This window comes from Labrys sp. HAY1-8F, assembly GCF_056754975.1.
Genome location: NZ_JBPGWZ010000002.1, coordinates 844,471 through 955,839, shown reverse-complemented (window position 1 = coordinate 955,839; position 111,369 = coordinate 844,471). Strand labels below are relative to the sequence as shown.

General features: G+C 62.7%; 104 protein-coding genes, 1 tRNA gene and 4 riboswitches (1 of these 109 only partly in view). Of the genes, 42 read left to right on the top strand and 63 right to left on the bottom strand.

Annotation, left to right across the window (positions count from 1 at the left end):
* Nucleotides 1-175, top strand: partial view of a hypothetical protein gene (locus ACR9ZN_RS13435; RefSeq protein ID WP_481272435.1) — the 3' portion only. 584 nt of this gene lie to the left of the window's left edge; 175 of the gene's 759 nt are visible here — the last part of the coding sequence; the start codon falls outside the window, past its left edge; the stop codon is at nucleotides 173-175.
* A gap of 338 nt (nucleotides 176-513) precedes the next feature.
* Here the strand turns inward: ACR9ZN_RS13435 and ACR9ZN_RS13430 are convergent, their stop codons facing one another.
* A complete protein-coding gene (locus tag ACR9ZN_RS13430) occupies nucleotides 514-2,400 on the bottom strand; it encodes a caspase family protein (protein ID WP_481272434.1) in 1,887 nt (628 codons plus the stop codon).
* 221 nt (nucleotides 2,401-2,621) lie between these two features.
* On the opposite strand from ACR9ZN_RS13430, the gene ACR9ZN_RS13425 reads away from it, so the two are divergent.
* The 3 genes from ACR9ZN_RS13425 (at nucleotide 2,622) to ACR9ZN_RS13415 (ending at nucleotide 6,005) form a co-directional block, all read left to right on the top strand.
* Complete coding sequence (locus tag ACR9ZN_RS13425; protein ID WP_481272433.1) at nucleotides 2,622-4,637, top strand: acetyl-CoA carboxylase biotin carboxylase subunit; 2,016 nt, start codon at nucleotides 2,622-2,624, stop codon at nucleotides 4,635-4,637.
* Between the two features lie 159 nt (nucleotides 4,638-4,796).
* Nucleotides 4,797-5,471 carry a Crp/Fnr family transcriptional regulator gene (locus ACR9ZN_RS13420; RefSeq protein ID WP_454814346.1) on the top strand — a complete coding sequence of 225 codons (675 nt, stop codon included), beginning with the start codon at nucleotides 4,797-4,799 and terminating at the stop codon, nucleotides 5,469-5,471.
* 102 nt (nucleotides 5,472-5,573) lie between these two features.
* A complete protein-coding gene (locus ACR9ZN_RS13415) occupies nucleotides 5,574-6,005 on the top strand; it encodes a hypothetical protein (RefSeq protein WP_068292206.1) in 432 nt (143 codons plus the stop codon).
* Between the two features lie 13 nt (nucleotides 6,006-6,018).
* Here the strand turns inward: ACR9ZN_RS13415 and lipB are convergent, their stop codons facing one another.
* On the bottom strand, nucleotides 6,019-6,798 hold the full coding sequence (gene lipB, locus ACR9ZN_RS13410) for a lipoyl(octanoyl) transferase LipB (RefSeq protein ID WP_481272432.1): 780 nt from the start codon (nucleotides 6,796-6,798) through the stop codon (nucleotides 6,019-6,021).
* Between the two features lie 147 nt (nucleotides 6,799-6,945).
* Here lipB and ACR9ZN_RS13405 point away from each other — a divergent pair.
* Nucleotides 6,946-7,030, top strand: a tRNA-Leu gene (locus ACR9ZN_RS13405).
* A 62-nt stretch (nucleotides 7,031-7,092) separates the two neighbouring features.
* On the opposite strand, the gene ACR9ZN_RS13400 is transcribed toward ACR9ZN_RS13405, so the two are convergent.
* A complete protein-coding gene (locus tag ACR9ZN_RS13400; protein WP_481272431.1) occupies nucleotides 7,093-7,863 on the bottom strand; it encodes a polysaccharide deacetylase family protein in 771 nt (256 codons plus the stop codon).
* A gap of 501 nt (nucleotides 7,864-8,364) precedes the next feature.
* On the opposite strand from ACR9ZN_RS13400, the gene ACR9ZN_RS13395 reads away from it, so the two are divergent.
* A complete protein-coding gene (locus ACR9ZN_RS13395) occupies nucleotides 8,365-9,111 on the top strand; it encodes a glycoside hydrolase family 25 protein (protein ID WP_434959654.1) in 747 nt (248 codons plus the stop codon).
* A 47-nt stretch (nucleotides 9,112-9,158) separates the two neighbouring features.
* Here the strand turns inward: ACR9ZN_RS13395 and ACR9ZN_RS13390 are convergent, their stop codons facing one another.
* Entirely contained in the window at nucleotides 9,159-9,422 is a 264-nt protein-coding gene (locus ACR9ZN_RS13390; protein ID WP_434956937.1) for a DUF3253 domain-containing protein, read from the bottom strand.
* Between the two features lie 844 nt (nucleotides 9,423-10,266).
* Between ACR9ZN_RS13390 and ACR9ZN_RS13385 the strand changes: the two genes are divergently transcribed.
* The 3 genes from ACR9ZN_RS13385 to ACR9ZN_RS13375 all read left to right on the top strand — a co-directional run bounded on the left by ACR9ZN_RS13385 (nucleotide 10,267) and on the right by ACR9ZN_RS13375 (nucleotide 11,904).
* Complete coding sequence (locus tag ACR9ZN_RS13385; protein WP_434956936.1) at nucleotides 10,267-10,911, top strand: glutathione S-transferase; 645 nt, start codon at nucleotides 10,267-10,269, stop codon at nucleotides 10,909-10,911.
* Nucleotides 10,911-11,330 (top strand): DUF1489 family protein, encoded by a 420-nt coding sequence (locus ACR9ZN_RS13380; RefSeq protein WP_481272430.1) that lies wholly within the window; start codon nucleotides 10,911-10,913, stop codon nucleotides 11,328-11,330. The genes ACR9ZN_RS13385 and ACR9ZN_RS13380 overlap by 1 nt, the downstream gene beginning before the upstream one ends.
* 205 nt (nucleotides 11,331-11,535) lie before the next feature.
* Complete coding sequence (locus tag ACR9ZN_RS13375; protein ID WP_434956934.1) at nucleotides 11,536-11,904, top strand: hypothetical protein; 369 nt, start codon at nucleotides 11,536-11,538, stop codon at nucleotides 11,902-11,904.
* A gap of 70 nt (nucleotides 11,905-11,974) precedes the next feature.
* Here the strand turns inward: ACR9ZN_RS13375 and ACR9ZN_RS13370 are convergent, their stop codons facing one another.
* Nucleotides 11,975-12,550, bottom strand: coding sequence for a PAS domain-containing protein (locus tag ACR9ZN_RS13370; RefSeq protein ID WP_454814337.1), 576 nt, complete (start codon nucleotides 12,548-12,550; stop codon nucleotides 11,975-11,977).
* Between the two features lie 593 nt (nucleotides 12,551-13,143).
* Between ACR9ZN_RS13370 and ACR9ZN_RS13365 the strand changes: the two genes are divergently transcribed.
* The gene (locus ACR9ZN_RS13365; RefSeq protein ID WP_454814335.1) at nucleotides 13,144-13,893 is read left to right on the top strand and encodes a rhomboid family intramembrane serine protease; all 750 of its coding nucleotides are present in this window, start codon (nucleotides 13,144-13,146) and stop codon (nucleotides 13,891-13,893) included.
* An 8-nt stretch (nucleotides 13,894-13,901) separates the two neighbouring features.
* On the opposite strand, the gene folP is transcribed toward ACR9ZN_RS13365, so the two are convergent.
* The 5 genes from folP to ACR9ZN_RS13340 all read right to left on the bottom strand — a co-directional run bounded on the left by folP (nucleotide 13,902) and on the right by ACR9ZN_RS13340 (nucleotide 21,130).
* Nucleotides 13,902-16,118, bottom strand: a complete 2,217-nt coding sequence (gene folP, locus ACR9ZN_RS13360) for a dihydropteroate synthase (protein WP_481272429.1) — start codon at nucleotides 16,116-16,118, stop codon at nucleotides 13,902-13,904.
* Nucleotides 16,115-16,681, bottom strand: coding sequence for an anthranilate synthase component II (locus ACR9ZN_RS13355; protein ID WP_481272428.1), 567 nt, complete (start codon nucleotides 16,679-16,681; stop codon nucleotides 16,115-16,117). Before ACR9ZN_RS13355 ends, folP begins: the two co-directional genes overlap by 4 nt.
* On the bottom strand, nucleotides 16,678-18,048 hold the full coding sequence (gene pabB / locus ACR9ZN_RS13350; RefSeq protein ID WP_454814331.1) for an aminodeoxychorismate synthase component I: 1,371 nt from the start codon (nucleotides 18,046-18,048) through the stop codon (nucleotides 16,678-16,680). The genes ACR9ZN_RS13355 and pabB overlap by 4 nt, the downstream gene beginning before the upstream one ends.
* A gap of 206 nt (nucleotides 18,049-18,254) precedes the next feature.
* Complete coding sequence (locus ACR9ZN_RS13345; protein WP_481272427.1) at nucleotides 18,255-19,454, bottom strand: benzoate/H(+) symporter BenE family transporter; 1,200 nt, start codon at nucleotides 19,452-19,454, stop codon at nucleotides 18,255-18,257.
* 296 nt (nucleotides 19,455-19,750) lie between these two features.
* Nucleotides 19,751-21,130, bottom strand: coding sequence for a hypothetical protein (locus ACR9ZN_RS13340; RefSeq protein WP_481272426.1), 1,380 nt, complete (start codon nucleotides 21,128-21,130; stop codon nucleotides 19,751-19,753).
* 387 nt (nucleotides 21,131-21,517) lie between these two features.
* Between ACR9ZN_RS13340 and cckA the strand changes: the two genes are divergently transcribed.
* The 4 genes from cckA (at nucleotide 21,518) to ACR9ZN_RS13320 (ending at nucleotide 28,178) form a co-directional block, all read left to right on the top strand.
* Nucleotides 21,518-24,076 carry a cell cycle histidine kinase CckA gene (gene cckA / locus ACR9ZN_RS13335; RefSeq protein ID WP_481272425.1) on the top strand — a complete coding sequence of 853 codons (2,559 nt, stop codon included), beginning with the start codon at nucleotides 21,518-21,520 and terminating at the stop codon, nucleotides 24,074-24,076.
* Nucleotides 24,077-24,205: 129 nt separating this feature from the next.
* Nucleotides 24,206-25,090: an alpha/beta hydrolase gene (locus tag ACR9ZN_RS13330; RefSeq protein WP_481272424.1), complete on the top strand. Its 885-nt coding sequence runs from the start codon at nucleotides 24,206-24,208 to the stop codon at nucleotides 25,088-25,090.
* Between the two features lie 85 nt (nucleotides 25,091-25,175).
* Complete coding sequence (locus ACR9ZN_RS13325; RefSeq protein WP_481272423.1) at nucleotides 25,176-26,069, top strand: alpha/beta hydrolase; 894 nt, start codon at nucleotides 25,176-25,178, stop codon at nucleotides 26,067-26,069.
* Nucleotides 26,070-26,279: 210 nt separating this feature from the next.
* Nucleotides 26,280-28,178 (top strand): hypothetical protein, encoded by a 1,899-nt coding sequence (locus ACR9ZN_RS13320; protein WP_481272422.1) that lies wholly within the window; start codon nucleotides 26,280-26,282, stop codon nucleotides 28,176-28,178.
* Nucleotides 28,179-28,199: 21 nt separating this feature from the next.
* Here the strand turns inward: ACR9ZN_RS13320 and ACR9ZN_RS13315 are convergent, their stop codons facing one another.
* The 10 genes from ACR9ZN_RS13315 to metE all read right to left on the bottom strand — a co-directional run bounded on the left by ACR9ZN_RS13315 (nucleotide 28,200) and on the right by metE (nucleotide 44,826).
* Entirely contained in the window at nucleotides 28,200-28,649 is a 450-nt protein-coding gene (locus ACR9ZN_RS13315; protein ID WP_481272421.1) for a TetR-like C-terminal domain-containing protein, read from the bottom strand.
* Nucleotides 28,646-28,879, bottom strand: a complete 234-nt coding sequence (locus ACR9ZN_RS13310) for a hypothetical protein (protein WP_454814319.1) — start codon at nucleotides 28,877-28,879, stop codon at nucleotides 28,646-28,648. The genes ACR9ZN_RS13315 and ACR9ZN_RS13310 overlap by 4 nt, the downstream gene beginning before the upstream one ends.
* 38 nt (nucleotides 28,880-28,917) lie before the next feature.
* Entirely contained in the window at nucleotides 28,918-29,841 is a 924-nt protein-coding gene (metA, locus tag ACR9ZN_RS13305; protein WP_434956920.1) for a homoserine O-acetyltransferase MetA, read from the bottom strand.
* 55 nt (nucleotides 29,842-29,896) lie between these two features.
* Nucleotides 29,897-29,974, bottom strand: a riboswitch (SAM riboswitch).
* A 212-nt stretch (nucleotides 29,975-30,186) separates the two neighbouring features.
* Entirely contained in the window at nucleotides 30,187-33,972 is a 3,786-nt protein-coding gene (metH, locus tag ACR9ZN_RS13300; RefSeq protein WP_481272420.1) for a methionine synthase, read from the bottom strand.
* A gap of 420 nt (nucleotides 33,973-34,392) precedes the next feature.
* A complete protein-coding gene (locus ACR9ZN_RS13295; protein WP_454814315.1) occupies nucleotides 34,393-34,698 on the bottom strand; it encodes a hypothetical protein in 306 nt (101 codons plus the stop codon).
* A 1-nt stretch (nucleotide 34,699) separates the two neighbouring features.
* Nucleotides 34,700-35,779 (bottom strand): FAD-binding oxidoreductase, encoded by a 1,080-nt coding sequence (locus ACR9ZN_RS13290; protein WP_481272419.1) that lies wholly within the window; start codon nucleotides 35,777-35,779, stop codon nucleotides 34,700-34,702.
* Between the two features lie 161 nt (nucleotides 35,780-35,940).
* Nucleotides 35,941-37,185 (bottom strand): aromatic ring-hydroxylating oxygenase subunit alpha, encoded by a 1,245-nt coding sequence (locus ACR9ZN_RS13285; RefSeq protein ID WP_454814311.1) that lies wholly within the window; start codon nucleotides 37,183-37,185, stop codon nucleotides 35,941-35,943.
* Between the two features lie 117 nt (nucleotides 37,186-37,302).
* A riboswitch (cobalamin riboswitch) is annotated at nucleotides 37,303-37,508 on the bottom strand.
* A gap of 252 nt (nucleotides 37,509-37,760) precedes the next feature.
* Nucleotides 37,761-38,876 carry a ribonucleotide-diphosphate reductase subunit beta gene (locus ACR9ZN_RS13280; protein WP_481274355.1) on the bottom strand — a complete coding sequence of 372 codons (1,116 nt, stop codon included), beginning with the start codon at nucleotides 38,874-38,876 and terminating at the stop codon, nucleotides 37,761-37,763.
* A gap of 128 nt (nucleotides 38,877-39,004) precedes the next feature.
* Complete coding sequence (locus ACR9ZN_RS13275) at nucleotides 39,005-41,917, bottom strand: ribonucleoside-diphosphate reductase subunit alpha (RefSeq protein ID WP_481272418.1); 2,913 nt, start codon at nucleotides 41,915-41,917, stop codon at nucleotides 39,005-39,007.
* 109 nt (nucleotides 41,918-42,026) lie between these two features.
* Nucleotides 42,027-42,346, bottom strand: a riboswitch (cobalamin riboswitch).
* 101 nt (nucleotides 42,347-42,447) lie between these two features.
* Nucleotides 42,448-44,826, bottom strand: a complete 2,379-nt coding sequence (metE, locus tag ACR9ZN_RS13270; protein ID WP_481272417.1) for a 5-methyltetrahydropteroyltriglutamate--homocysteine S-methyltransferase — start codon at nucleotides 44,824-44,826, stop codon at nucleotides 42,448-42,450.
* A 263-nt stretch (nucleotides 44,827-45,089) separates the two neighbouring features.
* Nucleotides 45,090-45,287: riboswitch (cobalamin riboswitch) on the bottom strand.
* A gap of 410 nt (nucleotides 45,288-45,697) precedes the next feature.
* Between metE and ACR9ZN_RS13265 the strand changes: the two genes are divergently transcribed.
* Together ACR9ZN_RS13265 and ACR9ZN_RS13260 are read left to right on the top strand one after the other, a co-directional pair.
* The gene (locus tag ACR9ZN_RS13265; RefSeq protein WP_481272416.1) at nucleotides 45,698-47,338 is read left to right on the top strand and encodes a fumarate hydratase; all 1,641 of its coding nucleotides are present in this window, start codon (nucleotides 45,698-45,700) and stop codon (nucleotides 47,336-47,338) included.
* Nucleotides 47,339-47,700: 362 nt separating this feature from the next.
* A complete protein-coding gene (locus ACR9ZN_RS13260; RefSeq protein ID WP_441773442.1) occupies nucleotides 47,701-48,867 on the top strand; it encodes a porin in 1,167 nt (388 codons plus the stop codon).
* A 70-nt stretch (nucleotides 48,868-48,937) separates the two neighbouring features.
* Here ACR9ZN_RS13260 and ACR9ZN_RS13255 read toward each other — a convergent pair whose 3' ends face one another.
* Nucleotides 48,938-49,855, bottom strand: coding sequence for an NAD(P)-dependent oxidoreductase (locus ACR9ZN_RS13255; protein ID WP_481272415.1), 918 nt, complete (start codon nucleotides 49,853-49,855; stop codon nucleotides 48,938-48,940).
* A gap of 309 nt (nucleotides 49,856-50,164) precedes the next feature.
* On the opposite strand from ACR9ZN_RS13255, the gene recA reads away from it, so the two are divergent.
* From recA to ACR9ZN_RS13235, 4 genes are all read left to right on the top strand, one after another.
* Complete coding sequence (recA, locus tag ACR9ZN_RS13250) at nucleotides 50,165-51,238, top strand: recombinase RecA (protein WP_434956910.1); 1,074 nt, start codon at nucleotides 50,165-50,167, stop codon at nucleotides 51,236-51,238.
* Nucleotides 51,239-51,452: 214 nt separating this feature from the next.
* A complete protein-coding gene (alaS, locus tag ACR9ZN_RS13245; protein WP_481272414.1) occupies nucleotides 51,453-54,104 on the top strand; it encodes an alanine--tRNA ligase in 2,652 nt (883 codons plus the stop codon).
* A 4-nt stretch (nucleotides 54,105-54,108) separates the two neighbouring features.
* Nucleotides 54,109-54,297 carry a hypothetical protein gene (locus ACR9ZN_RS13240; RefSeq protein ID WP_149254775.1) on the top strand — a complete coding sequence of 63 codons (189 nt, stop codon included), beginning with the start codon at nucleotides 54,109-54,111 and terminating at the stop codon, nucleotides 54,295-54,297.
* A gap of 37 nt (nucleotides 54,298-54,334) precedes the next feature.
* On the top strand, nucleotides 54,335-55,126 hold the full coding sequence (locus ACR9ZN_RS13235) for an arginine deiminase family protein (RefSeq protein ID WP_481272413.1): 792 nt from the start codon (nucleotides 54,335-54,337) through the stop codon (nucleotides 55,124-55,126).
* A 109-nt stretch (nucleotides 55,127-55,235) separates the two neighbouring features.
* On the opposite strand, the gene ACR9ZN_RS13230 is transcribed toward ACR9ZN_RS13235, so the two are convergent.
* The 4 genes from ACR9ZN_RS13230 to ACR9ZN_RS13215 all read right to left on the bottom strand — a co-directional run bounded on the left by ACR9ZN_RS13230 (nucleotide 55,236) and on the right by ACR9ZN_RS13215 (nucleotide 58,475).
* Complete coding sequence (locus tag ACR9ZN_RS13230) at nucleotides 55,236-55,964, bottom strand: ABC transporter permease subunit (RefSeq protein WP_434956906.1); 729 nt, start codon at nucleotides 55,962-55,964, stop codon at nucleotides 55,236-55,238.
* 2 nt (nucleotides 55,965-55,966) lie between these two features.
* The gene (locus tag ACR9ZN_RS13225; protein WP_454816786.1) at nucleotides 55,967-56,647 is read right to left on the bottom strand and encodes an ABC transporter permease; all 681 of its coding nucleotides are present in this window, start codon (nucleotides 56,645-56,647) and stop codon (nucleotides 55,967-55,969) included.
* A gap of 121 nt (nucleotides 56,648-56,768) precedes the next feature.
* Nucleotides 56,769-57,545: a transporter substrate-binding domain-containing protein gene (locus ACR9ZN_RS13220; RefSeq protein WP_441773446.1), complete on the bottom strand. Its 777-nt coding sequence runs from the start codon at nucleotides 57,543-57,545 to the stop codon at nucleotides 56,769-56,771.
* Nucleotides 57,546-57,674: 129 nt separating this feature from the next.
* Nucleotides 57,675-58,475, bottom strand: coding sequence for an ABC transporter ATP-binding protein (locus tag ACR9ZN_RS13215; RefSeq protein WP_434956904.1), 801 nt, complete (start codon nucleotides 58,473-58,475; stop codon nucleotides 57,675-57,677).
* A gap of 151 nt (nucleotides 58,476-58,626) precedes the next feature.
* On the opposite strand from ACR9ZN_RS13215, the gene ACR9ZN_RS13210 reads away from it, so the two are divergent.
* Both ACR9ZN_RS13210 and pssA read left to right on the top strand, forming a co-directional pair.
* Entirely contained in the window at nucleotides 58,627-59,325 is a 699-nt protein-coding gene (locus ACR9ZN_RS13210; RefSeq protein ID WP_434956903.1) for a phosphatidylserine decarboxylase, read from the top strand.
* A 2-nt stretch (nucleotides 59,326-59,327) separates the two neighbouring features.
* Entirely contained in the window at nucleotides 59,328-60,152 is an 825-nt protein-coding gene (pssA, locus tag ACR9ZN_RS13205) for a CDP-diacylglycerol--serine O-phosphatidyltransferase (protein ID WP_434956902.1), read from the top strand.
* A 106-nt stretch (nucleotides 60,153-60,258) separates the two neighbouring features.
* Here pssA and tyrS read toward each other — a convergent pair whose 3' ends face one another.
* Nucleotides 60,259-61,500: a tyrosine--tRNA ligase gene (gene tyrS / locus ACR9ZN_RS13200; RefSeq protein WP_454814295.1), complete on the bottom strand. Its 1,242-nt coding sequence runs from the start codon at nucleotides 61,498-61,500 to the stop codon at nucleotides 60,259-60,261.
* 99 nt (nucleotides 61,501-61,599) lie between these two features.
* On the opposite strand from tyrS, the gene ACR9ZN_RS13195 reads away from it, so the two are divergent.
* Nucleotides 61,600-62,727, top strand: coding sequence for an anhydro-N-acetylmuramic acid kinase (locus tag ACR9ZN_RS13195; protein ID WP_454814293.1), 1,128 nt, complete (start codon nucleotides 61,600-61,602; stop codon nucleotides 62,725-62,727).
* Complete coding sequence (gene mce / locus ACR9ZN_RS13190; RefSeq protein ID WP_441773449.1) at nucleotides 62,724-63,128, top strand: methylmalonyl-CoA epimerase; 405 nt, start codon at nucleotides 62,724-62,726, stop codon at nucleotides 63,126-63,128. Before ACR9ZN_RS13195 ends, mce begins: the two co-directional genes overlap by 4 nt.
* Before the next feature lie 71 nt (nucleotides 63,129-63,199).
* On the opposite strand, the gene ACR9ZN_RS13185 is transcribed toward mce, so the two are convergent.
* From ACR9ZN_RS13185 to ACR9ZN_RS13145, 9 genes are all read right to left on the bottom strand, one after another.
* Nucleotides 63,200-64,666 (bottom strand): DEAD/DEAH box helicase, encoded by a 1,467-nt coding sequence (locus ACR9ZN_RS13185; protein WP_454814291.1) that lies wholly within the window; start codon nucleotides 64,664-64,666, stop codon nucleotides 63,200-63,202.
* 364 nt (nucleotides 64,667-65,030) lie between these two features.
* A complete protein-coding gene (locus tag ACR9ZN_RS13180; protein ID WP_481272412.1) occupies nucleotides 65,031-65,594 on the bottom strand; it encodes a hypothetical protein in 564 nt (187 codons plus the stop codon).
* Nucleotides 65,595-65,836: 242 nt separating this feature from the next.
* The gene (locus ACR9ZN_RS13175) at nucleotides 65,837-66,250 is read right to left on the bottom strand and encodes an HIT family protein (RefSeq protein ID WP_481272411.1); all 414 of its coding nucleotides are present in this window, start codon (nucleotides 66,248-66,250) and stop codon (nucleotides 65,837-65,839) included.
* A gap of 4 nt (nucleotides 66,251-66,254) precedes the next feature.
* Nucleotides 66,255-67,493 carry a GNAT family N-acetyltransferase gene (locus tag ACR9ZN_RS13170; protein ID WP_454814286.1) on the bottom strand — a complete coding sequence of 413 codons (1,239 nt, stop codon included), beginning with the start codon at nucleotides 67,491-67,493 and terminating at the stop codon, nucleotides 66,255-66,257.
* A 200-nt stretch (nucleotides 67,494-67,693) separates the two neighbouring features.
* Nucleotides 67,694-68,161 (bottom strand): RidA family protein, encoded by a 468-nt coding sequence (locus tag ACR9ZN_RS13165; protein ID WP_434956894.1) that lies wholly within the window; start codon nucleotides 68,159-68,161, stop codon nucleotides 67,694-67,696.
* A 96-nt stretch (nucleotides 68,162-68,257) separates the two neighbouring features.
* The gene (locus ACR9ZN_RS13160) at nucleotides 68,258-69,469 is read right to left on the bottom strand and encodes an NADP-dependent isocitrate dehydrogenase (protein ID WP_434956893.1); all 1,212 of its coding nucleotides are present in this window, start codon (nucleotides 69,467-69,469) and stop codon (nucleotides 68,258-68,260) included.
* A 210-nt stretch (nucleotides 69,470-69,679) separates the two neighbouring features.
* Nucleotides 69,680-70,324, bottom strand: a complete 645-nt coding sequence (locus ACR9ZN_RS13155) for a glutathione S-transferase family protein (RefSeq protein ID WP_434956892.1) — start codon at nucleotides 70,322-70,324, stop codon at nucleotides 69,680-69,682.
* A 150-nt stretch (nucleotides 70,325-70,474) separates the two neighbouring features.
* Nucleotides 70,475-72,715: an NADP-dependent isocitrate dehydrogenase gene (locus tag ACR9ZN_RS13150; RefSeq protein ID WP_481272410.1), complete on the bottom strand. Its 2,241-nt coding sequence runs from the start codon at nucleotides 72,713-72,715 to the stop codon at nucleotides 70,475-70,477.
* A gap of 440 nt (nucleotides 72,716-73,155) precedes the next feature.
* Entirely contained in the window at nucleotides 73,156-73,404 is a 249-nt protein-coding gene (locus ACR9ZN_RS13145) for a hypothetical protein (protein WP_434956890.1), read from the bottom strand.
* 226 nt (nucleotides 73,405-73,630) lie between these two features.
* Here ACR9ZN_RS13145 and ACR9ZN_RS13140 point away from each other — a divergent pair, with 226 nt between their 5' ends.
* From ACR9ZN_RS13140 to ACR9ZN_RS13105, 8 genes are all read left to right on the top strand, one after another.
* Nucleotides 73,631-74,404, top strand: coding sequence for an RNA methyltransferase (locus ACR9ZN_RS13140; RefSeq protein ID WP_454814280.1), 774 nt, complete (start codon nucleotides 73,631-73,633; stop codon nucleotides 74,402-74,404).
* Nucleotides 74,405-74,477: 73 nt separating this feature from the next.
* A complete protein-coding gene (locus ACR9ZN_RS13135) occupies nucleotides 74,478-74,975 on the top strand; it encodes a CYTH domain-containing protein (RefSeq protein ID WP_434956888.1) in 498 nt (165 codons plus the stop codon).
* Between the two features lie 231 nt (nucleotides 74,976-75,206).
* The gene (gene murI, locus ACR9ZN_RS13130) at nucleotides 75,207-76,028 is read left to right on the top strand and encodes a glutamate racemase (RefSeq protein ID WP_441773457.1); all 822 of its coding nucleotides are present in this window, start codon (nucleotides 75,207-75,209) and stop codon (nucleotides 76,026-76,028) included.
* A gap of 184 nt (nucleotides 76,029-76,212) precedes the next feature.
* The gene (locus ACR9ZN_RS13125; protein ID WP_434956886.1) at nucleotides 76,213-76,467 is read left to right on the top strand and encodes a PsiF family protein; all 255 of its coding nucleotides are present in this window, start codon (nucleotides 76,213-76,215) and stop codon (nucleotides 76,465-76,467) included.
* Between the two features lie 28 nt (nucleotides 76,468-76,495).
* Complete coding sequence (locus tag ACR9ZN_RS13120) at nucleotides 76,496-76,741, top strand: GlsB/YeaQ/YmgE family stress response membrane protein (protein ID WP_434956885.1); 246 nt, start codon at nucleotides 76,496-76,498, stop codon at nucleotides 76,739-76,741.
* A gap of 293 nt (nucleotides 76,742-77,034) precedes the next feature.
* Complete coding sequence (locus tag ACR9ZN_RS13115) at nucleotides 77,035-77,598, top strand: DUF4337 family protein (protein WP_441773458.1); 564 nt, start codon at nucleotides 77,035-77,037, stop codon at nucleotides 77,596-77,598.
* Between the two features lie 43 nt (nucleotides 77,599-77,641).
* Nucleotides 77,642-78,346 (top strand): hypothetical protein, encoded by a 705-nt coding sequence (locus ACR9ZN_RS13110; protein WP_434956883.1) that lies wholly within the window; start codon nucleotides 77,642-77,644, stop codon nucleotides 78,344-78,346.
* A gap of 66 nt (nucleotides 78,347-78,412) precedes the next feature.
* The gene (locus tag ACR9ZN_RS13105) at nucleotides 78,413-78,733 is read left to right on the top strand and encodes a hypothetical protein (protein WP_481272409.1); all 321 of its coding nucleotides are present in this window, start codon (nucleotides 78,413-78,415) and stop codon (nucleotides 78,731-78,733) included.
* Nucleotides 78,734-78,761: 28 nt separating this feature from the next.
* Here the strand turns inward: ACR9ZN_RS13105 and ACR9ZN_RS13100 are convergent, their stop codons facing one another.
* The 3 genes from ACR9ZN_RS13100 to ACR9ZN_RS13090 are packed head-to-tail and all read right to left on the bottom strand — an operon-like array spanning nucleotide 78,762 to nucleotide 80,858.
* Nucleotides 78,762-79,427, bottom strand: a complete 666-nt coding sequence (locus tag ACR9ZN_RS13100) for a DUF930 domain-containing protein (protein ID WP_454814273.1) — start codon at nucleotides 79,425-79,427, stop codon at nucleotides 78,762-78,764.
* 36 nt (nucleotides 79,428-79,463) lie between these two features.
* Nucleotides 79,464-80,480: a serine hydrolase domain-containing protein gene (locus tag ACR9ZN_RS13095; RefSeq protein WP_454814271.1), complete on the bottom strand. Its 1,017-nt coding sequence runs from the start codon at nucleotides 80,478-80,480 to the stop codon at nucleotides 79,464-79,466.
* A gap of 15 nt (nucleotides 80,481-80,495) precedes the next feature.
* Nucleotides 80,496-80,858 carry a hypothetical protein gene (locus tag ACR9ZN_RS13090; protein ID WP_434956879.1) on the bottom strand — a complete coding sequence of 121 codons (363 nt, stop codon included), beginning with the start codon at nucleotides 80,856-80,858 and terminating at the stop codon, nucleotides 80,496-80,498.
* 264 nt (nucleotides 80,859-81,122) lie between these two features.
* On the opposite strand from ACR9ZN_RS13090, the gene rpsD reads away from it, so the two are divergent.
* Both rpsD and ACR9ZN_RS13080 read left to right on the top strand, forming a co-directional pair.
* On the top strand, nucleotides 81,123-81,740 hold the full coding sequence (gene rpsD / locus ACR9ZN_RS13085) for a 30S ribosomal protein S4 (RefSeq protein ID WP_149254801.1): 618 nt from the start codon (nucleotides 81,123-81,125) through the stop codon (nucleotides 81,738-81,740).
* 296 nt (nucleotides 81,741-82,036) lie between these two features.
* Nucleotides 82,037-82,675: a glutathione S-transferase family protein gene (locus tag ACR9ZN_RS13080; protein WP_454814269.1), complete on the top strand. Its 639-nt coding sequence runs from the start codon at nucleotides 82,037-82,039 to the stop codon at nucleotides 82,673-82,675.
* Between the two features lie 14 nt (nucleotides 82,676-82,689).
* Here the strand turns inward: ACR9ZN_RS13080 and ACR9ZN_RS13075 are convergent, their stop codons facing one another.
* Entirely contained in the window at nucleotides 82,690-83,616 is a 927-nt protein-coding gene (locus tag ACR9ZN_RS13075; protein WP_454814267.1) for a LysR family transcriptional regulator, read from the bottom strand.
* Nucleotides 83,617-83,703: 87 nt separating this feature from the next.
* On the opposite strand from ACR9ZN_RS13075, the gene ACR9ZN_RS13070 reads away from it, so the two are divergent.
* Nucleotides 83,704-84,612, top strand: a complete 909-nt coding sequence (locus ACR9ZN_RS13070; protein ID WP_454814265.1) for a DMT family transporter — start codon at nucleotides 83,704-83,706, stop codon at nucleotides 84,610-84,612.
* A 312-nt stretch (nucleotides 84,613-84,924) separates the two neighbouring features.
* Here ACR9ZN_RS13070 and ACR9ZN_RS13065 read toward each other — a convergent pair whose 3' ends face one another.
* From ACR9ZN_RS13065 to purL, 4 genes are all read right to left on the bottom strand, one after another.
* Complete coding sequence (locus tag ACR9ZN_RS13065; RefSeq protein ID WP_434956875.1) at nucleotides 84,925-85,230, bottom strand: putative quinol monooxygenase; 306 nt, start codon at nucleotides 85,228-85,230, stop codon at nucleotides 84,925-84,927.
* A 113-nt stretch (nucleotides 85,231-85,343) separates the two neighbouring features.
* A complete protein-coding gene (gene grxD, locus ACR9ZN_RS13060) occupies nucleotides 85,344-85,685 on the bottom strand; it encodes a Grx4 family monothiol glutaredoxin (protein ID WP_434956874.1) in 342 nt (113 codons plus the stop codon).
* A 104-nt stretch (nucleotides 85,686-85,789) separates the two neighbouring features.
* Nucleotides 85,790-86,020, bottom strand: coding sequence for a BolA/IbaG family iron-sulfur metabolism protein (locus tag ACR9ZN_RS13055; protein WP_105862715.1), 231 nt, complete (start codon nucleotides 86,018-86,020; stop codon nucleotides 85,790-85,792).
* Nucleotides 86,021-86,048: 28 nt separating this feature from the next.
* Nucleotides 86,049-88,271 (bottom strand): phosphoribosylformylglycinamidine synthase subunit PurL, encoded by a 2,223-nt coding sequence (gene purL, locus ACR9ZN_RS13050; protein WP_481272408.1) that lies wholly within the window; start codon nucleotides 88,269-88,271, stop codon nucleotides 86,049-86,051.
* Nucleotides 88,272-88,508: 237 nt separating this feature from the next.
* Here purL and ACR9ZN_RS13045 point away from each other — a divergent pair, with 237 nt between their 5' ends.
* Nucleotides 88,509-88,745 carry an Lrp/AsnC ligand binding domain-containing protein gene (locus ACR9ZN_RS13045; RefSeq protein ID WP_068294951.1) on the top strand — a complete coding sequence of 79 codons (237 nt, stop codon included), beginning with the start codon at nucleotides 88,509-88,511 and terminating at the stop codon, nucleotides 88,743-88,745.
* A 106-nt stretch (nucleotides 88,746-88,851) separates the two neighbouring features.
* Here the strand turns inward: ACR9ZN_RS13045 and ACR9ZN_RS13040 are convergent, their stop codons facing one another.
* Complete coding sequence (locus tag ACR9ZN_RS13040) at nucleotides 88,852-89,316, bottom strand: hypothetical protein (RefSeq protein ID WP_434956872.1); 465 nt, start codon at nucleotides 89,314-89,316, stop codon at nucleotides 88,852-88,854.
* A 470-nt stretch (nucleotides 89,317-89,786) separates the two neighbouring features.
* Between ACR9ZN_RS13040 and ACR9ZN_RS13035 the strand changes: the two genes are divergently transcribed.
* Nucleotides 89,787-90,029 carry a hypothetical protein gene (locus ACR9ZN_RS13035; protein WP_434956871.1) on the top strand — a complete coding sequence of 81 codons (243 nt, stop codon included), beginning with the start codon at nucleotides 89,787-89,789 and terminating at the stop codon, nucleotides 90,027-90,029.
* Nucleotides 90,030-90,273: 244 nt separating this feature from the next.
* Nucleotides 90,274-90,564 (top strand): hypothetical protein, encoded by a 291-nt coding sequence (locus ACR9ZN_RS13030; protein ID WP_441773466.1) that lies wholly within the window; start codon nucleotides 90,274-90,276, stop codon nucleotides 90,562-90,564.
* A 168-nt stretch (nucleotides 90,565-90,732) separates the two neighbouring features.
* Here the strand turns inward: ACR9ZN_RS13030 and ACR9ZN_RS13025 are convergent, their stop codons facing one another.
* The 3 genes from ACR9ZN_RS13025 to gcvA all read right to left on the bottom strand — a co-directional run bounded on the left by ACR9ZN_RS13025 (nucleotide 90,733) and on the right by gcvA (nucleotide 93,529).
* Nucleotides 90,733-91,716, bottom strand: a complete 984-nt coding sequence (locus tag ACR9ZN_RS13025; RefSeq protein ID WP_441773467.1) for an asparaginase — start codon at nucleotides 91,714-91,716, stop codon at nucleotides 90,733-90,735.
* Nucleotides 91,717-91,746: 30 nt separating this feature from the next.
* Nucleotides 91,747-92,442 (bottom strand): phosphoribosylformylglycinamidine synthase subunit PurQ, encoded by a 696-nt coding sequence (gene purQ, locus ACR9ZN_RS13020; protein ID WP_434956868.1) that lies wholly within the window; start codon nucleotides 92,440-92,442, stop codon nucleotides 91,747-91,749.
* A 136-nt stretch (nucleotides 92,443-92,578) separates the two neighbouring features.
* On the bottom strand, nucleotides 92,579-93,529 hold the full coding sequence (gene gcvA, locus ACR9ZN_RS13015) for a transcriptional regulator GcvA (RefSeq protein WP_481272407.1): 951 nt from the start codon (nucleotides 93,527-93,529) through the stop codon (nucleotides 92,579-92,581).
* Between the two features lie 197 nt (nucleotides 93,530-93,726).
* On the opposite strand from gcvA, the gene ACR9ZN_RS13010 reads away from it, so the two are divergent.
* Nucleotides 93,727-94,074 carry a DMT family transporter gene (locus ACR9ZN_RS13010; protein ID WP_454814256.1) on the top strand — a complete coding sequence of 116 codons (348 nt, stop codon included), beginning with the start codon at nucleotides 93,727-93,729 and terminating at the stop codon, nucleotides 94,072-94,074.
* 34 nt (nucleotides 94,075-94,108) lie between these two features.
* Here the strand turns inward: ACR9ZN_RS13010 and ACR9ZN_RS13005 are convergent, their stop codons facing one another.
* From ACR9ZN_RS13005 to purC, 5 genes are all read right to left on the bottom strand, one after another.
* On the bottom strand, nucleotides 94,109-94,666 hold the full coding sequence (locus tag ACR9ZN_RS13005; RefSeq protein ID WP_454814254.1) for a hypothetical protein: 558 nt from the start codon (nucleotides 94,664-94,666) through the stop codon (nucleotides 94,109-94,111).
* On the bottom strand, nucleotides 94,666-94,905 hold the full coding sequence (purS, locus tag ACR9ZN_RS13000; protein ID WP_149254815.1) for a phosphoribosylformylglycinamidine synthase subunit PurS: 240 nt from the start codon (nucleotides 94,903-94,905) through the stop codon (nucleotides 94,666-94,668). The genes ACR9ZN_RS13005 and purS overlap by 1 nt, the downstream gene beginning before the upstream one ends.
* A 64-nt stretch (nucleotides 94,906-94,969) precedes the next feature.
* A complete protein-coding gene (locus ACR9ZN_RS12995; protein ID WP_454814253.1) occupies nucleotides 94,970-95,536 on the bottom strand; it encodes an RNA 2'-phosphotransferase in 567 nt (188 codons plus the stop codon).
* Between the two features lie 85 nt (nucleotides 95,537-95,621).
* Nucleotides 95,622-96,164 (bottom strand): hypothetical protein, encoded by a 543-nt coding sequence (locus ACR9ZN_RS12990; protein ID WP_454814252.1) that lies wholly within the window; start codon nucleotides 96,162-96,164, stop codon nucleotides 95,622-95,624.
* A 17-nt stretch (nucleotides 96,165-96,181) separates the two neighbouring features.
* Complete coding sequence (gene purC, locus ACR9ZN_RS12985; RefSeq protein ID WP_434956862.1) at nucleotides 96,182-96,946, bottom strand: phosphoribosylaminoimidazolesuccinocarboxamide synthase; 765 nt, start codon at nucleotides 96,944-96,946, stop codon at nucleotides 96,182-96,184.
* 361 nt (nucleotides 96,947-97,307) lie between these two features.
* Here purC and ACR9ZN_RS12980 point away from each other — a divergent pair, with 361 nt between their 5' ends.
* Both ACR9ZN_RS12980 and ACR9ZN_RS12975 read left to right on the top strand, forming a co-directional pair.
* Nucleotides 97,308-97,631, top strand: coding sequence for a DUF1476 domain-containing protein (locus tag ACR9ZN_RS12980; protein WP_311938783.1), 324 nt, complete (start codon nucleotides 97,308-97,310; stop codon nucleotides 97,629-97,631).
* A gap of 89 nt (nucleotides 97,632-97,720) precedes the next feature.
* Entirely contained in the window at nucleotides 97,721-98,515 is a 795-nt protein-coding gene (locus ACR9ZN_RS12975; RefSeq protein WP_481272406.1) for an HpcH/HpaI aldolase family protein, read from the top strand.
* Between the two features lie 16 nt (nucleotides 98,516-98,531).
* Here the strand turns inward: ACR9ZN_RS12975 and ACR9ZN_RS12970 are convergent, their stop codons facing one another.
* The 4 genes from ACR9ZN_RS12970 to ACR9ZN_RS12955 form a co-directional block, all read right to left on the bottom strand.
* Nucleotides 98,532-99,095: an RBBP9/YdeN family alpha/beta hydrolase gene (locus ACR9ZN_RS12970; protein ID WP_434956860.1), complete on the bottom strand. Its 564-nt coding sequence runs from the start codon at nucleotides 99,093-99,095 to the stop codon at nucleotides 98,532-98,534.
* A 294-nt stretch (nucleotides 99,096-99,389) separates the two neighbouring features.
* Nucleotides 99,390-100,700 carry an adenylosuccinate lyase gene (gene purB, locus ACR9ZN_RS12965; protein ID WP_434956859.1) on the bottom strand — a complete coding sequence of 437 codons (1,311 nt, stop codon included), beginning with the start codon at nucleotides 100,698-100,700 and terminating at the stop codon, nucleotides 99,390-99,392.
* 79 nt (nucleotides 100,701-100,779) lie between these two features.
* A complete protein-coding gene (gene rpe, locus ACR9ZN_RS12960) occupies nucleotides 100,780-101,451 on the bottom strand; it encodes a ribulose-phosphate 3-epimerase (protein WP_434956858.1) in 672 nt (223 codons plus the stop codon).
* A 197-nt stretch (nucleotides 101,452-101,648) separates the two neighbouring features.
* Nucleotides 101,649-102,659, bottom strand: coding sequence for a P1 family peptidase (locus tag ACR9ZN_RS12955; protein ID WP_481272405.1), 1,011 nt, complete (start codon nucleotides 102,657-102,659; stop codon nucleotides 101,649-101,651).
* A gap of 334 nt (nucleotides 102,660-102,993) precedes the next feature.
* Here ACR9ZN_RS12955 and ACR9ZN_RS12950 point away from each other — a divergent pair, with 334 nt between their 5' ends.
* On the top strand, nucleotides 102,994-103,785 hold the full coding sequence (locus ACR9ZN_RS12950) for a cytochrome c biogenesis CcdA family protein (RefSeq protein ID WP_434956856.1): 792 nt from the start codon (nucleotides 102,994-102,996) through the stop codon (nucleotides 103,783-103,785).
* A 154-nt stretch (nucleotides 103,786-103,939) separates the two neighbouring features.
* Here ACR9ZN_RS12950 and ACR9ZN_RS12945 read toward each other — a convergent pair whose 3' ends face one another.
* From ACR9ZN_RS12945 to ACR9ZN_RS12915, 7 genes are all read right to left on the bottom strand, one after another.
* Nucleotides 103,940-105,061 (bottom strand): branched-chain amino acid ABC transporter substrate-binding protein, encoded by a 1,122-nt coding sequence (locus tag ACR9ZN_RS12945; RefSeq protein ID WP_454814247.1) that lies wholly within the window; start codon nucleotides 105,059-105,061, stop codon nucleotides 103,940-103,942.
* Nucleotides 105,062-105,319: 258 nt separating this feature from the next.
* The gene (locus tag ACR9ZN_RS12940; RefSeq protein WP_441773476.1) at nucleotides 105,320-106,438 is read right to left on the bottom strand and encodes a branched-chain amino acid ABC transporter substrate-binding protein; all 1,119 of its coding nucleotides are present in this window, start codon (nucleotides 106,436-106,438) and stop codon (nucleotides 105,320-105,322) included.
* Nucleotides 106,439-106,561: 123 nt separating this feature from the next.
* Nucleotides 106,562-106,915 carry a DUF6867 family protein gene (locus ACR9ZN_RS12935; RefSeq protein ID WP_481272404.1) on the bottom strand — a complete coding sequence of 118 codons (354 nt, stop codon included), beginning with the start codon at nucleotides 106,913-106,915 and terminating at the stop codon, nucleotides 106,562-106,564.
* Between the two features lies 1 nt (nucleotide 106,916).
* Complete coding sequence (locus ACR9ZN_RS12930) at nucleotides 106,917-107,639, bottom strand: ABC transporter ATP-binding protein (RefSeq protein ID WP_434956852.1); 723 nt, start codon at nucleotides 107,637-107,639, stop codon at nucleotides 106,917-106,919.
* 2 nt (nucleotides 107,640-107,641) lie between these two features.
* A complete protein-coding gene (locus ACR9ZN_RS12925; RefSeq protein ID WP_481274354.1) occupies nucleotides 107,642-108,565 on the bottom strand; it encodes an ABC transporter ATP-binding protein in 924 nt (307 codons plus the stop codon).
* Between the two features lie 20 nt (nucleotides 108,566-108,585).
* Nucleotides 108,586-109,983 carry a high-affinity branched-chain amino acid ABC transporter permease LivM gene (livM, locus tag ACR9ZN_RS12920; RefSeq protein WP_481272403.1) on the bottom strand — a complete coding sequence of 466 codons (1,398 nt, stop codon included), beginning with the start codon at nucleotides 109,981-109,983 and terminating at the stop codon, nucleotides 108,586-108,588.
* A gap of 2 nt (nucleotides 109,984-109,985) precedes the next feature.
* A complete protein-coding gene (locus tag ACR9ZN_RS12915; protein ID WP_434956850.1) occupies nucleotides 109,986-110,939 on the bottom strand; it encodes a branched-chain amino acid ABC transporter permease in 954 nt (317 codons plus the stop codon).
* Nucleotides 110,940-111,369: the final 430 nt, after the last annotated feature.

The following is a 111,369-nucleotide window of genomic DNA, read 5'->3' as shown; positions in this document are numbered from 1 at the left end:
CCGCTCGCTGACCACGCCAGTGGTCCTGGCCGATCGCGACAGCGCCTGGCTGAACCGGCGCATCCAGCACGATGGCCGGGTAAGCCGCGCGGAGCGGGCTCTGCTGGCCCTGGTCGATCCGCGCCAGATGGCGGCGACCAACAGCTGGGACAAGCCGATCAGCCAGATGATCTGACCGGCTCGAGCCCATTGACCGATGTCATCGAATGCCGGCCCCGGGGCCGGCATTCTGCTTTTCCAGCAAGGTGTTGGTTGCCAAGCAGATTCTTCCTGATCGGGCCATGGGCACGATCAGGAAGAATCTGCAGGATTTCAGACATTTGCAGAGTTTCCTGACGAGCCCCATCCGTGGACCTCGTCAGGAAACTCTGCTTAGGGATGACTCTCGATATGAGGCTGTTCATCCTTAGAGCAAAGCGCATTCATGACGGAACGCTCGTTTGCTTTAACGCTTCGTTTCGACGCGTCTTTGCGATTCTGGGCGATTCCACCAAATCGCAAAACGCTCCAGCTTCACCGGCCCGCCAGCTTGCGCAGGGCGGAGCGGGCCTGTTCGTTGAAGCTGGCGGTGATCGGGCCGTTGTAATAGCCCCGGGCCTTGAGCTTGAGCAGCATCTCGGAGTGGAAGCGCGGAGACCACGCCTTGGCGTTGGTCAAGAGCTCATTGAGCTCGAACTCGGAACCGCGCTCCAGGGCCTTGAAGGCGTAGTTGGCGGCTTCCACCGGATTCTTCGCGGTACCACGGCCGTTGTTGTAATAGGAGGCGAGGCTGGCCAAGCTGTTGGTGTCGCCGAGATCGGCAGCCTTCCGGTACCAGCGCAAGGCCTCGGCATAATCGCGCTTCGTGCCTTTGCCGCCCTCATAGAGCAAGGCGATGTTGGCGTGGCTTTCCACATCGCCACGGTCGGCGCCCTGGCGATACCAGCGCATAGCTTCGGCATAGTCCCGCGGCACGCCGAGCCCGAGCTCGTAGAGATAGCCGATACTGACATAGGAATTGGCATAGCCGCCATCGGCCGCCTTGCGGAACCAGCGCATGGCTTCGGCATAATCGCGCGGCACACCGGTGCCCTCGCGATAGAGGAAGGCCAGATTGTGAGCCGCGGCGAGGCTGCCGGCCTCAAAGGCCTGCTGGTAGGTGGCGAAGGCTTCGGCGTGGCGCTTGGCGGCATCGAGGGCGCGCCCATATTGAAAGAGCAGCCGCTTGGTCCCGGGATATTGCTGCAGGCCGCCGTTGCAGGCCGCGACGGCCCGGGCGGCATCGATCTGCCCGAACAGCACGCCGGCGCCGACCCGGTCCGGATCCAGGGGGCTGGCGGCCAGCCTGTCGCATTCGGTTTCAGGCGGTGGAACTGCCGGTCTCACCGGGGTGACGGCCGCCGCCTGCTTCTGCGGGGGGCCGGGATCGGGCGCTGTCTGTGGGATGACGGACGGTATGGTCTTGGTGGTCGCCAGCGCCGAGAGTTCCTTAATGCGCTTGTCGGCCAACTCGCCGAAGAAGGTGTTGGCATAGCGCTTGCGGAAGGTTTCGAGCTCGCCAATATCCGTGCTGCCCCGCAGCGTCGGCCAGATCTGCGAAGCCTCGCCGAAAAGCGCGTCCGTGGCGGGAGGGGCGCCGGCTTGGGCCGGTGCTGCCATCAGGGACAGGACGCCGCCGCCGAGCGATCCGTTGACGAAGGGCTGTTGCTGGTTCCCGGTATCGGCCATGACGTCGTCGCGCACATTGCCGAGCATGATGCGGACATCGATGCCGGGCTCGATGATGCGCTTGATCAGCGAGGCGGTGAAAGGGCTGTTCAGGCCATTGCCGTCGGCGGCCACGGTGCCGGCTGCTGCCGAATAGGCAATCAGCGTGTTGGTGCTGGCCGGCTCGGCACGAGCCAGGCCGCGCGAGACCGCCCGATTGCTGTTGCTGCGGCCCATGCGCGGCAGGAAGGGATTGTTGCGACAGGCATCCAGGATCACCAGCTTGAGGCGGGAGGCTCCTTCGAGCGAGCGCAGCACCCTGTCGAGGGTCACCGCCTCATCCTCGACGTCCCGGTCCGTAGCAAGGCGTGCATCCACCGGCAGCAGATAATTGATGCCGTTGAGTTCCATGCCATGGCCCGAGTAATAGATCACGGCCACGTCCGCCGTTGCAGCTTGCGTTTCGAACGCTCGCAGCGCCTGCACCATGCCCTGACGGGTGAGGTCGTTTTCGGGCTGGATCACGGTGAAGCCGGCCTGGTTCAACGCCGCCTTCATGCCACTGACGTCATTGGGCGGATTGATCAGTGCCGTGGCGTTCTGATAGCGGGCATTGCCGATCAGCAGGGCAACGCGCTTGTCGGCGTGGGCCGCGCCGGCGGCGCACCACGTGCCCACGAATATCGCGAGCGCCAGGACGATCCTCATATGCATGCGGTCCCCACCACCCTTGAAGCCAGGCTGGATCTTAGCAAAGGGGCGGGGAGCGTAAAGCGTGGAGGGAACAGGGATATGGCCGGAAGCACCCCGATGCCGCGATCAGCGGTGTACGTCGCCTGAATCTCCAAGCCGACTTATTGCGTACGGCCGAAATCTATGAGACGCCCTAGTCAAGGGCAGCGAGCCCATTCGAGCCATCCTGGGTGATTGCGGGCATGTTTTCCAAAGTTCTGATTGCCAATCGCGGAGAAATTGCCTGCCGCATCATCAAGACGGCACGCCGGATGGGCATCGCCACGGTCGCCGTCTATTCCGATGCCGATCGCGATGCCCTGCACGTCGAGATGGCGGACGAGGCCGTCCATATCGGCCCGCCGGCCGCGGCTCAATCCTATCTACAGATCGAGAAGATCATCGAGGCCTGCCGCCAGACCGGCGCCGATGCGGTGCATCCTGGTTACGGCTTCCTGTCGGAGCGGGAGGCCTTTGCCACGGCGCTCAAGGAGGCCGGCATCATTTTCGTCGGTCCCAATCCGCATGCCATCGCGGCGATGGGCGACAAGATCGAATCCAAGAAGGCCGCGGCGGCGGCGGGCGTTTCCACCGTACCCGGCCATCTCGGCATCATCGAGGATAGCGCGGCGGCCATCCGCATCGCTACGGAGATCGGCTACCCCGTGATGATCAAGGCCTCCGCCGGCGGCGGCGGCAAGGGCATGCGCATCGCCCATTCGGCCGCGGAGGTGGAGGAGGGCTTCCGCCTGGCGCGTTCCGAGGCGAAAGCGAGCTTCGGCGACGACCGCGTCTTCATCGAGAAGTTCATCGTCGAGCCCCGCCACATCGAAATCCAGGTCCTCGGCGACAAGCATGGCAACGTCATCCATCTGGGGGAGCGTGAATGCTCGATCCAGCGCCGCAACCAGAAAGTGATCGAAGAAGCGCCGTCGCCTCTGCTGGATGCGGAGACGCGGGCCCTGATGGGGGCCCAGGCCGTCGCGCTCGCCAAGGCGGTCAATTATGATTCCGCCGGCACCGTCGAGTTCGTGGCCGGGCAGGACAAGAGCTTCTACTTCCTGGAGATGAACACCCGCCTGCAGGTTGAGCATCCCGTGACCGAACTGGTGACGGGCATCGATCTGGTCGAGCAGATGTTCCTCGTCGCTGCCGGCGAAAAGCTCGCGCTGAAGCAGTCCGACATCAAGCTCTCCGGGTGGGCCGTGGAATCACGCGTCTACGCCGAGGACCCGCTGCGCAATTTCCTGCCCTCGATCGGCCGCCTGACCCAGTATCGCCCACCGGCCGAACGGCGCGAGAAGGGCGTGACGGTTCGCAACGACACCGGCGTGTTCGAGGGAGGCGAGATCTCGCTCCACTACGACCCGATGATCGCCAAGCTCTGCACGCATGCCCCGACGCGTGCCGGCGCGATCGCCGCCATGTCGGATGCGCTCGACGGCTTTGCCATCGAAGGCATTCGCCACAATATTCCCTTCCTCTCGGCGCTCATGCAGCATGAACGCTGGAAGGAAGGACGGCTGTCGACCGCTTTCATCGCCGAAGAGTTCCCCGGCGGATTTTCGGTCAGCCCGCCCAAGGGGGCGGTTGCTGACAGGCTGGCGGCGGTTGCGACGGCAATCGACCATATCCAGAACCAACGCAAGCGCAGCATCAGTGGGCAGATGGTCGGCAAGCCCGTGGTGTTCGAGCGCCGCCGCATGGCGGTTCTCGGCGACACCGCCTTTACCGTCGAGGTGGACGAGGCGCGCGGGGAGATGCAGGTGACCTTCCTCACGCCGGAAGGGGCGCCGGAGCGCCTGGTGACACTCACCTCGGACTGGAAGCCCGGCCAGCCAGTATGGTCGGGCCGCATCCACGGCGAGCTGGTGTCCATGCTGGTACGGGCGATTCCCAACGGTGTGGTGCTGGCCCATCGCGGCACCGCCGCCGATATCCGCATCTACACCCGGCGCGAAGCAGAGCTAGCCCGCCTGATGCCGGTCAAGAACAGCACCGCGCTTACGACGGCCTTGCTGTGTCCGATGCCCGGACTGGTCCGGGCCATCGAGGTCGTCGAGGGGCAGGAGGTCAAGGCCGGGGAGGCGCTCTGCGTCGTCGAGGCCATGAAGATGGAGAACGTTCTGCGTGCCGAGCGCGACGCCACCGTCAAGAAGATCCGCGTCAAGCCGGGCGATACGCTGGCGGTCGATGCGGTGATCATGGATTTTGCCTGATACCGAGAGGCATTTTCAATGCGTCTTGGTTCTATCTGATGATTTTCGCCAAATCTTTGATTTGGTGTCGAAAACCGTCAGGCGTTTGCATCTCGGATGCGTCAGCATTTTCGAGACTTGGTATGTCAGTCCGGCATTTGCGGTCGAGGGAGAGTGGGTTTGAGCGTCTGGGACCAGTTCTTCAGCTGGGGCGCGCTCCCTGGCCACATCGCCTATGCCATCATCGCCATCTCCTATCTCCTGACCAACATCTTCTGGCTGCGGCTGGCGGCGGTGGTCGGCATTGCCCTGGAGGTTGTCTATTTCCTGTTCAGCGGCTCGGCTGTCTGGCCGTCGATCGCCTGGGACAGCGCCTTCATCCTGATCAATCTGGTGCAGCTCGGCATTCTCCTGCGCGACCGTCTCAGTCTCAAGCTCTCCGCCGACGAACAGGCTTTCATCAAGCCGATCGTCGGCGATCTCGACAAGGCGCAGATTGCCCAGCTTCTGCGGACGGCCGAATGGCGCACTTTGGAACCGGGCTCGGTGGTGACCACCGAGGCCGATCCGGTGCATGAGCTCACTTTCATCTGTGAAGGCCAGACCGAGGTGCGCGTGCGCGACCAACTCGTTGCCCATGTCGGTGCCGGGGCTTTCGTCGGGGACGTGTCCTTTGCCACCGGCGTACCGGCGACCGCAACGGTGATCACGGAAAATGCCGTACGCGTGCTGGCCTTCGACCAGGACAAGCTCAAGGCGCTGTGCAAGCGAGACGAGCAGATTGCCCACGCCCTCTATCGGCGAATCGGCGGCGGGCTGGCCGACAAGATGCGGGTGGCAACGGGGCGGCTGTAGCAAGGCAAGATGCCGGCAAGTCGACTCAAAACTTCGAAACGCGACGTTAACCCCCGGATGTTACAGACATATCCAGCTTGGGTTCAGTACGTTGTCAGGACAATGCTGTCAGTCGTCATCTTGCGTTTGCTGCTATCGCCTTCCGGGGCGATCGATCGCGTTGCCTTCACCGCCGGTGTCGTGCTGCTGGCGGCGCTTACGGTCGGCGGTCACCATGCCCTGCAAGGCTGGAGCGGCCCCTATGGCTTGGGCTCCTTCGCCTTTGTTGCGGCCATTGCCTGGTCCGCCATCTGCCTTTCACGCAAGCGCCTGCATGATTTCGGTTGGTCCGGCCTGGTGATCCCGGCCTTTCTGAGCCTCTATCTGCTGGCCGTCGCGATCGCGATCTTCTTTCTCGACCGGGGTGCCCTGGCGTCCTGGCAACAGGCTCTGGCGACATTCGGCCTGTTCAGCGGCCCGATGGTCGGCTGGCTGATCGCACTGGCCATCATACCGGGCAACGGACTCGCCTCCAGTGCGAGAACGAGCTGGTAGGCGCAAAGTCCGCTCAAACCAATGCCTTGGCGGCATTTCCCGATTCGATATCTGCCCTCGACAGGCGCGTCTCTCCAAAGATCGGTTCGAAGGTCTGGCGCAAGGCAAGGTCGACATCCTCCAGCGTCACCGGCAGCCCGAGATCGACCAGACTGGTCACGCCGTGGTCGCGGACGCCACAGGGTACAATGCCGGAGAAATGCTCGAGATCGGGTTCCACATTGATAGCGATGCCGTGGAAGGAGACCCAGCGCTTGAGGCGGATGCCGATGGCGGCGATCTTGTCCTCGGCACCTTCGCCGCGCTGGGGGCGCCGAACCCAGACGCCGACCCGGTCCTCGCGGCGTTCGCCGCGCACGTGAAAGGCCCAAAGCGTTTCGATCAGCCAGGCTTCCAGCGCCGTCACCAGCCGCCGCACGTCCTGTCGGCGGCGCTTGAGATCGAGCATGACATAAGCCACGCGTTGGCCGGGGCCGTGATAGGTGTATTGCCCGCCGCGCCCGGTCTGGTGCACCGGGAACCGGTCGGGAGCGACCAGATCCTCGTGCCTGGCCGAGGTGCCGGCGGTATAGAGTGGCGGATGTTCGAGCAGCCAGACGCATTCGCCGGCCACCCCGTCCGCAATTGCACCTGCTCTGGCCTCCATCGCAGCGACGGTTTCCTCATAGGGACTGAGGCCCGCGATCACCTGCCACTCCACTGGCGGAGAATCGCTGCCGGGCAGGAGACGATGGTCGAGGGCATTGCGGCTGGTCACTGGATCGGTTCCAATCGGGGTGGACAGGCTCTTCATATCGGCGGATTTTGGGGCTTCGACAAGGGCTTGCATGCGAAGTGCAGGAAAAGCGTGAATTGCCCTTGCTGCCCTGTGATCGATCTGTTAGACGATGCGCCGCTTCACATGGCGACACGGTCTTCGGATCGGCCCTGTGCAGCAACCGCGGTCATGGCGGAATTGGTAGACGCGCTACCTTGAGGTGGTAGTTGGGAGACCAGTGGAGGTTCGAGTCCTCTTGACCGCACCAAATTAGAGCAAGGCTCCGGAAAGGCGATCCAGCGATGGATCGCCTTTTTGTTTGGCTGGAGTCTATTGCGGCGCGGCGCGGCGGGCCTTGCCAACAGGCTTGCCCTGGTTGGCGAGGATGCGCTCGGTCTGGGAGAACCAGCCGGCGGGAGCAGGTTTGGTTTCGAGTTCACCGGGGCCGGGCACGATATGCACGATTCGAAAGCCGCGCCTTTTGAGTTCCTGGAGAAACTGAGGCAGCATCGCCACGGTGCGCGGCTGGATGTCGTGCAGGAGCACGATGCCGCCTTTGTTCTTCTCGAGTCGCCCGAGCACCAGCTTGAGTTCCTCCTGTGGCGTTTCGGGCTCCCAATCGCTTGCCCACAGATCGGCGCCGAACGCCACGATGTCGAGCGAGGCCAGCCATTGGTTGAGGGCTGGGGAGTCGGCAAAGCCGGGAAAGCGGAAGAAGGGCTGGTGTGGACGCTCTCCCGCCGCACCCCAGACGGCCCTGTCGACGGCACGGTAGCCGTTCTCGATATCGGCTCGAGCTCGTTCGAAGGACAGGCGGCGCAGGATGGGATGGGTCATCGAATGATAGCCAACGGTATGTCCTTCCCTCGCGACCCGGGCGGCGAGGGCGGGTGCGGCAGCGGCGTTGCGGCCGATCATGAAGAAGGTAGCTTTCACGCATTGGCCCGAAAGCGTGTCCAGGATCTTTTCCGTGCGTCCGGGCATGGGACCGTCGTCGAATGTCAGAACCACCTCTCCCGGCGCCAGCAGCAAGGTCTGGGGATAGGTCTTGAGCCCGACCGCGCCGCCGCCCACGGTGCCGACAGGCAGCGTACGCGACACGCCCAGCGCCTCCGGCGGGCAACCCGCGAGGCTGGATGCAGGCAGGGCGCAGGCGAGCGCAGCAGCCAGGCAGAGTATCCCGGCGAGGCTCGTCCGCGGGTCTCGCCAGGATACTCTGCAAATGCTTGATATCTTGCAGATGTCTCCTGATCGCGCCACGAGCACGATCAGGAGACATCTGCTTAGGGCCAAGACTTTCATGACGGGTACGACCGAAAATGGGGGAATGATTCGCCTGATAAGCACTTTGCGAGGCGAGTCTTCAAAGATTTTTGTCGACAGTGAGATGCGGTTAAGCTTCTCTCTCTATCCTGTGTTTCCAGTCGTTGAAGTGCCGAAGCGTTTTGCGATTCGACGGACTCACCTTGAATCGCAAAGACGCTCTAGCCAATCCGTTGGATTGGCTTGGAAACGATGAGTTGGAGCAAACAAGCGTTCAGTCATGGACGCGCTTTGCGCCAGACGGAATGGCCGTTCATAATGGGTTTCACAATGCGATCGCTGTCGCGCTTCATCCAGCACGGGTTTCTTGCAGCGGGTGTGCTGGTGCTCAGTGCCTGCTCGACCGTTCAGCAGGCCTACCCCGAGGCGAACAAGTTTCCGGTGCATGGCATCGACGTCTCGAAATATCAGGGCATTATCGATTGGAATGCCGCTGCCCGGGGCGGCGTGCGCTTCGCCTATCTGAAGGCGACGGAAGGTGGCGACCGCGTCGACGACAAGTTCAGGGCGAATTGGGAGGGAGCCCGCGCTGCGGGCATACCGACAGGCGCCTATCATTTCTATTATTTCTGCCGGCCGGTGGAGGATCAGGTCGCCTGGTTCAAGACCCATGTACCACCGGCAAGCGACGCCTTGCCGCCGGTTCTGGACATGGAGTGGAATCACCTTTCGCCGACCTGCAAGCTGCGTCCGCCCGCCCCGAAGATCCATGCCGACATGGCGGTGTTCCTACGCGAGATGGAGCGCTTCTACGGCAAGAAGCCGATCATCTACACCACGGTGGATTTCCATCGCGAAATCCTGACCGGTGAACTGGAGGCCTATCCCTTCTGGGTGCGCTCGGTGAAGGGCCATCCTTCCGAGCGCTATGGCAAGCGTTCCTGGGCCTTCTGGCAATATACCGCCACCGGTTCAGTGCCGGGAGTCCAAGGGCAGGTGGACCGTAACGCCTTCGCAGGGTCCGAGCAGCAATGGCAGGACTTCCTGGCTCAGAACGTCGCCACAGGCAGCATCGCCGCCAATTGAGGCTGCGTATGTCGACAGAGGGAGCTTCCAGGCGCCCTCTGCAATGTCTAATCGATCCGTACCGGCCCCAGTCGATAAACGCCCTTGAAGTCGTCAGGGTCGGCTGGAGCGCCCTTGCGATAGATCATCAGCCGGCCCTCCTTGGCCAGACGCACGACGATGCGACGAAGCGGCTGCATCAGCGGCCCCCATTGATCGGCAGCCTTGCCTCCAACCTCCTGAGCAATGTCAGAGGGGGCGAGGGTCTTGCCTACCGGCAAAGTTGCGATCAGGCGCAGCGCCGTCTGTTCGAGAGCGTCCTTGTCTACCATTGAACTCACGATCTGGATACGGAAGCGGCGCTTCCCTACTAAAGTTTTGCTGAGCGGCTTCCGTCGCCATGAAACGGAATCCGCTCTATGAGCCTGAAATTCCAAGCCTAAGCTGAACAAAGCGGCCGTTGGTTTGGGATTACCCGGGAAGGCTTGCCCTGCCGGGGTCGGTGTTTGTTCAACAGCCGGCTGTACCGGGGGGGCAATTGCGGATTGGACCAGCACCGGCTGGCACACTGGGAGTTGGTGAAGGGCTGTCGACCCGCGGCGCGCTAGGAGCCGCTGATGGGCTCTCGACCCGAGGGGCGGGTGCAGACCAGCCAGGGCGTGACAAGCCGGGAGAACCGCCAACATTCGAGGTGATCGGAGGTCGTCCGCCGGAGGGGGCGTTCCGCCAGCTGAAATCACCGCCTGGAGTCGGTCCCGGACCCGTGCCGGGGCCTGTACTGGGACCTGGTTCCCCAGGAATCGGCCGACCGGGGCGTGGGCGACCTGGGTAGCGATCGCGACGGTCGCGACGATGATCGCCGTAATAGCCGCCACCGTAATAGCCAGGGTCGCTATAATAGGGGCGGTCGGCGTAACCGCCCTCTGGCGTGACGCAGCTTGCGAGGGGGAGGGTGAGCAGGCCGGCAAGCACGAGCATTTTCTTCATGGGTACGACTCTCAGACGCGTTGCAGTTCGTGGATCGAACAATGAAGGCGCTCCCGCCGGCTTGCAACCGGATGTTTGGCACCAGGGTCGTTTAACTGAGCAGTCATACGGTATGTTGACGGAGGCAAATCTCCGTTTGCGCGCCCGTGCAGGAGGCGGCATGGTGCGGCCGGTGCTGGAGTACGCCCCTTGAAACTGATCATCGGCAACAAGAATTATTCTTCCTGGTCCATGCGTCCCTGGCTTGCGGCAAAGTCGGCCGGTTTGAGCTTCGAGGAACAGATCATCTGGCTGCGTCATCCCGAAACGTCGGCGATGATCAAGGCGACCTCGGCAGCCGGCAAGGTGCCCATTCTGATCCATGGCGACATTATGGTGCACGAATCCATTGCCATCCTCGAATATCTGGCCGAGATCGCGCCGGAACTCTGGCCTGACGATCGCGAGAGCCGGGCTCACGCCCGTGCCATCAGCGCGGAGATCCATGCCGGGTTTCTGCCGCTGCGCCGCAACTGTCCGATGAATATCAAGCGCCGCCCGAGGGCGATCGCGCTCGACGACGAAACCCAGGCGAGTGTGGAAAGGGTGGTCGATCTCATCATCGATTGCCGCACACGCTTCGGTGGTGGCGGCGATTTCCTGTTCGGCGCGAAGTTCAACAATGCCGATGCCATGTGGGCACCGGTGGTGAACCGCCTGCACGCCTATGACGTCAAGGTGCCGGCCGCGGTGCGGCGCTATATGGATGCGGCGATGGCGACGCCGATGTGGCGTGAATGGGAAGCGGCCGCGCTCGAAGAAACCGAAACGATCGTCGATATTGATTCAGTGTGATGAGCCTTAATCTGATTAAGCTGTGCGTCGGCGCCGAATCGATCGCCGACCTCGAGGAGTGGATCGCCCTGCGCCTGCGCCTGGCGGGCGAGCAGATCCACACCACCCGGATGATGCCGAAGAACCGCGAGGCGATCCTCGGTGGCGGCTCGCTCTATTGGGTGATCAAGGGCATCGTCTCCTGCCGCCAGCGCATCACCGATTTGCGTGCGCGCCGTGACGAGGACGGCATCTCGCGTTGCGATATCCTGCTCGATCCGGTGGTCGTCGCGGTCGATCCCCGTCCGCGCGGTCCCTTCCAGGGCTGGCGCTATCTCAGCGCGACCGATGCACCGCAGGATCTTGCCAAGGCCGGCACGGCCGATGCCGACCTGCCCATCGAGCTCCAGCGCGAGCTGCGCACCATCGGCCTCGTGTGAGCCGAAAGGCCATCCTGGCCGGTTGCAACAAAGCTGCAAGGCGTGTTCACGCTATAGTCACACACCATGCGTCATTATGGCACGTAATCGCCGCTTACCTGTCCGTCATTCGTTATCGAGCGTTAACCATGACGTGTGCAGGATGGCACTTCGAAGTTTCACCGCTCTGGCATCATGGCCGTAAGTTGAGTGGATGGAGGACGCCATGTTGATCGCAAGTACAGAAGGGCAGGGCTGGTGCTACGAAGTCATCGCGCAGTCTGACGGCTTTCTCGTCCAGGTTCGCGATCTCGATACCGGTGAAGTTTCCCTGAACGAAACCACGTTGTTCCGCACTTCGCCTGTGGCCTTGGCTTATGCCGATATGGCAGCCGCAGCGGACCGCTTCGCTGCGTCACGGCTCGACGAGGTTGAAGAGGTCGAGGACTGGCAGGCCCTCGCCGACGATTATCATCACGAGCTGGATCGTTTTACCACCATTCGCGACCGTCTGTCCGATGATGGCGTGGGTGGTGCCTTGCTTCGCTGCAGCCGGGCAGGTTCCCTGCGCGATCAGGCCCATCGACTGCACTAAGTCATTTTTCCAGAGTAGTTGATGGACTTGTCGGTAAAAAACGCGTCGGAACCAAGAAATATTCTGCTGATCAGGCGGTAGCCTTGCCACCCTCGACCAAGGTGAGATGGCCATAGCGCCGGGCTCCGCTGGGCAAGGCTGAGCGACGCTGGATGCGGGAAGCCGCCGGGATTTCTTCCACCGCGACGATATCGAAACGCGAAATGGGATGCAGGCCGATCCAATAGGGTGTTTCGCCCGGGGTAAGGCTGCCGAGGATGCGCGAATTCGCCTTGCCGCGATGATGGAGCGGCAGAAGCAGCAATTCCAAGTCGAGACGATGGCCTTGCAGCGTGCTGCCACTCAGCGTGATCACCCGCGCCGTGAGGTCGAAGGATACCGCCGTCACCAACTCCGCCAAGGCAGCCGGATCAGCCCATCGGTCCAGCAACGAAGCGCCGCGCAACTCCTGGCCCAGCAGGGCGCACATGCGAGTTCCGGCCAGGCGGAAAGGAAAGCTGCGGCTCTTGTCGATCTCTACGATGAAGGTATCGCCGAGAACCCGGCGGATGGCGGCCGGATCGATGTCGACGCGTTCGGGGGCCGGCCGCTGACCGCGCAACTGATCCCAATAGCCATAGAGGTCGCGTGTCGCCGTATTCTTCATTGGTCAGCCGCCCCTTGAGCAAAGCGCGTTCATGGCTGAACGCTTATTTGCTCTAACTCCTTGTTTCGACGCGTCTTTGCGATTTTTTGGCGCTGCCTTCAAATCGTAAAACGCTTTGAGCAAAGCGCGTTCATGGCTGAACGCTTATTTGCTCTAACTCCTTGTTTCGACGCGTCTTTGCGATTTTTTTGGCGCTGCCTTTAAATCGTAAAACGCTTTGAGCAAAGCGCGTTCATGGCTGAACGCTTATTTGCTCTAACTCCTTGTTTCCAAGCCAATCCGACGGATTGGCTAGAGCGTCTTTGTGGTTCCTTGCGGATCACTGGACGCTATTGGCATGTTCCGATTTGGGATCGGCCCATGCCTTCGCTTCAATCATCACGAACGACCTTCGTTCGAACGTCGCTCCAGCCCGCCATAGGCGGGCTCGGAGGTGACGATAGCACCGGCGGGGGAGAGGGGGGCAGAGGGCAGGATGGTTACCGCCTGGAAACGAATTATTAATGTTAACAAAAGGTTAATGGTGCCGAATCGATGTTAAGAAAGGCGGGGCGGATGGTCATGGCTTCCTCCTTGCTTTAGGAGACACCTCTTTGTCATTGAAATCGCGCGGCAATATCGATCCGCCAGCGGCCTTTAACGTGCCGGCGGTCGTCCTGCTGCTCACCGGCCTCATCGTCGCCGTTCACATTGCACGGGCCGTGATGCCCGTCAGCTGGAGTGCCTGGCTGGTCGGCATCTTTGCCTTCACCCCCCTGCGCTACGACCCCGCGATCGGAGAGAGCATTGCCTGGCCCGGGGGGCACCTTGCCGATATTGCCGGCTTCCTGACCTGTTTCTTCCTTCAGTCCGATCCTGGCACGCTGATGATCAATGGCGCAGCCATGCTGATCCTGGGGGCAGCAGTGGCCTGGCGCTTCGGAGCCTGGCGGTTCCTGGCCTTTACAGCGCTATGTACCGTCGCAGGCTCGTTCACCTGCCTGCTGTTCTACTGGGGCAGTGCAGCAGCCATGGTTGGGGCAGGCGGTGGCTTGTCGGGCCTGTTCGCAGCCTCCATCCATTTCCTGTTCAAGGGCGGGTCGGCCATGGCGGCTTTTCGGGTCGCCGGCGGTGCGGCATTTCGCAAGCCGGCCTGGACCTTGCGGGACGCTCTGGCGGACCAGAATGTGCGCATCTGGCTCGCCGTCTTCGCCTTCATCACGGCGTGGAACGCCGTCAGCCCGCTGATTATAACCACTTCGCAGGTGATGCCCGGTTGGCCGGCCAACATAGGCGGCTTCCTGGCCGGCCTGCTTCTCTTTCGTTTCTTTGACCGCCAGCCACGGTTGCGGCGGGTCGTCTGAAACCTGGATCAGCTCATCGCCTGGCCCTCGACGGCGCTCCACACAGCCAGGGCCTGGCGCGTCTGTGCGACATCGTGGACGCGTACGGCGTCGGCGCCGCGCTGGGCGGCAGAGAGAGCGGCGGCAACCGATCCCGCTACGCGTTCCGAAGCCGGACCATGGCGATCGACGCCGCGGATGAAGATCTTGCGTGAGGCTCCGATCAGCACGGGGAAGCCGAGCGCGCGCAATTGCGGGGTGGCGTCGAGCAGGGCCAGATTGTGTTCCATTGTCTTGCCGAAGCCGATGCCCGGGTCGAGCCACAGGCGCGATGCGGCGATGCCATCCTTGATGGCGCGCTCGCATTTGAAGCTCAGTTCGGCGCACACATCCTTCACCACGTCGGCATAAACAGGGTTGACCTGCATGCTTTGCGGATCGCCCTGCATATGCATCAGCACCACGGGTGCATCATGGCCAGCCACGGCCCTGCGGCTGGCTGGATCGTCCAGGGCGGTGACGTCGTTGATCATGGTGGCGCCGGCTGCGAGCGCCCGGGCCATGATTTCGGCGTGACGGGTATCGACGGAGATCAGGCGGTAGCGTCGCCTGGCCTCCTCGGCTAGGGCTGAGATCACCGGGCCGACGCGCTGCCACTCGGTTTCGATGTCGACGGGGGCGGCGCCCGGACGGGTCGACTCACCGCCGATGTCGAGTATGTCGGCACCTTCCTCCATGAGTTGGCGGGCATGATCGATGGCCGTCTCGGCGCTGTCGTAGCGCCCGCCATCGGAGAATGAGTCCGGCGTGACGTTGACGATCCCCATCAGCAGCGGCACCGTCCTGAGGGCACGCACATGGGCGCGATCGCTGCGCGCCAGCATCAGGCTCACGGTTTCGCCATTGACGGGATGGCGCCAGCCTGGCGCGATGTCGGCGAGCGGCGCGAGCACGAAGGCGCGTTCATGCATGCGCGGGTGCGGCACGACTAGGTCTGGCGTGTCGATGACTTCGCTGCCATAGCCGATCAGATCGAGATCCAGCGTGCGTGCGGCATTACGTTCGCTGCGCTCACGCCCGAACTGCAATTCGACCTCGAGCAAGAGGGAGAGAATCTGATGGGGCGGGAGGGCGCTGTCGACGGCGATGACCTGGTTCGCATACCAGGGCTGGTCCGAGCGGGGCACGGGTTCGGTCAGGAACAGGCGTGAGCGCGCCGAAATCGTCAATCCGCGGGCGGCCAGGGCAGAGACTGCCCGGCGAAGGGTCTCACGGGGAGCTCCTTCGGAGGACGGAAGATTGGCACCGAGGGCAACGTAGATCATGGAACTTTGCTCACTGGATGGGAAGGGCAACCTCAAGGCGCATGCCGGTGTCGTATTCGATGCGGGCCAGGAGGGCGTTGAAGAGGCGATTGATGGATTCGGCGGCGCGGGGGACGGGATCAAGCTCCGATTGCCCAGCGCAATGACGGGCCGAACCAGGCGCACGGAATTGGTGAGAAACAGTGCTTCGGCCTGGTCGAGCAGGGGCGGTGTAAGACTGGTCTCGCTGATATCGAAGCCGAGGGCCTTCGCCTCTTCCAACAGCACGGCGCGCATGACGCCGTCGAGGCAGCCATCGGCGCAGGGGGGCGTGACGAACCGGCCGTCGACGATGGCAAAGAGGTTGGCGATGGTGGTTGAGACGGCATTGCCGTCGAGATTACGGATCAGGGCATCGTCGGCGCCGATCTCGGTGGCCCGGCGGGCGGCGAGGATGTTTTCGAGGTAGTTGAGGGATTTCAGGCGGGCGAGCGGCGAGAACTGGTTGCGCGGCAGCCCGGCCTCGCACAGGCATGCGGATTGGCCGACGAGGCTCGGACCCCAAGGCTGCGCCGTCACCAGGATGGTGGGTGGATTGCCCGGTGGCGGCCACAGGCCCCGGGCTGCCTGTCCTCGCGTCACCGTGGTGCGCACGATGGCATGGCGTTCGCCCAGCTCATCCATCACGCCGCCGAGCGCCTCCTGCAACCGGGCCGGATCGACATCGATGCCGATGGCGGCCGCGTGCTGGATGAGGCGGGCGCGGTGTCGTCCTTCCGCGAAGGGACGGCCCCTGAAGCAACTCATGGTGTCGAACACGCCGTCGCCGAGCTGGAAGCCACGATCGAGGGCGTTGACCCAAGGAACGTCGGGTTGACGGGCATCGATTTGGGGGGCGTCGGCCGTGCCGTCCGCCAGGAGACGATAAAGAAGGAAACTCACTGCACGCGATCCAGGAACGCGCGGATGATCTGATGTCCTTGCGGCGTCAGGATCGATTCGGGATGGAATTGCACGCCGAAAGTGGGGTGCTGGCGATGGGTGAGTGCCATGATCTCTCCCTCGTCGCTGCGGGCCGTGACCTCCAGCGGACCATCCTCGTCGATCTCGACGATCAGCGAGTGATAGCGCGCGGCCTCGAAGGGGCGCGGCAGCCCGGCGAACAGGCCGCCACCCTGATGCTCGATGCGCGAGGCGCGGCCATGCATGGGAGTGCGAGCATGGGCGGTGCGCCCGCCAAAGACCTCGCCGATGCATTGATGGCCGAGGCAGATGCCGAGAATGGGCAGTCTGCCGGAAAACAGCTTGATCAGGTCGAGCGAAGCGCCGGCATCGCGCGGTGCCTTGGGACCCGGCGAGAACACCAGCGCCTTGGCACCCAGGCTGACGACGTCATCGGCGCAGACGGCGTCGTTGCGGGAGACATGGGTCTTGGCACCGGCCTCCTCGAAATAGCGGGAGACGTTGAAGACGAAGGAATCGTAATTGTCGACGATCAGGATCATGCCGCTTCCTCCGCGCGGGAGGCATCCTCGAAGGCCGCGATGAGCCGCTCGGCCTTGGCCAGCGTCTCGTCATACTCGGCAAAGGGGTCGGAGAGCAGCGTGATGCCGCCGCCCGCCCGTACCGAGAGTTCCTTGCCGTCATAGCTGAGGGTGCGGATGGCGATGTTGAGATCGGCGGCGCCGTCGAAGCCGATCCAGCCGATGGCACCGCAATAGGCACCGCGCGGCTCGCGCTCGAGTTCGCCGATGATTTCCATGGCGCGAATCTTCGGCGCCCCTGTGATCGAGCCGCCCGGGAAGGTGGCCGCGATCAGGTCGGTGACGTCGAGCCCCGCCTTCAGGCGGCCCGTCACCGCCGAGGTCAGGTGGTGAACCGAGGCATAGGTTTCGATGCCACACAACATCGGAACCTCGACGCTGCCGGCTTCGCAGACGCGTGACAGGTCGTTGCGCAGGAGATCGACGATCATGATGTTCTCGGCCCGGTCCTTCTCGCTGCGGGCGAGCGACTGGGCGATGGCGATGTCCATGGCGGGATGGGTGCAGCGACGCTTGGTGCCCTTGATCGGCCTGGCTTCGACCAACCCCGCATCTTGGCCGGTGTTCAGACGCAAAAAGCGCTCGGGCGAGGTCGAGGCGATGAAGTTGATACCGTCCACCAGCAGGGCGGCGAATGGTGCCGGATTGGACCGCCGCAAGGCGAGATAGGTCGCCAGCGGGTCGGCGCCGTGCTGGGGCGTTGCGCTGAAGCGATGGGAGAGATTGGCCTGGAATATATCGCCGTCGCGGATATAGCCGACCACGCGGGCGACCTCGGCCTCGTACTCGCTCCGGCTGCGGCTGTCGTGCCAGGTCAGTGCGCGCGGCGCCGACGCCCGGTGAGGCTGGGCCTGGAGGCCCTCGACGAGCCGTTCGGCGCAAGCCCGGTCCGGCGCAATGGCGAAAGCGCGTTTCTCGATGGTGTCGAAGGCGAGGAGGCGATCATAGAAGGGCAAGTCGATCTGCGGGGTGCCCGGAGCGGCGGATGGAACCGATGATCCGAAGCGCTCGAACAGATGACCTGCCTCATAGGCGAAATTGCCGATGGCACCGCCTGTGAAGGGAGGCGCCCCCGGCATAGCGGGGCGGGCATGCTGCCGCAGCAGATGGCGTAAGGCCTCCATCGGCTTGCCGTCGATGGCGGCATCGTTCCAGCGCGCAACGCCGTCGACGACCTTGAACCGCCCGAAGGGGGAGGCAGCCAGATAGGACCACCGCCCGAGCGTCGCATGCGGCATGGCGCTGTCGAGCAGGGCCAGTCGCGGCTGGCTGGCCATGGCGGCCGCGGCTTCTAGGGGATCGATCCAGGGTATCTCAACAATGATCATGGCAGCTCAAGCACAATCCTGGTGCGGCATAAAAATGCCGGCCAGCTCGTGTGATGCGGACAGACCGCTTCAATGTTCGGCGATTGGAGCGTCGGGCGGCTTCCCTGTCAGCCGGCCGGAACTCATCACGCTGAGGCTTGCATACAAGATGAGCCCTAGCGTCCCGCATCTCTCAGCCCTGTGGAGACACGTGGAACATCGCATGTCTATGTAGCGCTTTTTTTTGCCTTTGTCGTGCCTCTGTTTGCGGTGGAATAGAGCATGGTCACGACAAGCCCCGCACAAAGGCCCCAGAAGGCGGCACCGATGCCGTACAGACTGAAGCCGGATGCGGTGACCAGGAAGGTCGCAAGCGCCGGCAGGCGCTGGCTTTCCTCCTGCACGGCGCCGAGCAGGGAAGCACCGAAAGCGCTCACCAGGGCCAGTCCCGCCGCCGCTTCGATCAGGATCGGCGAGGATGCCGTGACCAGGCCAGTGGCGATCGCCGACAGCAACGAGAAGATCGTCGCATAGAACAGCCCAGCTACCACCGCGGCGGTATAGCGCCGTTCGGGCTGGGTGTGGGCATCGGGACCGGCGCAGAGGGCGGCGGTGATCGCTGCGAGGTTGATGGTGGGAGCCCCCAGCAGGGAGGAGAGCGCCGATACGCCCCCGGTCGCGAGGAAGGCCGGCCTTGTCGGCGGCTGATAGCCATAGGTCGCCAGCACGGTCAGGCCCGGAATGTTCTGGGAGGCCATGGTGACGACGAAGAGCGGTAGGCCGATCGAAATCAGTGTTTGCCAATCGAAGCTTGGGGCAACGAATTCAAGCGACGGCAGAGCCAGGGGCAGCGTGCTCGCCGGGCCATCGAACGCCATGGCGCCCAAGGCGACAGCAAGGGCCGCGGGTGCAGCCCACAGACGGTAGAAGCGACCCACAGCCAGCCAGGTCAGCACCACGGGTATGGCGAATTTGGGCACCTGACCAAGGGCGGTGATCGGGGCAAGGCAGAGCTTGAACAGGATGCCGGCCAGCATCGCGCCCGCGATAGGACGGGGAATGCGCGTGATCAGCTTGCCGAGTGGCGCCCACAAGCCGGCGATTATGATCAGCACGCCGACGATCAGAAAGGCGCCCACGGCCGCGGGATAGCCCCCGGCCGGCGCCGTCAGGCTCGCCAGCAGCGCCATGCCGGGCGTCGACCACGCCGTCGAGATCGGCATGCGGGTCATGAGGCTCAAGCCGGCACCGCACAGGCCCATGGTGACGCACAAAGTGGCAAGGCCCGAGGCGATCTGGCCTGGCGATGCACCGACGGCGCTCATGCCGTTGATCACCACCGCCACCGAACTGGTATAGCCGACCACAGCGGTAAGCACGCCCATGCCGGCCGACTGGCCGTTGAGGTCTGCAAAGAAGGAACGCATGGCGAGGGGAACCAGATTTATTGAGACGGACGTAGCACGAGACCGCTTTATTCGGGCCCCGGCACGAAATGTGCAAGCCATATGTCAGACGGTGTGGGAGATCAAACCAGGCCGGTTTGAGCCGGAGGTGAGGATTTCTCTGCCCGTATTCTCCGCGGGCATGCACATCCAAATCTCGGCCTCCAGATAGGCCGCCCATTGGCGCGCGTATCGACGAGCCTCTTCGCGCGTCCGGTTCGTGTTCAGGGCAGCAAAAGAAAACGGGCGGAAGATCCGCCCGTTGCTTGCTTGTCCGTTCAGGACTTCTTGCTGTCGTCTCGGCTTCGCCCCAGGAGACTCGCCATTTCCTCCTCGAGGCTGGCGAAGGGGTCTTCGACCTCGGCTGGAGCCGGGGTAGTCGTTGGAGCCGGAGGCGGCGTTGGTGTGGGAGCCGGTGTTGGCGCCGGCGTCGGTGCCGCAGTGGCGGTCGGTGCGGCCGGGGTGCTCGAGGCGGGCGCCGGCGGTGTGGTGGCCGGGCGGGTCGGCGTCGTCAGTCTTTCGCCGACCCGGAAGGGTTCCGTACGCGTCGGCTCGGCCTGGGCGCGTGGCGCCGGCGTTCCCAGCGAGGGTTCGATACGGCCACTGGGAGCGTGCGACGGCTCGCTGGCCGGACGCGGATCGGCGGAGAAACGAGGTTCGACCCGAAGCTCCGACGCCTGGCGCGGTGCAGGCGTGGGAGCGGGTGTGGCCTCGGGGCGACGCCATTCCGGCAAGCGCAGATCCGGCAGACGGATCTCGGGCAGCGTCAGGCGTGCGGTGGTGGTCGGAGGCGGTGGCTCCTGCGTTTCGGGCGCGGGTTCGAGATCGAGCCCCTCCGCGATTTCGAAGTCAAGGTCAGCCTTGGGCTTGGGGGCTGGCGTGGTTTGTGCGGCCGATACCGTTGGCTTGGGCGCCGGCGTCGTCGTCTCGTCGGCCAGAAGCTCCTCGAAATGCGCGGTATCGATCGTGGCGCGCGGCTCTTCGGTCACCGGTGCGGCAGGTGCGGCCGGGGTCGGCGTCGTTGCAGGAGCGGCGGCCCGGCCGAAATTCGGCAAGCGCGAAGTGGCCCGCTGGAAGAAGCCGGGCTCGCGCGGGGGCACCACGCCCGAACGCGCGGCGGAAGTGGTTGCGGAAGTGGTCGAAGGCGCCGGGGTCGTGGTAGCGGCCAGGGTAGGGGGGGCAGTGGGTGTCCTGCTGGCCGCCGTGGTGGCCGGTGCCGGAGTTGGCGTATCGATCCTGGCGACAGGCGGGGGAGCGACCGAGGTCGGACGGGCGAAGTCTTCCTCGACCTGCCGCGGTGGGGCCGCGACGGCAGTCGCACGCTCCTGCACCGGCGGCGTTGCTGCACCGGGCAAAGCCGGGCGCTGAGCCTGGCCGGCCGAGCGGGCGCGCAGAATGCTGGATTCGACGACCACGTCGTTCGGGCCGCCGATCATGATCAGATGTTCGACATTGTCACGCCGAACCAGCACGAGCTGACGGGCGCCGACGCCATAGGAATCCACCACGCCGAGCCGCGACTGCCGACCGCCCTTGACGCCGCCGCCGAGCTGGGGCCGGTTGAGCGTGCGCCAGATGAACATCAGGACGACTCCCACCACCAGCAGGCCAGCCAAGGCGAACAACTGCGCGGGCAGCCAAGAGTTCAACGAATCCATCGATACATTTCCTTAGATCTGGTCCGGTGCCGATAGGGGATGGCAGCCTGATACGACCAGTACTCTTTCCGGGCTGGTTTCTTAGAAGACGGTTAACGTGCAAGAATCAACAGCAAAGTCGCAAAACTAAGGCTTGTCCCTTGGAATTGGCCAAAAATTCGGAGAAATGCCGCAAAAGGGGCGGATTTGTTTTCCCTCTCAGCCGTTTCGCTGAGGATATACCATGGTCGAGCATGCGTTTGGACGGAGCTGAAACGCTGCAAGGGACCACGATATTTTTGGTCAACGAGGTTAACACATTTTGAAATGTGAACTGCTAAGCCAAACTGACCATTATGCGGTTCGCCGGAGCGAATCGCCCTTTGACGATGCGCGGTGGGGTTGAACATGGCTGAAGGCGAGGAGGCGGCGGCACGCGGCGCCGCAGTCGATCGCAGCGAGCGGCCCAGCGGCATCTTCTGGGTGCTGGCGCTTGCCGCGGTGATCATCCTCATCGCCGTGGGGGTGTCGCTGCTGCCCTATGACTGGGGCAAGGTCGCCAGTTTCGGCATCCTGGCCGTCTTTGCCATCGTCGGCATGATTGCGATGTTCGCCTGGGCGATGGGGATCGCCCATTTCGGCCAGAGCTCGATCGCCCGCAACGACCTCACCAAGCTGATCGCCGACGATTCTCCGGAAGGCATCCTCGTCACCAACAAGGATGGCCGTATCATCTATGCCAACGAAGCGTATCTGACGCTGACCGGCGCCATGGGCGAGCAGGACATCCGCACGGTGGAGCGGGCTTTCACGGGGGACCCCGACGTTTCGGAGGCGACCTATCGCCTGGCGCAGGCTGCCCGGGCCGGGCAGCGCCTCGCCGAGGAATTTCGCATCGCCTCGGCGCCGCCTTCCGGAACGGCCTCCTGGTATCGCGTGCGCGTGCGTCCGATCGCACGCCCCTCCGGTGCAGGGGAGACGGTGTGGACCGTTGCCGACATCACGCGCGAGCGCGAGCGCCAGGAAAACGTCTTCCAGGAACTGCAGCACGCCATAGACTATCTCGACCACGCGCCGGCCGGCTTCTTCTCCGCCGATCCCTCGGGCGAGATCGTTTATCTCAACGCCACGCTCGCCGGCTGGCTCGACTATGACCTCGCCCAGTTCGGCACAGGCGGCCTGACTCTGGCCGACATCGCGCCCGGCAATGCCGGCGCTTTGGTGGTGACGCAGGCCAGCGAGCCGGGCAGCGTGCGCACCAAGATCTTCGACATCGATCTCAGGCGCCGCAACGGCACCATCATGCCCGTGCGCCTGTTCCACAAGATCGCCTTCGCCGCCGATGGCCAGCCCGGCCCCTCGCGGACCCTGGTGATCTATCGCGGGCCGGGCGGCGACGTTTCAGAAGGCTTGCGAGCGGCGGAAGTTCGTTTTGCACGCTTCTTCAACAACTCGCCTTTGGCCATTGCGACGATTGACGAAAACGCCAGGATCGTGCGTACCAACGCGGCCTTCATGCGCCTGTTCAAGGAGTCCCTCAATGGCGACGCACCGGGCCATTCCCTGCTCGAGGCCGTGGTCGAGCGCGACCGCGAGGGCCTGAGCAAACTGACCCGTCTCGCCATGGCCGGCCGCGGCGACATCGAACCGGCCGAGGCTTCCCTGGCCGGACAGGGCAGCCGCTCCGCCCGCTTCTGGTTCGCGCCCGTGGATCGCGGCGAGAACGAGAAGGAAGCAGCGATCGTCTATATGATCGACACCACCGAGCAGCGCACGCTGCAGGAGCAGTTCACCCAGAGCCAGAAGATGAATGCGGTCGGCCAGCTTGCCGGCGGCGTAGCGCACGATTTCAACAATGTGCTCGGGGTGATCATGCTGGCGGCCGATTCCCTGCTCGGCAGCCACAAGCCCGGCGATCCCGCTTTCCAGGACATCATGGCGATCAAGAGCAACGCCAACCGCGCCGCCAATCTGGTGCGCCAGTTGCTTGCGTTCTCGCGCCGGCAGACCCTGCGCCCGCAGGTGCTGAACCTCAATGACGCGATGTCGGACCTGTCGATGCTGCTGCGGCGCCTGCTCGGCGAAAAAGTCGCGCTGGAGGTCGTGCATGGCCGCGATCTCTGGCCGGTGAAAGTGGACGTCAACCAGTTCGAACAGGTGGTGATGAACCTCACCGTCAATGCGCGCGATGCCATGGCCGATGGCGGCAAGGTGATCATCCGTACGCGCAATGTGCCGATCTCGGAGGCGAGCGCCCTCGATCGCAGCGAATTGCCGCCGGCCGACTATGTCACCGTCGAGGTCGAGGACAATGGCAGCGGCATTCCGCCGGCCGTCCTGGACAAGATCTTCGAGCCCTTTTTCACCACCAAGGATGTCGGCAAGGGCACCGGCCTCGGGCTTTCAACCGTCTACGGCATCGTCAAGCAGACCGGCGGCTCCATCCTCGTGCACTCGGTGGAGGGCAAGGGTACGATCTTCCAGATCTTCCTGCCGCGTATGATCGAGTTGGCGAAGGCAGCCAGCGTCGAGGCCGACACCCCGCCGGGCCAGGCTGGGTCGACACCGGCCAAGACCAAGGACATGCCCGATCTCACCGGGCGCGGCCGCATCCTGCTGGTCGAGGACGAGGAGGCCCTGCGGGCGCTCTCTGCCCGCACCCTGACGGCCCGTGGCTTCGAGGTCATCGAAGCCGGTTCGGGCATCGAGGCCCTGCAGATCATCGACGAAGGCGAGAACGAGATCGATCTCGTCGTATCCGACGTGGTGATGCCCGAAATGGATGGGCCGACCCTGCTCAAGGAAATGCGCAAGCGCAATTCGACGACGCGGATCATCTTCGTCTCCGGCTATGCCGAAGAGGCGTTCGCCAAGAACATGCCTGAGGGCGAGGAATTCGCCTTCCTGCCTAAGCCCTTCTCGATGAAGCAGTTGGTCGAGGCCGTGAAGTCCAATATGAAGCCGTAGATTGGCGGCTGGAACGGTTTTCGGGCGATGCGCGGCGTTCGAGCTGGCCAGCTCCTTATGACGACTTAAGCAATTGCTTGAACTGTAATTTTGGATACTGCGTCATTGTTTTTTCACGCAAGAATTTGGATGGCCGCCGGCCTGGTGGTGCTCGGCGCGATGTCAGCCGAGGCCAGGGACGGCACCCCGACGGGCTGCGATCTAGGCGGCACCCAGATCCGTTCCATCGCCGATCCCGTCTCGGGCCGATCCTATGATGTCGAGGTCACGTTGCCGTCGGATTACCAGGCCAATCCCGCCAAGCGCTATCCGGTGCTGTATTATGCCGATGGCGGCCACCTTGCCGCGTCCGCAACCTGCCTGTCGAAGGAACCGCGGCGCCAGGAGGCGCTCCGGCTGGTCAGAAAGCTCCATCGCGACGGCAAGCTGGCGGAAGAACCTATCCTCGTCGGCCTGTCCTATGCCAAGGGCGAGGGCTTTGCGGTAAGCCGGGCTCGCGACTACACGCCGGTTGCCGACAAGCCTGGTTATGGCGGAGCCGGGGCCTTTCAGGCCTATCTCGGCAAGACCGTCATGCCCGTGATCGAGGGCCTTTATCGGATCGACCCCAGAAGACGCCTGTTCTGGGGCCATTCCTATGGCGGGCTTCTCGGAGCCCGGATCCTGCTGACCGAACCCGGCCTCTTCCGTTCCTATATTCTCGGCAGCCCGTCCTTGTGGTTCGCCGATCACGCCATCCTGACGATGGAGGCCGACTACGCCAGGGCGAACCGCGACCTGAAGGCCCATGTCCTGATCTATGTCGGCGGCGACGAGATCAGCCGCTACGATCCAGGCCGGCGCGGCGATACCCAGGATATGGTCGGCGATGTCAGGACGTTCGAGAAGCTCTTGAAATCTCGCGGTTTTCGAAGCCTGACGATCCACTCTCTCGTGGTGCCGGGCAAGAACCACCGCACCACCATTCCCCCGGGCTTTGCCTGGGCCATCACCTCCGCACTCGCTGGCGGGTGAGCGGAGGGGCGACTTGGCTGAGAAACGACGTCAAAACAAAGGGTTGAAGAGAAAATGTGATTCAGGAAGATCACGTTTTCCTCTCGTGCTCGCTTTGGCCGCCCTCATCGCCGCCTGCCTGAGCGCTCCCATCGAAGCCGCCGAAGGCAAGGCCGGAAAATGGCGCTCATGCGATCCCGGCGGCATCCTCACCCAATCCGTGCCCGATCCCGTCTCGGGCCGATCCTATGACATCGAGGTCAGCCTGCCCTCCGGCTATGACGCGGCCGCGGCCAAGCTCTATCCCGTTCTCTATCTGGCCGATGGCGGCCGTGCTGTCAGGCCGCTGGCCTGTGAGGTGAGGGCACTCTACGGTGAAGGGAGCCTGCGGGAAGATCCCATCATCGTCGGTCTTTCCTATGCGAAGGGCGAAAATCTGGAGGCGAGCCGTAAGCGCGACTACACGCCGGTTGCCCTCAAGCCCGGAGACACCGCCTATGGCGGGGCGAGCGCCTATCAGCTCTATCTGCGCCAGACCGTGATCCCCTATGTCGAGCGGCAGTATCGGGCCGATCCCGGCCGGCGCCTTTACTGGGGCCATTCCTATGGCGGCCTGCTCGGTATGCGCATCCTGCTGACGGAGCCCGACCTGTTCGCGACCTATATGCTCGGCAGCCCTTCTTTCTGGTTCGGCGATCAGGCCATCCTGGCGATCGAAGCCGATTATGCCAAGGCCAACAGCGACTTGAAGGCCGAGGTCCTGATGTATGTCGGAGGCGACGAAGTCTCCCGCTACGATGCGGGACGGCGCGGCTATACCAAGGATATGGTCGGCGGCATGAAGGCGTTCGAGGCGCGCCTGCGAGAACGCGGCTTTCCGGGCCTGAGCATCCGCTCGCTGGTGGTGCCGGGCAAGAACCATCGCAATAGCATTCCGGCGGGTTTCGGCTGGGCCATTATCTCGGCGTTGGGATCGGGCAGGCTGGCTCTGCCACAATAAGTCGAAGGATAGGCCGGATCGAGGAACTGGCGCTAATCGTCGTTCGAGTATCGGCTTGCGTCAGCCGGGCTGTCGTCGATATCCCCGCATCAGCCGGCCTAGCCATCCGGATGTCGCGATCCGGGTGGTGCTTTGCAGATTGTTCTACTTGCGGCTGTAGAAAGCGATATTGCATGAAGGTACAATTTTCCTGTCTTCGCAGATCGCAGCATGCCTTCCGAACTCACTCTTCCCGACCTCGATCGCGACGAGCCCACGCCTGAGGCTTCTCAGTCCTTTTTCAATGCGATGCCGAGGGCAGCTTTTCCTTCGCTCGACCATCTGCGGAAGGCAATGACGCATGCCAATCCCGCCGGCGACAGGTTCCTGGATTATCTACTGGAAGGAGATTATTTCGCGGGCAAGGCCGTCTGGGTAAATCCGTCTTCTCGCGTACGCCAGGCCTATGAGGCCATGGTCGAGGCCAGTCCCTCCCTGGTTTCCGAAAGTCCCTACCAGCCTGCCTTCGCCCTTCGAGGCGTAAGGGTGAGGGGAGAAAACCAGGTTTTCATTGCACGACTGGACCAGGCTCCCGCGGAAGTGCGGCGCCTCGTAGGGGAACACCGAGCGGCGCGGGAGGCGGGGTCTTGTCGGCCGAGGGCGATTTTCGTCGGGGGCCCCGCCGCTAAGATCGGGGCTCTCCTGAGCGGCCTGGAGACAGATCAGGCCGAGGCTTCGGAGGTGATTTTCGTCCTCGATGGCGCTGAGCAATCCAATGAGAGCGGGTCGGCGAGCTACGAGCATGTCAATCACGCCAATGCGCTCAATGCCGAGCTCGACAATACGGGGCTTGGCATCCTGGCGACCGCCCTCAAGCGGACGATTTTGGGCGAGAAGGATGCATCGGTCGCCCTCGACCTCGACTACAAGAAGGTCGACCTGTGGCCTCGTGGCGTTCGGTTGCGGGACCTGCCCGTCTATCTTCACAATGAGTGGCATGGTCTGGTACAGCGCCTTCGCAAGCTTCTCGGACTGCAGACGGATCATGTGAAGAGCCGCCTGGCCAGCAAGGTCTCGACACGGATCCTGAGCGAAATCGAAAGGCGGCTGTCGATCCGACTGCGTCTCGACCAGGACGGACCCCGCGCTGTTTTCCTCTATCTCTCCCGCAAGAACCACGACGCTTCACTGGTCGATAACAGGGAGCTTGCGGAGGACGTCGGCCTTGCCGTCGAAAAGCTCGATGCCGCTGGCCTGCAGCGCTTTTATGGCCTTGGCATCCTGGAGCGCGTGGTGTCCGGCGACCTCTTCCTGGGCAATGGCTGCATTCGCCACGGCTTTGATCGCGTCTGCATGGAGGCGATGCAGCGGCACGGCATCGAATGCCGGCATCGGCAACGCCTGACTTCTGTCTATTTCGACAGGGACGAAAAAGGCATGCCACGAGCGGCTGCGATTGCGCTAGAGGATCTCCAGACAGGCGCACGCACGCATGTTGCCCTAGACCATCTATGTCTCTCCCTCGGCCCGACAGCGACCTTTCACTATGATCGGGGGGGCTCGGCACTGTCTCGCCTATCGGATCGCCTTCGGTTCGACCTGCCGGTACCCCATCAGACCATCGCGACCGGGGTTTCGTCGCAGCTCCTGTTTCGGATCACCGATCCCGATAGGGTGAGAAATCTGCCATTCACCGGCATGAAGCAGACGCATTTTGTCGAGGTCGGGCGGACGTCCAGCCATCTCGTCATGAAATTGACCTGCGGCGGGGTCATCGGCTTGCCTGTCTACAGCAGAAGCTACGCCATCAGCGCGCTGGCGAGCATACTCAGCATCCTCACGCCCGATTGCGGGCTGACATTCGAAGATGTGGTCTGCGCCTGGCCTTGCGCCCGCGGCGTCAACGGCCCCAACAACGGCCAGATCGTCCGGCTTGGCGACAATGTGGTGGTTCGCTTCGGCGAAGGGGGAACCGGCATGTCCAAGATGGGCAGCAATGCCCAGACCATGCTCGATCTTGCAGGCATGACATGGCCGATTTCACCAGAGTTTCGATTGGAGCCCTCCCTCTATCGGCACACCATCATCGACCAGCGCAGGCGTGTTGCGAGGCGATTGGGCTTGCTTTGACGCCTGCAGAGGAACAAGCCCTCAGCTGCATTCGAGGCCGCGGCCCATGGCGCTGACTACCAGGGCGACCTGTTCGCGCAGATAGGGCAGGGGCAACTGCACCAGCTTGCCCTCCAGTCCGAGCAGCACCATGCCATGGGCGGCCGAGAAGAGAGAGCGGGCGAGAAGAGATTTTTCGGAAAGAGGCAGACCCGGCTGGAGCACGGCGAGCGGGGCTTCCAGATGCTGGAAGAGCGCATCTTGCTGGCACAAATGGTCTTCCGGCAGGTCCTGGCCGTCCGGAAGGCGGAAGTCGAAGAGGGCGTGCCAGTGCCCGCCATGCTCGGCGGCGAAATCCAGATAGCCATTGGCGAGCGCGATCAAGGTGCGATTGGCGATGGTGCGCCGACTGCCACCCGCCTCGGCCTGGATCAAGGCCTGTCTGGCCATGGGCACGGTGATGCTGATCCAGACCTGCGTGACGCCGATCAAGACCTTGCACGGACCAGCAGGAGGCCGGCCGGCTGCACATCCGCATCGAAGACGCCAAGACCGAGCAGTTGCTGATGCGCATGGATCGCGCCAAGGATTGAGGGGATTCCGGGGGCGCGGGCACTTTCTTTAGCAGGATAAGCGCGGATTGGAGGGTCGATCTCCAGATCGACCTTCTTCCTCTCCTGCGCGACGGTGCTTCCAAGATGGTCGATCTGGAGATCGACCATCCAATCCGCGCCTAGACGCCCGTGCACCCGAGAGAATCTCAGCGCCCCCTGCCGACTTCGCTCAGGTCATAGGATGTCGTCTGGTAGATCTCGTTGATCCAGTTGCCGAACAGAAGATGGGCGTGGCTGCGCCAGAAATTGCGCGGCGGGAAGGATGGATCGTCATAGGGGAAGTAGTTCTTCGGCAGCTTGATCGGCACGCCCGAGTCGACGTCGCGGAAATACTCATCGGCCAGCGAGGTCGATTCATATTCGACATGGTTGAACAGATAGAGCCGGTTGCCCTTTTGCTCGTGAATGAGACACACGCCGGTTTCGTCCGAATCCATCAGGATCTCCAACTCGGCGTTCTTGCGCACATCTTCGCTGCGCACTTCCGTCCAACGCGAGACGGGGATGTGGAAGTCGTCTGAAAAGCCGTTGAGATAGATCGAGGAAGGCTTGCGGTTGTGGTGCTGGTAAACACCAAAGGCCTTCTCGGTCAGGTCATATTTGGGAATGCGGTGAAAATGCCAGATGGCCGCCATCGCGCCCCAGCACACGTTCAGCGTGGAATGCACGTTGGTCGTGGTCCAGTCGAGGATCTGCTCGAGTTCCTTCCAATAGGTCACGTCCTCGAAGGGCAGGGTCTCCACCGGCGCGCCGGTGATGATGAAGCCGTCGAATTTGCGCTCGCGCACCTCTTCCCAGGTTTCGTAGAAGGCAAGCAGGTGGTCCTCGGAGGTATTCTTGGCACGGTGGCCGCCGACACGCACCAGCGAGAGTTCGACCTGCAGCGGCGTGGCGCCGACCAGGCGCGCCATCTGCAACTCGGTGCGGATCTTGTTGGGCATCAGATTGAGCAGGCCTATCTGCAGCGGACGGATATCCTGCCGGATGGCGGCAGTTTCCGTCATCACCCGCACTCCTTCGCTGACCAGGGTGGAGAAGGCGGGCAGGGTATCCGGAATCTTGATAGGCATGTTGCACTCGATCGACGTTGGGCCAGCCGGAAAGCAATGCGACAGGTCCACGGATGGAATGCATCCAGCGGCCCTTTAGCGAGTTGTTTAACGTGGCTGCAAGCCGGCCGGCCAAATCACCACGGAAGAAGAGGTAATCCTGTGGTGAATGGAAATCAATGGCAATCCTGGGAGCGTGAGCGGTGGGCAGATGGGCTCTCACCTTGCGGGATTGGAGGGTCGATCTCCAGATCGACCATCTTGGAAGCGTCGCACGTGAGGAAGAGGGAAGATGGTCGATCTGGAGATCGACCCTCCATGTTCCCCGTGCATATCCGTGGACCGGAAGCCGGCGATCCCGGGAATCTACTCCGCCGCCTCCGCCGTTCGTGGCACATAGTTCAGCACTGGCGAAAGCCAGCGTTCGACTTCGTTCACCGTCATGCCCTTGCGGGTGGCGTAATCCTCGACCTGGTCCTGCTCGATCTTCGACACCCCGAAGTAATAGGCATCGGGATGGGCGAAATAGAGCCCGGACACCGAGGCGCCCGGCCACATCGCATAGCTCTCGGTCAGGCGTACGCCGATGCGTTCTTCGGCGTCGAGCAGGTGGAACAGTGTGCCCTTCTCGGTATGGTCGGGCTGGGCGGGATAGCCCGGGGCAGGGCGGATACCGCGATAGGGTTCGCCGATGAGCTGGTCGGGGGCCAGGTTCTCGTCGATCGCATAGCCCCAGAACTCCTTGCGGACGCGCTCATGCATGCGTTCGGCGAAAGCCTCGGCGAAACGGTCGGCCAGGGCCTTAACCATGATCGAGCCATAGTCGTCATTGGCGCGTTCGAAGCGCTTGGCGATCTCGTCCTCTTCCATGCCGGCCGTGACCACGAAGCCGCCGAGATAGTCGCCCTGGCCACTCGTTTCAGGGGCAACGAAGTCGGAGAGGGCGACATTTGCCCGCCCGTCGCGCTTGGTGAGCTGCTGGCGCAGGGTGTGCAAGCTTGCGAGCTTCCGGCTGCGGTTCTCATCCGTATACAAATGTATATCGTCGCCGACGGCATTCGCCGGCCAGAAGCCGATTATGGCTTTTGGCTGGAACCATTTCTCCGCGATGATGCGTGCCAACATGGCCCGGGCATCGTCGAAAAGCTGGCGTGCAGCCGCTCCCTGCTTCTCGTCGGACAGGATGGCGGGATAACGCCCCTTCAGTTCCCAGGTCTGGAAGAACGGCGTCCAGTCGATGTAGCGCGAAAGCTCGGCGAGATCGTAGTTCTCGAAGACCCGTGTTCCCAGGAAGGATGGTTTCGGTGCCGTGAAGCCTGTCCAATCCACCTTGTGGGCGTTGGCCCTGGCCTTGGCGAGCGGCAGGCGCAGCTTGTCGGCCTCGCTGCGGGCATGCGCCGCCGCGACCTTGGCGTATTCGGCCTGGACGGTTTCGACATAGCCCGCCTTGTTCGCGGGGGACAGCAGGCTGGAGACGACGCCGACGGCGCGGCTCGCATCCGTCACATAGACGGCCTGGCCACGGTCATAGCGCGGATGCACCTTCACGGCGGTATGGACGCGGCTGGTAGTGGCGCCGCCGATCAGCAGGGGGATGTCGAAGCCCTCGCGTTCCATCTCGGCGGCGACATGCACCATTTCGTCGAGCGAGGGTGTGATCAGGCCCGACAGCCCGATGATGTCGACCTTCTCCTGGCGCGCCACCTCGAGGATTTTTGCCGACGGCACCATCACGCCGAGATCGATGATCTCGTAATTGTTGCAGGCGAGCACGACGCCAACGATGTTCTTGCCGATGTCGTGTACGTCGCCCTTCACGGTCGCCATCAAAATCTTGCCGGCGCTCTGGCGTTCGCCAGTGCCACCATTGGCAAGCTTCTCGGCCTCCATATAGGGCAGGAGGCTGGCGACGGCCTGCTTCATCACACGAGCCGACTTCACCACTTGCGGCAGGAACATCTTGCCTGCACCGAAGAGATCGCCAACCACGTTCATGCCGGCCATCAGTGGCCCTTCAATGACGTGCAAGGGACGTGCGGCCGCAAGACGCGCCTCCTCGGTATCGGCATCGATGAACTCGGTAATGCCATTGACGAGCGCATGGGATATGCGCTGCTCGACCGGCCACTCACGCCAGGCGAGATCCTTTTCCTTGGCTTCCTTGCCGGCGGCGCCACGGAAACGCTCGGCCAGTTCGAGCAGGCGTTCGGTCGGGTTCAGCGCCCCGCGCGAGGGCCGGTTGAGCACGACATCCTCGCAGGCTTCGCGCAAGTCCGGATCGATGGATTCATAGACGGCGAGTTGCCCGGCATTGACGATGCCCATGTCCATGCCGGCCTGGATGGCATGGTAGAGGAACACGGCGTGCATGGCCTCTCGCACCGGCTCATTGCCGCGGAACGAGAAGGAGAGATTGGATACCCCGCCCGAAATATGGGCGTGGGGCAGGGTGGTCCTGATCTGCCGCGTCGCCTCGATGAAGGCGACGCCATAGCCGTTATGTTCCTCGATGCCGGTGGCGACGGCGAAGATGTTGGGATCGAAGACGATATCCTCGGGCGGGAAGCCCGCCTGCTCCGTCAAGAGCTTATAGGCTCGGCTGCAGATGGCGACCTTGCGTTCCAGCGTATCGGCCTGTCCCTGTTCGTCGAAGGCCATCACCACCACGGCCGCGCCGTAGGCCCGCACCAGGCGGGCATGGTGAAGAAAGGCTTCCTCGCCTTCCTTCATGGAGATCGAATTGACCAGCGGTTTGCCCTGCACGCATTTCAGGCCGGCCTCGATGATTGAGAATTTCGAGGAATCGATCATAACCGGCACGCGGGCGATGTCCGGCTCGGCGGCGATCAGGTTGAGGAACTCGACCATGGCCTTTTCGGAATCGATCAGGCCCTCGTCCATGTTGATGTCGATGATCTGGGCGCCATTGGCGACCTGGTCGCGGGCGATGTCGAGTGCGGTCGCATAGTCGCCGGCGGTGATGAGCTTACGAAACTTGGCAGAGCCGGTGACGTTGGTGCGCTCGCCCACATTCACGAAGGGGATGGTCGCGTCGAGCGTGAAGGGCTCGAGCCCCGACAGCTTCATCTTGGGTTCGATCTCTGGAATCGGGCGCGGCGCGTGCCGGCCGACCGCTTCGGCGATGGCGCGGATATGCTCCGGCGTCGAGCCGCAGCAGCCGCCGACGATATTGACCAGGCCGTCGCGGGCAAAGCCCTCGATCTGCGCCGCCATCGCCTCTGGGCTCTCGTCATACTGGCCGAACTCGTTGGGCAGGCCGGCATTGGGATAGGCGCAGACGAAGGTATCCGCGACCGTGGAGATCTCGTCGAGATGCGCCCGCATCGCATTGGCGCCGAGCGCGCAGTTGAGGCCGATGGTGAAGGGTCGGGCATGCCGCACCGAATGCCAGAACGCCGTCGGTGTCTGTCCGCTGAGGGTGCGGCCGGAGAGATCGGTGATGGTACCCGAGATCATCACGGGCAGGCGCACTTCCTTTTCGCCAAACACTTCCTCGCAGGCGAAGATGGCGGCCTTGGCGTTGAGCGTGTCGAAAATGGTCTCGATCAGGATGATGTCGGCGCCGCCGTCGATGAGGCCGCGGATCTGCTCGGCATAGGCAATCCGGAGGTCATCGAAGCTGACGGCGCGATAGCCGGGATTGTTGACGTCCGGCGAGATGGAGGCGGTGCGATTGGTTGGGCCAAGCGCGCCGGCGACGAAGCGCCGGCGCCCGTCCTGCTGCTCTGCCTTGATTGCGGCTCGGCGGGCGAGGCGCGCACCATCGCGATTGAGATCGTAGACCGCCTCCTGCATGCCGTAATCGGCCTGCGCGATCGAGGTGGAGGAGAAGGTGTTCGTCTCCAATATGTCGGCGCCGGCCATGGCATAGGCGTAATGAATCGCCTCGATTGCGGCAGGCTGGGTGAGGGTGAGAAGGTCGTTGTTGCCCTTGAGATGGCAGTCGCAGCCGACGAAGCGCTCACCCCGGAAATGGTCCTCCTCGAAGCCGAGCCCCTGGATCTGCGTGCCCATCGCGCCGTCCAGGATCAGGATGCGCTCGCGCGCGGCGGCGGTAAGGGCGGCGAGGATCTCCGCGCCCCGATCGGTTGGGGCAGGCGCGGCGAACAGGGCTTCGACCGGAGCGCTCATCACAAGCTCCTATAACGGAATTACGATATCAAGATATCCTTATATGATAGCGCTGAGAAAAGAGAGGTCAAGGTGAACTATCCCGGAAGCGCCGGTTTTCTGTCTGATGATGCTGGGATGCGAGTGAGATACATGGAGGGGAAGAGGCGGACGAGACGTCCATAGGCGCTGGCTCAAGGCAGCGAGGCCTCAATTCTTTACCCTCCCCTGGAGGGGGAGGGTCGGCCTGGAAGGCCGGGGTGAGGTGATTATCCGCCCCGTTGCCGACAAAAGCGGCGGTTCTTGCGAAGAAGTTCACCCCACCCCGACACTATGGGTCGACCCTCCCCCTCGAGGGGAGGATATTATTGCGCTTTTCGCCTTGATCCCGCGCCTATGGATGTGTCGTCCGCCCTCTAGCCTCTGCTATATCTGGCTGGCTTAGGCATCTGCCCGCAAACGCCGCCGGCCTCGTCGCCGACCGACATGATCGCGCACCTCGTCGAGCAGGCTGCTCAGATGCGGCAGCAGCGGATTGTCCGGGATCGAGGCCTCGAGCAGCAGGACTTTCAGATCGACGGCTTCCCTGGCCAGGTCCGCACCGTCTTCGCGGCTGAGGATCCAGGCCAGCATCAAGGTGCGGGCTCGCTCTTCTGGCAGTGTCGGACCTTCGTCCCGAGAAGCCTCCAGGATGGAGTGCACGATGGCGGCGTCGACGTCGACGGTGTTCTGCGCGGCAATCGTCATCTCAAGCCTCGATCTCGACACGGCCGAGCGGCCGGGTGCAGCAGGCCAGCACCAGGCCGGCGGCGATTTCCTCCTCGCGGATGCCGCCCTGGTGGGTCATGGCGGTCTCCCCCGACAGACATTGTACCTTGCAGGTGCCGCACAGGCCCATTGTGCAACCGGTCGGAATGTTGAGGCCGGCGCCGCGGGCGAGCTGGAGAATGGTCTCGCGGCTGGAGGCCGGCACCTCGATGCCGGATCTGGTGAAGGCCACGCTGGCTTCGCCGGCAAGGGCTTCGTCCGCACCGATGTCCTCCATTGGAGTTTCGGCCGGCTGGAAGCTCTCTTCATGATAGCGGCGCATGTCGTAGCCATTGGCTTCGAGCATGTCCTTGACCGCTGCCATGAAAGGCGCGGGGCCGCAGCAGAACACTTCGCGCTCGCGAAAATCCGGTACGATCAAGCGCAGGGCCGGAGCGTTGAGCCGACCCTGGAAGCCGGTCCAGGCTTCATGGGCCTCGGTCTCTTCCACGATCCAGGCGAGGCGCAGGCGCTGCATGCGTCCGGCCATGCGCTCCAACTCCTTGCGGAAGATGATCTCGCCCGGCCGGCGTGCGCAGTTGACGAAAGCGATATCGGTGGCGGCGCCGTGGTCTTCGGCAAAACGGGTCATCGACATCATCGGCGTGATGCCGGATCCGGCCGAGATGAAGAGGTATTTTTCCGCCGGATGACGAGAGAAGCTGAACTGGCCGAGCGGGCCGTAGGCCTTCAACCGCGTGCCGGGTTTGAGGTTGTCCAGCATCCAGCGCGTGCCGATGCTGGAGGCCTGCGCCTTGGCGGTGACGCTGATAGAAAGCGGGCGGGAAGGGCTCGACGACAGCGTATAAGTGCGCAGCACCGGCCCGGCTTCGGCCGGGATTTCGAGCGTGATGAACTGGCCCGGTTCGTAGCGGAACCAGCCTTGTTCGGCGGCGCGGAAGGTGAAGGTCGCGACGTCGCGGCCCTCATGGATGATCGAAACGCATTCGAGCGCCTGGCTCTGATCGTTCCAGGGCGGCGTTTCGTCGATATGCCTGAATTTTTGTGTAGCGATCGGCATGATGTCTGCCCTTGTATATGTCGGTTTCGCTAACACCCTCCCCTGGAGGGGGAGGGTCGACGCGAAGAGTCGGGGTGGGGTGATTTTCACCGGCTGCTGTGTTTCTCAGCCCACCCCGTACTTCGTCCGACTCTCCCCCTCCAGGGGAGGGTGAAAAGGCGCTAGGCCACGCTGCGCAGGCGGACGCCGTCGTTACCCAGCGCCGCTTCCATGGCGTTGCGATACCACTCGACGAACTGCATAACGCCACCCTCGTGTTCGGGGGCGTAGGGTCCGGGCGTGTAGACGGGCGAAGAGACGCCGAGCTGGTTTTCCTCGACGATCTGGCGGTCCTGGTCGTTGGTCATCTGCCAGACATAGGTGAGTTCATCGAGATTATAGTCGACCCCTTCGACCGCATCCTTGTGCACCAGCCATTTGGTGGTGACCTGGGTTTCCTTCGGCCCGATGGGAAGCACGCGGAAGCTCACGGCATGGTCGCCCAACGCGTGGTTCCAGGTGGTGGGATAGTGGAAGAGCAGGAGGGCGCCGATATTGCCTTCTTCGATCGTCGGGCTGAGGGGGCGTTGCACCGCCGGCTTGCCCGACATCGTATAGCTGGCGGCATTGCGCAGCAGCGGCATGCGGGCCATGCGGAACTGGCCGTCACCGGAAATGCTGAAGGTGCTGGGCAGGCCGGCTTCCTCGCAACGCCGCCAATGCTGGCCGATGAGCGGATCCTTGTCGGCACCCTGGATACCCGTCACCGTCGGGGCTTCTGGGAAGGTACGGCAAAGCTCGGGATGATTACCCGCGCAGTGGTAGCACTCGCGGTTGTTCTCCCACACCAGCTTCCAATTGCCCTTTTCGACGATGGTGCTCTCGAAGGCCACCTTGGTGTTTTTCAGGCCATGCGGTGCCAGATAGGGCATGGCGCCGGCGCGGAAGGTCTCGAAATCGGGTGCCTCCTTGGCAAGGCAGATCCAGATATAGCCGGCCACGCTCTCGCAATGCACGGGCTTCAGCCCATATTGCGCGGCGTCGAAGCCGGGGCCCATGTCGCGGGCGAACAGCAGGCGCCCGTCGAGCTCGTAGGTCCACTGATGATAGGGGCAGACCAGCTTGGCGACGCTGCCGCGCTCGGCCGCGCAGAGCCGTGATCCCCGGTGCCGGCAGGAATTGTGAAAGGCGCGGATGGCGCCGTCACCGGAGCGCAGCACGATCACCGGATAGTCGCCGACCTGGAGAGTGAAATAGCTGCCCGGCTTGCCGAGCTCGCAATCATGGCCCGCGAACAGCCATTCACGGTACCAGATGTTCTCCATATCCAGCCGGAAGTACTCCGGGTCTGTGTAGAATTTGCCCTCGAGCGTGGTGCCCGGTTGATGGGTCCGGAGGCGGCCCAACATGTCCTGATGCGCTGTCATGTCAAAATCCCGCGTGACAACCAATGCGTTGACTTGGCAGCGGGATGGGAAAGCGGCTCGGCGATCCGCGCCGGTGAAAAGGCGCAGCCAAACCTCCTCCCGGAACGCCCACCGCGTCCGTCGGTTTCCTTCGCGGCTGGTTTCCGGGCTCAGGAGCGGCCTTCCGGCCCGATCGCGACGCCTTCCCAGGTCTTCCCGACCCAGTGGCACCTGCCGCGATCTTCTCCTCTACCGTTGCGGGGGCAGCGCCGGATTCAGACCGGCTTCCCAAATTCTCCAGTCCGCCTTGGGGGCGAACCGGCACCTCGAATGAGGATTAGAATACATCGAGTCGGCGCACCGACTAGAGGCGATGCGACGGATGATGGTGTGTTCAGGACATTGTCACCGAGAGCTTGAGGAAGGAAGGTCGGGAAGGAGACATTGAATGTCCATCATTCCCCGCATGGCGGGGGATGATGGAGCAACCTGTCCCACTCCTTTCGAGATGTTGGAATCTGAAATCTGGATGAGGGGTCATGATGCCCCATCCCAGCTTTCCTCCGATTTGTTCCGAAGACCTCGAAAGCGTGCCTTCAATCCCAGCTCAGCGCGCCACCGTTCTGATATTCGATGACACGCGTCTCGAAGAAGTTCTTCTCCTTCTTCAGGTCCATCGCCTCACTCATCCAGGGGAAGGGGTTCTCCACGTCCGGGAATACCGGCATGAGCCCGAGCTGGGCGCAGCGCCTGTTGGCGATGAAATGCATGTATTGTTCGCAGGACACCGCGTTGAGGCCGAGGAAGCCGCGCGGCATGGTGTCCCGGCCATAGGCGGCCTCCAGTTCAGCGGCTTCGCGGATCATCTGCTGGAGATCGGCTTGGAAGGTCAGCGTCCACAGATGCGGGTTCTCGATCTTGATCTGGTTGATCACGTCGATGCCGAAGTTTAGATGGATGCTCTCGTCGCGCAGGATGTACTGATACTGCTCGGCGATCCCCACCATCTTGTTGCGCCGGCCGAGCGAGAGGATCTGGGCAAAGCCGGTATAGAACCACATGCCCTCGAAGATGACGTAGAACGCGACGAGATCGCGCAGGAAGGCCTGGTCGGCGTCCGGCGTGCCGGTCTTGAAATCGGGATCGTCGAGATGCTGGGTATGCTTGAGCGCCCAGGCCGCCTTGTCGGTGATCGAGGGGATCTCGCGATACATATTGAAGAGTTCGCCCTCGTCGAGCCCGAGGCTCTCGACGATATATTGGAAGGTGTGGGTGTGCACCGCCTCCTCGAAAGCTTGGCGCAGCAAATATTGCCGGCATTCGGGGTTGGTGAGGTGGCGGTAGATCGCCAGGACGATATTGTTGGCGACCAGGCTCTCGGAGGCGGCGAAGAAGCCGAGATTGCGCTTGAGCATGCGCCGCTCGTCCTGCGTCAGGCCGTCCTTGGACTTCCACAGCGCGATGTCCGCTTGCATCGATACCTCGGTCGGCATCCAATGGTTGTTGCAGCCGGCGAGATATTTCTCCCAGGCCCATTTGTATTTGAGCGGCAGGAGCTGGTTTACGTCGGCGCGGGCATTGATCATCCGTTTCTCGTCGACCGTGACACGGCCGCCCTTGCGGTCGATCGCGCCGAGGCCGGTCGCATCCGCCGTGCTCTGTGGCAGGGGAAGCTGGGCTGCGGGCGAGGTGGGTTCGGACCAGTCGAGCATCGTCATCGTTTTCTTATCCTCAGAGCGTTTTCCAGAAAAGTTGATAGACTTTTCGCTTAAGAAAACGCGTCAAAACAAAGAGTTGGAAAGCAAGGCGCGAAAGGGAAAAATCGCACCTCGTTCTCGGCTCACTGGCACGCTTCGCAGTCGGGGTCGTGGATGGAGCAGGCCTTGCCCCACGCTTCCGACTGCAGTGTTTCCGGCTGAGTCTCGATCAGGATCGGCGCGGCCGCTTGCGGCACCGTGGCAGAGACGGCGTTGAGCTTGCCGTCGGTGCCCTTCAGCGTCGATTTCTCGACATGGGTGGCCGACTGCGAGCGCAGGTAATAGGTCGTCTTCAGGCCACGCTTCCAGGCCAGGCGGTAGAGCGTATCGAGCTTCTTGCCGGAGGGATTGGCGATATAGAGGTTGAGCGACTGGGCCTGGTCGATCCACTTCTGCCGGCGCGCCGCGGCTTCGATCAGCCAGGCGGTGTCGATCTCGAAAGCGGTGGCGTAAAGCGCTTTCAGCTCTTCGGGGATGCGATCGATCTGGCCGAGAGAGCCGTCGAAATATTTGAGATCGGAGATCATGACCTCGTCCCACAAGCCCCGTGCCTTGAGATCGTGGACCAGGGCCGAGGTCACCACTGTGAAATCGCCCGACATGTTCGATTTCACGAAGAGGTTCTGATAGGCCGGCTCGATTGACTGGGACACGCCGCAGATGTTGGAGATCGTCGCCGTCGGCGCGATCGCCATGGTGTTGGAATTGCGCATGCCGACGGTCTTCACCCGCTCGCGCAGGGCGTCCCAGGGCAGGGTCGTGCCGGTGTCGAAGGCCACGTTGTCGCGCGTCTCGGCCAGCAGGCCGACCGAGTCGATCGGCAGGACGCCCTGCGACCACAGCGAGCCATCGAAACTGGGGTAGCGACCGCGCTCGGCCGCCAGGTCTGTTGAGGCCGAGATGGCATGGAAGGACACGGCTTCCATGCTCTCGTCGGCAAAGCGCACGGCGGCTTCGGAGGCATAGGGCAGGCGCAGGGCCTGCAGGGCATCCTGGAAGCCCATGATGCCGAGACCGACGGGCCGGTGCTTGAGGTTGGAACGCCGTGCCTCGGGAATGGTGTAGAAATTGATGTCGATGACGTTGTCGAGCATGCGCATCGCCGTCGTCACCGTCGCCTTGAGCTTGTCGAACATCAGGCCGTCGGCGTCGACATGGGCAGCGAGGTTGACCGAGCCGAGATTGCACACGGCAACCTCGTCATGGGAGGTGTTCAGCGTAATTTCGGTGCACAGGTTCGAGGAATGTACCACGCCGACGTGACGCTGGGGCGAGCGGATGTTGCAGGGGTCCTTGAAGGTGATCCAGGGATGCCCGGTCTCGAACAGCATGGTCAGCATCTTGCGCCAGAGATCGATGGCCCGGATCTGCCTGAAGACGCGGAGCTCGCCGCGCGCGGCGCGTGCCTCATGCGCCTCATAGGCGACCTTGAAGGCGGGACCGTAGAGGTCGTGCAGGTCCGGCGTTTCGTCCGGTGAGAACAGGGTCCAGGGGCCATCCTGTTCCACACGTTCCATGAACAGATCCGGCACCCAGTTGGCGGTGTTCATGTCATGGGTGCGGCGGCGGTCGTCACCGGAGTTCTTGCGAAGATCGAGGAATTCCTCGATGTCGACATGCCAGGTCTCCAGATAGGCGCAGACCGCGCCCTTGCGCTTGCCGCCCTGATTGACGGCGATTGCGGTATCGTTGGCGACCTTGAGGAAGGGCACCACGCCCTGGCTTTCGCCATTGGTGCCTTTGATATGGGCGCCGAGCCCACGCACATTGCTCCAGTCATTGCCGAGGCCACCGGAATATTTGGCGAGCAGCGCATTGTCCTTCACCGCCTTGAAGATACCTTCGAGGTCGTCGGACACAGTGGTCAGGAAGCAGGAGGAGAGCTGGGCGCGCAGCGTTCCCGAATTGAACAAAGTCGGCGTCGAGGCCATGAAGTCGAAGGAGGAGAGAAGATCGTAGAACTCGATCGCCCGTGCCTCCCGGTCGATCTCGCGCAAGGCCAGGCCCATGGCCACGCGCATGAAAAAGGCCTGCGGCAGCTCAAAACGCGTGCCGCGCACATGCAGGAAATAGCGGTCATAAAGTGTCTGCAGCCCGAGATAGTCGAACTTGAGATCGCGTTCGGGCTTGAGGGCAGCGGCAAGGCGGGCGAGGTCGAAGCGGCCGAGCTCCGGGTCGAGCAGTTCGTTGGCGATGCCGACGCGGATATAGTCATGGAAATACTCGGCGTAGCGGGTCGCCATCTCGGCCTGCGTCGCCTGGTCGGGATGGCCTCCGACGAAGCTGAGCGCCTCGCGGCGCAGCTTGTCGTTGAGCAGCCGGGCGCTGACCTTGGCGTAATCAGGTTCGGTCTCGATCAGGGTGCGGGCGGCGAGGATCGGCGCGATCGCCAGTTCGTCCTGGCTGATGCCGTCATAGAGATTGCGCTGCGTCTCGTTCAGCACGGTCTCTGCATCGGTGTCGGCAAGACCTGCGCAGGCTTCGCGCACCAGGGCGGTGAGGCGCGCGTGGTCGAGCGGTAACAAGGAGCCCTCCGCCGTCTTCATCCGCAGGGCAGGGGCGATGGCGGTCCGTGCCTCTGTCTCGGTTGCTCGTTCCAGGGCGCGCTCTTGGGCGTGCTGTTCGCGATAGAGCACATAGGCACGCGCCACCTTGTGGTGTTCGCCGCGCATCAAGGCGAGTTCAACCTGGTCCTGGATGTCCTCGATATGGAAGGTTCGGCCCGCATCGGCACGGCGGGTCAGGCCGGCAACGATCTGGGCCGTGAGTTCGGCGACAATGTCATGCACCCGGCGCGAAGCAGCGGCCGAATTGCCCTCGACGGCGAGAAAGGCCTTGGTCAGGGCCACCGAAATCTTGGAGGCATCGAAAGGCGTGACGCCGCCGTTGCGGCGAATGACCTGATAGCCCGGTTCCGAGGCCGGCTTCGCCCTATCGGCGCCGGTAGCCGGAAAAGGCGTCTTTGTGGTCGTGGCAGTTTCGAGATCGAGAGACATTCGGCAAACCCCAAAATGTTGGAGGCTTGGGCCGAAGGAACGCGTTCCGCGTCGGCGCAGGCATATGCGCCACGAGCAAAGCGATCCGTCGGGGCACCCCGCCCGAGGAAACGATAACCAGCCACAGGCAGGTCTCCTGGCTCGCGGGTCGTTGCGAACTGTCTGCCTTCCCGGCGAAGGGCGGGTTGAACCCGCCTTCCGGCCAGTGGCACAGCGACAGCCCGCTCTCCGCTTACAGTTGCGGGGGCAGCCCCGGCTTTGCCCTAGAGCGTCTTGTGTTTTGAAGCGTCGCTTCAAATCGAAAAGACGCGTCGAACAAAAAGTTCGAGGAAAAAAGCGTTTTCACCAAACGCGCTTTGCTCTCGGGCTCACCGGATTCCCTCTTAGCCTCGGACAGCGAATCCGAGGACCTGTGGATACAGCATCTAGTATGTCTGGGTGCCTCTATGTCAATACATGGTGTGTGATGCCCTTTTTTTCAACGGGGACAAGGCGTGCCGGAGGACGAAATTTGTCCCCCGGCAGGTTTTTCACGCGGACGCCGCCACTCTCGCTGGAGCGGTCTCTTCACGAAGTTTGCGGGCGGCGGCAACCATGTTGACGAGGGCCGGGCGGACCTCGTCCCAGCTGCGGGTTTTCAGGCCGCAATCGGGGTTGACCCAGAGCTGATCGCCGGCGATCCGCTCGCGTGCCTTGGCAAGGAGGTCGCGCATCTCCGCCACGGTGGGGCAGCGGGGAGAGTGGATGTCATAGACGCCCGGCCCGATCTCGTTGGGGTAGCGATAGGCCCGGAACGCATCGAGAAGTTCCATTTTGGACCGGGCAGTCTCGATCGAGATCACGTCTGCATCCAGGCCTCCAACGGCATGGATGATGTCGTTGAACTCCGAGTAGCACATATGGGTGTGGATCTGCGTGGCATCGTCGACGCCTGAGGCGGCGAGGCGGAAACAGGCGACCGCCCAGGTCAGATAGGCCTCCTTTTCGGCGTGTCTGAGCGGCAGGCCCTCGCGAATGGCCGGCTCGTCGATCTGGATGATGCGGATGCCGGCCCGTTCCAGATCGCCGACCTCGTCGCGCAAGGCGAGGGCGATCTGCCGGCAGACCTGCTCGCGCTCGAGGTCGTCCCGCACGAAGGACCATTGCAGCATGGTGACCGGTCCGGTCAGCATGCCCTTGACAGGACGCTTGGTCAGGGATTGTGCGAAGCGTGCCCATTCCACCGTCATGGCCCGGGGACGCGAGACATCGCCATAGATGATCGGCGGGCGCACGCAGCGCGAGCCATAGCTCTGGACCCAGCCATGCTGGGTAAAGGCATAGCCGGCCAGTTGCTCGCCGAAATACTGCACCATGTCGTTGCGCTCGAATTCGCCATGCACGAGAACGTCGAGGCCGATCTCTTCCTGCCAAGTGATCGCCTGGGTGGTTTCCTGTCGCAGAAAACGCTGATAGTCGGCGTCGTCGATCCAGCCCTTTGCGTGGTCAGCGCGTGCTTTGCGTACGGCGCCGGTCTGGGGGAAGGAACCGATGGTCGTGGTGGGAAATTGCGGCAGGCCGAGCCATTCCTGGGCCCGGCGGCGCAGCGTGTAGGGATGCTGGCGCTCGCTCATGGCCGGCGTGAGCCCGTCCATGCGGGCGGCGACGCCGGCATCATGTATACGAGCGGATACATGGCGGGCCGCATCTGCTGCGTCCGATTGGGCGAGCTCATCAGCGACGGCCCGCCGCCCGTCGACCAGGGCTGTCGACAGGGTCTTCAGCTCTCCGATCTTCTGGACGGCGAAGGCCAGCCAACTGCGGAGTTCAGGATCGAACGCGCGCTCGGCCTCGACATCGTAGGGAACGTGGAACAGGGAACAGCTCGGAGCGAGGACGACGCGGTGGGGGCCGAGGGCTGCAACCGCCGGCTCGATCCGATCAAGAAGGGCAGTCAGGTTGCTCCGCCAGACATTGCGCCCGTCGATCACGCCCAGCGATAGCACCTTGTCGGCGCTGGCTCGTGCGACCGCCTGCCCGAGCTGGCTTGGCGCCCGCACCAGGTCGAGATGCAGGCCGGCGCTGGGCAGGTCGAGTGCCAGGTCGAGATTGTAGCCGAGGCCGCCGAAATAGGTCGCGATCATGATCTTCAGATCGGAGACCGTGCTGGAAAGGACGCCATAGGCATGGCGCAGGGCGGCCCGCGCGTTCTCGTCGAGATCGAGCACGAGACAGGGTTCGTCGAACTGCACCCAGTCCGCGCCGGCCGCGGCCAACCTGTGCAGGATCTCGGCATAGACGGGCAAGAGGCCTGGCAGCAGGGTGAGCGGATCCAGGCCCTCGTCCTTGCTCTTGCCGAGCAGCAGATAGGTCACCGGGCCGATGAGCACGGGGTGCGTGTGGAAGCCGAGCGCTACGGCCTCCCTGAATTCGTCAATGGGCTTGGCCGAAGCGAGTTCGAAGGCCTGGCCGCGGCGAAATTCGGGAACCATGTAGTGATAGTTGGTGTCGAACCATTTGGTCATCTCGAGAGCGGGGACACCGCCGCCGCCATGGCAGCAGCCCTCATGGCCACGATCGTCATGGCCACGATCGTCATGGCCACGATCGTCATGGCCCCGCCTGCCGCGCGCCATGGCGAAATAGGTCGAAAGCGGGACGGAGCCACCCTCCCAGCCATATTGAGAGGGGATGGCACCGACCACGGCGCTCATATCGAGAACCTGATCGTAGAGCGAAAAGTCATTGGACGGGATATGGGTAACGCCGAGCAGGCTCTGTCGAGCCCAGTTGCTCGCGCGCAACTGGGCTGCCGTTGCGAGCAAGGCGGTCTCGTTCTGCCTTCCGGCCCAGTGGGCTTCGAGGGCCGTCTTGAGTTCGCGACGTGGGCCGATGCGTGGCGTGCCGAGCGTCGAAATGGGAATGGACATGCGCGTCTCCGGCCGGTGACCGATAGGTCCCGGTTCGTGGTGAATGGATCGGATCGAGGAGGGAGCGGCGTACCGTCAGGGCACGCCGCAACGCATTCGTCGTCGAGCAGTCGGATCGACTGCACCTTCACGCATGATGGCAGTTTGAAGCTTGAACATCGGCAGACCCCATGAAGAACTGGGGGCAAAGGCCGTACGGGAGCGCCTGACGCGGCCAAGGACATTGACTTGGTCAAGCAACCACCGGGACACCCCGCCCGAGGACGTTTACATTCGTCGGGGCAGGTCTCCTGGCTCACGGCTCACCGAGCTTGCCTGCCTTCCCACCTGCGCAGGGCAGGCAGTGGCATGATGAGGCAAGTTCTCGCCGTCTACAGTTGCGGGGGCAGCGCCGGCATCGCACCGGCTTCCCTCTTAGCTTCCATTGCGAGAATGGAAGAACCTCGACTGGGCAAGCAAACGACAAGACGTCGTGAAAGTCAAGGTCGACATAAAGACATGTTTATATAGGCATGCCATGCGATCATAGGTTGCCCTTGGATCGCGACCTCGCGGCGGCCTTTGCTCGGCTTCAATCGCAACCACAAGCCCGGTGTCGATGGCGGCGCCTGCCTGAGTGCCTCGTCTGGCCGTGCACGAAAGGCCGAGGGGGCTTCAGCATGGAACGATTCCAATTGATCATAGGCAGCGGTGAGAAAAACGACTAAATCAGGGCCAAACCGGTGGCACCCCTGCGCCACCTCTGCCAGCCCTGGAGCAAAGCGCGTTTAGACGGAAACGCTTGTTTGCTCTAGCTCCTTGTTTTGACGCGTCTTTGCGATTCTTGCCGAAGCCGTCAAATCGCAAAACGCTCTGTTCGGAGATCCTCTCCATGCCTGCCGATTCCGCTGCCAATTCCCGCTATCCCCACGTTCCCCTGTTCCCCCTGGGAGCGGACGAGACGCCCTACCGCAAGCTGACCAGCGAGGGCGTGCGGGTCGAAAAGCTCGGAGGCAGCGAGATTCTGCAGGTGGATGGCGAGGCGTTGCGGCTTCTGGCCGAGCAGGCCTTCATGGACATCAATCATCTCTTGCGCCCCGGCCATCTCCAGCAATTGCGCAACATTCTGGAAGATCCCGAGGCGACGGACAATGACCGCTTCGTCGCCTATGACCTCCTCAAGAACGCCAACATCGCCGCCGGTGGCGTGCTGCCGATGTGCCAGGACACCGGCACGGCCATCGTGATGGCCAAGAAGGGCCGCAAAGTCTGGACGGAAGGTGAGGACGAGGGCGCCATCGCCCAGGGCATCCGCGATGCCTATGAGAAGAAGAATCTGCGCTATTCGCAGCTCGCACCGCTGTCGATGTTCGAGGAGAAGAACACCAAGACCAATCTGCCGGCCCAGATCGACATTTCCGCGGAAGGGGAGGAGGCCTACAAGTTCCTCTTCGTTGCCAAGGGCGGCGGCTCGGCCAACAAGACCTTCCTTTATCAGGCCACACCCTCCATCCTGTCCAAGGACCGCCTGATCGCTTTCCTGAAGGAGAAGATCCTCACGCTCGGTACGGCAGCCTGCCCGCCTTATCATCTGGCGGTGGTGATCGGCGGTACCTCTGCCGAAATCACGTTGAAGGCCGTGAAACTCGCTTCGGCGCGCTATCTCGACGGCCTGCCCACCGAGGGCTCCGAACTCGGCCATGCCTTCCGCGACCTCGAGCTCGAGAAAGAAGTGCACAAGCTCACCCAGTCGCTCGGGGTCGGCGCCCAGTTCGGCGGCAAGTATTTCTGCCACGACGTCCGTGTCATCCGCCTGCCGCGCCATGGCGCCAGCCTGCCGATCGGCCTTGGCGTTTCCTGCTCGGCCGATCGCCAGGCCATGGGCAAGATCACCCGCGAGGGTGTCTTCCTCGAGGAGCTCGAGCACAATCCGGCGCGCTTCCTGCCGGAGATCGATGAGAGCAAGCTTGGCGGGGCGGTGGTGAAGATCGACCTCAACCAGCCGATGTCTGACATCCTGGAAACCCTGTCGCGCCATCCGGTAAAGACGCGCGTGTCGCTGACCGGCACCATCATCGTGGCCCGCGACCTTGCCCATGCCAAGCTGCGCGAGCGCCTGGAAGCGGGTGGGGGGATGCCCGATTATCTCAAGAACCATCCTGTCTACTATGCCGGCCCGGCCAAGACACCCGCCGGCTATGCCTCGGGCTCCTTCGGCCCCACCACGGCGGGCCGGATGGACGCCTATGTCGACCAGTTCCAAGCGGCCGGCGGCTCGATGGTGATGCTGGCCAAGGGCAACCGTTCCGCCCAGGTCCGCGAGGCCTGCGCCAAGCATGGCGGCTTCTATCTCGGTTCGATCGGTGGCCCCGCCGCGCGCCTCGCCCAGGACTGCATCAAGAAGGTCGAGGTGCTCGAATATCCCGAGCTCGGCATGGAAGCGGTCTGGCGCATCGAGGTCGAGGACTTCCCGGCCTTTATCGTCATCGACGACAAGGGCAATGATTTCTTCAAGGAACTTAATCTGGGTTGAGTTCGCTCACCCTGCTTTTCGGCGAGGCCTCTTCCTGAAAAGGGAGGGGCCTTTTTCATGCACGTTCTGCGTGTTGTTGCAAAATCGCAACTGTCATGGACAAAGCCCTTTTGTGTCAGAACGATGACTCACCTTAACATTGTGTAATGTCTCGCCTGGGAGGAAAGCTTCGATATCGCGGTGCACAACGACCGCGCCTCTTCGATTGGCTGAATATTGGTTTGCCAGCTTTTCGAAGAGAGCGGCCCTGATTGAGGGCTATATTATAAGATCGGGGTATTTCCATGTCTATTCGTGCAATTTTACTCGGCGCTGGCGCTGGATTGCTCAGCATCGTCGCAGCTTCTGCTGCGGACTTGCCCATGAGCAAGGGCGAAGCCGTTGAATATGTGAAGGTCTGTACGGCGTTCGGTCCGGGCTTCTTCTACATTCCGGGCACCGATACCTGCCTCAAGATCAGTGGCCAGATCCGGGCCGACTATTGGTATGCGCAGGCGCCCAGCAATGCGACGGGCAAGCGCAACATCAGCCAGACGCAGTTTCGAACCAATGCCCGCATCCGCTTCGATGCCCGTACCCAGACCGACTGGGGCATGCTGCGCTCCTTCTTCGAACTCCAGGCTGAATCGAATGCGGGTGCGGCCACGCACGACACCTTCCAGGTGCGTCAGGCCTATCTGCAGTTTGGCGGCTTGACGGCCGGTTACGCCTGGTCGCCTTACGCCTTCTACGATCCCAATTATCAGGCCGAGTTTTTCGCCCCTTATTTCGGCGAGCAGGGCCGGCGTAACCTGATCAGCTATACGGCTCAATTCGACAAGGCCTACGCCACCCTGTCGATCGAAGATGGCCGCGATCATCGTGCCAACACCACAACCTTCGGCAATACCGGCAATGCCAACATTCGTGGCCTCGGCGGTTCGCAGGTGCCCGACATCGTCGGCGTGATCGGCTATGACGACAACAAGAACGGTTGGGGCCGCCTGCAGATCATGGGCGCTCTTCACCAGAATCGCTCCGCCGTGTCGAATTACGGTGACAAATGGGGCTACTCGATCGGCTTCGGCGGCAATGTGAACATTCCGGTTCTGGAAGGCGGCTATGTGGCCGTCGAAGCCAGTTATGCCGATGGTGCGACGCGCTATCTCGGTGTCGGCGCTGCTTCCAACCCGAATGGGTCCTCGCTTCTGGGTATCGGGGGCTGGGATGCCTATCCGACCAACGGCGCGCCATATGATCTCGACAGCGCCAAGGGCTTTGCCGTGCAGGCCGAGGCTGGCCTGAACGTTACCAAGCAACTGCAGGCCGTGCTGTTTGGTGGTTACCTGGACTTCGATGCGCCGCGCGTGGCGACCAACGTCAGCGACAATTTCAAATATTACGTCATCGGCGGCCAGGTGAACTACACTATCGTCAAGGGCTTCATTGCCGGCGCTGAAGTCTGGTACCAGAACAAGGACGCGGAGGGCGCGAACACCAAGACGGTCGACGCTGTCGGTGCAGGTGTGCGTCTGCGCCGCACCTTCTGATCCGGCCTATAGAGGAAAAAGCATGGACGCCGCGCTCTCCTGGGCGCGGCGTTCCTGTCTTCGGCGCCGGTCAGTTCTGATTGGCCGGGATGAGATCGGTGCCGTTCAGGCTGCCGATATAGTCGGTGAGCATCGGCACGTAGCGCTCCGCACCGCCGGCGGCCATCGCCACGCCGAACGAGTTCTTCACGGCATTGCCGATCGGATTGACCAATCCTGCCGCACTGGCCATCGCCTCCAGATAGCTTAGATCCTTGTAGGCGTTGGCGATGGTGAATTTGTGGGCATCCTTGTCGCCCTCCAGGACCCAGCGCGAGAAGGTCTGGTAGAAACCGCAATCCATGCGGCCGCCGCGGATGACGCTGTCGAAGCGTTTGGGTGTGATGCCGACCTTCTGCGACAAAGCGAGGGCCTCGGCATAGAGGGCGGCATAGCCCAACGACAGGAAATTGTTGAGCAGCTTCATGCGGTGACCGTCGCCCGTGCCACCGATATGCACGATGCGTCCGGCCCAGGTTGATATCACCGGCTTGAGGCGCTCGAACAGGGCGTCGCTTGCGCCGACCATGGTATCGAGCGTGCCTTCCCAGGCTTCCTTCGGCGTGCGGCCGAGCGGCGCATCGGCGTAATCGATGCCGGCTTCGGCGAGTTCGGCCGCGAGGGCGAGGGTGGAATTGGGATCGGAGGTCGAGCAGTCGACGACGACGGATCCCGGCTTCAGGCCGGCCTTCAGCCCATCGGGACCGTGTACAAGCGCTTCCACCTGTCGCGAACCGGTGACGCAGAGGAAGACGACGCTGGAAGCGGCGCCCACCTCGCGCGGGGTCTTGGCCTCCTTGGCGCCGCGGGCCACGAGATCCTCCACTGGCGCCCGGTTGCGGTGGCCCATCACCGTCAGCGCGTAGCCCTTCTCCACGATGTTCTTGGCCATGCCATGGCCCATATAGCCGACCCCGATGAAGCCGACGCTTTCCTGCGCATTCGTCATTGCAATCGTCCCGTTTCCTGTCCCGCATTTCCGACGCGGGTTGCCGGCGCATCCTGCCGACGGTGAGTGTGGACGGGGAGGGGCTTCGGGCGCAAGCCCGATGGTGCAATGGTATGATGATTTATCGAAGGTCGGCAGTCAGCTTCTGTTAAATAAGAACGATGAGAACAAAAATAGAACTTGCATGAATGAGAACAAAATGGGTACATACCGCCACGGGGCTTTGAATTGCGACAAGATGCAAGCCCAGTGTTGAAAACGATTGGTTCGGATGACGAATCCGTTCGTGCTTGATAGGGAAACGGGCATATGAGTCAGACGCAGCTGCGCTTGGTCGAAGGAAGCTCCATGGACAAGACGAAGGCGCTCGACGCCGCCCTATCACAGATCGAACGCGCTTTCGGCAAGGGCTCGATCATGCGGCTCGGCAAGGGTTCCAAGACGATGGAGGTGGAGGCGATCTCCACCGGCTCCCTTGGTCTCGATATTGCGCTCGGTGTCGGCGGCCTGCCCAAGGGGCGTGTCATCGAGATCTACGGGCCGGAATCCTCGGGCAAGACCACGCTGGCGCTGCACAGCGTCGCCGAGGCCCAGAGGAGAGGCGGCGTTTGTGCCTTCATCGACGCCGAACACGCGCTCGATCCGGTCTATGCCCGCAAGCTGGGCGTCAATCTCGACGAATTGCTGATCTCGCAGCCCGATACCGGCGAACAGGCCCTTGAAATCTGCGACACGCTGGTGCGCTCGGGGGCGATCGACGTCATCGTCATCGATTCCGTGGCGGCGCTGACGCCCAAGGCCGAAATCGAAGGCGAAATGGGCGATGTGCAGCCCGGCCTGCAGGCCCGCCTGATGAGCCAGGCGCTGCGCAAGCTGACGGCCTCGATCGGGCGTTCCAACTCGATGGTCATCTTCATCAACCAGATCCGCATGAAGATCGGCGTGATGTATGGCAGCCCGGAAACCACCACGGGCGGCAACGCCCTGAAATTCTATGCCTCGGTCCGCCTCGACATTCGCCGAATCGGCGCGATCAAGGACAGGGAAGAGGTGGTCGGCAACCAGACCCGCGTGAAGGTCGTCAAGAACAAGGTGGCGCCGCCCTTCAAGCAGATCGAATTCGACATCATGTATGGCGAAGGCATCTCGAAGGTGGGCGAATTGGTCGACCTCGGCGTCAAGGCCGGCGTGGTCGAAAAATCCGGCGCCTGGTTCAGCTATGAGAGCCAGCGCCTCGGCCAGGGCCGTGAGAACGCCAAGCAGTTCCTCAAGGACAATCCGGATGTGGCGGATAAGATCGAGGGCCAGATTCGCCAGAATGCCGGCCTGATTGCCGAGCGTATCCTCGACAATATTGACCCGTCCGAAGCCGAGGGCGAATGAGGTCGGCCTCGACCGGCTTCTCACGTCTGGCCTAAGCAGAGCCAATTCACACCGAATAACCCGCCTGTCGCTCCCGGCAGTCGGGTTTTTCATGTATGCGCGCCTCGACAGGCCGAAACAGCCCCGCTACAACGCCCCACCACCATGTTGCTGGCCATGCCGAAAGGAAGGGACCAGCCAAAACAGGCATTTAGGCCAAATAGGCAAATTGGACATGAGCGGCGTCAACGAGATCCGATCCACCTTCCTCGACTATTTCGTGCGGAACGGCCATGAAGCCGTGGCGTCTTCGCCGCTGGTGCCACGCAACGATCCGACCTTGATGTTCACCAATGCCGGCATGGTGCAGTTCAAGAACGTCTTCACCGGCATCGAGAAGCGCCCCTATTCGCGCGCCGCGACCTCGCAGAAATGCGTGCGCGCCGGCGGCAAGCACAATGATCTCGACAATGTCGGCTACACGGCGCGGCATCACACCTTCTTCGAGATGCTCGGCAACTTTTCTTTCGGCGATTATTTCAAGGATCGCGCGATCGAGCTCGCCTGGAACCTGATCACCAAGGATTTCGGCCTGCCGGCTTCCAAGCTCTTGGTGACCGTCTACTCCGAGGACGATGAGGCGCATCGGCTGTGGAAGAAGATCGCCGGCCTGTCGGACGATCGCATCATCCGCATTCCGACCTCGGACAATTTCTGGCGCATGGGCGATACCGGGCCCTGCGGCCCCTGTTCGGAGATCTTCTACGATCATGGCGAGCATATCTGGGGTGGGCCGCCCGGTTCGCCGGATGAGGATGGCGACCGCTTCATCGAGATCTGGAACCTCGTCTTCATGCAGTTCGAGGAACTGGTCGGTGGCGAGCGAGTCAACCTGCCGCGCCCCTCGATCGACACCGGCATGGGCCTCGAGCGCATCGCCACCGTGCTGCAGCACAAGCACAACAATTATGACATCGACCTCTTCCAGGCCTTGATCCGCGCGTCGGTGGAAGCAATCGGCGTGCCGGCCGAAGGGCCGGCGCTTGCCAGCCATCGCGTCATCGCCGACCATTTGCGGGCTTCCTCCTTCCTGGTCGCCGACGGCGTGCTGCCGTCGAACGAGGGCAGGGGCTATGTGTTGCGCCGCATCATGCGCCGCGCCATGCGTCACATCTCCCTGCTCGGCGCCAAGGATCCCGTCATGTGGAAGCTGGTGCCCGCGCTGGTGCGCGAGATGGGCGCCGCCTACCCCGAACTCGTGCGGGCCGAGGCCCTGATCAGCGAGACCCTGCGCCTGGAAGAAACCAGCTTCCGACGCACGCTGGAGCGCGGCCTTGCCCTGCTCGACGCCGAGACCGTGAAGCTCGGCGACGGCCAGGTCTTTTCGGGTGATGTCGCCTTCACCCTCTACGACACCTATGGCTTCCCGCTCGACCTGACACAGGATGCGCTGCGCGCGCGCAACATCTCGGTCGATCTCGAAGGCTACCAGGCTGCCATGCAGCAGCAAAAGGCCAAGGCGCGGGCCGCCTGGGCGGGATCCGGCGATGCGGCCACCGAGACAGTCTGGTTCGGCCTGCGCGAGCAGGTCGGCGCCACCGAATTCCTCGGCTACGAGACGGAGACCGCCGAAGGCGTTGCCCTGGCCCTGGTCAAGGACGGCAAGCCGGTCGATCACCTCGGCAAGGGCGAGAAGGGCTTCCTGATCCTCAACCAGACGCCGTTCTACGGCGAGTCTGGCGGCCAGCAGGGCGATGCGGGCACGGTGCAGGCCGGTGACCTGAAGGTCACCGTTACCGATACCCAGAAGAAGCTCGGCGATCTCTTCGTGCATGCCGTCACCGTCGAAGAGGGCACGCTCAAGGTGCAGGAGCCGCTCGAACTCGTGGTCGATCATGCGCGCCGCTCCGCGATCCGCGCCAATCACTCGGCCACGCATCTTCTGCATGAGGCCTTGCGCCTGACGCTGGGCGATCACGTTGCCCAGAAGGGCTCCTTGGTGGCGCCCGACCGTCTGCGTTTCGACTTCTCGCATCCCAAGCCCATTTCGGATGAGGAACTCAAGGAGATCGAGGATCTCGCCAATGCCATTGTGCTCGACAACAGCGAGGTGACCACGCATCTCATGAGCGTGGACGATGCGATCGCTTCCGGTGCGCGCGCGCTGTTCGGCGAGAAATATGGCGACGAGGTCCGGGTCGTCTCGATGGGGCAGCGCCAGCCCGGCTCGAACAAGGCCTGGTCAGTGGAATTGTGCGGCGGCACCCATGTGCGGCGTACCGGCGACATCGGCCTGATCCGGATCGTCTCCAACGGCGCGGTCGCAGCCGGCGTGCGGCGCATCGAGGCGATGACGGCGGACGGAGCCCGTAAGCATCTGGTCAATGAGAGCCGTCTGCTCCAGGGCTTGGCCGATGTGCTGCGCACGCCCGTACCCGAAGCCGGGGACCGCCTTGCCAATCTGGTTGAGGAGAACCGCAAGCTCGAACGGGAACTGACCGAGGCGCGCAAGAAGCTCGCCATGGGCGGCGGCGGGGGCGACAGCGAAATCCGCATGGTCGGCAAGACCCGGCTGCTGGCCAAGGCGGTCACCGGCATCGAGTTGAAGGATCTCAAGGCGCTGGCGGACGAAGGCAAGAAGCAGGTCGGTTCCGGTGTCGTCGCCATCGTGGCGACCTCCGAGGATGGCCGTGCCGGCCTTGTCGTCGGTGTGACGGCGGACCTCACCGGCAGCTTCAATGCCGTCGATCTCGTACGCAAGGGCTCGGAAGCTCTCGGCGGCAAGGGTGGTGGTGGACGGCCCGACATGGCCCAGGCCGGTGGCCCCGACGGTGCCAAGGCCCAGATTGCCCTCGACGCCATCGCCGCAGCGCTGGCAGAGGCCTGAGCCGATGGCCCAGCCCAACACGCCGAACTGGATGAGGCCGCTCTGGGTTCGCGTGCTGCTTTGCGTGCTGCCGGCGGTCTGGGCCGGGGTCGAACTCTACAATGGCAACCAGTTCTGGGGCCTGATGTTCGCGGCTGTCGCCGCCTATGGGCTGTGGACCCAGGTCATTCAATATCGTCCGCCGGAAGAGTGAAGCTGGCGGGCTTCAATCCCCTTCGAACGGAGCCGGTATGAGCGCCTATCCCGTCTATGCATTCGACAATGCCATCGTGCGCCTGCCGCCGGCGAGCGTGACCCAGGGCCTGCGGGCCGAGGATCGGGGTGCGCCGACCCATGAAGGGGTTTCGACCGAGCACCGCCTCTATATCGAGGCCTTGCAGGCTGCGGGGGTTGCCGTCGAGGTACTACCTGCCCTGGAGACTTTCCCGGATTCGCTGTTCGTGGAAGATCCGGCCCTGGTGTTCCCGGAAGGCGCGATCCTGCTGCGGGTCGGCGCCAAGAGCCGTTTCGGCGAGACGGCCGAGATTGCGCCCGTGCTGTGCGGCCGCTTCGACAAGGTCCTGGCGTTGCAGGGGCCGGGTTTTGTCGATGGCGGTGATGTGCTGGTGACGCCCCAGGCGGTGATGATCGGCCTCTCCGACCGCACCACGCGGGAAGGTGCGGAGGAACTGATCCGCCTGTTGGCTGAACTCGGCCGCAAGGGCGTCGTCGTCACCACGCCGCCGGGTGTGCTGCATTTCAAGTCCGATTGTTCGTTGCTCGACGATACCACCATGCTGTCGACGGACCGACTCGCCGCCTCGGGCGTGTTCGAGGGCATGCGGGTACTGCTGACGCCGGAAGGCGAGGAGGCGGGTGCCAACGCGCTGCGGGTGAACGACCGGGTTTTCATCGGCATCGACTATCCCCGCACGGGAACCTTGCTCGAAGCTGAAGGCTATAGCGTCGTCCGGCTGCCGACATCTCAAATCGCCAAGATCGATGCAGGCCTGTCCTGCATGTCGCTGCGCTGGCACGCCTGAGGCGGCGTTCCGCCGCCAATATCCGTACCGCCGCCAATATCCGTAGACTTTCATGAAGACCGAGCCCGGGGAGCCGATTCTCGACCGGCGTCTCGGGTTCGGTTGTTTCTCAGTGCGGTTTCATCGTCTTGGCGAAACCAGCCTCCAGGCGCCTGTAGACAGCTTCGATCACCAGCGTGGTGATGAGATAGCCGACCGCCACCACCAGGAGCGGGGTATAGGTGATCGCCTCGCGTGAGCGGATGATGTTGATCTGGCCCAGAAGGTCCTGGACGCTGACCAGATAGGCCAGAGCGGTCGATTTCAGGCAGAGCACCGTCTCACCGGCAAAGGTCGGCATCATCGCCTGCATGGCGCGGGGCAGCCAGATGCGGCGCACCAGCGCGAAGCCGCGAAAGCCGTAGGCGCGAGCCGCTTCCAGCTCGCCACGGGGCACCGACAGCAGGGCCCCGCGCACGACTTCGCCGACATAGGCGCCGACACTCAGCACCAGGGCGAAGATGACGTAGTAATAGCCATCCTTCAGGATCGGCCAGATGAAGGATTGCCGGATGCCGGGGATGGAAGGAAAGAGCGAGCCCAGGCCCTGGTAATAGACGAACATCTGCACCAGCAAGGGCGTGCCGCGAATGACGGACACGAAGCTGGAGGCGATGGCGTAGACCAGCTTGTTCTTGGAAACCCGGCCGAAGCCGACCAGAACGGCCAGGGGAAAACCGAAGAGCAGTGAGAAGAACAGCAGCTTCAATGTGGTGAAGAAGCCGCTGAGGATGGCCGGCCAATATTTGCCGATCCAGCCGAAATTGTCGAAAAACCAGCTTGCCAGATCCGCGGCCATGGTCACCCCAGCTTGGGAGTCCAGCGCCGGATGTGACGCTCGAACATTTTGATGAAGATGTTGGAGAATTGCGTCAGCGCGTAATAGATCGCGCCGCAGAGCAGCAGGAAGGGAAAATACATGCGCGTCGACGCCGCAGCCTGCACGGCCGTGAAGGTGAGCTCGTTATAGCCGACCACGAAAATCAGCGCCGAGTCCTTCAGCATGGTCATCCAAAGATTGGTCAGGCCGGCAAAGGCGAAGGGAATCATCAAGGGCAGGATGACGCGCCGGAACAGGCCGAAGCCATGCATGCCATAGGCGCGGGCCGCCTCGACCTGGCCTTTCGGCAAGGCGAGCACGGCACCGCGCAGAATCTCCGAGGTATAGGCACCGTTGACCACGCCGAGCACGGTGATGGCGGCGAAGAAACCGCCGATTCCCAGCGTGCCATAACCCAGCCACGCCATCAGGGCATTGAGGCCCTGCTGACCGGCATAATAGAGGATCAGGATCAGCAGCACCTCGGGCACGGCGCGGCAGATGGTGGAGTAGCCATTGGCGAGCGCGACCAGCCAGCGCGGCCCACGCAATTTGGCCCAGGCGACGAGGCCGCCGATCAACAGGCCGGTCAGATAGCCACCGACCGAGATTTCGATGGTGATGACCAGGCCCTGGAGCAGGGATACGCCCCAGCCGGTCATCAGCAGATTCCAGAAAGCTTCCACGCCCGACCCCGCAGAAAGAAGAGGAGCCGGCCTGAACTCTCAGGCCGGCTGGAGAAAGCTCGGTTCAGCTCAATAGGAGCGAACCCAGCGGCCTGCCTCATTTCGGCGGCGTACCGACGTCGTACTTGAAGTATTTCTTCTGGATCGCATCGAACTCGCCATCGGCATAGACGGCCTTAATGCCGGCATCGAGCTTTGCCTTCAGGTCGGTGTCCTCCTTGCGCAGGCCTCCGCCGACGCCGGCTTCGAACACCGGATCCTTGGGGAAAAGCTTCATCTCGCAGCATTGGCCGTCCTTGCCGGCCAGGAAGTCGTCGAGCGCGGCGGCATCGGCCATCACCAAGTCGAGACGGCCCGCCGCCAGATCGGCATTGGCCTGATCCTGGGTACCGTAGCTCTTGATGTCGGCATCGGGATAGGTCTTCTGGACATATTGGGCGTGAATGGTGCTGGTCTGCACGCCGATCGACTTGCCTTTCATGCCCTCCGGCGTGAAGTCGAACTTGTCGGCCTTGTTGCCGATGAATTCCGGCGGCGTGTTGTAATAGCGGATGGTGAAGCCGATCTGGGCCGAGCGTTCCGGTGTGATCGTCATCGAAGCCCAGATCACGTCGATCTTCTTGGCGATCAGGGCGGGGATGATGCCGTCCCAGGCGGTGGCGACAACCTCGCAGTCGAGCTTGGCGGCCTTGCAGACAGCCTTGGCCAAGTCGACTTCGAAGCCGACCCACTGGCCGGAGGCGTCCTTCGAAGCGAAGGGCGGATAGGGTTCGGCCGCGACGCTGACCTTGATGGTGTCGGCCTGGGCTGAGGCGAAGGCCACACCACAAAAGAAGGCGCTCGCCACGAGGAACTTGGCGTTGAAGTGTTTCATTTTGGTCCCCTGATGGATGTCTGTTTTTTCAACGTTTTCTTGGGTTTTCGTACTTGATGCGTGAGTTCTGGTGCCCTCCTGCCCCCCGAACTTTTTCGTCAAGCGAACCTGACTGCCATGCAGGTCGTGTTAGTGCTGGCGCGGCGTGACGAATTGACGGCAACGCTCGCTGTTGGGATTGCCGAACACCTTCCGTGGCGGGCCTTCCTCCTCGACATTGCCGTTGTAGAGATACATCACATGGTTGGCGACATCGCGGGCGAAGGCCATTTCGTGAGTCACCAGCAACATGGTGCGGCCCTCTGCGGCGAGATCGCGGATGACCTTGAGCACCTCGCCGACCAGTTCCGGATCGAGCGCCGAGGTCGGCTCGTCGAACAGCATCACCTTGGGCCGGATGGCAAGGGCGCGTGCGATCGCCGCGCGCTGCTGCTGGCCGCCGGAGAGGAAGGCGGGATAGACGTCCTTCTTGGCGTAGAGGCCGACCTTGTGCAGCAATTGCTCGGCATGGGCTGTAGCTTCGGCCTTGCTTTCGCCAAGGACATGCACCGGCGCCTCGATGACGTTTTCGAGCACGGTGCGGTGCGCCCACAGATTGAAACTCTGGAACACCATGCCCAAACGGCTGCGGATGCGCTGGAGCTGCTTGTGGTCAGCCACCGACATGGCGCCATGGCCGTCCGGCTTCAGGCGAATCTCTTCGTTCCCGATCAGGATGCGGCCGGAATTGGGAACCTCCAGCAGATTCGTGCAGCGCAGCATCGTGCTCTTGCCCGAGCCTGACGCTCCAATCAGGGCGATGACATCGCCTTCATGGGCCGTAAGGGAAACGCCTTTGAGGACTTCCAGGAGGCCGAAACTCTTGTGAATATTGTCGAGTTGAACAACGGGTGTCCGGCTCGCTCCCGCTTGTGGGGCGTCCTCTGGCATAAAGCGACCTCATCTGACGTTCGGTTGCCCAGAACTGTATCAGCCATTTCAGTTTGCACAAGGTGCGGGCAGCCACTCTTGTCGATAACGACATGCTCTGGTCTTTATCCGCTGCATGAGATAGGCAGGTCGCGAAACTGGAACCCTGCCTATGTCGCTAGCCGCCTCCATTCGCAAAGTCCTGGTGCCGATCAATCGCGAGGGCTATCCCTTCCTCGGGATCGCCGGCGTGGCCACGCTGATTGCGCTGGTATGGATCAAGGTTCTGTTCTGGCCGCTGCTGATCATCACGGCCTGGGTCGCCTATTTCTTCCGCGACCCCCAGCGGGTGACGCCGGTGCGCGAGGGCCTGGTGGTCTCGCCGGCCGATGGCGTGGTCAGCCAGATCGCCAATGTGCTGCCGCCACCGGAGCTGGGACTGGCCAACCAGTCACTGTTGCGCGTCTCGGTTTTCATGAACGTCTTCGACTGCCACGTGAATCGCAGCCCAGTGACGGGGACGATCACCAAGATCGCCTACAAGCCCGGCAAGTTCCTCAACGCCGATCTCGACAAGGCCAGCGAGGACAATGAACGCAACAGCTTCATCATCGACACTGGAACCAGCCGCTACGGTGTGGTGCAGATCGCCGGCCTGGTGGCGCGGCGCATCGTCTGCTGGACCAACGAGAACGAGCACGTCGCCGTCGGCCAGCGACTGGGCATGATCCGCTTCGGCTCGCGCGTCGACGTCTATCTGCCCGAAGGGGTGCGCCCCCTGGTCGGCATCGGCCAGAAGATGGTGGCCGGCGAGACGATCCTGGCGGATGCCAATGCCGCGATGCCGAATTTGACCCATCGCGTCGGCTGATCATGGACCCGCTCTTCCCGCCTTTTCAGCCTGGAAGTCCGGATCCCGAGGGAACGAAGCGGCGTGCCATTCCGCTGCGCGTGCTGATTCCCAACATGATCACGCTCCTCGCGCTCTGTGCGGGCATGACGGCCATTCGCCTGGCCATCGAGAACAAGCTCGACCTCGCCATCGGCTGTATCGTGGTCGCGGCGCTGCTGGACGGTATCGACGGGCGTGTGGCGCGTTATCTCAAGGGCACCTCGAAATTCGGTGCGGAACTCGATTCGCTTGCCGATTTCGTGAATTTCGGCGTGGTTCCCGGCATCGTCCTCTATTTTTGGGGATTGCACGATCTGCGATCCATTGGGTGGATCGGCTCGCTGGTTTTCGCCATCTGCATGGTGCTGCGCCTTGCCCGCTTCAACGTGACGAGCAGCGATCCCAACCGGCCGGCCTTCCAGGCGAACTTCTTCACCGGCATGCCCGCACCGGCCGGGGCCTGCACGGTGCTGCTGCCGATCTATCTGGATTTCCTCGGCCTCACGCATGAGCCGAGCCATGCCAAATATGAGCTCGCCTATGTGCTGCTCATCGCCTTCCTGATGATCTCCACCATCCCAACCTTCTCGGGCAAGAAGCTGGGCAACCGCATTCCGCGCGAATGGGTGCTGCCGATCTTCGTCGTCGCCGTGGTGGTGGTGATGCTGCTGGCGCTCTATCCGTGGGAGTCGCTGACTTCGCTCACCGTCGGCTATCTGGCGACCATTCCGTTCGGCGTCATCTATTATCGCAAGCAGGCGCAGGCCCATCAGGCCTCGCTGCAGGCGGAGCAGAAGAGCGAGTAAGCCGGTGTGCCGGTCTTCTCAGCTCCACCAAGAGATGGAGCGTGACCGGCAGCTCCTCTCCGGGAGCAAGACGTATCAATGCCGGTCTGAAGACCGGCACACCGAATTACACCGGCTTGGCCAGCACGTGCTTCTTCTTGCCCATCGACAGCTTGATCACGCCGTCGGCGGTGACGTCGGCCTTGGTCAGCATAGCCTTGGGATCGCTGACCACGACGTCGTTGACCCTGAGGCCGCCGCTGGCGACCTGGCGGCGGGCCTCGCTGGTGGACGGCACCAGGCCGGCCTGCACGAAGGCATTGAGGAGGCCGACACCCTCGCTGAGGCCCGGCAGCTCGAAGCTCGGCAGGTCGCCGGCCAGCGTGCCTTCCTCGAAGGTCTTGCGGGCGGTTTCCTCGGCAGCCTCGGCCTTGTCGCGGCCATGGACGAGCGCGGTCGCCTCGGTGGCCAGGCGCTTCTTGGCTTCGTTGATTTCCGAACCACCAAGGGCGGCGAGGCGGGCAATCTCGTCAAGCGGCAAAGTGGTGAACAGCTTGAGGAAGCGTTCGACGTCGGCGTCCTCGGTGTTGCGCCAATACTGCCAGTAGTCATAGGCCGAGAGCATGTCGTCGTTGAGCCAGACGGCGCCGGCGGCGGTCTTGCCCATCTTGGCGCCCGAAGCGGTGGTCAGCAGCGGGCAGGTAAGGGCGTAGAGCTGCGGCGTGCCCATGCGGCGGCCGAGATCGATGCCGTTGATGATATTGCCCCACTGATCCGAACCACCCATTTGCAACACGCAGTCATGGCGCCTGGAAAGTTCTACAAAATCATAGGCTTGCAGGATCATGTAATTGAACTCGATGAAGGAGAGCTCCTGCTCGCGGTCGAGCCGCAGCTTCACCGAATCGAAGGACATCATGCGGTTGACCGAGAAGTGGCGACCGATGTCGCGCAGCATCTCGATATAATTGAGCCTGGTCAGCCACTCAGCATTGTCGGCCATGATGGCCTTGTCGTTCTCGTAGCTGATGAATTTGGAGAAGACGCGCTGGATGCTGCGCTTGTTTTCCTCGATCTGTTCGAGCGGCAGGATACGGCGCGTCTCGTCACGTCCGGACGGATCGCCCACGCGCGTCGTGCCGCCGCCCATCAGGGTGATCGGGCGATGGCCGGTCCGCTGCAGCCAGTGCATCATCATGATCGGTACGAGATGGCCGATATGCAGCGAGCTTGCCGTGAGATCGACACCGACATAGGCGGTGATGCGCCCGGCGGCCGCCTTTTCGTCGAGGCCCTCGAGATCCGATACCTGGTGGATATAGCCGCGCTCGGTCAGGGTGCGCAGGAAATCGGATTTTAACGCGGTCATGGCAAACGCTCTCAAACGGCATATAACTTCTCTAGGCGCCGTCTAACAGGTTTGGCGGCGCTTTGGTACAGGGGTGCCGAGAAATCGGGTGATTTGCGCATGAAGACGATGATGACGGCACTCGGGCTGATGTCCGGGACCTCGATGGACGGTATCGACGCCGCCCTGATCGAGACCGATGGTCTTGATACGGTCGAGATGGGACCGACGGTCGAACTCGCCTATAGTGAGGAAGAGCGCACTTTACTGCGGCGGGCTCTCGCCGATGCGGTGGCGGTGAAGAGTCGTAACGAGCGCCCCGGCGCTCTGGTCGCGGCCGAGCGGCTGATCACCCGCAAACATGCCGACGTCGTTTCGGATTTCCTGAAGGCGCATGATCTCAGTCCTGACGATATCGATGTCATTGGCTTTCATGGCCAGACGGTGCTGCATCGCCCGCAGGAACGGCTGACGGTGCAACTCGGCGATGGCCAGGCGCTGGCCGACAGTCTCGGCATCCGGACCGTCTATGACATGCGGGCCGCCGATGTCGCCGAAGGGGGGCAGGGCGCCCCATTGGTGCCCGTCTATCACCAGGCGCTGGTGCAAGCCGCCAAACTGGCCGGTCCCGTCGCCGTACTCAATCTCGGCGGTGTCGGCAATGTCAGCTACGTCGCCAAGGGGCGCGATCCGATTGCCTTCGACACCGGACCCGCCAATGCGCTGATCGACGATCTGATGATGGAGCGCACCGGAGTCGCCCTGGACCAGGACGGCCGGCAGGCCCTGGCCGGCAAGGTCGACGAGAACATACTCGGCCAATTGATGGCGCATCCCTATTTCGGTGAAGCACCACCCAAATCGCTCGACCGCAACGCTTTTTCCCGCGAGGCGGTTGCGGATCTGCCCACGCCGGATGCGGTGGCGACCCTGGCCGCCTTCACCGCTCGCAGCGTGGCGGCGGCGCGGCAATGGCTGCCTGCCGAGCCGAAATTATGGATCGTCTGCGGTGGCGGTGCCCGCAATCCGGCAATTCTCAATTTCCTGCGCGCCGAGACCGGCGTGCCGGTGCGTACGGCTGACGAGTTCGGCTGGTCGGCTGCCATGATGGAAGCGCAGGCTTTTGCCTATCTGGCTGCTCGATCCCTGAAGGAGCTACCCTTGACCTTTCCATCCAGCACCGGCGTCGGCAAGGCGCTCACCGGCGGCATTCTTGCTGTGCCGGGCCAGAAGCGGGTGGGCGCATGATCGGTCGCCTCAATCACGTCGCCATAGCCGTGCGCAACCTCGATGCTGCGACATCCGTCTATCGCGATACGCTCGGTGCGCATGTTTCGCAGCCCCAGGCCCTGCCGGAGCACGGCGTCACCGTGGTCTTCATCGAATTGCCCAACACCAAGATCGAGCTCCTGGAACCACTGGGCGAGAACTCGCCGATCGCCCGTTTCCTCGACAAGAATCCCGACGGCGGTATGCACCATATCTGCTACGAGGTCGACGACATCCTGACCACCCGGGACCAGTTGAAACAGGCTGGAGCGCGTGTTCTCGGCGATGGCGAACCGAAGATCGGTGCGCACGGCAAGCCGGTCCTGTTCCTGCATCCCAAGGATTTCTCGGGAACGCTGGTGGAATTGGAACAGGTTTGAGGCGCGACAACCTTCTCCCCTCGGGGGAGAAGGTAAATGCGCTTCATTCGTCTTGAGTGAAAGCTATCGGCTCAGCCGTTGCTCTTGCGCCGGATCGGCGTGAGCAGGAAGGACGGCACGTGGTCGCCCATGCCGATCACAACCGGACCGTCGTCCTCGTCACGCCGATGGGGCCTGGAGGATTGCGGGCGGCGCTGTTCAGTCGTTGGCTGCGGCTCGTGGCGCGGCACTTTGGGCGTTTCGTCGCGTTCGCGCGCTGGTTTCGCCTCGCGTTCGCGCGGGGGCTCGGCCTCGCGGGATTTGGCCTCGCGAGACTTGCCCTGCTGCCGAGGCTCCTCGCTTTTGCCGCCGCGCTCGCGACGGCCGCGCCGCGGCTTGGCGTGGATCTCTTCCTCGTCGTCCCCCTCGATCGGAGGCGGATCGCCGGTGAAGGGAATCTTGATGCCCGTCAACGTCTCGATGGCCGCGACATGCTTGCCGTCAGCCGAGGAAACCAGCGAGAAGGCCCAGCCGGAGCGGCCCGCGCGGCCAGTGCGCCCGATGCGGTGAATGTAATCGTCGGCATGGACAGGCACGTCGAAATTGAAGACATGGCTGACTTCGGGAATATCGAGGCCGCGCGCGGCGACGTCCGAAGCCACCAGGATTGGCATCTCGCCATTGCGGAAACTTTCCAGCGCGGCCATCCGGGAGCGCTGATCCATGTCGCCATGCAGCGCGACGGCACCGAAGCCGTGGCGCACCAGCGACCGGTGCAGGATGGCGACTTCCGACTTGCGGTTGCAGAAGACGATGGCGTTCTGGAGGTTCTCCGCCGAGCGGATCAGCCGACGCAGGGTCACGCGCTTTTCGGCGGGCGTCGACTTGGTGTGCACCAGCGCCTGGGTGATCGTGGCGGCAGCGGTGGCGGGGCGGGCGACCTCTACCTGTACCGGATTGTGCAGGAACTGGTCGGTGATGCGCTTGATCTCGGCCGGCATCGTCGCGGTGAAGAACAGGGTCTGCCGGGTGAAGGGCACCAGTTTGCAGACGCGTTCGATGTCGGGGATGAAGCCCATGTCGAGCATACGGTCGGCTTCATCGATGACGAGAAGCTCCACGCCGGTGAGCAGCAGCTTGCCACGCTCGACATGATCGAGCAGGCGGCCGGGCGTGGCGATCAGCACGTCGACGCCACGGGTGATCTTGGCGTCCTGGTCACCGAAGGAAACGCCGCCGATCAAGAGGGCGACCGACAGGCCGCTCTTGTTGCCATAGCGGTCGAAATTCTCCTGGACCTGTGCCGCCAATTCGCGGGTCGGCTCCAGGATCAGCGTGCGCGGCATGCGGGCGCGGGCGCGGCCCTTCTCCAGCAGCGTCAGCATCGGCAGGGTGAAGGCCGCCGTCTTGCCGGTGCCCGTCTGGGCGATGCCGAGTACGTCGCGACGCTGCAGCACGTGCGGAATGGCCTGGGCCTGGATGGGCGTGGGGGTAGTGTATCCGGCCGCTTCCACAGCAGCGAGGACCTTTGACGAGAGACCGAGTTCAGCGAAGCTCATTGCGGAAATGTCGAACCTACAGAGGCCGCCCCGATCGGACGGCAGAGGGCGGCTCGCATCGCCGCACGGACGAACAGGGCCCTATCGGGTGGGCCCGGACGGCGCGACCATAGGGTTAGGCCAGGAAATGTCAATGGTTTTGCCAGCTAAAGCCACGATTTCCGCTTGTTTCTCAGGCCTTTTCTGCAGATTTGCAGCTTGGTCGGCGATGGCCACGATGATGACGCGGCAAGGGCTACGCCCAAACAGGCGGGATGACGATCCTTCCGTTACGTCAGTTTTGGTCGCAACGAGGCTGGTGAAGGGTACAAAAGCAAGAAGGCGGGCATTGGCCCGCCTTCTTCTGCATGGGGTTGAATGGGCCTTACTGAGCTGCGGTTTCAGGCTTCTTCTTGGCGGGTTTGACCGGGGGCTTGGCCGGCTTGGCTTCGGCGGTCTTCACCGGGCGCGGCTTGGGCTTCTTGACCACAGGCGCTTCGGTGGCGTCGCCGAAACGCTCGTTGATCTTGCGTGCGATGGGATCATCGCGTTGGGCTTCCGGATCCATCGGCAGAATCGTCTCGATCGGATCGGCTTGGTCGATCGAACCGGTCTGATCCTGAATGATCGGAAATTGCGGCGCGACGGTGGGATCGGCAGCGGCCTGCATCGAATTGGCATTGGCCGCAGGCAGAGGTGCAGCCGGCGCCGGAGCGAGGTCGGCAATGACCGGTGCCGTCACAGGGGCTGGCACAGTCACCGCCGCGGCGGCGGCTGATACGGCCGGTGTTGCGTGGATTGAGCGGGCGGCGTCGATGGCGCCGACGAAAGCCACAAAACCAGCGGCGACCAAGGCACCTTCTCGTTTCAGTTTCCAGTGATGGCGGGCCCGATAGGCAGTGTGCCAAAGCCAGCCGACAGTGATATCGACAGCACTTGCGACCAACATGACGAACTCCAACTCAACGCGACCTCAGTGAGAATCACTATTGCGCGGGATGGTGAAGAAAAACTTGCCAAGGCGAATCAAGACGCAAGAAATTTTGCCGGGGTAAGTTTTGTCAGGTGGTGTGAAGGGGTTTTCTGGGAGCGCGGACTTCTCAGCCCCGTGAATTCACGGGGCGATGTCCGCTCTTCTCCCTCTGTTGGCGCGATGTTTCCAGGAGCGGACTGGAAGTCTGCGCTCCAGACCTACAGCAAAGCGCGGATCTTCGCGGCATGCTGGGCGAGGACGGTATGATCGGCCATGGCGCGGGGACGGACGGGAACGCCCATCTTCATTGGCAAGGTGTGGAAATGGATATGCGGCACTTCCTGCCCGCCCGAGACTTCCGAATGCAGGCGCAGCGTGTGGCCGTCCGCGCCGAACGCTTTACAAGCGGCCAGGGAGACCTTCTGGGCGACCTGAACGAGATAGCCGAGTTCCTCCGGCGCTACATCGAAGATGTTGCGGGCGGGCTTCTTGGGGATCACCAGGGCGTGGCCGTCGACGATAGGCATGATGTCGAGAAAGGCGAGGGTGCGATCATCCTCGTAGAGCGTGTGGTTGGGAATTTCCCCACGCAGCAGCTTGGCGAAGATGTTGTCGGGATCATAAGCGGTCATACCGCTATCCTTTCCTGAAGGGCGTTGCCTCGTCGAGAGCTTCGTGATGGGCGGCAATCTCAGCGCGTTCATGCGCGAGATAGTCGTCGACCGCCCGACGGAAACCGGGATCGGCAATATAATGGGCGGAATAGGTTGTCACGGGCCGATAGCCACGAGCGAGCTTGTGCTCGCCCTGGGCCCCGGCTTCCACGCGCCGCAGACGGCGTTCGATGGCGAACTCGATGGCCTGATGGTAGCACACCTCGAAATGCAGGAAGGGATGGTCCTCGATACAGCCCCAATTCCGGCCGTAAAGCGTGTCGGAACCGATGAAGTTGATGGCTCCGGCGATGTAACGTCCCTCGCGCCTGGCCATCACCAGCAGGACATGCTCGGCCATGGTCTCGCCGATCAAGGCATAGAATTTGCGGTTGAGATAGGGGCGCCCCCATTTGCGGGAGCCTGTATCCATATAGAAGCCATAGAAGGCGTCCCAGGCCTCCTTCGTAATAGCCGTTCCGGTCAGCCGTTCGATGGTGATGCCGTTGGCGAGCGCATCGCGCCGCTCGCGCTTGATGGTCTTGCGCTTGCGTGAAGCAAGAGAGGTCAGAAAGGCCTCGAAATCGTCATAGCCCTCATTGAGCCAATGGAACTGCTGGTCGGTGCGCTGCAGGAACCCTTGGCCGCCAAGCCATTGCCAGTCGCCATGGCCGATGAAGGTGGCGTGGATCGAGGAGCCGCCGATGGAAGACAGGGCTGCCTTGGCGCCTCTCACCAGGGCGGATGAGACGAGCTCGGGATCCTCGTCCGGGGCGACGAGGAAGCGGCGGCCCGTGGCCGGCGTGAAGGGGATACTGACCTGGAGCTTGGGGTAATACTGTCCGCCGGCGCGCTCATAGGCATCGGCCCAGCCCCAGTCGAAGACATATTCGCCCTGGCTGTGGTTCTTGCCGTAAGCGGGCATGACGCCGGCGACGCGACCGTCTTCATGGGTGACGAAGAGATGAAGAGGCGTCCAGCCCGAGCGCCCGCCGACACAGCCGCTCGCTTCGAGCGCGTGCAGGAAATCGTAGGAAATGAAGGGATTGAAATGCTCGGCCGAGGGATCTGGAGCCGCCGCTTCGTCCTCGGCGCCCAGCCGTCGGCTCGAAGAACAAGGCTGGGGCGTTGCGGCGAGGGGATTGGCACAGCGATCCCAGGCCTGGCGTCCAATGGCTTCGATCGAGGAAGCTGCCTTGATCGTAAAGCCGTGTTCGCTCAAGCTCGCATTCCCTCTACTGACGCCTGCCAGAGGAATTTGGGCACAATCGTCCCGGATGCAAGGGGCATGGTTCAAACTCATGCCCCTGCCAAAGCTCGACCTCAGGGCGTTTTGCGATTCGGCGGAGACGCCAGGAAATGCAAGGACGCGCCGAAACAAAGAACTAAGCAAAGAAGCGTTCAGCTTGAATGCGCTCTGCTCTAGGCGACTTCGATCAGGGCTTCCACCTCGACAGTGGCGTCGAGAGGAAGCGAGGGCACGCCCACGGTGGAGCGGGCATGGCGTCCCTTGTCGCCGAACACCTCGACCATCAGGTCGGAGGCACCGTTCATCACCATCGGATGGGTGGTGAATTCCGGAGCAGCGGCGATGAAGCCACCGAGGCGGACCACGCGCACCACATTGTCGAGGGAGCCGACGGCGGCCTTGATCTGCGCCAGGATGTTGATGGCGCAGTAACGGGCCGCGACGCGGGCGTCCTCGACCGTGACCGTGCCGGTGCCGAGCTTGCCGGTCGCGGCCAGCTTACCCTCATGGTTGAAGCAGAGTTGGCCGGAGATCACGAGGTGATTGCCGGTGCGCACCGTGCCGACATAGTTGGCGACAGGAGCGGCCGGGGTGGGCAGGGTGATGCCGAGTTCGGCAAGGCGGGCGTCGATGGCGGACATGGAGGGACCTCATTGGGAAGGGCGGACATCTCGTCCGCTCTTGGACGCAGTGCGACTATGAAAGGAAGAGCGGGCTGGAAGCCCGCGCTCCAGAAATCAGGCCATGGCCTTCTTGAGGTTCTCGTCGATCTTGTCGAGGAAGCCGGTGGTCGACAGCCAACTCTGATCGGGGCCGACCAGCAGGGCCAGATCCTTGGTCATGAAGCCGGTCTCGACCGTGGAAACGCAGACCTTCTCCAGCGTGGCGGCGAATTTGGCGAGTTCGGCATTGTCGTCGAGCTTGGCGCGATGGGCAAGGCCGCGCGTCCAGGCGAAGATCGAGGCGATGGAGTTGGTCGAGGTCTCCTTGCCCTTTTGGTGCTCACGGTAATGGCGCGTCACGGTACCGTGGGCGGCTTCGGCTTCCACCGTCTTGCCGTCGGGGCTGAGCAGCACGGAGGTCATCAGGCCGAGCGAGCCGAAGCCCTGGGCCACGATGTCGGACTGCACGTCGCCATCATAGTTCTTGCAGGCCCAGACATAGCCGCCGGACCATTTCAGCGCCGAAGCGACCATGTCGTCGATCAGGCGATGCTCATAGGTGAGCTTGCGCTTGTCGAATTCGGCCTTGAATTCACTCGCGAAGACTTCGGCGAAGATGTCCTTGAAGCGCCCGTCATAGATCTTGAGGATGGTGTTCTTGGTCGACAGGTAGACCGGGAAATTGCGGGCCAGACCGTAATTGAACGAAGCGCGCGCAAACTCCCGGATGGACTCGTCGAGATTGTACATGGCCAGCGCCACGCCATCGCCCGGCGACTTGAACACTTCCTTCTCGATCACCGTGCCGTCCTCGCCGACGAACTTGATCGTCAGCGTACCCTTGCCGGGGAAGCGGAAATCGGTGGCGCGATACTGGTCGCCGAAGGCATGGCGGCCGACGACGATCGGCTGGGTCCAGCCCGGTACCAGGCGCGGTACGTTGCGACAGATGATGGGCTCGCGGAAGATCACACCGCCGAGGATGTTGCGGATGGTGCCGTTGGGCGACTTCCACATTTCCTGGAGATTGAACTCTTTCACACGGGCTTCGTCCGGCGTGATGGTGGCGCATTTCACTGCCACGCCGTGGCGCTTGGTGGCCTCGGCCGCCTCGACGGTAACCTTGTCGCGGGTCTTGTCCCGGTTCTCGATGCTGAGGTCGTAATAGTCGAGCTGGAGGTCGAGATAGGGGAAGATCAGCTTGTCCTTGATCTGCTGCCAGATGATGCGGGTCATCTCGTCGCCATCCATATCGACGACCGGATTGGCCACCTTGATCTTCGCCATCGTACAAGCCTCATTCATTGGGAAATATCGGCGGCGCTATAGCACCGCCTTTCGGCCGGGGGAAGTTCGCCGGAGCAAAGTGCGTTCGGGGGAAAACGCACTTTGGCCTAACTCCCCGGTTCAACGCGTCTTTGCGATTTGAGGTGTCTCATTCAAATCAAAAAAGCTTGAGGCAGGGACAATGGCTGTTTGCCGGGCGAAACCCGGTTTTCATGGCGAGGCCTGGGCCTGCTTGGCCTCGGCGACCAGCCTGTCGTCGATTTCGCGGGCCCGGATGGCGGCGGGACGGTTGGCGATTCGCTGCCAATAGGCGGCGAGAGCCGGGCGCGGTTCGATCGTCTTGAACATCAGGCCCCAGCCGATCTGCGAACCGAAATAGACATCCGCCGCCGAAAAGCGGTCTCCTGCGATGAACTCGTTCTGGGAGACCGCATAGTCGAGCGCATCGATCACGTCGGCATAGCAGCCATAGCCGACCATGCGCTTGCGCTCGTCGGGGATCTCGATATTGAGCGCCTTGTTGGTCACGGCGGCCTCGACCGGGCCGGCCGCGAAGAACATCCAACGATAATAAAGGCCCCGCTGCGGCGAGCCGGATGGAGGCGCCAGTTCGGCCTGCGGAAAGGCATCGGCGAGATAGGCGCAGACGGCGCCGCCCTCGGTGACGACCACGCCCCGATGCGAAATGGCCGGCACCTTGCCCATCGGGTTGAGGGCGAGATAGTCGACGGACTTCATGCTGGTGCCGAAGTCGAGGATCTCGGTGCGATAGGGCTGGCCGGTTTCCTCGAGCATCCAGCGGGCAATGCGGCCGCGCGACATTGGATTGGTGTAGAAGACGAGTTCATCGCTCATGGGATTGCCCTCCTGGAGGTGGTGGCGGGAGCATAGCCATGCGGCCGGATTTGGCCAGGGGCGCGCCTTCGCATCATTCTTGGACGATAGGGCGCGACCAGCCTTACCCCGCCTTGTGGAGAAGGCTGGTCGCGATTGATTCTGCTCTCTCTAGGCGCGTTTCACCTGCGCCAGCGCGGCGTTGAGGGTGGCACTCGGACGCATCACGGCTTCGCATTTCTGCCGGTCGGGCAGATAATAGCCACCAATATCCGCGGGCTTGCCTTGCACGGCCGCGAGTTCGGCCAGGATCTTGGTTTCGTCGCGCGCCAGCGTCTCGGCCAGCGGCTTGAACTGCGCCTGCAACGCGGGGTCGTCCGTCTGGCCGGCGAGCTCCTGCGCCCAATACAGCGCCAGATAGAATTGGCTGCCCCGGTTGTCCAACTCGCCGGTGCGAGGCGAGGGGGACTTCCTGTTGTCCAGGAGCCTGCCGGTCGCAGCGTCCAGCGTCTTGGCGAGCAGCTTGGCCTTGGCATTGCCCGTCTTGATGCCGAGATCCTCCAGCGAGACGGCCAGCGCCAGGAATTCGCCCAGCGAATCCCAACGCAGATGGTTTTCCTCCACCAATTGCTGCACATGCTTGGGAGCCGAGCCGCCGGCGCCCGTTTCATACATGCCGCCGCCGGCCATCAAGGGTACGATCGACAGCATCTTGGCCGAGGTGCCGAGCTCCATGATGGGGAACAGGTCGGTGAGGTAATCGCGCAGGATGTTGCCGGTGACCGAAATCGTGTCCAGGCCACGGATCACCCGCTCCAGCGTGTAGCGCATGGCGCGCACCTGGCTCATGATCTGGATGTCGAGACCGGTGGTGTCGTGGTCGCGCAAATAGGTCTTCACCTTGGCGATCAACTGCGCCTCGTGCGGGCGGTACGGGTCCAGCCAGAACAAAGCCGGCATGCCCGAATTGCGGGCGCGGGTGACCGCGAGCTTGACCCAGTCGCGAATGGCCATGTCCTTGACCTGGCACATGCGCCAGATGTCGCCTTGCTCGACAGTCTCGCTCAGCAGCACCTCGCCGGTCGCAAGGTCGGTGATGTTGGCCACACCGTCCTCCGGGACTTCGAAAGTCTTGTCGTGCGAGCCATATTCCTCGGCCTGCTGCGCCATCAGGCCGACATTCGGCACAGTGCCCATGGTGCGGGGATCGAAAGCGCCGTGCCATTTACAGAAGTTGATCATCTCCTGATAGATGCGGGCGAAGGTGCTTTCCGGCATCACGGCCTTGACGTCCTTCAGGCGGCCGTCCGCGCCCCACATCTTGCCGCCATTGCGGATCATGGCGGGCATGGAGGCGTCCACGATGATGTCGTTGGGCGAGTGGAAATTGGTGATGCCCCTGGCCGAGTCGACCATCGCCAGTTCGGGCCGATGCTCGTGGCAGGCATGCAGATCGCGCTTGATCTCGTCCTGCTTGCTTTGCGGCAGGGTGGCGATCTTGTTGTAAAGGTCGACCATGCCGTTGTTGACGTTGACACCGAGCTCGTCGAACAGCTTGCCATGCTTGGCGAAGGCGTCGCGGTAGAAGATCTTCACGCAGTGACCGAACACGATGGGGTGCGACACCTTCATCATGGTCGCCTTCACGTGGAGCGAGAACATCACGCCGGTCTTGTGCGCGTCCTCGATCTGTTGTTCGTAGAAATCCAGCAGCGCCTTCTTGCTCATGAACATCGAATCGATGATCTCGCCATCCTGCAGCGAGATCTTGGGCTTGAGGACGATGGTCTTGCCGCTGTTGGTGATCAGCTCCATCTTGACCTCGCGCGCCTTGTCGAGCGTCAGCGACTTCTCACCATGATAGAAGTCCCCATCATGCATGTGCGAGACATGCGTGCGTGAGGCCTGGCTCCAGTCAGCCATGCTGTGTGGGTTCTTGCGCGCATAGTTCTTCACCGCCAGCGGTGCGCGGCGATCCGAATTGCCCTCGCGCAGCACCGGGTTCACCGCGCTGCCGATACATTTGGCGTAGCGGGCGCGGATCGCCTTTTCCTCGTCCGATTTGGGGTTCTCGGGATAGTCGGGGATCTTGTAGCCCTTGGCCTGCAATTCCCGAATGGCGGCCGCCAATTGTGCCACCGAGGCGCTGATATTGGGCAGCTTGATGATGTTGGTGTCGGGCAGCAGCGTCAGCCGGCCGAGTTCCGCCAGATTGTCGGGAACACGCTGCTCGTCGGTCAGGAATTCCGGGAACTCGCCCAGGATGCGACCGGCGACCGAAATATCGCTGGTGGTGACGTCGATGCCGGCGGGCGCGGCAAAGGTGCGGACGATGGGCAGGAAAGCGGCCGTTGCCAGGGCCGGGGCTTCATCGGTCAGCGTGTAGATGATGGTGGGAGGTGTGGCGCTCATACGCTGGCTTCCTTGGCGGGTCGGAGTCAGGGCAAGAAAAAGCGCTCACGCCGACGCATGGATCGGCGCTGAGTGCTCCGTGAATTGCAGAATGGGGTGGTCAGGGGGCGTGTCTTTCCAGCAACGGGATGACCTCGATGACTTGCCGCTCGATGACCTCAGCAGCGTTTCCCGGAAAGACCCGCGGATGGATCGCACCGGCCGCAAATGTTTGAGACTTTGCAGGTTCCTTTTGATCATGCCGATGTCACGATCAAAAGGAACCTGTCGGTCGAAACTGCCACCTGCTTCGGGCTTCGGCAACTGATTTGTGCCTGCAGGCTTCCGCTATGTCATGGATGCGGGAGTACTGAGGAACCGGCACGGCAAAACACTCCCGGAGCGGGGCTCACGGGAGTGTCGGCAACATGTCTATGGCTGATGGGGCAGGCTTATCGAGGTCAGTTGCACACTTCGCGGGTGCGATAGATGTAGCTCTGCGCATAATCATCCCAGACGCGATAGCTCACCGTCCGACAGTCGTAATAGGTGGTGCGGCTATAGGTCTGCGTCACGCGGTAGGAATTGGAATAAGTGGGGTAATTGGAGGCGCTCGCATAGCCATTGTCGCAGTCATCGGCGAAGGACGCGGCGGTGGCGGCGGTGAAGGCCGTGGCGGCGAAGGCGAGGGTGAGAAAGGTCTTGCGCATAATCGTGGTCCTTTAAAGCCGGGTTCGTGCCCTTGTTGATGAAGGCATCCTAGCGACGCAGATCCGGCCCGGCGGTGCGTTCGGGCACATTGACCCGGACGCCGGCTGCCGCCCTGTATCCGTGGGAACAAGGACCGTCCTGGTTCTGACGGCGCAAAGAAGCTGTCATTATCCGCCGAATGGTCTATGCAGCCCGGACTTTTCCTGTTTCCAGGCCCCTGTCGTGATGTCCCAGTCGAATGCGAGCAATACCGTGACGCCTCCCGCCGTGATCCTGATTCGCCCCCAGCTTGCAGAGAACATCGGCATGTGTGCGCGAGCCATGATGAATTTCGGCCTTAGCGAGATGCGCCTGGTTTCCCCGCGCGACGGCTGGCCGAAAAAGGGCGCACGCCAGGCGTCATCCGGCGCTTCTGCCGTGCTGGACAACGCCAGGCTGTTCGAGACCACCGAAGAGGCGATCGCTGATCTCAATTACGTCTTCGCCACCACCGCGCGCGAGCGCGGGCAGATGAAGGACGTGTTCGCTGCCGACGAAGGGGCTACGAAGATGCAGGCCTTGGCAGGGGAGGGTGCGCGTAGTGGCATCCTGTTCGGCCCGGAGCGCATGGGGCTTTCCAACGACGACGTGGTGCTCGCCGATGCCATCATTTCCTTTCCCGTCAGTCCCGCCTTCACCTCGATCAATCTCGCCCAGGCAGTGCTGCTGGTTGGCTATGAGTGGTGGAAGCTGGTCTCTGGCGGCAAGGCGCCGATCGCGCCTAGCCGAACCTCTCCGCCGGCAACGCGCGAGCATATGCTCGCCTTCTTCGACTATCTGGAGAAGGAACTCGACGCTGTTTCCTTCTTCTATCCGCCTGAAAAGCGCGAAATCATGGTGCGCAATTTCCGCAACATCTGGCATCGGCTGGCGATGACCGAACAGGATGTCCAGACCTTGCGCGGAGCGGTCTCCTCGCTCATCGGCGGCCGGCAGGGCACGCGTATCAAGCGCGACTGAGCGAAGCCGAACGCGAAACCCCCGTCATAAGGGGGCGCTAGGCTGCGCCCATTTCCATCGGAATGGGTGTTTCATGGCTGTCGAGATCGAACGCAAATTTCTCGTCCGCAACGACGACTGGCGCCAGCAGGTTCGGGGTTCCGCCATCATCCGGCAGGGTTATTTCTGCCGCACGCCGCTACTGCGGGCGCGCATCCGCATCTATGGCGACAAGGGCTTCATCACGCTCAAGAGCGAACCGGGCACGAGGACCCGCCACGAGTTCGAGTATGAGATCCCCCAGGCCGACGCCGTCGAGATCATCAGGCGCTTCTCGATCGAGCCTCTCGTCTCCAAGACGCGTCACGATGTCCACCATGGTGGATTGGGCTGGGCCGTCGACGTGTTCACCGGAGCCAATGACGGCTTGGTGTTGGCCGAAGTGGAGCTCGAGCATGAGGATCAGCCGGTTTCATTGCCGGGCTGGGTCGGCGAGGAAGTGACGGGGGATCGGCGTTACGGCAATTCGAATCTGGCGCGTTTTCCCTTCACGAGCTGGAGTGAAGAGGCGCTGCCTGCCGATGTCTTTTGAGGAAATTCCCGGACGTGCCGCTTTGGGATCAAAAAAAGATCACGATTGAAACGCTTCATTCACTCATCTGGGTTTGAATAGGCGTGCGCCCGGTTGGGTAGTGCGTACGGGCAACACGACATGCAGCGATTGATTCCGGATGGTATCGATCATTCCGAAGAGCGTCCCAGGAAGGTTAGTCTTCTGGAGAGGGTCGACCTTCTGGCTGGCACGGTTTATGGAGCTGCGGTCATGTCTGACCGCGCTCCAACTGTCCTTGTCTTTGATTCCGGCCTCGGTGGCCTCACCGTATTTTCCGAATTGCGAGTGACGCTTTCCGGCGCGCGCTTCGTCTATGCCGCCGATGACGCCGTTTTCCCTTATGGACGCCTGGCCGAGGACGTCGTGGTCGAACGCGTCGTCGAGGTAATGGAGCGGCTGATCCCGCGTTATCAACCGTCTCTGGTCGTCATTGCCTGCAACACGATCTCGACAATCGTCCTGCCCATTCTCCGCCGGCGTTTCTCCGTGCCCTTCGTCGGCACCGTGCCCGCGATCAAGCCGGCCGCCGCGCTGACGAAGACGGGGCGGGTGGCGATTCTCGCGACGCCTGGTACCGTCAAGCGTGACTATACGCGCGAGCTGATCCGTTCCTTCGCCGCCGCCATCGAGGTGGAACTTGTCGGCGCGGTGGGGCTGGCCAGCCTGGCGGAGGCCGTATTGCGCGGCCAGCCCGTCGAGGATGCGGCGATTGCTCGTGAAATCGCCCCCTGTTTCGTCGATCGTGACGGCAAGCGCACCGATGTGGTGGTGCTGGCCTGCACGCATTATCCGCTGGTGCTGGATGCGATGAAGCGGGTCGCCCCCTGGCCGGTCACCTGGCTCGATCCCGCCCCGGCCATCGCCCGCCGCGCCGCCGATCTCGCGGGCCCAATTCCTCCGCGCACGGTGGTGGAGGACGGTCTGGCCCTGTTCACCGGTGGCGCCGGCCTGACCGATGAACTTCGGAGCGTTCTTGCGGCCCGTGGCCTTCCTGCGGTCGCGGTGGAAACCCTGCCGCCTGGTTGGCATTAGAGCATAGAGCCGAAGAGGGGACGCTGGTTTTCGGCGGAGCCGATACTGTAAGGCGTTTCCTGGACTGATGCGGTCTGCTGCCGTCATACCCTATACTTTGGGATGTACCGCAGCGTCATTGTGTTGGTGCGGGAACGGTGGCAACCTGCGGTTGGGCTGGGGGCTCAACCTGGAAACGCTCATCATGAAGATCAGCACGCTGTTGGCCTCCGTCGTCGTCGCTGGATTTGTTACGACCGGCGCTTTCGCGCAGACCGCAACACCGGCGCCTGCCACGCCGCCCGCCGCCACGACAGCTCCTGCAAAGGCGAAGACGAAGGCGCCGCAGTCGGCGGCGTCACAGGCCTGCTCCGCCCAGGCCGATGCCAAGGGACTTCACGGCAAGGATCGCAAGAAGTTCCGCCAAACATGCATCAAGAGCGGCGGCAAGGCCGGTTGAGGCTTAACCTCATCGTTGGAGGTTTGCCATGCATCTGCTCACTTTCCTGATCGTGGGTATCGTGGCCGGCTGGCTCGCCGGCCTGCTCGTCAGTGGTGGCGGCTTCGGCCTCATCGGCGATCTCATCGTCGGCGTGGTCGGCTCGTTCATCGGCGGCTTCGTGCAGCCCTACATTCCCATCCATATTGGCAGCGCGATCGTCAATGAGATCGTCTTCGCGGTCGTCGGAGCGGTCATCTTGCTTCTTGTGCTGCGCCTGCTGAAGCGGGCCTGACGCCGATCCAAGGACATCGTGCCGGGAACGGCGCCGTAGAAAGGGCATGCGATCCTCGAAGGATCGCATGCCCTTTTCCTTGCGCTGAGGGCGCTTGTCCCTGGCGATACGCCCGGCGCAGCGGAGATGCCTGCCTTACGCGTTTTGTAGTTTCCTCCACGGCGTGCAGGCCTCCTTCCCGAATTGTCTGCCCGCGGAGGCCTGAGGCCGCGGCCACCTTCGCCAATCAAGGGCATGGCACGCTCCTTGCCAGTAAATGCTCGAGCGACCGTTGAATGGCGATGGATATGCCGATGGAAGACGAAACGCAGGAACATCTCGAGCACGCCGAGCATGCTGAGCGCGCGGCCCATGACGGCAATCCCTTCCTGATCACGGTGTCGGTTACGATTGCCGTTCTCGCCGTCCTGGCGGCCACGATCGGCAGTTTCGAGTCGCTGGAGACCGCCGAAGCCATCAACGACAAGAGCGAGGCGGCCTATCTGCAGAACAAGGCGAGCGATCAATGGGCCTTCTACCAAGCCAAGAGCATCAAGAAGAATGCCTATGAAATCGCGGCCGCGGGCGGTGGGCCGACCAAGGACGACTTTCTCGCCAAGGCCAAGCACAATGACGACGATGCCAAGGCGATTCAGGCGCAGGCCGTCGAAATCGAAGGACATGTCGACGCAAGACTGCGCGACAGCGACAGGCGTGCCCATCGCCACCATATCCTGACCCTGGCGGTCACGCTGCTGCATGTCTCCATCGCGGTGGCGACCCTGTCGATCATCACCCGCGGCCGGCGCTGGCCCTGGCTCTGCTCCCTGGCCCTTGGCGCGTTGGGCATGGTGGCCACCGTGTTTGCCTATGTCTGATGTTCTTTCCCCATCCGGGCTCGTTCCCCCTTCCGAGGTTCCCATGCGTGAACGCCATATTGTCTTCCGGCATAGGGCTCTCGATTTCTGGCTGGCGCGCGGCGCCGTGCTGATCATCGTGTGCCTGCAATTGCTGGTGATCAATCAGCTTTCCTTCGGGCCTCGCTGGCTGGCCCCGACTGTCGAACTGATATTGCTGATCCCCCTGTCTATCGCGACGGCGTGGACGCAGGCCGGTATCCGCAACGCAGTGGCCGATCACCATTGGCAGGCGGTCAATCGCTTCCGCGTCATGATCCGCCGGACGGCTCTCATTTTGACGGCGGTCATCAGCATCATGAATTGCGGGGCGTTGTTCCTGCTGGTTCAAACGCTGATCGCAGGCCATGCCGGAAACGGCACGACGCTGCTGATCGATGCGCTCAACATCTGGGTCACCAACATCATCGTGTTCGCCCTGTGGTTCTGGAGCACGGATCGCGGCGGCCCGCCGACCTGCGGCCTGGTCGAGCGAGCCCGCTCCGACTTCCTGTTTCCGCAGATGACCCTGAACGATCCGCATCTGCGTGACTGGCTGCCCGGCTTCGTCGACTATCTGTTTGTGGCTTTCACCAATGCCACGGCATTTTCGCCGACGGATACGATGCCGCTGACCCCGAGGGCCAAGCTTTTGATGCTCGCCGAGGCGATGATCTCTCTTTTGACGGTTGCCCTGGTCGCCGCCCGGGCGGTCAACATACTGGCCTGAGGCCGCGCCGCTCCGGAGCCACTTCCTGTCTAATCTCCAGCTAAGACCCGTCGCGGCAGGATGCCCATGGGTGGGCTGGACGTCGATGATCTCGGAAAGAGCGCCATGCCCTTCCAGCCTCTGCCTCACGATGAACATCCGACGATCGTGGCCGCCGAATTCAAGCGCATCAGAAGTAATCTGACGGACAGTGAGGCCCTGCTTCTGGCCTGCCTCACCAATGTGCTCAATGAATTGCCCGACTGGCTCGATGGAGATTATGTCGCCGGCAGCGCGCTCGATCATGCCCATGCGGTCATCAACGCGATGCTGGATGGACCCGGACTGGCGCCGATATCGGCGCAGACCTATGAATTGGCCGATGAATTGCGGCGTGGCGAGACATAGGCTTATCGCAGGCCGTTTCGTATCGGCCTCAATCCTGTGGCTTGTCGCCCACGGGCAGGTTGAAACGGCTCCAGTCTTTCCTGGGTATGGTTGTGCCGGCCTGGAATTCGAAAGCTGAAACCCTGGTGAGGTCGGCGGTGAGGGTGCAGCGATATTTCAGGACGAACCACTGCTTTCGGCTCCGGAATGCTGCGCCGTCGGCCGTTACGCTTGAATCTGCAATCCTTGTTTCAGCCAGCCCATAGGCGATCGTGAGATCGGGCTCGAGATCGTGACTCCAGGCCCGCAACTGGGCCATGGCCTCGATGTTGCACAATTGCTCCATGCGCTCGTTGCGGCCCAGGAGAGGCAGCATCTTCCTGGCTTGCCGGCTGCGTGGATCCGCCAAAGCAAGATCGGAAAGAATTCTCCTGGCCTGGATCATCGCCGGAGGCGGCACCGGCACCTCGCTTGGCCTGGGAGCTGTCGTTCCTCCCGGCGGAGTGACATCGAGGGAGGGAGCCGGCGCCTGCGGTTTGGCTGGCAGCGGGAGGGCCGCTGGCGCCGGCGGGGCCGGTTTCGGGATTTCCTCGACGAACTCTACCTCGATGCTGTTTTCGGGGGGCGGTATCAGCGGTGTTGGGCGGGGAGCAAGGAACAGCACGGCCAAGGCAATGGCGTGCAGAAGCAGCGCCGCCGGCAGGCCGAAGGACATGTTGCGATTCTGCGGAAGGCTGATGAGGGCCATCGCTCAGGGAGCGGCCGTGGCGATCTGCTGCATCAGCGCCATGAAATCCCTCATATGGATGCCGGCCGGGTTCTGTGCCGGATCGACGGTCTGCACCATGACGAGGCGTTTTGTCGGAATATAGGCGAGGAATTGCCCGCCATAGCCTGCAGCCATGGCTGCGCCTTCACCCCAAGTCTCAGCCGGCAGAGACCACCATAGATAGCCATAGGCGCTTTTGCGTTTGGGGATGGGGGAGTAGGCGGCGGTGGACTGGCGAACCCAGGTGGCGGGGACGATCTGGCGGCCGTTCCAGCGCCCCTGATTGAGGAAGAGCAGCCCGAAGCGGGCAAGATCCCTCGCGCTCATGCGGAAGGGATAGGCCGGATGGCGCGAGAGGGGAGACAAGACGTATCGCCCGTCCCTTGCCGAGAAATCCTCCATGCCGATCGGATGGGCGATGCGCTTTTCGAAGCTTGTGAAGATGTCCTCTCCGCTCGCCTGGCGATAGATCGTGCCGAGGACGTTGAAATCCCAATTGTTGTAGAACCAGAACGTGCCGTGGGGATGGCTCCCGCGCGCCGGACGCTTGTTGCGGATATCGGCGGTTTCATAGGCGGCGGGATGATAGACGCCGGAGCGGGCCATCAAGAGGTCGCGGACATCGGCTTGCTTTTCGTCGGCGGTCAAAGCGGGCGGGATATCGTCGATGCCGAGCTTCTCCAGGCTGTCGCCGAGAGCGATCCTGTTCTCGCCGATGGCAATGCCGTAGAGCGCACTCAGCAGGCTCTTGCGGACCGAGGCAACGTTGACGCGCCGGCTGGGATCGCCGGCGCTGGCCACGATACGGTCGTCCCGGATTACGGCAAGCGCTGTCGGGCGGTAGGTGCCGGCATAGGCCGTGACGGCCTTGGCCGTGTCAGCGGTCCAGCCGCTTTCGTTGGGAACGGCCTGCCAGTGCCGGCCGGGCTCGGCCTGTACCGGGGCAGACGGACCGACGATGCAGGCGATGAGGGCCGCAAGGATGGGGAGACGCCTCATCCGCCCGCGCTCGATCTAGTCGACCGTCACGACGATGAAATCTTCGTAGATCTCGACATTGATCAGCGGTGACCCGTTCACGACTGCATCCGCCGCGGAGGCACTGATGCGGCCGCGATTGAGCATGTTCTCCAGGCGGGCGCGGTTCTCCTTGCTGGAGAAGAAACGGTCGGATTCGTCTTCCCGATCGCGATGGTAGCCCAGATAGAAGTTGGCACGATCCTGCCGGATGATCGCGGCGACGGAGGTGAGCCTTTCGCCATTCGTGTTGAAGTGATCCGCGCTGGAGAGGCGGGCGGTGTAGGTTTCAAGCGGCGCTGCACTGGCAAAGCTTACGGAGGCCGCCAGAAAGGCGACGGAGAGGGAAAGGATTTTCATCAATGAAGACTCACATGGGCCGAGCGCGCCCAACCTAGACATCCGCCATGCTACTGTCGAGTTGCCCAGGGTACAGGCTGTTGGATCCTGTCTTGGAATTGACATGCAGCAATCTTTCGACTAAGCGAACGCCACACGCGGGGCCTTTTGGTCCCGCGTGATGTTTTACGCTCCCGTGATGGCCGGTCTCCGGTTGTCTGTCGCCCGGTTTCCGGGAGAGGAGGGCGCGTTCCTCATAAACTTCGCAAACCATAGAGGACGCGAATGTCGAAGCGCCATAACGCTAAGTACAAGATCGATCGCCGCCTTGGCGAAAATATCTGGGGTCGCCCGAAGAGCCCCGTCAACCGCCGCGAATATGGTCCTGGCCAGCACGGTCAGCGCCGTAAGGGCAAGATGTCCGATTTCGGCACCCAGCTCCGCGCCAAGCAGAAGCTGAAGGGCTATTACGGCTCGATCTCGGAAAAGCAGTTCCGCAAGATCTATGAAGAAGCCCGCCGTTTGAAGGGCGACAGCTCCGCCAACCTGATCGGCCTGCTCGAGCAGCGCCTGGATGCGGTGGTGTATCGCGCCAAGTTCGTGCCGACGGTGTTCGCTTCCCGTCAGTTCGTCAGCCATGGCCACGTCAAGGTCAATGGCCGCCGCGTCAACATCCCCTCCTACAAGGTCAAGCCGGGTGATGTCGTCGAGGTCAAGGAAGCCTCCAAGCAGCTCGTGCTGGTGCTCGAGGCCGTTGCTTCCGGCGAGCGTGACGTTCCCGATTACATCGAGGCCGATCACGGCAAGCTGACCGCGAAGTATGTCCGCGTTCCCACGCTGCAGGATGTGCCCTATCCGGTCCAGATGGAACCGAATCTGGTCGTCGAATTCTATTCGCGCTAAGCGAAACGAACTGAGATCTTCTATAAGGGTCGCCATTTTGGCGGCCCTTTTTATTGGTCGATCAGGCAGTGCACTCTGGAAGGCCCGCAAATCGGGATGGCCGTATTGCAAAAAGATCATGCGACACGCCCGCTCAGTCGCTTATGGTCGGATCCGACGAGCCGGCGAAACAAGCAAGAACAGCGGCAGGGGTTTGCACAGAACCAACAAGTAAGAGATTGGGGTGGTCTTCCCCCATCGCCGTATAATGTCGGGAGGTGACCGGCTCTGCAGCCGGTCGATGCTAAGAGGTCTGTATGGGTTACACGCTTTGGGGCGAACCGGATTCCGGCTCTTTCATGGTCGAGGCCGCCTTGGCCGAGGCAGGGCAGGATGTTCACCTGATCGACATCGATCTGACCAAGGACGAGCAGCACACCGCTCAATATCTGGCGATCAATCCCTTGGGGAAGATTCCGGCGTTACGCTTCAACGATGGAACCACGATCGTGCAGTCGGCAGCCATTCTGCTGGCTTTGAGTGAAGAGCATCCCGAAGCGCGGTTGATGCCGGCGCAGGATGCCCCGGACCGGCGCCATGCCTTGCGTTGGCTGATTCATGTGGCGGCCGAGATCTATCCTCTCATCGAACTCTACGATTATCCCCTGCGTTTCGCTCCGCCCGAAACGCACGAGACCGCGATGCGTTCGCGCGTCCGCCAGCGCATTCGGGAGCGCTGGCAATTTGTGGAGCAGGCCGCCAGTGCCGAAGGCAGCTTCCTGTTGTCGGGGTTTTCGGCCATCGACCTCGCCATCGCCGCCATCAGCAATTGGGCGATCGGCAATGAATGGCGCGCCAGGGAATGCCCGAAGCTGACCCGGATCGCCGAGACCGTGGCGCAGCGGCCTGCCATTGCGCCGATCTGGCGGCGACATTTCGGCGAACAGGAAAATTGATCGGGAGGGCTTGCTCAGCCCTTCCGGCCCGGAGTGGTAAAGGCGGCGATATCGGCCTCGTCATGGCCGGCTTCACGCAAAAAGCGCCGGGCCAGTTCCGCCGCGGGGCCACGCAGCGCCTCGTCCGACCGGATGAGATGAAAGGCCACGTGGTAATCGATCGTTCGGTCTGAAACCTGCACCAGACGCCCGTCCTCCAGGGCGGCCGCGGAGAGGGGAAGCCGCGCCAGGGCGATGCCGAGCCCCTGGCAACAGGCATCGATGACCAGGTTGTAGTCTTCGAAGCGGCGATCCTGGCCGCGAGGCACATAATCCACGCCCTCGGGCGACAGCCAGCGTCGCCATCCTTCGATGTTGGAATCGTGCAGGATCGGCAGTTCGAGCAAGGCGTGCGCGTCATTGCCGTGCCGCAGGCGTTTGGCAAGATCAGGGGAGGCGATCGGAAAGGCCTTCTCCTGCCAGAGCTGCACGCCGCGCACGCCGGCCCAGGGCCCCTTGCCGCAACGAACAGCCAGATCGCTGCCTTCGCCCAGATCCGCCAGCCGGTGTTCGAGGACCAGTTCGAGGTGGATGTCGCTGCCTTCCAGGCGCGCAAGCCGGGGAAAGAGCCAGAGCGAAGCGACCGAGGGCGTCACCGACAGGCGTACAACGGCCTTGGCGCGGCGCGGCGACCAGCGCTCGCCGCTATTGCCGAGCAGGGCCAGGGCTTCTTCCGTCCGAGCAAAGAATCGCATGCCCTCCGGCGTCAGGTTGACGCCGCGGGCTTTGCGCTCGAACAGGCGTAAGCCCATCCAGCGCTCCAGGCGCGACACCTGGCGGGAGACGGCGCCATGGGTGACGCCACTCTCCTCGGCTGCAGCCGAGAAGGAGCCGAGGCGCGCTGCCCGCGCGAAGGTTTCGAGCGTGTCGAGGGGCGGAAGGTTGGGTGAGCTGTGAACCATAGGCACACAAGATCATTGATTGAGGTGCTTTTCAAGCACGTCGAAGGAGGCTAGGTCAGGAATACAATTGAGAGTTGGGAGACGAAAATGAGCAGCGTGGCCTGTGAGGCTGAGATAGCCAACAAGAAGAGCGGATTCGACGCGGTCGCCTTCGGTGCCATTCTGGTGACCATTCTCTCCTGGGCCTCGTCCTTCGCGCTGATCCGCGTCTGCCTGACGGCCTTGACGCCGATGGAACTTGCCGCAGCACGCTATGTCGCGGCCGGGGCCATCGGTCTGGCCTATCTGGTGGCTGTGCGTCCGCCCATGCCGCTGCCGCGGGATTTCCTGCGCCTCGCCATTGCGGCCGTGCTGTTCATTGCCGTCTATGCCGTGCTGCTCAACACCGGCGAGCAGACCGTGCCGGCTGGCCCGGCCAGCTTCATCATCAACACCATGCCGGTGCTTACCGCTCTGATCGCGATCTTCGCGCTCGGCGAACGCTTCGGGCGCTGGGGTTGGGTCGGCACCGCCACCTCCTTCGCCGGTGTCGCCCTGATCGCCGTAGCGACGGATACGGGCTTCAGGCTCGATCCCAATGCGCTGATGATCTTCGGCGCCGCGGTCTGCGCTGCCATTGCCAGTGTGTTGCAAAAGCCCTTGCTCGGACGGTTTCCTGCTCTGGCAATCACCGCCTGGATCCTGTTCATCGGCGCCCTGCCGTTGCTGCCGGCGGTGCCGGCCACGATCCGGGCCATGGCGGTTGCCCCGGCCGAGGTGAACTGGGCCGTCGCCTATCTCGTGATCTTTCCCACCGCGATCGGCTACGTCACCTGGGCCATTGCCCTCAAGCGCCTTTCGGCGGCGCGGGCGTCCAACTTCCTTTATGGCGTACCGCCGACGGCCACGCTGATCGGCTTCCTCTGGCTCGGCGAGGTACCCACGCCCGTCGGCATGCTGGGCGGCGCACTGGCGATCCTCGGCGTGGTGACCGTCAACGTGATGAAGGGACGGTAGTAGGGAGGGTTGGGATAGGGCAGCGCGTCAATACGCAGAATGGTGCTGCCCCCTCACCTTACCTCTCCCCGTAAGAACGGGGCGAGGGGACTTTGACGTCGAATTTCATGCAAGAAACCTTTCGTCTCGCCCAATGGCTGGGCGAGACGAAAGCTCCGAGAACCAATCGCAACGTTTGCGCCTCCTCGCCCCGTTCTTACGGGCAGAGGTAAGGTGAGGGGCGGCGTAACCTCGCCGAGACGTGCAGAAACACGACTCAACGGCGTCAAACACTTTGAAAGGGGTGGGTCTCCAGACCAGCCCCCATCGGCCTCACGTCGCGCGCGGCGCCCCGATCTCATAGCAGCGCAGATTTCGCTCGCCGATGCCGAGGCCGGGCCAACTCGCCCGCCATTCGGCGATGTGCCGTGAGGCGAAATGGCGGTCCAGGGCAGCGTGGTCGCGCCAGATCTCCTTCACATGGATGAGACCGGCATCGAAGACGTCCTCTGCGTAGGAATATTCTTCGCAGCCTTCTTCGGCGCGGCTGCTCTCCACCATGCGCTTCATGGCCGGGCGCGCTGCGGACAGATTGGCGGCCGGCAGGCGTACCGTCCCGACGATCAGCAATTTGCTCATGGGTCTCTCCGGCTTTGCTCATGGGTCTCTCCGGCTCAGGTCCTGCCAACGAAAAAGCCAGGCTGTCAGCCTGGCTTGGTTTCTGCGACAAGCTTACTGGTTTGCAGTGGCGATCAGGCCTTGGCCGGAGCCTTTACCGGGATATTCTTTTCCTGCAGGAAGGTTACCAACTCGCCAGACTGGAACATTTCGCGAGCGATGTCGCAGCCGCCCAGGAATTCGCCCTTGACGTAGATCTGCGGTACCGTCGGCCAATTCGAGAAGTCCTTGATGCCGCTGCGCAGGTCTGGATTCTGCAACACGTCATGGTCCTTGTAGTCGACCCCGAGATAATCGAGGATCTGCACGACCTGTCCGGAGAACCCGCACATCGGGAACGCCTTGTTGCCCTTCATGAAGAGCACGACGTCGTTGGACTTGATCTCGTTTTCGATGAAGGTGGCGATATCGCTCATGGCTCAATCTCGATCTTGGTAATGCTGGATCTGACGCGGATAATGCCGAGTATGTAAGCACACTCGCGCGCAATGTCAGGGCTCAACCTAACATAATTTATCGATCAGGGGGCGCTCGTGGAGAGCGCAAGCGCGTGCAGCACGCCGCCCATCTTGCCCTTGAGCGCCGCATAGACCATCTGGTGCTGCTGGACGCGGGACTTGCCCCGGAATGCTTCGGAAATCACCGTCGCGGCGTAGTGATCGCCATCCCCGGCGAGATCGCGAATTTCGATCTTCGCATCGGGGAAACTTTCCTTGATCATCGCTTCAATGTCGGCGGCCGGCATCGGCATTGGAAATAGATCCTCTTCAGGCGACTTGTCAGGCAGCTTGGCGCGTAGAGCCCATCAGCGTCGGCAGGAACGATTCGTGACGCTCGCTCAGCGCCGAAACCAGGATGGGCCGGCCTTCGGGCAGGATCAAGGCATTGCCGCCGGTTGTGCCCAGCGTGGTGACGGGCACCCCGGCATCGGCTGCCGCCTTGGCGAAGGCCTCGGCCTTTTCGCTCGCAAGCGCGACGACATAACGGGCCTGGTCTTCGCCATACCAGAAGGCATGCGGCTCGCTGCCCTGCGGGGCCTGCGACAGGTCCGCACCGATGCCACGTCCCAGCGCCATCTCGGCGACGGCGACGGCAAGGCCGCCATCCGAAATATCATGGCAGGTCTTGAGGTTGCCGGCGCGGATCTGGCCCCGGATGAAGTCACCATGACGCTTTTCGACGACAAGGTCGACCGGCGGCGGGGCGCCTTCCTCACGCTTGAGAACCTCGGCGAGCCAGATCGACTGTCCGAGCCAGGTGCCTGAAACACCGACCAGCATGACGGTCTCGCCTTCGGCCTTGAAGGCGATCGAGGCCGTCACGGCAACGTCGTCGACGAGGCCGACACCGCCGATCGTCGGGGTCGGCAGGATGCCGCGGCCGTTGGTCTCGTTGTAGAGCGAGACATTGCCGGAAACGATAGGGAAATCGAGGGCACGGCAGGCCTGTCCGATGCCGTCGAGGCAGCCGACGAACTGGCCCATGATGTCGGGGCGCTCGGGATTGCCGAAATTGAGATTGTCGGTCACGGCGAGCGGCAGGCCGCCCACGGCCGAGATGTTGCGCCAGGCTTCGGCGACGGCCTGCTTGCCGCCCTCAACCGGATCGGCTTCGCAATAGCGCGGTGTCACGTCGGAAGTCATCGCCAGTCCCTTGGGGCCGTCGAGCACGCGCACCACGGCAGCATCGCCGCCTGGCGTCTGGATCGAGTTGCCGAGGATCAGCGTGTCATATTGCTCGTAGACCCAGCGCTTGGATGCCAGTTCCGGAGAGCCGATCAGGCTGAGCAGTGCTTCGCCGATCGACAGGTTCGTCTTGAGCGATCCGGCCTCGAGTACCGGTTGCTTGGGCGAGGGGACGTGGGGGCGGTCATAGAGGGGCGCTTCGTCGCCCAGTTCCTTGATCGGCAAATCCGCCTTCAGATCGCCATTGTGGAAGATGCGAAAGCGCAGATCGTCCGTCGTCTTGCCGACCACGGCGAAATCGAGGCCCCATTTGCGGAAGATTGCCTCGGCCTGAGCTTCCTTGCCGGGCTTGAGCACCATGAGCATGCGCTCCTGGCTCTCGGACAGCATCATTTCATAGGCGGTCATGCCGGCTTCGCGCACCGGCACCTTTTCGAGGTGGAGCTCGATGCCGAGATCGCCCTTGGCGCCCATTTCCACGGCCGAGCAGGTGAGGCCGGCCGCGCCCATGTCCTGGATTGCGATGATGGCATCGGTCGCCATCAGTTCCAGGCAGGCTTCGAGCAGCAGCTTCTCGGCAAAGGGATCGCCGACCTGCACGGTGGGACGCTTTTCCTCGGATTTGTCGTCGAACTCCGCCGAGGCCATGGTGGCGCCGTGGATGCCGTCGCGGCCGGTCTTGGAGCCCAGATAGACGATCGGGTTCCCGACGCCGGTGGCCTTGGCGTAGAAGATCTTGTCCTGCTCGGCGAGGCCGAGCGCGAAGGCGTTGACCAGGATGTTGCCGTCATAGCGGGTGTGGAAGCGAACCTGGCCGCCGACCGTCGGCACGCCGAAGGAATTGCCGTAGCCGCCGACCCCCGCGACCACGCCGGAAACGAGGTGCTGGGTCTTGGGATGATCGGGCGCACCGAAGGACAGAGCGTTCATGCAGGCGATCGGGCGCGCGCCCATGGTGAAGACGTCGCGCAGGATACCGCCGACGCCCGTCGTCGCGCCCTGATAGGGCTCGATATAGGAGGGGTGGTTGTGGCTCTCCATCTTGAAGACGGCGGCGAGCCCATCGCCGATGTCGATCACGCCGGCATTTTCGCCCGGGCCCTGGATCACGCATTTGCCGGTGACGGGCAGCTTCTTGAGATGGAGGCGCGAGGACTTGTAGGAGCAGTGCTCGTTCCACATCGCCGAGAAGATGCCAAGCTCGGTGAAGGTCGGCTCGCGTCCGATCAGATCCAGGATCCGCTGATACTCATCCGGCTTCAATCCGTGCTGGGCGATGAGTTCGGTTGTGATGGCGGGTTCCGAGTGGACGGACATGCCGGATCAGTCTCCTGTCAATGCAGCGCTTCGGCAGGGATCAGGCGGACGGCCTATGGCTCCGGCCGGCAAGCCCCAGCGCAGCGCTCCAGCGCTTCTGTTCACGGCAGGCGATAGGGGTATCCGAGCCGAATGTAAACCATTGATCGCATGCAGGCGTCGCGATCCGCATTGACACCGCAAATTTGTTGGCCTTCCTGTGGGCAGATCATCGTTTCCAGTCTCGGAGTATCGGCAATGCGGACCTTTTTCGTGGAGATCAAATGCCAGCTCGGCCGCACCTATGAGGTCGCCAGCGCCTTGGCCGAAGCTGAAATCGCCTCGGAGATCTATTCGATTGCCGGCGACTTCGACGTGCTCGCCAAATTCTACGTGAATGACGATGTCGATATCGGTCATTTCGTCGGCGAGAAGGTGCAGTCCATCCCCGGCATCGCGAATACGCGCACGGTCCTGACCTATCGCGCCTTCTGAGGGACGTGGCGGCAGAGGGCAGACAAGAAGCGCAAAGCGCTACAAATGCAAATGGCGGCCACGGGCCGCCATTTTTTATCAAGTCGAATGAACGCAGGAGCTCCGATCAGCTCTGGCCCATGGCCTCCGGCAAGGTAGCCCATTGCGTGACGCGATTGCCGTCGGCGCAACGCTCGGCCGCCTTGGAGCCGGAGATGACGTCGCCGGTTCGCGCGCCATTGGTGACGATCAGGAAGACCTGCTGGCCGCTGCCGGAATCGGCGCTGACGCAGGCAGCATACTCGTCTGGATGGGCTTTCGCCGCGGCAGGCGTGCGCCAGCCGTTGGAGATGCGGGCATCCGCGATGCGGCCCGAGACGAGTTGGGTCAGCTTGTGGGCAAGGGTTGCCCGGCCGGCCTGCGGCACGGGAAACTGCTGGGTGCCGTCCGCCGTGACGACCGGCTGCTGGTTGGAAACGTCCGGCCGGCCGGCTTCGCCGGAGCGCGGACCGCAGGCGGCCAGCAGCAGCGAGAGCGCAACGGCTCCGGACAAGCCCCAAGCAAGACGCTGACGGGAAGAATGAGGGTTCATATGCCTGCTCCAGTGGACCGAAATCAGAATCGCATCACCGTGGCGGGCTGGCAACCCGCTGTGTGCCTGCGCACGACCTGATATGAATCACCGGCGCAGGATGTGCCAAATCGCACACGCGATAGCAGATTCATGCAGAACTTCTGCGACAACGTTAACAGCGCGGCCGGACCAGATGGAATTTTGCTTGCGAGCGCATCTCGCATGGCTGGACTGCGCCCGAGGCATGCAGTTGGCACGAATGGCCAAGCCGTCGACGTGGTAGCGCCGGACAATGGCCCCATTCACCATGCATAGAGGGTGCCATCCCAAGGGCGGAATCCGGCTGGTCCGGACGATGGGCCTGTTTTGGCGCCGCCAGCTCCGGTGATCACTCTGTAAAGAACGGCAGTTTGCTCCGGGCGCTTGCGGCCGGGGGCCATCTGTTACCTGCGGGTGGCCGCCCGTTTTTTGAAGATATGGAGATTTCGATGAACAAGGTCAGAATAGTGGACGGCAACGGTGTCTGGCATTTCGTCAGCAAGGGCTGCGCGCTGGATGTCGGCGTGAACCCGGGTGACGGCTACCACGTCTACCACCGCGATGATCGGCGCTGTTTGCCGGTGGCGCACAAGGTAAAGCATCTGCTGGGCAAGCAAGTGGTCGTCGCGCCGCGCACCGAGGGACAGATCAGCGAAGAGGAATTACTTGAGGCCCTGGAAGCGGCCGCCTGAGGCGGCTCTTTCACGCAATGGTCATGCTTGAGGCAGACTATGGCCAGATTTCGCGACAAGGATGGGCGTCGGCGAAGTTCCTGACGCCGGGACATGGATGCCGGGCTGACAATGAGGCAGCCGGAGTGTCTTCCATATCTCGAACCGCCTGAGGGGCGGGAGGCGATTAATGCCGATGGTGAGCAGGACAGCCGTGACGTCACTCCGTCGACAGACAAGCCACTCAACCCGAAAGGACGACGCCATGAAGCTGACATCGGTGCGAATCGAACGCGCTCTGACCCAGATGGATAGCCGGGTCATTCCCGAATCCAATCCGATCGTTCAGGAACTCATCTCAATCTTCGGGGACCACACTTTCTTCGTTTCCAATGCCGGGCTCAGTACCGTGGAGCCGGTGGAGGCTGCGGATACCGACCTCGACAAGGTCCGCATCGTAAGATTGGCGCGGTGGGCCGATGAGAGCAAAGCCAGCCTGGTGCCTCATCCCCCGATCAACACCGAAACGACGGTGACGCTCAGCGAAGCCGCTTGAGCCATCCTGGCTGTCATGGCGGCGCAATACGGGCCGCCATGACAGCTCGGGTCTGATTTCTTGCGGACTGAAAACGATTGAATAGACGCTTCGAACCGGGCCGATGGCGGGCATGGCCCTTGGTGCAGATGGCACTGGTGACGAGCGGGGTAACCCGACGCTGGGCGGTTAACCGCCCAGATACTCGATTTCCGCCCGCAGCGCTTCCATGTCGAGACCCTGGCCAAGCAGGACGGCGGCGAGAAGACGTGCCTTATGGCCGCTGAGGTCTCCGGCGAAGATGGCTCCGGCGCGCTGGAGATCGGTAGCCCCTCCATTGCCATAGACGGGCAGCACCCGACCACGCGGACAGCGCGAGCAGATGATCACCGGAACGCCACGCTTGATGACATCAGCGACGGCCTTGGTCACGGCTGGCGGAGTGTTGCCGCGTCCGAACCCTTCCAGCACGATAGCCTTGCTGCCGTGATCGGCGGCATAATTGAGATAACCGCCATCCATGCCCATGGCGAGGCGGATCAGCGTGACATTGGGCTCGATGGTGCTGGGTGCGTAGGCGCGCCGCAGGGCCGGGCGACGATGCAGGCAGATCGCACCTGCGTCGATCTCGCCGAGCTTGCCGTGTTCCCAGGACATGAAGGTGTCGGTGCGCGAGGTATGCGTCTTGCTCACGTCTCGGGCGGCGTGGAATTCCTGCTCGAAACAGATCATCGCGCCAAGCCCGCGCGCGGCGGGCGCCGCAGCGAGGCGGATGGAATCGGCAATGTTGCGCGGCCCGTCGGCATCGGGTTCATCGGCTGCGCGCTGGGCGCCGGTAAAGACCACAGGCTTGTCCGAGGCGAGCAGGAGGTCGGCGAGATAGGCGCTCTCCTCCATGGTGTCGGTGCCGTGGGTGACGACCACACCCTCACAATCTTCCAGCGCCAGAAGCTCGTTGATGCGAGTGGCCAAGGCGAAGGCCATGGGCAGGTCGATGGCGAAGCTGTTGAGGTTGCAGAACTCCTCGACCTCGATCTCGATCCCGGGCAGCGGATCATGCAGCATGGCGCGCAGCGCCTGTCCGTCGAGGCCGGCGACAACGTCGCCGGTGCTTTCGTCACGCCGGGAGGCGATCGTGCCGCCCGTGGTGATCAGGTGAACCTTGCGCGTCATTGGCCCTCAATCCTGCATCGTCGTCGACGATCAGGCCGAAGCCATGGCATTGACGACACTGGTGAACAGGCCGCGGCCATCCGTGCCGCCGGCCAGGGGATCGATCAGGTTTTCGGGATGCGGCATCATGCCGAGAACGCGCCGATTGGCCGAATAGATCCCGGCGATATTGTTGAGCGAGCCGTTGGGATTGGTGGCGGCGCTGACCTTGCCGGCGGCATCGCAATAACGGAAAGCCACCAGGCCATCGCCTTCGAGCTGCGTCAAGGTCTCGGAGCTGCAGAAGTAGTTGCCCTCGCCATGGGCGACGCAGACATCGATGGCCTGCCCCTGGCGATAGATGTTGGTATAGGCCGTATCGGTGCGCTCTACCCTGAGATGAACACGCTTGCAGATGAATTTGAGATCGGCATTGCGCATCAGCACGCCGGGCAGCAGGCCGCCATCGGTGATGATCTGGAAGCCGTTGCAGATGCCGAGCACGAGGCCGCCACGTTCGGCGTGGTGGCGGATGGCATCCATGATGGCGGCACGGGCGGCGATGGCGCCGCAACGCAGATAGTCGCCATAGGAGAAGCCGCCGGGGAGCACGACCAGATCGGTTCCTGCCGGCAGCTCGGTGTCGGCATGCCAGATCATGTCGACATGTGCGCCGGCCTGCCTGAGGGCCTTGGCGACGTCCCCTTCACGGTTGGAACCGGGAAAAATGACGACAGCTGCTTTCATCGGATCCTGCTTGTTCGTTGCGGCAATGATGCCTGGAGACTGTGGCGTCCAGCCTCTGCCATGCGTGCGCATATGGTTCCAGAGGGGCAGCGGGGTCAAGCAAAGAGTGGAAGCCGAGCCCGGAAACTGGGCGAAACTACCCTGAATGCCCCGGTGTGGCGGCAGTCTTGCCGTCTTGCTCGGGTGAGCGAGGAACACCCTCGGCAAACTCGGCCAGGACCCAGTCCTTCAGCACGGCCACCGCCGGCCGGTTCTCCGCGCCTTCCGGATAGACGAAGCTGAACTTCAGCCCCTCCATGATCGGGCCGAAGGGCTGCACCAGCACGCCTGAGGCAAGTTCGTCGGCGACCAGCGACAGGCTCAGCAGAGCAACGCCCTGGCCGGCGATGGCAGCCTGGATGGCGCTGCTTTCGTCGTTGAAGCTGATGCCGCTGTCTGGATCGAGGTGCTCGATGCCGGCGCGCCGGGCCCAACTACGCCAATTGGGAACGTCCACCGTCGAGGCGATCGGGCCCCAGTCGAAATGCAGGAGCGCTGCGCTGGGGAGATCGATCGGTTCATACACGGGCAGGCGGGGACTGCAGACCGGTGCGAATCTGTCCGTCAGCAAGGGGAGGGCGGTCATGCCGGCATAGTGGCCGAGCCCATAGCGGATGGCGGCGTCCGCATCGCCGGCGTTGAGGTCTACGGTGTCGTCGGAGGCGTGCAGGCGCAGATCCCAGCCAGGATGCAGGCTGCGCAGCGTGGCGACGCGCGGCACGAGCAGTTTTGCCGTGAAGGCGACGGTCGCCGAGAGGGTCGCAATACGCCGGCGTGGGCGTTTCCTGACGGTTTCAACAGCGTCGGCCATGGCGTCCAGGGCGGCGCGCAAAGCCGGATAGAGGCTGCGGCCTTCGACGGTCAGGCGAACCCTGCGGGTCTGCCGTTCGAACAGGGAGACGTCGAGATAGGCTTCGAGCTGGCGAATCTGATGGCTGACGGCGGTCGCGGTGACGCCGAGTTCAGCCGCTGCCTTCTTGAAGCTTTCCTGCCGTGCAGCAGCCTCGAAGGTGCGCAGGGAGGCGAGGGGCGGCAAGCGGCGCATCATCGGCTCCGAGCTGACACGACGGGCCAGGCTTCATCCCGTGGCCGCGTTATCTTTCCCACGCGCATCGACATCACGCTGTGGTCGGGCCCAGGGTTGTTATGCATGAATTGAAATCACCCATCGAGTGAGAACTTCGAATTTGTTGTTTTGAAAGTCAATCACTTAATACGGCGGGGAAGGCTCGTGTTTCACATGAGATGAATTCAGTTTTGCAAAGGATAGCCATCATGGCTTGGCTCTATCTGGCCGCAGCAGCGGTCTTCGAAGTGATTTTCGCCCTGAGCATGAAATATGCGGAGGGGTTCACCCGTCCGCTTCCGACGGCCATAACCGTCATCGCCGTGATCGGCGGGGTCGGCCTGCTGACCCTGGCGCTCAAGAGCCTGCCGGTCAGTGTCGCCTATCCGATCTGGACGGCCGTCGGTACGCTCGGAACGGTGATCTTCGGCTACATCTTCCTGCGTGAGCCGCTGACGGCCATGAAGATCGTCAGCGCCTTCGCCATCGTCGCGGGTGTCGCCGGCCTCAAGGCGTCGACCGTGTAGAGCTCGATAGGCCGGGCCGGTAACGCCGGCGCTCTCAGTCTTTGAGCTCGATTTTCTCCAAGAGGCGATCGAACAGGATCAGGTCGGCCGGCGTCAGCCGGTCGGCCTTCATTCTTATTTCCAGGGTGGTGTTATCAAGCCGCAGCAAGGCGACGGCGGCGGCAGTCTTCGCCAAAGCCCGGTCTTCGATGTCATAGAGGCCGCGATAGCCCGTCGCGCCACCTAACATGATCGGTTCGACTGGCTGGCGGGCGCGAATGCGCGAGCCGGGGGTGAGACTCTGGATCCGCAGCTCGATCATGGCCCCTGTCGCGGCTCCGGGACCGAAGGCGGCAAAGCCCGGGAGCGGCAGGGGTCGTTCGTCGGACAGGAAGGTCGCAACCGCGTGCGGGGGGCAGGCCGGGGCGGCGCAGCGCAAGGCGAGCAAGGTCGGCGGCGCGGATGTCTCCCTGACCCAGACGGTGTCATCATAGCGCAGGCTGAAGCCGCCGGTCTCGACAAGTTCTTCCGCGAGACACGCATTGTCGGCTCCGGCCAGGCACAGCGCGGCTGCAACCAACCGGGCCAGGCAAGGCCGCAGCCGGAATGACATCAGGCGATGTCGATGCTGTAATTCTCGATCACCGTGTTGGCGAGGAGCTTTTCGCATGCGGCTTTCAGCGTTTCACGCGCCGTCTCGGCATCAGCCTGGCCAAGTTCGATGTCGAACACCTTGCCCTGGCGCACACCAGCGACATCCTTGATGCCAAGCGAAGCAAGAGCGCCTTCGATCGCCTTGCCCTGGGGGTCGAGGACGCCGTTCTTGAGCGTAACGATCACACGGGCCTTCATGCAGCACCTGCCTTCCAACGAAGAGAAATCTTTGGCTTGCGCTTAAAGCAGTCCGGGCGATGGTTCAATCATTGCCTTGCCGATCGGGCCGGGAAAATGTCTCGAACACGCTGAGGAAACGGGATGGTACGGCCTCGGTCAGCCAGACACCGTTGTCGCTGTGATAGAACCGCAGCCCCTCCGCCTGCATCGCCCGGGCATCCACCTGCAGGATGATCCAGGGGCCGGCGCGCCTTATCGCGACCTTGCGGGCGGTATCGTGGTCATCGGACAGATGCACGTGCTGGCGCGAGCGTTTTTGGAGGCCGGCGGCGAAAATGCCGGCCTGGTTGGAGGCTGCGGTGCCGTGCCACAATTCGGCAGGCGGCACGGTGGCGGCAAGGCCGAGATCGATATCGACGCTGTGGCCTTGGTTGGCGCGAATGCGCGTGCCGGCGATGACGAAGCGCTGCTTGTCGCTTTCCCTGACAACCCGTTCGATGTCCTGCCGGCCGGCTCCCAACTGTTCGGCGGCGGCCTTGGTGAGATCGTCGATCTCGACCCAGCCCTGCGCGTCGAGCACCAGGCCGGCCGTCTCAGGCGCGTGGCGAAGCACGAGGCTCATGAATTTGCTGAGTTTCTTGTCGTCCATGGACGGTATCCGATTCCGTAGCAGGTCGCTGTTGTCGTATCATGCCGAAAAGCAGCATTCACATTTCGGCGTGGCGCTACGGGCGCTACTGCGTCGCCTCGTCGATGAGCTTCCTGGCGATGCGCGGTTCGCCGGCAATGACGACGATGAAGCTTGTCTCGCCTGTCTTGCGCTGCCCGACGGCATAGGCGTTGATGTGGTGGGCTTTCTTGCCGCCCGTCATCGCGAGCTGAATGCCCTTCCAATCGCCGGAGCCGAAACTGTCGACGCTCACCTTGGGGGGCGGGATCTTGGCCTTGGCGTCGGGTTTGGCAAGCAGTGCGGCAAGCCGCTGGGGCTCGGCCAGGGAACGCTCGATCGCCAGGGCATCCGGGCCGGTGACGGTAAAGCGCTCGATCGCCGCATCATAGCCACAGCGCATTTTGGTGCAGAGTTGCAGCCCGTCGACGCGGATATTCTCACGGGAGACGAAGGCCCGCATCGGAAGCACCACCCAGGAACGGGAATCCGGCAGTGACACGGCCGGGTCACCCGCCCACAGGCCGAACAGGCTACAGCCGGCAAGGGTCAGGAGACCCACGCCAGCAAAAAGAGCTCGAACGCCGTAACGCGCGAGCCCCTTACGCATTGTTGCACTCGAGGCGATCACTGAACCAGCTTGGGCCCCTTGACGACGACATTATCCATCTCGTTCATGATGCCGAGACGGCGGGCGACTTCAGTATAGGCTTCGACGAGCCCGCCCATGTCGCGGCGGAAGCGATCCTTGTCGAGCTTGTCGTTCGACTTGGTGTCCCACAGGCGGCAGGAGTCCGGCGAGATCTCGTCCGCCAGCACGATGCGCATGATGTCGTTTTCCCACAGGCGTCCGCATTCGATCTTGAAATCGACCAAGCGGATGCCGACGCCGAGGAACAGGCCGGACAGGAAGTCGTTGACGCGGATGGCCAGCGCCATGATGTCGTCGAGCTCAGGCGGGCTGGCCCAGCCGAAAGCGGTGATGTGCTCTTCCGACACCATCGGGTCGTTGAGGGCATCGTTCTTATAGTAGAATTCGACGATCGAGCGGGGAAGCTGGGTGCCTTCCTCGATGCCAAGGCGCGTGGCGATGGAACCGGCGGCGACGTTGCGGACCACGATCTCCAGAGGAATGATCTCCACCTCGCGGATCAACTGCTCGCGCATGTTGAGGCGGCGGATGAAATGGGTGGGCACACCGATATCGTTGAGGTTCTGGAACAGATATTCGGAAATGCGGTTGTTGAGCACGCCCTTGCCGTCGATGACCTCGTGCTTCTTGGCATTGAATGCGGTGGCGTCGTCTTTGAAGTGCTGGATCAGCGTGCCGGGCTCGGGACCCTCATAGAGGACCTTCGCCTTGCCTTCGTAAATGCGGCGGCGGCGGTTCATCGGGATGTACCGTGGTTTGAGAAAATCCGTCAAAGGGCCTGGGCTCCTGGAAATGCGATCCGTGGCCGGCGCAATTGGCGATTCGATTTGCGAGCGCAAACCGGAGACACGGCCAACTTACCCGATCATGCCCCCGCGCACAATCTTCGTGCAGGCAGGGCGCCCGATCAGAACCAAGCTTCACGAATCGAGCCAAAGCACATTTTCTAGTGCCCGGCGTGAGTGTAGTTTCAAGACGCCCGGCATCCCGGGAGGAGAGGGCGTTACGGCGCATTAATTTGATTTGGGGATTGCGCGCCTATATGCAACAGGCATGGCCGGTCCTTCAAGGAAAACCGGTAGCTGAACAGGATTTTAACGGATGACCACCTTCGACAAGCGGGAAGAGGCTTTCGAAAGCAAGTTCGCCCATGATGAGGATCTGCGCTTCAAGGCGACCGCTCGCCGGAACAAGCTCCTTGGCCTGTGGGCCGCCGAAAAACTCGGCCTTTCGGGTGACGAAGCCAACGCCTACGCCAAATCAGTCGTCCTGTCGGACTTCGAGGAGGCCGGCGACCACGACGTGGTGCGCAAGGTGCTCAGCGATTTCGCCGAAGCCAATCTGAGCATGAGCGAGCCGCAGGTCCGCCAGGTCATGACCGAGTTGCTCGGCCGTGCCGTGCAGGAAATCCAAAACGGCGTTTGAGCGACGGCGTTTGACCGTGTTCATTCAACCCATCTTTCACGCGATGCCCCGCCTCGGCGGGGCATCGCAGCAATGTGATCGGAAATGCGATGACTGCCCCCACGCTGCGCACGCGCCTGGCCAAAGGCGAAAAGATCTTTGCGGCCTGGATGGGGGCGGGCTATCCGCGCATGGCAGAGGCGCTCGGTCGCGCCGGGTTTGACGCCGTCATCATCGACCTGCAGCATGGCGAGGCTTCCTTCGGCGAAGCGCGTGATGCGATCAGCGCAGCACATCTGGCCAACACACCGACGGGCGTGCGGGTCGGCCTGGACGGTTTCGGCGATGCCGCGCGGCTCTATGATGTTGGCGCCGAGCTCGCCATCCTGCCGATGATCAATTCGGTGGGGGATGCCCGCCGCTTGGTCGACACCTTGAAATACCCGCCGGTTGGCGGTCGGAGCTGGGGCGGTACCCGCGCCATTTCCCTGTTCGGTGCGGAGACGGAAAGCTATCGCACCGCCGCCAACGATCAATTGATTGCGCTCGCGATGATCGAAACGCGGCAGGCGGCCGATGCGCTGGAGGAGATCCTCGACGTGCCGGGTCTCGATGGCGTCTTCGTCGGGCCAAGCGATCTGTCGATCAGCCTGAGCAAGGGCGCCAGGCTCGATCATCAACTCCCGGAATCGGTCGAAGTGATCAAACGGGTTCTCGCCGCGGCCAAAGCCCGCAACAAGCTGACGGCGATCTATTGCGGCAACGGCGAAGCGGCGGCCCGCAATGCCGAGCTTGGCTTCGACATCATGGGCATCGGTTCGGATTGGGCCTTCCTCACCGCCGGCGCCGAGGCCGCTTTGAAGGCTGCGCGCGGCCATGCGGGGCCAACTGGCCCGAATTATTGAGCCCTTTTTGGGCGCGCTATTGGCTCTCGTGCATGAGTTTTGACAGGAACGAAGCCAGGCGCAACAGGCCTTCCGGCCAGGGACCGTGGCCGGATTCCACATTGATATGGCCGGCTTCGCCCGCATCGACGAATTCGCTGTCCCAGGCCTCGGCAAAGGAACTGGCGCGGTTGATCTCGCAATAGGGATCATTCCGGCTCGCCACCAGGAGCGACGGGAAGGGCAGGGCCGTCATCGGGATCGGATTGAAATTGAGATCATAGCCCGGCAGCAGATCCGGCTTGTCCCAATCTGACGGCGCCACCAGCATCGCACCGATGACATGCCCCTTCAGACGCTCGGCCGCGAACACGGTGGTGATCACGCCGATCGAATGGGCGATGACGATGGCTGGCCGGCTCGATCCCTGCACCGCCTCCACGAGCCTGTTCACCCAGGCTTCACGCTCGGGATGGTCCCAGTCGTCCTGCTCGACGCGGCGGGCGGTCGAGAGCTTCGCCTGCCAGCGCGACTGCCAGTGACCCGGGCCGGAATTGCCGAGGCCCGGTACGATCAGGATGTCGGTATCGGAAATGCGCACGTCGATGTTTCCCCGGCTCGATTGAGTGCATCGTCAGGCGATCGAGGCCGCCGCGACTCAAGACCATGAGCCTATTCCAAGCAGAGTTTCCCGACGAGGCCGGCGAACAGGTCTCGCCGAGAAACTCTGCAAATCTTTGATATCTTGCAGATTCGTTGATCGGGCCACAGGCACGATCAACGAATCTGCATTGGAGCGAGGCGGCGAACCGGCAGCCAGGATGCTCCCGCGGCGCCGCTCGTCCACAACTATCAAGCGAACGCTCGATTTCGGCGCAGGTTCCCGCGCCTCGGCTCAGGTTTCTGAGCCGAGGACGCGATCGAAGATCGTGTCGACATGCTTGAAATGGTAGCCCTCGTCGAACATCGCTTCGAGAGCTGCATCCGAAAGCAGGGCGGAGACCTCAGGATCGGCCTTGAGGAAAGCGAGGAAATCGCCTTCGCCACGCCAGACCTTCATGGCGTTGCGCTGAACCAGGCGGTAGGAATCCTCGCGGCTGGCGCCGGCCTGGGTGAGGGCCAACAGCACGCGCTGCGAGTTGTGCAGGCCGCCGAGGCGGTCGAGATTGCGGCGCATGTTTTCCGGGTAGATCATCAGCTTGTCGATCACACCGGCAAGGCGAGCCAGGGCGAAATCCAGCGTGACTGTGGCGTCGGGACCGATCATGCGTTCGACGGAGGAGTGCGAGATGTCGCGCTCATGCCAGAGCGCCACGTTCTCCAGGGCCGGCGTCACGGCCGAGCGCACGATGCGGGCGAGGCCGGTGAGGTTTTCGGTCAGCACGGGATTGCGCTTGTGGGGCATGGCCGACGAGCCCTTCTGCCCGGCGGAGAAAAACTCCTCGGCTTCCAGCACTTCGGTACGCTGGAGATGGCGGATTTCGGTGGCGAGGCGTTCGATCGAGGAGGCGACGACACCGAGAGTCGCAAAGAACATCGCGTGGCGATCGCGGGGGATCACCTGCGTCGAGACTGGCTCGACGGCAAGGCCCATCTTCTCCGCCACATAGGCCTCCACAGCCGGATCGATATTGGCGAAGGTGCCGACGGCGCCCGATATCGCGCAGGTGGCGATTTCCTTGCGCGCAGCGACGAGACGCTCGCGGTTGCGTGCAAACTCGGCATAGGCCTGGGCGAGCTTGAGGCCGAAGGTGACCGGCTCGGCATGGATGCCATGGCTGCGGCCGATGGTGGGTGTGTATTTATGTTCCAAGGCACGCTTGCGAAGGGCCGCGAGCACCTCGTCGACATCGGCGATCAGCAGGTCGGCGGCCCGCGAAAGCTGCACGGCAAAGCAGGTGTCGAGCACGTCCGAAGAGGTCATGCCCTGATGCAGGAAGCGTGCTTCAGGGCCGACGATCTCTCCCAGATGGGTGAGGAAGGCGATGACGTCGTGCTTCACTTCCCGTTCGATCTCGTCGATGCGGGCCACGTCGAAGGTTGCGTCCCTGGCTTTCTCCCAGACCTTGGCAGCCGCTTCCCTGGGCACGACGCCGAGCTCGGCCAGCTTGTCGGTGGCGTGGGCCTCGATCTCGAACCAGATGCGGAAACGGGACTGCTCCGCCCAGATGGAGACCATTTGCGGGCGGCTATAGCGTGGGATCATGGCAGGGTCCTTTTGCGCCCTTTTAGGCGCGGCACCGGGAAAGTGAAACGCAAATCGAAAACGGGAGAGGCGCGATATCTCAGCGGGCGGCGGTCGCAGCCTCGCGAATGGCGGCGATGTTGGCGGCATAGGCGGATGGACCGCCCTTGAACACATAGGAACCGGCGACGAGCGCATTGGCGCCGGCCCGCACCACCAGCGGTGCGGTTTCTGGCGTGATGCCGCCATCGACCTCGATATCGATGTCGCGCTTGCCCACCCGGGCCCGGATGGCTGATATCTTCGACAAGGTCTCGGGAATGAAGGCCTGGCCGCCGAAGCCGGGATTGACCGTCATCACCAGGATGAGGTCAGCGAGGTCGAGCACATAGTCGACCACCTCGGGCGAGGTGCCCGGATTGATTGCCACGCCCGCGCGCTTGCCGAGCTTCCTGATATGCTGCAACGAGCGATGGAGATGCGGGCCGGCCTCGGCGTGGATGGTAATGGTGTCGCAGCCGGCCTTGGCGAAATCCTCCACATAGGGATCGGCCGGCGAGATCATCAGATGGGCATCGAGCTTGGTGCGCACATGCGGGCGCAAGGCGGCAGCGACGCCGGCGCCGATGGTGAGGTTCGGCACGAAATGCCCGTCCATCACATCGTAATGCACCCAGTCGGCGCCGGCCTCCTCGATCGCCCGGACTTCCGCGCCGAGTGCGGCGAAATCGGCCGAGAGAATGGAGGGAGCAATGATGATCGGGCGAGACATGGCATATCCTGGGCTGGAAAGGTCGCGGTGAACGGGCAGTACCTGCCAGAGCCGGCCGCCTATTGCAATCGTTGAGGCGGTGCCTGGGAGCGCGGGCGTCCTCGCCCGTTTTTGGAAATACAGCCCAGGATCTGAGCCGTAATTCCGTTGTTCGCTCGCAATGACACAGGAAAGTCACCTGCAAATCAGAATTCCGACTATACGGCGGACGAGGACCCCTGCACTCCCTCGAAGCGATCCCGCCAACTGGGGAGAGCGCTGGGGAAGGGCAGGGCGCTTGCTTCGTAGATGGCGCGGGCACAGGCCCGTGCCAGGGCATGCGCCGCCGCGGTGCCGAGGGCGATCAGATCGCCGATCGGCTCAGTGAGCGCTAGGCGCCCCGTGGCGGCGGCAAACACGGTATCGCCGTCGAGCGGGGTATGGATCGGGTGAATAGCCCGGGCGAGACCATCCTGCGCCATCACGGCGAAATGCTTGGTCTGTGCCTTGGTGAGCACGGCATCGGTCGCCACCACCGCAATCGTGGTGTTGCCGGCCTGCCTGGCCTTGTGGCGCAACGCCAGCGCATCATCAGGCCATGGAGATGGCAGGCCGAGGCCGCCGAACTCCGCCGCCTGCTCATAAGGTGCTGCCCAGAAATGGGCGCCGTCGCCGATGGTCGCGCTGCCGAGGGCATTGACGGCCACCAGCGCCCCGACGGTATGAAGCCCGCATCGTACCGAGGCCGAACCGAGCCCGCCTTTCAGACCGGCCGTGGTGGCGCCCAGCCCGGCGCCGGCCGATCCCAGCGCGAACGTATCGGCCGCTGCCCCGGCCGCGGCGAAACCGAGTTCGCGATAGGGCGGATAGCGTCCCCATCGCTTGTCTCCGCCATTGAGGAGGTCGAACAGGATGGCACCGGGAACGATCGGAACCCTGACGGCGCCGACCTGGAAGCCGCGACCGTGCTCGGCCAGCCAGGCCCCGATGCCGGCGCCGGCTTCCAGGCCGAAAGCCGAACCGCCCGACAAGGCGATCGCGTCAATGCGCTCAACCGTCCGCTCCAGGGCGAGCAGGTCGGTTTCCCGCGTGCCCGGTGCGCCGCCGCGCACGTCGACGGCGGCCACGGCCGGCTCCTCGAACACCACCGCCGTCGTGCCGGAGGCGATCCTGGCGTCTTCGGCATTGCCGACCAGCACGCCGGCGACATCGGTAATGAGATTGCGCATGAATCGTTCTCCGATCATCGGCAGCTTGGCACCGCCGGCGGAGCGAGACAATCGGCCTCATGCCGAGGCAGCCCTGCGACATCATACCAAGTCTCGAATATGCTGACGCATACGAGACTTGAACACCCTTCGATTTTCGCCACCAAATCAAAGATTTGGCGAAAATCGCGGGACAGAACCAGGAGGCATTTTCAATGCCTCCTGGTATCACTTCCGATCACGAGACAGGGAGTTCGACGAAACGGGCTTGGGCAAAAGGCGTGGGCGCGCTAGAGCAAGGGTTTCGCCGCCCAAAGGCGGTGCAGACGCGTAAATGCCTGTTCTGGATGGGTCCATGGCCGATATTACCTTGCCTGCCGTGTTCGTGGCCGGCCTGTTCTCCTTCCTCTCGCCCTGCGTGCTGCCGCTGGTGCCGCCCTATCTGACCTTCCTAGCCGGCTCCACGCTGGACGAGATGACGGGACAGACCATCGACAAGAGTATCCGCCGCCGTGCGGTGATCTCGGCCCTGTGCTTCGTGGCCGGCCTTGCCACCATCTTCATCTCTCTCGGTGCCGGCGCCTCCTATCTCCTCGTCCTGCGCAGGGCGATGGCCAATGGCCTCAGCGCCCTGGCCGAGAAGGGGATTCTCCCCGCCTCATGGGCCAACTCGATCGATCCCTTCTATCTGCTGGCAGGTATCGTCATCATCGCCATGGGCCTGCATTTTCTCGGGATCCTGCGCATTTCCCTGCTCTATCGCCAGGCGCGCCTGCAGGCCGGCACAGGCTCCGGCCCGTGGGGCGCCTTCGTGATGGGGCTGGCCTTCGCCTTTGGCTGGACGCCTTGCATCGGGCCGGTTCTGGGCACGGTGATCGCCGTGGCGGGCAAGGATGGCAGCGTCAGCCAGGGGGTGACCTTGCTCGCCATCTACACGCTCGGCCTGGGACTGCCTTTCGTGGTGGCCGCCTTTGCCATGAACCCCTTCATGCGTTTCCTGCGCTCCTTCCGGACTCATCTCGGCACGGTGGAGAAGGCGATGGGCGGGCTGCTGGTGGTCGCAGGCGTTGCCTTCCTGACCGGCGGCATGGCCGATTTCGCGATCTGGCTGCAGAACACCTTTCCGATCCTGAGCAAGCTCGGCTGATACCGGTCAGCGCGTCAAACTTCACGCGGGATTGGTTTTAGAGGGGAAGGCCCGTTCAGGGCTTTTCGAAAGAGCGCCAATTCCGCCAGATAAAAACCCGCCCCGGTGGAACCGGAGCGGGTCATGTTCATTCATCGCGATGGAGACAGAGGCCTCAGGAGGGGTTCTGCTCGGCGGCGATCTTGCCGTCCGCGGCCTTCTTCCAGCTATAGATGGCATAGGCCGGCTGGGCCAGGTCGCCCTTCTTGTCGTAGGAGATCTCGCCGATCACGGTCTGGAACTTCTTGCCCGAATGCATGACCTCGGCGATCTTCTGCGGATCGGCGGACTTGGCTTCTTCGGCCGCCTGGGCCAGCACCTGCACGCCGGCATAGGCCAGCAGGGTGAAGCCGGCCGGATCGGTGCCGCCCTCGCGGAAGCGCTTCGCCAGATCGGCATTGGCCGGGTAGTCTTCGATCTTGGGCGCGAAGGTCATCAGCGTGCCGACCACGGCATCACCACCGATGGTGGCAAATTCTGGCGAGTTGAGGCCGTCGGCGCCCATCATGATGGTCTTGCCGCCCTGGTCGCGCAACTGCTTGAGGATCAGCGCACCCTCGGTGTAGTAGCCGCCCCACAGCAGCACGTCGGCACCGCTGGACTTCAGCTTGGTGACGAGACCGGAATAGTCCTTCTCACCAGCATTCACGCCCTCGTAAAGCACTTCCTTCACGCCGGCATCGTTGAGGTATTTCTTCGCACCCTTGGCAAGACCTTCGCCATAGGTCTGCTTGTCATGCGCGATGGCGATCTTCTTGTCCTTGAAATGAGCCAGGACATAGTCCGCCCACACCTTGGACTGCTGGTCGTCGCGGCCGCAGGTCCGGAAGGTGTTCCACAAACCGCGATCGGTCAGCTTCTCGCTGGAGGCCGACGGCGTGACGTTGATGATGTTGTTGTCGGCATAGACATCCGAAGCAGCGATGGCGCCGCCGGAGGTCACATGGCCGATGACCCAGGTTATCCCGTCGCCTACGAATTTGTTGGCGACCGAGACGCTCTGCTTGGGATCGGCCTGGTCGTCGCCGACGCTGACGTCGATCTTCTGGCCGAGCACGCCGCCCTTGGCGTTGATGTCCTTCACCGCCATCTCGGCGCCTGCCTTGGTCTGCAGGCCGTAGGAGGCGGCAGGGCCGGTCATCGGGCCGCCGACGCCGAGCTTGATCTGCGCCTGCGCGCTACCGCCCAAGGCGAGGCCCGCCGCGAGTACAGCGCCGGCCAATGAAAGTTTGTTCATGGGGGTTCTTCCCTGTTGTACTGGGCGCAGACCGTTCTTTTCTGGATCGGTTCGGCTGCACCCGATGACGCCATTGTCTAAATTTCCAACGGCTTGTCACGGAAATTCAGGCGAATTCGCAAAGGGGAGAGCGGGTTAGTCCTCTCTCCCTGCGTCATGTCCTACGTCACGGCCCAATCCGAGCCGTGAAGAGGGGGTCTTCAAAGAAATCGCCCCAGCGAACCGGGGCGATCGAGGTATCGTGGAAAAGAAGGCAGATTACTTGTTCTGGAAGAAGTCGATCTTGCCGTCTGGGCCCTTCTTCCAGGAGAAGATGACGTAGTCGATCTGCTTCATGTCGCCCTTGTCGTCATAGGAGACATCGCCGATCACCGTCTTGAAGGCCTTGCCGGAGTGCATGACCTCGGCGATCTTCTGCGGATCGGCGGACTTGGCTTGTTCCGCGGCCTGGGCCAGGACTTGAACCGCCGCATAGGCCTTCAGCGTATAGCCTTCCGGGGTGAAGCCGCTGTCCTTGAACTGCTTGACGATGGCGGCGTTGGACGGATCATCCTCGGCCTTGGGCGCGAAGGACATCTGGGTGCCGATCACGGCATCGCCGCCGATTGTGGCGAATTCCGAGGAGACCAGGCCGTCGCCGGAGACCATCACGGTCTGCATGCCCTGGTCGCGCAACTGCTTGAGGATCAGGGCGGCTTCGGTGTAGAGGCCGCCATAGATCAGCACGTCGGCGCCAACCGCCTTGAGCTTGGTGACGATGGCCGAATAGTCCTTCTCGCCGGTGTTCACACCTTCGAACAGGACTTCCTTCATGCCGTCGGCGGCCATCAACTTCTTGGCGTTTTCGCCCAAGCCCTGGCCATAGGTGGTCTTGTCATGGACGATGGCGACCTTCTTGCCGGGATAGGTGGCCTTGACATAGTCCACCCAGACCTTGGCCTGCTGGTCGTCGCGGCCGCAGGTGCGGAACATGCCCCAGAGCTTGCGGTCGGTTACCTTTTCGTTGGTGGCGGCGGGGGTGATGGCGACGATACCGTTGTCGCCATAGACCTCCGAAGCGGGGATGGTCACGCCGGAGTTGTAGTGTCCTACCACCCAGGTCACGCCGTCGCCGACGAACTTGTTGGCAACCGAAACGCCCTGCTTGGGATCGGACTGGTCGTCGCCGACCGTCGATTCCAGCTTCTGGCCGAGCACGCCGCCAGCCGCATTGAGGTTCTTGATGGCGAGTTCCGCGCCCTGCTTGATCTGGGCTCCGGAGGCAGCACTCGGACCGGTGATCGGTGCACCGATGCCGATCTTGATCTGCGCGAAGGCGGACGTGCTGAGCAGCAGGCCTGCCGCCAGCGCTGCGCCTGTCAACCAGACTTTTTTCATGTCGTTCTCCCAGTGGCTTGGTGGAGCTTGCGGCTCCGGTCTGCGGATAGTCAGGACGTGAACGAGGCCGTCAGCCAAAGTTGCGCGTACAGCTCATCCGATTTCGTTGTTGCTTGTATTCGATCATTCCCCGCTCGAGCGTGCGCTCCAGCCAAGTGCTCCCGATCGCTGGAACATCCAGCCATATTTGCTGACCATCTGCTTGGCGAGCCGGACGCGATAAGACAGGAGGCCGATGAGCTGGATGATGACGAGATCGACCACGAAGTAATAGGGGGAAAACATGTTGCCCCCGAACGGCGCCTGGTGGAGGAAGCGCACGGCCATGGTCAGGAGCACCAGATAGAAGAACAAGATCGGGTAGCGGCTCCAGGTCGAGGCGCTGGCCTTGCCGGTCATCCAGGCGGCCCAGCCACCCATCAGCAAGGTGACGAGCACGAAGACGAACAGCTTGTCCTCATAGAGATAGGTTTCCATCTCAATGACCCCCTTCCAGATAGGCTGCGCGCACTTCGGGCCGGGCGAGCAGTTCCTTGCCGGTGCCGGACATGGTGATCGCGCCGTTGACCATGACATAGCCTCGATGCGCTAGCCGCAGTGCATGGAAAGCATTCTGCTCGACGAGGAAAACGGTCAATTTCTCAGTCTCGTTGAGCACCCGCACCGCGTCGAAGATCTGCTTGACGATGAGAGGCGCGAGGCCGAGCGAGGGCTCGTCCAGCATCAAGAGCCGAGGCCGGCTCATCAGGGCGCGGGCGATAGCCAGCATCTGCTGTTCGCCACCTGAAAGTGTACCGCCACGCTGGCTGGCACGCTCCTTCAGACGGGGGAAGAGCGTATACATGCGCTCGAGGTCCTCGGCGAAATGGGCATTGCCGTCGATCTCGGCACCCATCTGCAAGTTCTCGTAGACCGTCATGCGCTGGAAGATGCGCCGTCCCTCGGGGGACTGGGCGATGCGCAGCCGGGCGATTTCATGCATCGGCATATCGGTGATGTCTTGCCCGTCGAAGGAGATCGAACCGACACGGCATTTGGGCGAGCCGAAAACCGTCATCATCAAGGTGGACTTGCCGGCGCCATTGGCGCCGATGATGGTGACGATCTCACCCGGGTTGATGTCGACGTCGACACCTTTGAGAGCGTGCACCTGTCCGTAATAGGTGTGGACGCCACGCACGGTCAGCAGGGGCGAGGACATGTTCAACTCTCCGTTTCCTCGTCGGTGCCGAGATAGGCGGCGATCACGGCAGGATCGTTGCGGACCTGCTCGGGCGTGCCGTCAGAGATCTTGGTGCCGTAATTGAGCACCACCACATGGTCCGAAATCTCCATGACCACGGACATGTCGTGCTCGATCAGGAGAAGAGAGGTCTCGTGATCGTTACGGATCGTGCGCAGCAGCTTGTTGAGGTCGAGGCTTTCCCTCGGATTAAGGCCGGCCGCCGGTTCGTCCAGGCAAAGCAGGACCGGCTCGGTGCACATGGCGCGGGCGATCTCCAGGCGGCGCTGGTCGCCATAGGGCAAGCTGCCAGCCGGATCGTCGGCACGCGCCATCAGGCCGGTCTTGTCGAGCCAGTATTTCGCCTTCTCGACCGCGGCCTTCTCGGCATGGCTGTAGGTGGGCAGGCCGAGAATGCCGAAGACGGAGAAGCCCGACGCGCGCATCAGGTGAACATGCTGGGCGACCAACAGATTCTCCAGCACCGTCATGCCTGCGAAGAGGCGGATGTTCTGGAAGGTTCTGGCAACCTTTGCCTGGCGGGAGACCATGAAATCCGGCATGCGCTCGAGCAGATAGAGCGTATCCTGGCCATGGCTGAGCTTTTGCAGGGTGGTGGCGGTCAGGGCGTCGAATTCGTCCCAGGCCGCCGCCGAACCGTGACGCAGGCCGATCCGGCCTTCCGTCGGTTTGTAAAAGCCGGTGATGCAGTTGAACACCGTGGTCTTGCCGGCACCGTTGGGGCCGATCAAAGCGGTGATGTCGCCCCGGCCGCAATTGAAGGAGACGGCATTGACGGCGGTGAGGCCTCCGAACCGCATGGTCAGCTTCTCGACCTTGAGGATCGGATCGCCATGCCAGTGCTGGTCAGGATGGGCGTGCGAGGCGAGGGCAGGGTCGATCATGTCGTTGTTCCCGGGCGCGCTCATCCGTGACCTTCCTGTACAAGGGCGCCGGAGACGATCTTGCGTTCCTTCAGATAGACGGTCGGAGCGCGATTGGAGATGAGACCACGCGGCTTCCACAGCATCATCGAGACCATGGCGAGGCCGAAGATCATAGGGCGATACTGGCTCGGGTCGAAATCGGGTCCGAAGATCCATTTCATGAAGGTGAGTTCACGCAGGATCTCCGAGCCGCCGACGAGCAGGATTGCGGCCACGACCACGCCGAGCAGGCTGCCCGAGCCGCCGAGCACCACGATGGCGAGCACCATCACCGATTCCTGGAACACGAAGCTCTCGGGATTGATGAAGCCTTGCTTGGCTGCGAAGAAGGCACCGGCGAGGCCGCCGAAGAACGCACCGCTGGCGAAAGCCGCGAGCTTGGTGGTGGTGGTGTTGATGCCGAGCGAGCGGCAGGCGATCTCGTTTTCGCGCAACGCTTCCCAGGCGCGGCCAACCGGCAGCCGGCGCATACGGCTGGTGATATAGGCCGTCATCACCGCGAGAATGAGAATGACATAGTAGAAGAAGATCTTGCCGTAGATCGGCGAGAAGGCGAGGTCGAAGGTCTTGGCAAAACCGTTCGGCCCGGCGGTGAAGGGGATGCCGAAAAAGGTGGGCGGCTTGATCGAGGTGATGCCGTCATTGCCGTGGGTGAAGGATTTCCAGTTCACCAGCACGCTGCGGATGATTTCACCGAAGGCGAGCGTGACAAGGGCGAGATAGTCGCCGCGCAGGCGCAGCACGGGAAAGCCGAGGATGATGCCCCAGAGTGCGGCGAGGAAGCCCGCGATCGGCAGGCACTCCCAGAAAGTCATGCCGTAATAGACGGACAAAAGCGCGTAGGAATAGGCGCCGACGGCATAGAAGGCGACATAGCCCAGGTCCAGCAGGCCGGCCATGCCGACCACGATGTTCAGCCCCCAACCCAGCATGATGTAGATCATGATCTGGATGCCGTAGCTGTCGATCCACTTCAGAGACCCCTTGTCGCCGAGGCCCCACAGCATGACCATCGGGAAGACGACAGCAAGCCCGGCGCCGAACCACATCACCCAGGGCGACATGCCGATCCGCGTCATGGTCGCCGCGAATTTGGAGGGCGCCTTGTGTTCCGGGCGCTGCGGGCGCAGCAGGACGAACAGGCGGATCAGGACGATGAGGCCGACGAGGACGGCGGTGGTGATCAAGCCGCCGAACCGCTTGCCGAAGCCAAAATCGGGATTGAGGAGGTTGAAGCGAAAACTGTTGGTCGCCTGGTCGGAATAGGTCGTCAGCCCCACCACAGGCAGGAACATGCAGGTGGAGATCACGGCCCAGAAGATGAGATCCTTGAACAGCTCGGCCGATGAAATACGCGTGGTGCCGGTTGCGGCCATGATCACACCTTCTCCACTTCGGGGCGTCCCAGCAAGCCTTGCGGCATGAAGATCAGCGTGATGGCGAGCACGGAGAACACCGCAACGTCGCGATAGGCCGCAACGTCGCCCTCGAAGGAACCTTCCCAGAGTTTCTCGATCAGGCCGATCAGCATGCCGCCCAGCACGGCGCCGGGCAGGGAGCCAATGCCGCCGAGCACCGCGGCGGTGAAGGCCTTCACACCAGGCACGAAGCCGTCACGAAAGTTCACGGAGCCATAGAGCACCAGGAACATCAGGCCGGCAACGGCTGCCAGGGCCGCACCCATGATGAAGGTGATGGAAATGGTGCGATCGACATCGACGCCCAGCAGGGCGGCCATCTTGCGGTCTTGCTCACAGGCGCGCTGGGCGCGGCCGAGCGAGGTCCTGGACACGATGTACCAGAAGATCGCCAGCAACACGGCGGTGGTGACGAAGATCAGGATGGCCTTGAGAGAGAGCGAGGCGTCCATGGCGCGCCCGTCCGCCGAGACCTCCGACCAGATCTGGTACTTGGCGCTGAGGGCGGCGTCCACCGCGTGGGGGATCGCCTTGGACTCGGCGCCCTGGCTGACCTGTACGAAGTTCGACAGTGCCATGGAGACGCCGATGGCGGAGATCAGGGGAGCAAGGCGGAAGGAGCCGCGCAGAGGACGGTAGGCGATGCGCTCGATGGCCCAGTTCCAGACACTGGTGAGGACCATGCCGATTGCCATCACCACCAGCAAGGCCACGATGACCGACGAAAGGCCGAGCAAGGTGACCAGGATCACGAAACAGATAAAGGCGATGATCGCTGAGAGCATGAACAGATCGCCATGAGCGAAGTTCACCATGCCGATGATGCCGAACACCATCGTGTAACCTACGGCGATGAGACCATATAGCGATCCTACCGCCAGCCCGTTGATGAGCTGCTGTAAAAACTCTGCCATCGTCTACAAACTTTCCCCTCTGTCGACGCCGTCCTTGCTTCTCCTGGTCTCCCTTTGGCGGGATTTTTGCCTAAGAGACAGGCAGTCATTCGACGATTTCCTGTCATAGCAAGCGCTTTGCAAACTGACAATCACCGTGGTGGTCTCGAAGGCGAAGTTTCTGGAAATCACGAAATATTTATGCAGCCCGGCGAATTTTATAGCGTCGGCTGGCGCCGGAAGCGTCAATTTTGACCTAGTAACGCCGAAAAAACGATTTAGCGGCTGAATGGCTCCAGTCGTACAAACGTGTAATGGCTGTTAGATTTCGTCTAGATCCACACAAAAATTTCGATGGCCATACTATCCTTCATCAAGGGAAAGAATGTTGCTGAATAATTGCGCACATACTGTGTAGACGAAAGCGCCGGCGCTGGGCTTAGCAACAAAA

Bases quoted from the DNA above. Each gene is read 5' to 3' on its own strand.
- ACR9ZN_RS12955 (WP_481272405.1), bottom strand. From the start codon at position 102,659: ATGCGCAATCTCATTACCGATGTCGCCGGCGTGCTGGTCGGCAATGCC.
- ACR9ZN_RS13275 (WP_481272418.1), bottom strand. From the start codon at position 41,917: ATGTCTCTCGATCTCGAAACTGCCACGACCACAAAGACGCCTTTTCCG.
- ACR9ZN_RS13415 (WP_068292206.1), top strand. From the start codon at position 5,574: ATGCTGTCAGTCGTCATCTTGCGTTTGCTGCTATCGCCTTCCGGGGCG.
- ACR9ZN_RS13265 (WP_481272416.1), top strand. From the start codon at position 45,698: ATGCCTGCCGATTCCGCTGCCAATTCCCGCTATCCCCACGTTCCCCTG.
- ACR9ZN_RS13380 (WP_481272430.1), top strand. From the start codon at position 10,911: ATGAGCCTTAATCTGATTAAGCTGTGCGTCGGCGCCGAATCGATCGCC.
- ACR9ZN_RS13390 (WP_434956937.1), bottom strand. From the start codon at position 9,422: ATGGTAGACAAGGACGCTCTCGAACAGACGGCGCTGCGCCTGATCGCA.
- ACR9ZN_RS12990 (WP_454814252.1), bottom strand. From the start codon at position 96,164: ATGCGTAAGGGGCTCGCGCGTTACGGCGTTCGAGCTCTTTTTGCTGGC.
- ACR9ZN_RS12980 (WP_311938783.1), top strand. From the start codon at position 97,308: ATGACCACCTTCGACAAGCGGGAAGAGGCTTTCGAAAGCAAGTTCGCC.
- grxD (WP_434956874.1), bottom strand. From the start codon at position 85,685: ATGAGCGATATCGCCACCTTCATCGAAAACGAGATCAAGTCCAACGAC.
- ACR9ZN_RS13430 (WP_481272434.1), bottom strand. From the start codon at position 2,400: ATGCATATGAGGATCGTCCTGGCGCTCGCGATATTCGTGGGCACGTGG.
- metA (WP_434956920.1), bottom strand. From the start codon at position 29,841: ATGCCTATCAAGATTCCGGATACCCTGCCCGCCTTCTCCACCCTGGTC.
- ACR9ZN_RS13355 (WP_481272428.1), bottom strand. From the start codon at position 16,681: ATGATCCTGATCGTCGACAATTACGATTCCTTCGTCTTCAACGTCTCC.
- ACR9ZN_RS13125 (WP_434956886.1), top strand. From the start codon at position 76,213: ATGAAGATCAGCACGCTGTTGGCCTCCGTCGTCGTCGCTGGATTTGTT.
- mce (WP_441773449.1), top strand. From the start codon at position 62,724: ATGATCGGTCGCCTCAATCACGTCGCCATAGCCGTGCGCAACCTCGAT.
- murI (WP_441773457.1), top strand. From the start codon at position 75,207: ATGTCTGACCGCGCTCCAACTGTCCTTGTCTTTGATTCCGGCCTCGGT.
- ACR9ZN_RS13140 (WP_454814280.1), top strand. From the start codon at position 73,631: ATGTCCCAGTCGAATGCGAGCAATACCGTGACGCCTCCCGCCGTGATC.
- ACR9ZN_RS13175 (WP_481272411.1), bottom strand. From the start codon at position 66,250: ATGACCGCTTATGATCCCGACAACATCTTCGCCAAGCTGCTGCGTGGG.
- ACR9ZN_RS12975 (WP_481272406.1), top strand. From the start codon at position 97,721: ATGACTGCCCCCACGCTGCGCACGCGCCTGGCCAAAGGCGAAAAGATC.
- gcvA (WP_481272407.1), bottom strand. From the start codon at position 93,529: ATGATGCGCCGCTTGCCGCCCCTCGCCTCCCTGCGCACCTTCGAGGCT.
- ACR9ZN_RS13110 (WP_434956883.1), top strand. From the start codon at position 77,642: ATGCGTGAACGCCATATTGTCTTCCGGCATAGGGCTCTCGATTTCTGG.
- cckA (WP_481272425.1), top strand. From the start codon at position 21,518: ATGGCTGAAGGCGAGGAGGCGGCGGCACGCGGCGCCGCAGTCGATCGC.
- pabB (WP_454814331.1), bottom strand. From the start codon at position 18,048: ATGATCATTGTTGAGATACCCTGGATCGATCCCCTAGAAGCCGCGGCC.
- tyrS (WP_454814295.1), bottom strand. From the start codon at position 61,500: ATGACCGCGTTAAAATCCGATTTCCTGCGCACCCTGACCGAGCGCGGC.
- ACR9ZN_RS12925 (WP_481274354.1), bottom strand. From the start codon at position 108,565: ATGATCGACCCTGCCCTCGCCTCGCACGCCCATCCTGACCAGCACTGG.
- ACR9ZN_RS13100 (WP_454814273.1), bottom strand. From the start codon at position 79,427: ATGTCCTTCGGCCTGCCGGCGGCGCTGCTTCTGCACGCCATTGCCTTG.
- ACR9ZN_RS13065 (WP_434956875.1), bottom strand. From the start codon at position 85,230: ATGAGCAAATTGCTGATCGTCGGGACGGTACGCCTGCCGGCCGCCAAT.
- ACR9ZN_RS13220 (WP_441773446.1), bottom strand. From the start codon at position 57,545: ATGAAACACTTCAACGCCAAGTTCCTCGTGGCGAGCGCCTTCTTTTGT.
- ACR9ZN_RS13230 (WP_434956906.1), bottom strand. From the start codon at position 55,964: ATGGCCGCGGATCTGGCAAGCTGGTTTTTCGACAATTTCGGCTGGATC.
- ACR9ZN_RS13195 (WP_454814293.1), top strand. From the start codon at position 61,600: ATGAAGACGATGATGACGGCACTCGGGCTGATGTCCGGGACCTCGATG.
- ACR9ZN_RS13010 (WP_454814256.1), top strand. From the start codon at position 93,727: ATGAATTCAGTTTTGCAAAGGATAGCCATCATGGCTTGGCTCTATCTG.
- ACR9ZN_RS13025 (WP_441773467.1), bottom strand. From the start codon at position 91,716: ATGACGCGCAAGGTTCACCTGATCACCACGGGCGGCACGATCGCCTCC.
- purC (WP_434956862.1), bottom strand. From the start codon at position 96,946: ATGAACCGCCGCCGCCGCATTTACGAAGGCAAGGCGAAGGTCCTCTAT.
- ACR9ZN_RS13160 (WP_434956893.1), bottom strand. From the start codon at position 69,469: ATGGCGAAGATCAAGGTGGCCAATCCGGTCGTCGATATGGATGGCGAC.
- ACR9ZN_RS12945 (WP_454814247.1), bottom strand. From the start codon at position 105,061: ATGAACAAACTTTCATTGGCCGGCGCTGTACTCGCGGCGGGCCTCGCC.
- ACR9ZN_RS13330 (WP_481272424.1), top strand. From the start codon at position 24,206: ATGGCCGCCGGCCTGGTGGTGCTCGGCGCGATGTCAGCCGAGGCCAGG.
- ACR9ZN_RS13075 (WP_454814267.1), bottom strand. From the start codon at position 83,616: ATGGTTCACAGCTCACCCAACCTTCCGCCCCTCGACACGCTCGAAACC.
- ACR9ZN_RS12915 (WP_434956850.1), bottom strand. From the start codon at position 110,939: ATGGCAGAGTTTTTACAGCAGCTCATCAACGGGCTGGCGGTAGGATCG.
- ACR9ZN_RS13045 (WP_068294951.1), top strand. From the start codon at position 88,509: ATGCGGACCTTTTTCGTGGAGATCAAATGCCAGCTCGGCCGCACCTAT.
- ACR9ZN_RS12950 (WP_434956856.1), top strand. From the start codon at position 102,994: ATGGCCGATATTACCTTGCCTGCCGTGTTCGTGGCCGGCCTGTTCTCC.
- ACR9ZN_RS13345 (WP_481272427.1), bottom strand. From the start codon at position 19,454: ATGCGTTCCTTCTTTGCAGACCTCAACGGCCAGTCGGCCGGCATGGGC.
- ACR9ZN_RS13040 (WP_434956872.1), bottom strand. From the start codon at position 89,316: ATGAACCCTCATTCTTCCCGTCAGCGTCTTGCTTGGGGCTTGTCCGGA.
- metE (WP_481272417.1), bottom strand. From the start codon at position 44,826: ATGTCCATTCCCATTTCGACGCTCGGCACGCCACGCATCGGCCCACGT.
- ACR9ZN_RS13290 (WP_481272419.1), bottom strand. From the start codon at position 35,779: ATGCCGATCGCTACACAAAAATTCAGGCATATCGACGAAACGCCGCCC.
- ACR9ZN_RS13260 (WP_441773442.1), top strand. From the start codon at position 47,701: ATGAGCAAGGGCGAAGCCGTTGAATATGTGAAGGTCTGTACGGCGTTC.
- ACR9ZN_RS13225 (WP_454816786.1), bottom strand. From the start codon at position 56,647: ATGACCGGCTGGGGCGTATCCCTGCTCCAGGGCCTGGTCATCACCATC.
- ACR9ZN_RS13035 (WP_434956871.1), top strand. From the start codon at position 89,787: ATGAACAAGGTCAGAATAGTGGACGGCAACGGTGTCTGGCATTTCGTC.
- ACR9ZN_RS13095 (WP_454814271.1), bottom strand. From the start codon at position 80,480: ATGAGGCGTCTCCCCATCCTTGCGGCCCTCATCGCCTGCATCGTCGGT.
- ACR9ZN_RS12930 (WP_434956852.1), bottom strand. From the start codon at position 107,639: ATGTCCTCGCCCCTGCTGACCGTGCGTGGCGTCCACACCTATTACGGA.
- ACR9ZN_RS13285 (WP_454814311.1), bottom strand. From the start codon at position 37,185: ATGACAGCGCATCAGGACATGTTGGGCCGCCTCCGGACCCATCAACCG.
- ACR9ZN_RS13280 (WP_481274355.1), bottom strand. From the start codon at position 38,876: ATGCTCGACTGGTCCGAACCCACCTCGCCCGCAGCCCAGCTTCCCCTG.
- ACR9ZN_RS13070 (WP_454814265.1), top strand. From the start codon at position 83,704: ATGAGCAGCGTGGCCTGTGAGGCTGAGATAGCCAACAAGAAGAGCGGA.
- ACR9ZN_RS13240 (WP_149254775.1), top strand. From the start codon at position 54,109: ATGGCCCAGCCCAACACGCCGAACTGGATGAGGCCGCTCTGGGTTCGC.
- ACR9ZN_RS13155 (WP_434956892.1), bottom strand. From the start codon at position 70,324: ATGAGCGATGAACTCGTCTTCTACACCAATCCAATGTCGCGCGGCCGC.
- ACR9ZN_RS13310 (WP_454814319.1), bottom strand. From the start codon at position 28,879: ATGGTCGATCTCCAGATCGACCATCTTGGAAGCACCGTCGCGCAGGAG.
- livM (WP_481272403.1), bottom strand. From the start codon at position 109,983: ATGGCCGCAACCGGCACCACGCGTATTTCATCGGCCGAGCTGTTCAAG.
- ACR9ZN_RS13115 (WP_441773458.1), top strand. From the start codon at position 77,035: ATGGAAGACGAAACGCAGGAACATCTCGAGCACGCCGAGCATGCTGAG.
- ACR9ZN_RS13340 (WP_481272426.1), bottom strand. From the start codon at position 21,130: ATGGATTCGTTGAACTCTTGGCTGCCCGCGCAGTTGTTCGCCTTGGCT.
- lipB (WP_481272432.1), bottom strand. From the start codon at position 6,798: ATGAAGAGCCTGTCCACCCCGATTGGAACCGATCCAGTGACCAGCCGC.
- ACR9ZN_RS13105 (WP_481272409.1), top strand. From the start codon at position 78,413: ATGGGTGGGCTGGACGTCGATGATCTCGGAAAGAGCGCCATGCCCTTC.
- ACR9ZN_RS13180 (WP_481272412.1), bottom strand. From the start codon at position 65,594: ATGTTGGTCGCAAGTGCTGTCGATATCACTGTCGGCTGGCTTTGGCAC.
- ACR9ZN_RS13145 (WP_434956890.1), bottom strand. From the start codon at position 73,404: ATGCGCAAGACCTTTCTCACCCTCGCCTTCGCCGCCACGGCCTTCACC.
- pssA (WP_434956902.1), top strand. From the start codon at position 59,328: ATGGACCCGCTCTTCCCGCCTTTTCAGCCTGGAAGTCCGGATCCCGAG.
- purL (WP_481272408.1), bottom strand. From the start codon at position 88,271: ATGTCCGTCCACTCGGAACCCGCCATCACAACCGAACTCATCGCCCAG.
- ACR9ZN_RS13425 (WP_481272433.1), top strand. From the start codon at position 2,622: ATGTTTTCCAAAGTTCTGATTGCCAATCGCGGAGAAATTGCCTGCCGC.
- alaS (WP_481272414.1), top strand. From the start codon at position 51,453: ATGAGCGGCGTCAACGAGATCCGATCCACCTTCCTCGACTATTTCGTG.
- ACR9ZN_RS12935 (WP_481272404.1), bottom strand. From the start codon at position 106,915: ATGGAAACCTATCTCTATGAGGACAAGCTGTTCGTCTTCGTGCTCGTC.
- purQ (WP_434956868.1), bottom strand. From the start codon at position 92,442: ATGAAAGCAGCTGTCGTCATTTTTCCCGGTTCCAACCGTGAAGGGGAC.
- ACR9ZN_RS13375 (WP_434956934.1), top strand. From the start codon at position 11,536: ATGTTGATCGCAAGTACAGAAGGGCAGGGCTGGTGCTACGAAGTCATC.
- purS (WP_149254815.1), bottom strand. From the start codon at position 94,905: ATGAAGGCCCGTGTGATCGTTACGCTCAAGAACGGCGTCCTCGACCCC.
- ACR9ZN_RS13030 (WP_441773466.1), top strand. From the start codon at position 90,274: ATGAAGCTGACATCGGTGCGAATCGAACGCGCTCTGACCCAGATGGAT.
- purB (WP_434956859.1), bottom strand. From the start codon at position 100,700: ATGATCCCACGCTATAGCCGCCCGCAAATGGTCTCCATCTGGGCGGAG.
- ACR9ZN_RS13005 (WP_454814254.1), bottom strand. From the start codon at position 94,666: ATGTCATTCCGGCTGCGGCCTTGCCTGGCCCGGTTGGTTGCAGCCGCG.
- ACR9ZN_RS13150 (WP_481272410.1), bottom strand. From the start codon at position 72,715: ATGAGCGCCACACCTCCCACCATCATCTACACGCTGACCGATGAAGCC.
- recA (WP_434956910.1), top strand. From the start codon at position 50,165: ATGAGTCAGACGCAGCTGCGCTTGGTCGAAGGAAGCTCCATGGACAAG.
- ACR9ZN_RS13135 (WP_434956888.1), top strand. From the start codon at position 74,478: ATGGCTGTCGAGATCGAACGCAAATTTCTCGTCCGCAACGACGACTGG.
- ACR9ZN_RS13215 (WP_434956904.1), bottom strand. From the start codon at position 58,475: ATGCCAGAGGACGCCCCACAAGCGGGAGCGAGCCGGACACCCGTTGTT.
- ACR9ZN_RS13120 (WP_434956885.1), top strand. From the start codon at position 76,496: ATGCATCTGCTCACTTTCCTGATCGTGGGTATCGTGGCCGGCTGGCTC.
- ACR9ZN_RS13295 (WP_454814315.1), bottom strand. From the start codon at position 34,698: ATGACGATTGCCGCGCAGAACACCGTCGACGTCGACGCCGCCATCGTG.
- ACR9ZN_RS13255 (WP_481272415.1), bottom strand. From the start codon at position 49,855: ATGACGAATGCGCAGGAAAGCGTCGGCTTCATCGGGGTCGGCTATATG.
- rpe (WP_434956858.1), bottom strand. From the start codon at position 101,451: ATGTCTCGCCCGATCATCATTGCTCCCTCCATTCTCTCGGCCGATTTC.
- ACR9ZN_RS13080 (WP_454814269.1), top strand. From the start codon at position 82,037: ATGGGTTACACGCTTTGGGGCGAACCGGATTCCGGCTCTTTCATGGTC.
- ACR9ZN_RS13090 (WP_434956879.1), bottom strand. From the start codon at position 80,858: ATGAAAATCCTTTCCCTCTCCGTCGCCTTTCTGGCGGCCTCCGTAAGC.
- ACR9ZN_RS12995 (WP_454814253.1), bottom strand. From the start codon at position 95,536: ATGGACGACAAGAAACTCAGCAAATTCATGAGCCTCGTGCTTCGCCAC.
- ACR9ZN_RS13320 (WP_481272422.1), top strand. From the start codon at position 26,280: ATGCCTTCCGAACTCACTCTTCCCGACCTCGATCGCGACGAGCCCACG.
- rpsD (WP_149254801.1), top strand. From the start codon at position 81,123: ATGTCGAAGCGCCATAACGCTAAGTACAAGATCGATCGCCGCCTTGGC.
- ACR9ZN_RS13165 (WP_434956894.1), bottom strand. From the start codon at position 68,161: ATGTCCGCCATCGACGCCCGCCTTGCCGAACTCGGCATCACCCTGCCC.
- ACR9ZN_RS12940 (WP_441773476.1), bottom strand. From the start codon at position 106,438: ATGAAAAAAGTCTGGTTGACAGGCGCAGCGCTGGCGGCAGGCCTGCTG.
- ACR9ZN_RS13370 (WP_454814337.1), bottom strand. From the start codon at position 12,550: ATGAAGAATACGGCGACACGCGACCTCTATGGCTATTGGGATCAGTTG.
- metH (WP_481272420.1), bottom strand. From the start codon at position 33,972: ATGAGCGCTCCGGTCGAAGCCCTGTTCGCCGCGCCTGCCCCAACCGAT.
- ACR9ZN_RS13210 (WP_434956903.1), top strand. From the start codon at position 58,627: ATGTCGCTAGCCGCCTCCATTCGCAAAGTCCTGGTGCCGATCAATCGC.
- ACR9ZN_RS13235 (WP_481272413.1), top strand. From the start codon at position 54,335: ATGAGCGCCTATCCCGTCTATGCATTCGACAATGCCATCGTGCGCCTG.
- ACR9ZN_RS13055 (WP_105862715.1), bottom strand. From the start codon at position 86,020: ATGCCGATGCCGGCCGCCGACATTGAAGCGATGATCAAGGAAAGTTTC.
- ACR9ZN_RS13185 (WP_454814291.1), bottom strand. From the start codon at position 64,666: ATGAGCTTCGCTGAACTCGGTCTCTCGTCAAAGGTCCTCGCTGCTGTG.